The sequence below is a fragment of the Shimia sp. Alg240-R146 genome, assembly GCF_947331465.1.
Classification (GTDB): Bacteria; Pseudomonadota; Alphaproteobacteria; order Rhodobacterales; family Rhodobacteraceae; genus Shimia.
Window position 1 is genome coordinate 683,889 of record NZ_CAMZOK010000003.1, and the last position, 115,343, is coordinate 799,231.

The 115,343-nt window shown below is 58.4% G+C and carries 99 protein-coding genes (2 of these 99 cut by a window edge); 55 read left to right on the plus strand and 44 right to left on the minus strand.

The features are described from left to right. The 8 genes from PG871_RS19015 to PG871_RS19050 form a co-directional block, all read right to left on the minus strand. Nucleotides 1–258, minus strand: the start of a protein-coding gene (locus PG871_RS19015) for a homocysteine S-methyltransferase family protein (RefSeq protein WP_270732443.1). It extends 645 nt beyond the left edge of the window; 258 of the gene's 903 nt are visible here — the first part of the coding sequence; it begins with the start codon at nt 256–258; the stop codon falls past the left edge of the window. Further along, nucleotides 255–2,705 (minus strand): GcvT family protein, encoded by a 2,451-nt coding sequence (locus tag PG871_RS19020; RefSeq protein WP_270732445.1) that lies wholly within the window; start codon nt 2,703–2,705, stop codon nt 255–257. The genes PG871_RS19015 and PG871_RS19020 overlap by 4 nt, the downstream gene beginning before the upstream one ends. An 11-nt stretch (nt 2,706–2,716) precedes the next feature. Continuing rightward, nucleotides 2,717–3,340 (minus strand): LysE family translocator, encoded by a 624-nt coding sequence (locus tag PG871_RS19025; protein ID WP_270732447.1) that lies wholly within the window; start codon nt 3,338–3,340, stop codon nt 2,717–2,719. A gap of 2 nt (nt 3,341–3,342) precedes the next feature. Next, nucleotides 3,343–3,714 carry a GFA family protein gene (locus PG871_RS19030; protein WP_270732449.1) on the minus strand — a complete coding sequence of 124 codons (372 nt, stop codon included), beginning with the start codon at nt 3,712–3,714 and terminating at the stop codon, nt 3,343–3,345. Nucleotides 3,715–3,725: 11 nt separating this feature from the next. Next, nucleotides 3,726–4,286, minus strand: coding sequence for a helix-turn-helix domain-containing protein (locus PG871_RS19035; RefSeq protein ID WP_270732451.1), 561 nt, complete (start codon nt 4,284–4,286; stop codon nt 3,726–3,728). Nucleotides 4,287–4,463: 177 nt separating this feature from the next. Further along, on the minus strand, nt 4,464–4,922 hold the full coding sequence (locus tag PG871_RS19040) for a GAF domain-containing protein (RefSeq protein ID WP_270732454.1): 459 nt from the start codon (nt 4,920–4,922) through the stop codon (nt 4,464–4,466). A 12-nt stretch (nt 4,923–4,934) separates the two neighbouring features. Beyond that, the gene (locus PG871_RS19045; RefSeq protein WP_270732457.1) at nt 4,935–5,969 is read right to left on the minus strand and encodes an alpha/beta hydrolase; all 1,035 of its coding nucleotides are present in this window, start codon (nt 5,967–5,969) and stop codon (nt 4,935–4,937) included. A gap of 60 nt (nt 5,970–6,029) precedes the next feature. Beyond that, entirely contained in the window at nt 6,030–7,202 is a 1,173-nt protein-coding gene (locus PG871_RS19050; protein WP_270732459.1) for a thiolase family protein, read from the minus strand. Nucleotides 7,203–7,383: 181 nt separating this feature from the next. Here PG871_RS19050 and PG871_RS19055 point away from each other — a divergent pair, with 181 nt between their 5' ends. From PG871_RS19055 to PG871_RS19070, 4 genes are all read left to right on the plus strand, one after another. Then, nucleotides 7,384–7,713, plus strand: a complete 330-nt coding sequence (locus PG871_RS19055; RefSeq protein ID WP_270732463.1) for an STAS domain-containing protein — start codon at nt 7,384–7,386, stop codon at nt 7,711–7,713. A 31-nt stretch (nt 7,714–7,744) separates the two neighbouring features. Continuing rightward, nucleotides 7,745–8,188, plus strand: a complete 444-nt coding sequence (locus PG871_RS19060) for an ATP-binding protein (RefSeq protein ID WP_270732466.1) — start codon at nt 7,745–7,747, stop codon at nt 8,186–8,188. Between the two features lie 109 nt (nt 8,189–8,297). Then, nucleotides 8,298–9,875, plus strand: a complete 1,578-nt coding sequence (locus PG871_RS19065; RefSeq protein WP_270732469.1) for a gamma-glutamyltransferase family protein — start codon at nt 8,298–8,300, stop codon at nt 9,873–9,875. A 3-nt stretch (nt 9,876–9,878) separates the two neighbouring features. Further along, on the plus strand, nt 9,879–10,265 hold the full coding sequence (locus PG871_RS19070; RefSeq protein ID WP_270732471.1) for a rhodanese-like domain-containing protein: 387 nt from the start codon (nt 9,879–9,881) through the stop codon (nt 10,263–10,265). Nucleotides 10,266–10,295: 30 nt separating this feature from the next. Here PG871_RS19070 and hspQ read toward each other — a convergent pair whose 3' ends face one another. Then, nucleotides 10,296–10,622, minus strand: coding sequence for a heat shock protein HspQ (gene hspQ / locus PG871_RS19075; RefSeq protein ID WP_054003086.1), 327 nt, complete (start codon nt 10,620–10,622; stop codon nt 10,296–10,298). Between the two features lie 83 nt (nt 10,623–10,705). Here hspQ and PG871_RS19080 point away from each other — a divergent pair, with 83 nt between their 5' ends. Together PG871_RS19080 and PG871_RS19085 are read left to right on the plus strand one after the other, a co-directional pair. After that, entirely contained in the window at nt 10,706–11,587 is an 882-nt protein-coding gene (locus PG871_RS19080) for an AEC family transporter (protein WP_270732474.1), read from the plus strand. 77 nt (nt 11,588–11,664) lie between these two features. Further along, nucleotides 11,665–12,252: a transglycosylase SLT domain-containing protein gene (locus PG871_RS19085; protein WP_270732477.1), complete on the plus strand. Its 588-nt coding sequence runs from the start codon at nt 11,665–11,667 to the stop codon at nt 12,250–12,252. 18 nt (nt 12,253–12,270) lie between these two features. On the opposite strand, the gene PG871_RS19090 is transcribed toward PG871_RS19085, so the two are convergent. The 4 genes from PG871_RS19090 to PG871_RS19105 all read right to left on the minus strand — a co-directional run bounded on the left by PG871_RS19090 (nt 12,271) and on the right by PG871_RS19105 (nt 18,686). Further along, the gene (locus PG871_RS19090; protein WP_333559692.1) at nt 12,271–12,882 is read right to left on the minus strand and encodes a LolA family protein; all 612 of its coding nucleotides are present in this window, start codon (nt 12,880–12,882) and stop codon (nt 12,271–12,273) included. Between the two features lie 80 nt (nt 12,883–12,962). Further along, nucleotides 12,963–15,944, minus strand: coding sequence for a DNA translocase FtsK (locus PG871_RS19095; RefSeq protein ID WP_270732478.1), 2,982 nt, complete (start codon nt 15,942–15,944; stop codon nt 12,963–12,965). 21 nt (nt 15,945–15,965) lie between these two features. Further along, nucleotides 15,966–17,141, minus strand: a complete 1,176-nt coding sequence (locus PG871_RS19100) for an aminotransferase class I/II-fold pyridoxal phosphate-dependent enzyme (RefSeq protein ID WP_443020516.1) — start codon at nt 17,139–17,141, stop codon at nt 15,966–15,968. 216 nt (nt 17,142–17,357) lie between these two features. Further along, nucleotides 17,358–18,686 (minus strand): amidase, encoded by a 1,329-nt coding sequence (locus PG871_RS19105; RefSeq protein ID WP_270732485.1) that lies wholly within the window; start codon nt 18,684–18,686, stop codon nt 17,358–17,360. Nucleotides 18,687–18,770: 84 nt separating this feature from the next. Here PG871_RS19105 and PG871_RS19110 point away from each other — a divergent pair, with 84 nt between their 5' ends. Next, complete coding sequence (locus tag PG871_RS19110; RefSeq protein ID WP_270732488.1) at nt 18,771–19,985, plus strand: FAD-dependent monooxygenase; 1,215 nt, start codon at nt 18,771–18,773, stop codon at nt 19,983–19,985. Nucleotides 19,986–20,065: 80 nt separating this feature from the next. Here the strand turns inward: PG871_RS19110 and PG871_RS19115 are convergent, their stop codons facing one another. The 5 genes from PG871_RS19115 to PG871_RS19135 all read right to left on the minus strand — a co-directional run bounded on the left by PG871_RS19115 (nt 20,066) and on the right by PG871_RS19135 (nt 23,802). Next, entirely contained in the window at nt 20,066–20,257 is a 192-nt protein-coding gene (locus PG871_RS19115; RefSeq protein WP_270732490.1) for a Trm112 family protein, read from the minus strand. After that, nucleotides 20,254–20,898 carry an LON peptidase substrate-binding domain-containing protein gene (locus PG871_RS19120; protein ID WP_270732491.1) on the minus strand — a complete coding sequence of 215 codons (645 nt, stop codon included), beginning with the start codon at nt 20,896–20,898 and terminating at the stop codon, nt 20,254–20,256. The genes PG871_RS19115 and PG871_RS19120 overlap by 4 nt, the downstream gene beginning before the upstream one ends. 27 nt (nt 20,899–20,925) lie before the next feature. Next, entirely contained in the window at nt 20,926–21,852 is a 927-nt protein-coding gene (locus PG871_RS19125; RefSeq protein ID WP_270732494.1) for a thioredoxin family protein, read from the minus strand. Nucleotides 21,853–21,905: 53 nt separating this feature from the next. Further along, nucleotides 21,906–22,694: an exodeoxyribonuclease III gene (gene xth, locus PG871_RS19130; protein WP_270732495.1), complete on the minus strand. Its 789-nt coding sequence runs from the start codon at nt 22,692–22,694 to the stop codon at nt 21,906–21,908. Nucleotides 22,695–23,115: 421 nt separating this feature from the next. Further along, complete coding sequence (locus PG871_RS19135) at nt 23,116–23,802, minus strand: response regulator transcription factor (protein ID WP_270732496.1); 687 nt, start codon at nt 23,800–23,802, stop codon at nt 23,116–23,118. Nucleotides 23,803–23,974: 172 nt separating this feature from the next. Here PG871_RS19135 and ribA point away from each other — a divergent pair, with 172 nt between their 5' ends. Both ribA and PG871_RS19145 read left to right on the plus strand, forming a co-directional pair. Next, nucleotides 23,975–25,066, plus strand: a complete 1,092-nt coding sequence (gene ribA / locus PG871_RS19140) for a GTP cyclohydrolase II (RefSeq protein ID WP_270732498.1) — start codon at nt 23,975–23,977, stop codon at nt 25,064–25,066. Then, nucleotides 25,063–25,557, plus strand: coding sequence for a L,D-transpeptidase family protein (locus PG871_RS19145; protein ID WP_270732500.1), 495 nt, complete (start codon nt 25,063–25,065; stop codon nt 25,555–25,557). The genes ribA and PG871_RS19145 overlap by 4 nt, the downstream gene beginning before the upstream one ends. A gap of 3 nt (nt 25,558–25,560) precedes the next feature. Here the strand turns inward: PG871_RS19145 and PG871_RS19150 are convergent, their stop codons facing one another. The 6 genes from PG871_RS19150 to PG871_RS19175 form a co-directional block, all read right to left on the minus strand. Further along, nucleotides 25,561–25,953, minus strand: coding sequence for a hypothetical protein (locus PG871_RS19150; protein ID WP_270732502.1), 393 nt, complete (start codon nt 25,951–25,953; stop codon nt 25,561–25,563). Between the two features lie 144 nt (nt 25,954–26,097). Further along, nucleotides 26,098–26,493, minus strand: a complete 396-nt coding sequence (locus PG871_RS19155; RefSeq protein WP_270732504.1) for a hypothetical protein — start codon at nt 26,491–26,493, stop codon at nt 26,098–26,100. 60 nt (nt 26,494–26,553) lie between these two features. Further along, nucleotides 26,554–27,210, minus strand: a complete 657-nt coding sequence (locus PG871_RS19160; protein WP_270732506.1) for a YggS family pyridoxal phosphate-dependent enzyme — start codon at nt 27,208–27,210, stop codon at nt 26,554–26,556. Nucleotides 27,211–27,361: 151 nt separating this feature from the next. After that, nucleotides 27,362–28,243 carry a porin gene (locus PG871_RS19165; protein WP_270732508.1) on the minus strand — a complete coding sequence of 294 codons (882 nt, stop codon included), beginning with the start codon at nt 28,241–28,243 and terminating at the stop codon, nt 27,362–27,364. Between the two features lie 170 nt (nt 28,244–28,413). Next, a complete protein-coding gene (locus tag PG871_RS19170) occupies nt 28,414–29,304 on the minus strand; it encodes a porin (RefSeq protein ID WP_270732509.1) in 891 nt (296 codons plus the stop codon). A 401-nt stretch (nt 29,305–29,705) separates the two neighbouring features. After that, nucleotides 29,706–30,629 (minus strand): porin, encoded by a 924-nt coding sequence (locus tag PG871_RS19175; RefSeq protein ID WP_270732510.1) that lies wholly within the window; start codon nt 30,627–30,629, stop codon nt 29,706–29,708. 290 nt (nt 30,630–30,919) lie between these two features. Between PG871_RS19175 and PG871_RS19180 the strand changes: the two genes are divergently transcribed. Beyond that, the gene (locus PG871_RS19180; protein ID WP_270732511.1) at nt 30,920–31,435 is read left to right on the plus strand and encodes a DUF3576 domain-containing protein; all 516 of its coding nucleotides are present in this window, start codon (nt 30,920–30,922) and stop codon (nt 31,433–31,435) included. An 82-nt stretch (nt 31,436–31,517) separates the two neighbouring features. On the opposite strand, the gene PG871_RS19185 is transcribed toward PG871_RS19180, so the two are convergent. After that, complete coding sequence (locus PG871_RS19185) at nt 31,518–32,777, minus strand: glycosyltransferase family 4 protein (RefSeq protein WP_270732513.1); 1,260 nt, start codon at nt 32,775–32,777, stop codon at nt 31,518–31,520. A 180-nt stretch (nt 32,778–32,957) separates the two neighbouring features. On the opposite strand from PG871_RS19185, the gene leuS reads away from it, so the two are divergent. From leuS to PG871_RS19205, 4 genes are all read left to right on the plus strand, one after another. Beyond that, entirely contained in the window at nt 32,958–35,522 is a 2,565-nt protein-coding gene (gene leuS / locus PG871_RS19190; RefSeq protein WP_270732514.1) for a leucine--tRNA ligase, read from the plus strand. 97 nt (nt 35,523–35,619) lie between these two features. Further along, nucleotides 35,620–36,114, plus strand: coding sequence for an LPS assembly lipoprotein LptE (lptE, locus tag PG871_RS19195; RefSeq protein WP_270732515.1), 495 nt, complete (start codon nt 35,620–35,622; stop codon nt 36,112–36,114). Beyond that, the gene (gene holA / locus PG871_RS19200; protein WP_270732517.1) at nt 36,111–37,136 is read left to right on the plus strand and encodes a DNA polymerase III subunit delta; all 1,026 of its coding nucleotides are present in this window, start codon (nt 36,111–36,113) and stop codon (nt 37,134–37,136) included. Before lptE ends, holA begins: the two co-directional genes overlap by 4 nt. Before the next feature lie 99 nt (nt 37,137–37,235). After that, nucleotides 37,236–37,829, plus strand: a complete 594-nt coding sequence (locus PG871_RS19205; protein ID WP_270732519.1) for a glutathione S-transferase family protein — start codon at nt 37,236–37,238, stop codon at nt 37,827–37,829. 17 nt (nt 37,830–37,846) lie between these two features. Here the strand turns inward: PG871_RS19205 and PG871_RS19210 are convergent, their stop codons facing one another. The 4 genes from PG871_RS19210 to PG871_RS19225 all read right to left on the minus strand — a co-directional run bounded on the left by PG871_RS19210 (nt 37,847) and on the right by PG871_RS19225 (nt 41,962). Beyond that, nucleotides 37,847–39,010: a TIGR03862 family flavoprotein gene (locus tag PG871_RS19210; protein WP_270732520.1), complete on the minus strand. Its 1,164-nt coding sequence runs from the start codon at nt 39,008–39,010 to the stop codon at nt 37,847–37,849. Beyond that, complete coding sequence (locus tag PG871_RS19215) at nt 39,007–40,320, minus strand: mechanosensitive ion channel family protein (protein WP_270732522.1); 1,314 nt, start codon at nt 40,318–40,320, stop codon at nt 39,007–39,009. Before PG871_RS19215 ends, PG871_RS19210 begins: the two co-directional genes overlap by 4 nt. 275 nt (nt 40,321–40,595) lie before the next feature. Then, nucleotides 40,596–41,213, minus strand: coding sequence for an enoyl-CoA hydratase/isomerase family protein (locus PG871_RS19220; RefSeq protein WP_270732524.1), 618 nt, complete (start codon nt 41,211–41,213; stop codon nt 40,596–40,598). Further along, complete coding sequence (locus PG871_RS19225) at nt 41,210–41,962, minus strand: SDR family oxidoreductase (protein ID WP_270732526.1); 753 nt, start codon at nt 41,960–41,962, stop codon at nt 41,210–41,212. Before PG871_RS19225 ends, PG871_RS19220 begins: the two co-directional genes overlap by 4 nt. A gap of 129 nt (nt 41,963–42,091) precedes the next feature. Here PG871_RS19225 and PG871_RS19230 point away from each other — a divergent pair, with 129 nt between their 5' ends. The 6 genes from PG871_RS19230 to lpxK all read left to right on the plus strand — a co-directional run bounded on the left by PG871_RS19230 (nt 42,092) and on the right by lpxK (nt 48,416). Beyond that, complete coding sequence (locus PG871_RS19230; protein WP_270732527.1) at nt 42,092–43,594, plus strand: DUF2125 domain-containing protein; 1,503 nt, start codon at nt 42,092–42,094, stop codon at nt 43,592–43,594. A gap of 125 nt (nt 43,595–43,719) precedes the next feature. After that, nucleotides 43,720–45,066 carry a TldD/PmbA family protein gene (locus PG871_RS19235; protein ID WP_270732528.1) on the plus strand — a complete coding sequence of 449 codons (1,347 nt, stop codon included), beginning with the start codon at nt 43,720–43,722 and terminating at the stop codon, nt 45,064–45,066. After that, the gene (locus tag PG871_RS19240; protein ID WP_270732529.1) at nt 45,053–45,841 is read left to right on the plus strand and encodes a 3'(2'),5'-bisphosphate nucleotidase CysQ; all 789 of its coding nucleotides are present in this window, start codon (nt 45,053–45,055) and stop codon (nt 45,839–45,841) included. The genes PG871_RS19235 and PG871_RS19240 overlap by 14 nt, the downstream gene beginning before the upstream one ends. A 102-nt stretch (nt 45,842–45,943) precedes the next feature. Beyond that, on the plus strand, nt 45,944–46,186 hold the full coding sequence (locus PG871_RS19245) for a DUF4170 domain-containing protein (protein WP_270732531.1): 243 nt from the start codon (nt 45,944–45,946) through the stop codon (nt 46,184–46,186). Nucleotides 46,187–46,194: 8 nt separating this feature from the next. Beyond that, nucleotides 46,195–47,415: a 3-deoxy-D-manno-octulosonic acid transferase gene (locus tag PG871_RS19250; RefSeq protein ID WP_270732532.1), complete on the plus strand. Its 1,221-nt coding sequence runs from the start codon at nt 46,195–46,197 to the stop codon at nt 47,413–47,415. Further along, a complete protein-coding gene (lpxK, locus tag PG871_RS19255; RefSeq protein WP_270732533.1) occupies nt 47,412–48,416 on the plus strand; it encodes a tetraacyldisaccharide 4'-kinase in 1,005 nt (334 codons plus the stop codon). The genes PG871_RS19250 and lpxK overlap by 4 nt, the downstream gene beginning before the upstream one ends. A 20-nt stretch (nt 48,417–48,436) precedes the next feature. On the opposite strand, the gene PG871_RS19260 is transcribed toward lpxK, so the two are convergent. Then, complete coding sequence (locus PG871_RS19260) at nt 48,437–49,105, minus strand: DsbA family protein (protein WP_270732535.1); 669 nt, start codon at nt 49,103–49,105, stop codon at nt 48,437–48,439. After that, nucleotides 49,106–49,621 (minus strand): DUF721 domain-containing protein, encoded by a 516-nt coding sequence (locus tag PG871_RS19265; protein ID WP_270732537.1) that lies wholly within the window; start codon nt 49,619–49,621, stop codon nt 49,106–49,108. Nucleotides 49,622–49,708: 87 nt separating this feature from the next. Between PG871_RS19265 and mutY the strand changes: the two genes are divergently transcribed. Then, the gene (mutY, locus tag PG871_RS19270) at nt 49,709–50,761 is read left to right on the plus strand and encodes an A/G-specific adenine glycosylase (protein ID WP_270732539.1); all 1,053 of its coding nucleotides are present in this window, start codon (nt 49,709–49,711) and stop codon (nt 50,759–50,761) included. A gap of 60 nt (nt 50,762–50,821) precedes the next feature. After that, entirely contained in the window at nt 50,822–51,955 is a 1,134-nt protein-coding gene (locus PG871_RS19275; protein WP_270732540.1) for an alkane 1-monooxygenase, read from the plus strand. An 11-nt stretch (nt 51,956–51,966) separates the two neighbouring features. Here the strand turns inward: PG871_RS19275 and PG871_RS19280 are convergent, their stop codons facing one another. The 4 genes from PG871_RS19280 to PG871_RS19295 all read right to left on the minus strand — a co-directional run bounded on the left by PG871_RS19280 (nt 51,967) and on the right by PG871_RS19295 (nt 55,942). Continuing rightward, nucleotides 51,967–53,373: an adenylate/guanylate cyclase domain-containing protein gene (locus tag PG871_RS19280; protein ID WP_270732541.1), complete on the minus strand. Its 1,407-nt coding sequence runs from the start codon at nt 53,371–53,373 to the stop codon at nt 51,967–51,969. A gap of 168 nt (nt 53,374–53,541) precedes the next feature. Continuing rightward, complete coding sequence (locus tag PG871_RS19285; protein WP_270732542.1) at nt 53,542–54,657, minus strand: site-specific DNA-methyltransferase; 1,116 nt, start codon at nt 54,655–54,657, stop codon at nt 53,542–53,544. A gap of 106 nt (nt 54,658–54,763) precedes the next feature. Continuing rightward, nucleotides 54,764–55,381 (minus strand): ribonuclease HII, encoded by a 618-nt coding sequence (locus PG871_RS19290; RefSeq protein ID WP_270732544.1) that lies wholly within the window; start codon nt 55,379–55,381, stop codon nt 54,764–54,766. Between the two features lie 105 nt (nt 55,382–55,486). After that, complete coding sequence (locus PG871_RS19295) at nt 55,487–55,942, minus strand: hypothetical protein (protein WP_270732546.1); 456 nt, start codon at nt 55,940–55,942, stop codon at nt 55,487–55,489. A gap of 173 nt (nt 55,943–56,115) precedes the next feature. Here PG871_RS19295 and PG871_RS19300 point away from each other — a divergent pair, with 173 nt between their 5' ends. The 4 genes from PG871_RS19300 (at nt 56,116) to PG871_RS19315 (ending at nt 59,861) form a co-directional block, all read left to right on the plus strand. Further along, complete coding sequence (locus tag PG871_RS19300) at nt 56,116–56,418, plus strand: hypothetical protein (protein ID WP_270732547.1); 303 nt, start codon at nt 56,116–56,118, stop codon at nt 56,416–56,418. Then, nucleotides 56,390–57,094 carry a winged helix-turn-helix domain-containing protein gene (locus PG871_RS19305; protein ID WP_270732548.1) on the plus strand — a complete coding sequence of 235 codons (705 nt, stop codon included), beginning with the start codon at nt 56,390–56,392 and terminating at the stop codon, nt 57,092–57,094. The genes PG871_RS19300 and PG871_RS19305 overlap by 29 nt, the downstream gene beginning before the upstream one ends. A gap of 105 nt (nt 57,095–57,199) precedes the next feature. Continuing rightward, nucleotides 57,200–58,771, plus strand: a complete 1,572-nt coding sequence (locus PG871_RS19310; RefSeq protein ID WP_270732551.1) for a DUF427 domain-containing protein — start codon at nt 57,200–57,202, stop codon at nt 58,769–58,771. 73 nt (nt 58,772–58,844) lie between these two features. Then, entirely contained in the window at nt 58,845–59,861 is a 1,017-nt protein-coding gene (locus PG871_RS19315) for a LacI family DNA-binding transcriptional regulator (protein ID WP_270732552.1), read from the plus strand. Here the strand turns inward: PG871_RS19315 and PG871_RS19320 are convergent, their stop codons facing one another. From PG871_RS19320 to PG871_RS19340, 5 genes are all read right to left on the minus strand, one after another. Then, nucleotides 59,862–60,770 (minus strand): phosphoadenosine phosphosulfate reductase, encoded by a 909-nt coding sequence (locus PG871_RS19320; RefSeq protein ID WP_270732553.1) that lies wholly within the window; start codon nt 60,768–60,770, stop codon nt 59,862–59,864. Next, nucleotides 60,770–61,531, minus strand: a complete 762-nt coding sequence (locus tag PG871_RS19325; protein WP_270732554.1) for a sulfotransferase family 2 domain-containing protein — start codon at nt 61,529–61,531, stop codon at nt 60,770–60,772. Before PG871_RS19325 ends, PG871_RS19320 begins: the two co-directional genes overlap by 1 nt. 3 nt (nt 61,532–61,534) lie before the next feature. Next, the gene (locus tag PG871_RS19330) at nt 61,535–62,542 is read right to left on the minus strand and encodes a hypothetical protein (RefSeq protein ID WP_270732556.1); all 1,008 of its coding nucleotides are present in this window, start codon (nt 62,540–62,542) and stop codon (nt 61,535–61,537) included. A gap of 84 nt (nt 62,543–62,626) precedes the next feature. Beyond that, nucleotides 62,627–64,885, minus strand: a complete 2,259-nt coding sequence (locus tag PG871_RS19335) for a glycosyltransferase family 2 protein (RefSeq protein ID WP_270732559.1) — start codon at nt 64,883–64,885, stop codon at nt 62,627–62,629. A gap of 30 nt (nt 64,886–64,915) precedes the next feature. Beyond that, nucleotides 64,916–65,965, minus strand: coding sequence for a glycosyltransferase family 2 protein (locus tag PG871_RS19340; protein ID WP_270732561.1), 1,050 nt, complete (start codon nt 65,963–65,965; stop codon nt 64,916–64,918). 724 nt (nt 65,966–66,689) lie between these two features. Between PG871_RS19340 and PG871_RS19345 the strand changes: the two genes are divergently transcribed. Both PG871_RS19345 and PG871_RS19350 read left to right on the plus strand, forming a co-directional pair. Then, complete coding sequence (locus PG871_RS19345) at nt 66,690–68,351, plus strand: ABC transporter substrate-binding protein (protein ID WP_270732563.1); 1,662 nt, start codon at nt 66,690–66,692, stop codon at nt 68,349–68,351. A 66-nt stretch (nt 68,352–68,417) separates the two neighbouring features. Continuing rightward, on the plus strand, nt 68,418–68,900 hold the full coding sequence (locus PG871_RS19350) for a DUF2165 family protein (RefSeq protein ID WP_270732566.1): 483 nt from the start codon (nt 68,418–68,420) through the stop codon (nt 68,898–68,900). A gap of 18 nt (nt 68,901–68,918) precedes the next feature. Here PG871_RS19350 and PG871_RS19355 read toward each other — a convergent pair whose 3' ends face one another. After that, entirely contained in the window at nt 68,919–70,037 is a 1,119-nt protein-coding gene (locus tag PG871_RS19355; RefSeq protein WP_270732568.1) for a zinc ABC transporter substrate-binding protein, read from the minus strand. 87 nt (nt 70,038–70,124) lie between these two features. Between PG871_RS19355 and PG871_RS19360 the strand changes: the two genes are divergently transcribed. The 3 genes from PG871_RS19360 to PG871_RS19370 are packed head-to-tail and all read left to right on the plus strand — an operon-like array spanning nt 70,125 to nt 72,161. Next, nucleotides 70,125–70,601 carry a Fur family transcriptional regulator gene (locus PG871_RS19360; RefSeq protein ID WP_270732570.1) on the plus strand — a complete coding sequence of 159 codons (477 nt, stop codon included), beginning with the start codon at nt 70,125–70,127 and terminating at the stop codon, nt 70,599–70,601. Further along, the gene (locus PG871_RS19365) at nt 70,598–71,362 is read left to right on the plus strand and encodes a metal ABC transporter ATP-binding protein (protein ID WP_270732752.1); all 765 of its coding nucleotides are present in this window, start codon (nt 70,598–70,600) and stop codon (nt 71,360–71,362) included. Before PG871_RS19360 ends, PG871_RS19365 begins: the two co-directional genes overlap by 4 nt. A 1-nt stretch (nt 71,363) precedes the next feature. Continuing rightward, nucleotides 71,364–72,161 carry a metal ABC transporter permease gene (locus PG871_RS19370; protein WP_270732753.1) on the plus strand — a complete coding sequence of 266 codons (798 nt, stop codon included), beginning with the start codon at nt 71,364–71,366 and terminating at the stop codon, nt 72,159–72,161. Nucleotides 72,162–72,257: 96 nt separating this feature from the next. Here PG871_RS19370 and PG871_RS19375 read toward each other — a convergent pair whose 3' ends face one another. Beyond that, complete coding sequence (locus tag PG871_RS19375) at nt 72,258–73,502, minus strand: serine hydrolase domain-containing protein (RefSeq protein WP_270732573.1); 1,245 nt, start codon at nt 73,500–73,502, stop codon at nt 72,258–72,260. Between the two features lie 175 nt (nt 73,503–73,677). On the opposite strand from PG871_RS19375, the gene PG871_RS19380 reads away from it, so the two are divergent. From PG871_RS19380 to PG871_RS19425, 10 genes are all read left to right on the plus strand, one after another. Continuing rightward, nucleotides 73,678–76,623, plus strand: a complete 2,946-nt coding sequence (locus PG871_RS19380; protein WP_270732576.1) for a calcium-binding protein — start codon at nt 73,678–73,680, stop codon at nt 76,621–76,623. A 122-nt stretch (nt 76,624–76,745) separates the two neighbouring features. Further along, the gene (locus tag PG871_RS19385; protein WP_270732578.1) at nt 76,746–77,570 is read left to right on the plus strand and encodes a glycosyltransferase; all 825 of its coding nucleotides are present in this window, start codon (nt 76,746–76,748) and stop codon (nt 77,568–77,570) included. Next, nucleotides 77,567–78,934: an oligosaccharide flippase family protein gene (locus PG871_RS19390; protein ID WP_270732582.1), complete on the plus strand. Its 1,368-nt coding sequence runs from the start codon at nt 77,567–77,569 to the stop codon at nt 78,932–78,934. Before PG871_RS19385 ends, PG871_RS19390 begins: the two co-directional genes overlap by 4 nt. Nucleotides 78,935–79,048: 114 nt before the next feature. Continuing rightward, nucleotides 79,049–85,486: a type I polyketide synthase gene (locus PG871_RS19395; RefSeq protein ID WP_270732584.1), complete on the plus strand. Its 6,438-nt coding sequence runs from the start codon at nt 79,049–79,051 to the stop codon at nt 85,484–85,486. After that, on the plus strand, nt 85,483–86,487 hold the full coding sequence (locus PG871_RS19400) for a glycosyltransferase (RefSeq protein WP_270732587.1): 1,005 nt from the start codon (nt 85,483–85,485) through the stop codon (nt 86,485–86,487). Before PG871_RS19395 ends, PG871_RS19400 begins: the two co-directional genes overlap by 4 nt. Then, on the plus strand, nt 86,484–91,142 hold the full coding sequence (locus PG871_RS19405) for a MupA/Atu3671 family FMN-dependent luciferase-like monooxygenase (RefSeq protein WP_270732589.1): 4,659 nt from the start codon (nt 86,484–86,486) through the stop codon (nt 91,140–91,142). Before PG871_RS19400 ends, PG871_RS19405 begins: the two co-directional genes overlap by 4 nt. Continuing rightward, on the plus strand, nt 91,142–91,873 hold the full coding sequence (locus tag PG871_RS19410; RefSeq protein WP_270732591.1) for a 4'-phosphopantetheinyl transferase family protein: 732 nt from the start codon (nt 91,142–91,144) through the stop codon (nt 91,871–91,873). The genes PG871_RS19405 and PG871_RS19410 overlap by 1 nt, the downstream gene beginning before the upstream one ends. Nucleotides 91,874–91,947: 74 nt before the next feature. After that, entirely contained in the window at nt 91,948–93,222 is a 1,275-nt protein-coding gene (locus tag PG871_RS19415; protein WP_270732594.1) for a Wzz/FepE/Etk N-terminal domain-containing protein, read from the plus strand. 487 nt (nt 93,223–93,709) lie between these two features. Next, a complete protein-coding gene (locus PG871_RS19420) occupies nt 93,710–94,375 on the plus strand; it encodes a sugar transferase (protein WP_270732596.1) in 666 nt (221 codons plus the stop codon). An 87-nt stretch (nt 94,376–94,462) separates the two neighbouring features. Then, a complete protein-coding gene (locus PG871_RS19425; protein ID WP_270732598.1) occupies nt 94,463–95,965 on the plus strand; it encodes a hypothetical protein in 1,503 nt (500 codons plus the stop codon). A gap of 10 nt (nt 95,966–95,975) precedes the next feature. Here the strand turns inward: PG871_RS19425 and PG871_RS19430 are convergent, their stop codons facing one another. Next, nucleotides 95,976–96,479: a serine O-acetyltransferase gene (locus PG871_RS19430; RefSeq protein ID WP_270732600.1), complete on the minus strand. Its 504-nt coding sequence runs from the start codon at nt 96,477–96,479 to the stop codon at nt 95,976–95,978. A 121-nt stretch (nt 96,480–96,600) separates the two neighbouring features. Between PG871_RS19430 and PG871_RS19435 the strand changes: the two genes are divergently transcribed. From PG871_RS19435 to PG871_RS19445, 3 genes are read left to right on the plus strand one after another with little or no spacing between them, the layout of a single operon-like run. After that, on the plus strand, nt 96,601–98,607 hold the full coding sequence (locus PG871_RS19435) for an acyltransferase family protein (protein WP_270732601.1): 2,007 nt from the start codon (nt 96,601–96,603) through the stop codon (nt 98,605–98,607). Beyond that, complete coding sequence (locus PG871_RS19440) at nt 98,607–100,169, plus strand: GMC oxidoreductase (RefSeq protein WP_270732603.1); 1,563 nt, start codon at nt 98,607–98,609, stop codon at nt 100,167–100,169. The genes PG871_RS19435 and PG871_RS19440 overlap by 1 nt, the downstream gene beginning before the upstream one ends. After that, on the plus strand, nt 100,153–100,908 hold the full coding sequence (locus PG871_RS19445) for an SDR family oxidoreductase (protein WP_270732606.1): 756 nt from the start codon (nt 100,153–100,155) through the stop codon (nt 100,906–100,908). The genes PG871_RS19440 and PG871_RS19445 overlap by 17 nt, the downstream gene beginning before the upstream one ends. 9 nt (nt 100,909–100,917) lie before the next feature. On the opposite strand, the gene PG871_RS19450 is transcribed toward PG871_RS19445, so the two are convergent. Beyond that, the gene (locus PG871_RS19450; protein WP_270732609.1) at nt 100,918–101,664 is read right to left on the minus strand and encodes a WecB/TagA/CpsF family glycosyltransferase; all 747 of its coding nucleotides are present in this window, start codon (nt 101,662–101,664) and stop codon (nt 100,918–100,920) included. 184 nt (nt 101,665–101,848) lie between these two features. Here PG871_RS19450 and PG871_RS19455 point away from each other — a divergent pair, with 184 nt between their 5' ends. The 11 genes from PG871_RS19455 to aguA all read left to right on the plus strand — a co-directional run. Beyond that, nucleotides 101,849–102,982, plus strand: coding sequence for a Gfo/Idh/MocA family protein (locus PG871_RS19455; protein WP_270732612.1), 1,134 nt, complete (start codon nt 101,849–101,851; stop codon nt 102,980–102,982). Further along, on the plus strand, nt 102,970–103,938 hold the full coding sequence (locus PG871_RS19460) for an NAD-dependent epimerase/dehydratase family protein (protein WP_270732617.1): 969 nt from the start codon (nt 102,970–102,972) through the stop codon (nt 103,936–103,938). Before PG871_RS19455 ends, PG871_RS19460 begins: the two co-directional genes overlap by 13 nt. Beyond that, nucleotides 103,935–105,155 carry a glycosyltransferase family 4 protein gene (locus PG871_RS19465; protein WP_270732619.1) on the plus strand — a complete coding sequence of 407 codons (1,221 nt, stop codon included), beginning with the start codon at nt 103,935–103,937 and terminating at the stop codon, nt 105,153–105,155. The genes PG871_RS19460 and PG871_RS19465 overlap by 4 nt, the downstream gene beginning before the upstream one ends. Continuing rightward, nucleotides 105,152–106,117 (plus strand): glycosyltransferase, encoded by a 966-nt coding sequence (locus tag PG871_RS19470; RefSeq protein ID WP_270732621.1) that lies wholly within the window; start codon nt 105,152–105,154, stop codon nt 106,115–106,117. The genes PG871_RS19465 and PG871_RS19470 overlap by 4 nt, the downstream gene beginning before the upstream one ends. Before the next feature lie 2 nt (nt 106,118–106,119). Further along, nucleotides 106,120–108,231, plus strand: a complete 2,112-nt coding sequence (locus PG871_RS19475) for an NAD-dependent epimerase/dehydratase family protein (RefSeq protein ID WP_270732626.1) — start codon at nt 106,120–106,122, stop codon at nt 108,229–108,231. 262 nt (nt 108,232–108,493) lie between these two features. Further along, the gene (locus PG871_RS19480) at nt 108,494–109,723 is read left to right on the plus strand and encodes a Hint domain-containing protein (RefSeq protein WP_270732628.1); all 1,230 of its coding nucleotides are present in this window, start codon (nt 108,494–108,496) and stop codon (nt 109,721–109,723) included. A 96-nt stretch (nt 109,724–109,819) separates the two neighbouring features. Then, nucleotides 109,820–110,590, plus strand: coding sequence for a CpsD/CapB family tyrosine-protein kinase (locus PG871_RS19485; RefSeq protein WP_270732631.1), 771 nt, complete (start codon nt 109,820–109,822; stop codon nt 110,588–110,590). A 422-nt stretch (nt 110,591–111,012) separates the two neighbouring features. Beyond that, on the plus strand, nt 111,013–112,074 hold the full coding sequence (gene argF, locus PG871_RS19490) for an ornithine carbamoyltransferase (RefSeq protein WP_270732633.1): 1,062 nt from the start codon (nt 111,013–111,015) through the stop codon (nt 112,072–112,074). 86 nt (nt 112,075–112,160) lie between these two features. Beyond that, entirely contained in the window at nt 112,161–113,090 is a 930-nt protein-coding gene (gene arcC / locus PG871_RS19495) for a carbamate kinase (protein WP_270732636.1), read from the plus strand. 135 nt (nt 113,091–113,225) lie between these two features. Then, entirely contained in the window at nt 113,226–114,617 is a 1,392-nt protein-coding gene (locus PG871_RS19500; RefSeq protein WP_270732639.1) for an APC family permease, read from the plus strand. A 68-nt stretch (nt 114,618–114,685) separates the two neighbouring features. Continuing rightward, nucleotides 114,686–115,343: the 5' portion of an agmatine deiminase gene (gene aguA / locus PG871_RS19505; RefSeq protein WP_270732642.1), read on the plus strand. 434 nt of this gene lie beyond the right edge of the window; the window shows 658 of its 1,092 coding nt (coding positions 1–658); its start codon is at nt 114,686–114,688; its stop codon lies off the right edge, out of view.

Consider the following 115,343-nt stretch of genomic DNA (forward strand, 5'->3'; position numbering starts at 1 on the left):
TGCGAGATCGATCGCGCGTTGTTGCAGTGGCGCAAACATATCCGGCTCGTTTTCCCGCTCAAGCCGTTCTGGTGTCACCGTATAGGTGTTGAGCGTGATCAGCTTTGCGCCGGCGCGGATATAGTCCGCATGCACACCCTGTACCACGTCGGGTTCTTCCATCATCACCTTGCAGGACCACAAGGGATGAGGTGGCATCGACGAGCGCGCCAGAAGCTCTTGGCCTGTGCCACCGTCTTTGAGAATGATGTCGCTCACGCCCGCAGTCTTTCGTTTTCCGGATCCCACATCGGTTGATCTTCTTGCACCACGGCGCGGTATTTCTTGCCGTAGATTTCGACCTCAAGCTCTGTGCCGGCCACGGCCAGTTCCGCCTTGATCATGCCCAGCGCGATCGAGGCATTCACCCGATAGCCCCAGCCACCCGACGTGGTTTCGCCCACGATCTGATCGCCATGCCAGACGCAGGACATATAGGGCGCGTCCGTATCTCCGGCCTCGATCTTCAACGTCACAAAGGACTTTTTCACGCCCTGCTGTTTCTCACTCAAGATCGCGGCTTTGCCCGGGAAATCCTGCGGCTTATCAAGCTTCACAAAGCGCCCAAGTCCCCCTTCAAGCAGCGAATAATCTGTCGACAAGTCGCCTTTCCACGCGCGGTAACCTTTCTCCAGACGCAGCGAGTTCAGCGCATACATGCCAAAGGGCTTCGCCCCGCCTGCGACAATCGCATCATAGATCGCTGGCATATCCGCGTTCAGAGCATGGACTTCCCAGCCCAGCTCGCCTGCAAAAGACACGCGGATCAAATACGCAGGCCGACCGGCCACGGTGGCGGACTGATGCGTCAACCAACCGGTACTAAGGTCCGCATCGGTCAAACCCGACAGGGTCTCACGCGATTTTGGCCCCGTCACAATCAACGTGTCTCGCGTGGTGGTGACATCTTCGACCGTCACAGTCGCGGGCATCGCAGCCGTCAGAATATCGCGGTCATGCCATTGCGCCGTGGCCGCAGTGATCATCAGGAAGTCATCATCGCCCATGCGGATACAGGACATTTCCGTCAGGATCCGCCCACGTGCATCCGCCACATAGACAAGGTTCATGCGGCCCACTTTCGGCAAACCGCCGGTGATCAGACCACGCAAAGTTTCCGCCGCGCCTTCGCCGCGCACCATAAACCGCGAGAACCCCGGCAGATCAAGCACGCCGCAGTGATCGCGCACGGTTTCACATTCTTCTTTGATGCGTGCTTCCCAGGGGCCAGTCCGCCCCCATGTGTGGGTGGCGTCCAACGACGTGTCGTCGCCGTCCTTGGCGAACCAATTGGCCCGCTCCCAACCGTTATAGGCCCCCATAACACCGCCCTGTGCAACAACCCGGTCATGGACGGGGGAGAGCTTTTTGTCGCGCGCGGCGGGCCATTCGTGATGCGGGAAATGCATGGCGTACTCGTTTCCGTAGACCTCCATGCCTTTCTTCACGCAATAATCGTGATCGGTGTAATCCGTATAGCGGCGCGGATCGACGGCCCACATGTCCCACTCGGGCGCGCCATCGACGATCCATTCCGCAAGCACCTTGCCTGCGCCGCCACCTTGGGCAATGCCAAAGGTGAACACACAGTTTTCAAACGCATTTTCCACGCCCGGCATCGGACCAATCAACGGCAATCCGTCTGGCGCATATGGGATCGGGCCATTGATCACACTGCTCACGCCCGACGTCGCCATCAAAGGCACACGCTCCATGGCGTCGGTCACAATGTCCTCGATCCGGTCCAGATCATCCTGCCAAAGCTGAAAGCTGAAATCGTCGGGCATCACATCGCCGTCGGTATCCCAATGCGCTTTGCAGTTTGGCTCATAGGGACCAAGGTTATAGCCGTGCTTTTCCTGACGCAGATAATAAGACACATCCACGTCACGGATCAGCGGCAGTTTCACCCCGCCGTTTTCCTTGGACCAGGCTTCGATCTCGGGGATCTGCTCGGTCAACAGATACTGGTGGCTCATCACCATCATCGGCACTTTGCGCCCACCGTAGGGTTCAAACATCTCACCCACGCGCTGCGCATAATATCCGGCGGCATTCACCACGTAGTCACAGGCGATGTCGCCTTTGTCGGTGTGCACGACCCATGTCTTGTCTGCTTGCTGTGTCACACCTGTTGCCGGGCAGAACCGGATGATCTTGGCACCCATGTCGCGCGCGCCTTTGGCCAACGCCTGTGTCAGCTGCGCGGGGTCAATGTCGCCATCTGTCGGATCATACAGCACACCGGCAAGATCATGTGTTTCCAAAAACGGATAGCGTTCCTTGGCCTCTTCCGGAGTCCACATCTCCATCGGGATCCCTTGATAGCGGCCCATCGACAGCGCGCGCTCAAACTCCTGCATCCGCTCTTCGGTATGTGCCAGTCGGATCGACCCCGACTGGTGATAATTCATCGGGTAATCAACCTCTTCGCCCAGCCGCGCATAAAGCTCGGTGGAATAGCGCTGCATGTTCATGATCGCCCAGCTGGTCGAGAACGTCGGCACATTGCCCGCCGCATGCCACGTGGACCCCGCTGTAAGCTCGTTCTTTTCCAAAAGAACGCAGTCGCTCCAGCCCTTTTTGGCCAAGTGATACAGGCTGCTTGCGCCCACGACACCGCCACCGATGATGACCACACGGGCCTTCGTTGGAAAATCAGACATGACCATCTCCCTCAGTCAAATACCAGTTTCGCCGCCAGCCCGCCAAAAATGACGGCCGCGATTTTGTTCAATATTCCTGTGGCTTGCTTCAACTTGGCGCCCACCACTCCGGCAGAAAGCCCGATGATAGAAACAACAACAAATCCACCCAATGCAAACATCACCCCGAGGATCACGATCTGCTGCCAGATCGGACCTGCAACGGGCGTGGTGAATTGCGGTAAAAACGCGAGGATGAACAGGATGATCTTGGGGTTCAGCATATTGGTCAGAAACCCGCGCCGCACCGCGCGCGGAATGCTCGATCGCCCGTCCACGTCATCGCCAACCGGCTTTGCGGTCCACGCTTGATACGCCAGAACCACCAAATACGCCGCCCCCACATATCGGATCACCAGCAACGCGGTCGGCGAGGCCGCAACCAACACCGCCAATCCCGCCGCCGCAAAGGTGATGTGCACCACCAAGCCCAGCGTCACGCCAACCGAGGCCGCAACGCCGGCCTTGGGACCGCCCGCAATACCGCTGGCGATGGTGAACATCATGTCCGCGCCGGGCGTCAGATACATCACCAGCGACGCTGCCATAAAGGCCCAAAGCGTCACGCTTTCCATTTGTGCAAACGTTTCCAGCATGCTCAGTCCTTCTGCTCCAAACCATCCGCGATGTCGTAGTAGTCGCCCTTGTCCGCGACAAAGATATGCTTCTCGATCTTGATCCCCGTCGGCCCGTCCAATGCGCCCAAGGCAAAACTCATCGTGTCCTCGTCATGGGCCTTCCAAAACAGATACGCCCCGCAGCGCGGGCAACTGCCACGCTTGGCAGTGTCGCTGGCTTCAAACCACAAGACATCGCCGCTTATTTGCAACGCACTCTCCGCCACAAAGGCCGAAGCCCAGACGCCGCCGGATTGCTTGCGGCACTGGCTGCAATGGCACATCGACGGGCCTTGCGGCGGCGCGGACGTTTCAAACGTCACATCCCCACACAGACAGGATCCTCTCAGCATTGCCGTCCCCCTCAATAGACCGGCGGCGCGATCACCCAGATCGCAACACAGGCTTCATCATAGGGGTTTGACCAATGGTATTCCTCGCCCCGAATACGGAAACTGTCCCCCGGCCCGACCGAAAATTTCTGTACGCCAATGCGCAGCTCCAGCCGGCCGGAAATCACATATCCAACTTCTTGCGTGGGCCGCTCCGCAGGCTCCTGCATGGCCGAGCGAGCCGCAAAAGTAGAATGCACCATCTCGAAATCGTCGGTTAGATCAGGTGACAACAGCTCCTCAACCAGACCCTCCTCCGAGCCGCCCATCGGCCGCCGCGCTCCGGCGCGCACCACATAACCTTGCTCATGCGCGGGAGCTGACGATTGCCCGAACAGCATCGACATCGGCACATCCAACACTTTGGCAATCTGGCGCAAATCGGAGATCGTCGGCTCTGACTTGTCACGCTCCACTTGGCTCAGCCAGCCCACGGACCGGTCCAGCTGGTCCGCCATATCCACAAGCGTCAGCCCACGCGCCTTGCGCAGAGCACGCACATCGGCCCCCAACGTTTCAAGATCTGTCGGCACTTTATGCAACACGCGCGATTCTTTCGTGAAATTTGCCCTTCGAATTTCACGTTGCGTCAATCTCGTGAAATTTTCAAGAACTTTTTCACGGCATCCCGGAGTTTTTCACCCCGCCCGCGCTCTTTTGTTCAAACAATGCCTAAGAGAGAAAGCCGTCAGGCCAAAGGACAACGCCCCTTAGGCGGCCTCGGCAAACACCGCCGCCAACAGCGCGGCAAACACGTCGGCGTCTTCCTGCGTGAACGCATCTGGCAAATCGCTGTCCAAATCAAACACACCCAACAAATCGCCTTTGCCATTCACCACTGGCAACACCAACTCAGACCGCGTTGACGTCGCACAGGCTATATGGCCCTCAAAGGCTTCAACATCCGCCACCAACTGCACCTCCCGCGTGCGGGCAGCCGCGCCGCAGACACCGCGTGAAAACGGAATGACCAAACAGCCGTGCCCGCCCTGATAAGGCCCGATCTTCAAGAGTTCAGGCCCGACAACGCGGTAAAACCCTGTCCAGTCAAACCGGTCGTCGCTGTGATGCACCTCGCACGCCAATGTCGCCATCAAAGACACCGTGTCCGTTTCCCCTTCGGTCAACGCCAACACCGTCTTTTTCAACTCGTCATAGTCCACGCGCATCGCTCAGCTTTCTTAAAACAGGGTCCTCAGCCACTTGGCTGATGTCTCGATCGCCTCATTGCCCTGCGGGATCACCTTGGTCAATGACATGAAGGCATGGATCTGACCCGGGTACGCCACCAGCTCCACCGCAACACCTGCCTCACGCAACGCCTCTGCATAGACATGCGCATCGTCCCACAACGGATCATGCCCCCCCGCCACGATCATCGCAGAAGGTTGTTTGGCATAGGTATCGGTAAACAGAGGAGAAACCCGCGGGGCCAGCCGCACCGGACCTTCAGCCACATAGAGGTCAAGGTACCACTTGATCCGCGACGCAGGCAGCAAAGGCTGTTCCTGCAAATCCAACATCGATTGGGACGTCAAACGCGCATCCACTGCAGGATAAATCAAAAGCTGCCCCAAAGGCATCGGCAAGCCCGCTTTGGCAATGTCATGCATCAACACCGCCGTCAGGTTCCCGCCCGCGCTGTCGCCGCCAACCGCCAGTTGCGCCGGGTCAATGTTCAACACGGTCTGGCCGCTAATCAACGCTGAATAACAGGCCAGCACGTCATCAACGGCGGCAGGAAACATATGCTCCGGCGCTAGGCGATAGTCATAAGACACCACCCGAATGCCCGCCAAATGCGCCAGCCGCGCGCACAATCCGTCATGGCTTTCAATCGCGCCCTGTACCCAGCCGCCGCCATGCAGATACAGCAACGTCGGTGCGGCCCCGTCGGGTGACACTCCGGCGGGCGTATAGACCCGCGCACGCCGATCACTTTCGGCTCCGGGCAACTGAATGTCGACCATGCCAACGCTGTCCGGCCCCGGCTTTTCCAGCTTCTGCGCACTTTCCAAAAGTTGCTGGCGGCTTTCCTCAATTGTTGGCAAGTCGTTGATGTCACGCATCATCCCCACGACTTCGCTGACCGCCTGCGCCTTGGCATCGATCATGCGTCCAGCGACAATCGTACGCCGTCCACGATACATCCATTCAACGATGGATTCCGGCAAAACCAGTTTCACCAGCCCGAACACGGCTTTCAACTTGGACACGACGCGCCTCCTTCAGCTTCCCGCAGGTAAGCTGCACCGAGACCGCGCCGCGTTCAACAGTTACACGCGCTCAATCGCAATCGCCGTGCCTTCGCCGCCACCAATACAGATCGCAGCAACACCCCGCTTCAGTCCGCGTTTTTCCAATGCGTTCAGCAGAGTCACCATGATCCGCGCGCCCGACGCACCGATTGGATGCCCCAACGCACAGGCGCCGCCGTTCACATTCACAATGTCACGGCTCAGACCCATTTCATGCATGAAGGCCATCGGCACCACGGCGAAGGCCTCGTTGACTTCCCACAGATCCACGTCGTCCTTGGACCATCCGATCTTCTTCAGCAACTTCTGCGCCGCAGGCACCGGCGCGGTGGTGAACAATCCTGGCGCTTGCGCATGGCTCTCGTGCCCCAAAATCCGCGCACGCACCTTAAGACCCTGCGCCTTAGCCGCGTCCTCGGACGCAACGACCAACGCAGCCGCTCCATCGGAAATCGACGACGCGTTTGCGGGTGTCACCGTACCATCCTTGCGAAACGCCGGCTTGAGCTGCGGAATTTTCTCCGGACGCGCGTTGCCTGGCTGTTCATCCTTGCCCACAACCACATCGCCTTTGCGTGTGGAAATCGTAACTTCGGCAATCTCACCTTCAAACGCGCCGGAAGACTGGGCTTCCAGAGCGTTGGACAAGGACTTCAAGGCATACGCATCCTGTGCCTCACGTGTGAACTGATAGCTCTCCGCACAATCCTCGGCAAAAGTGCCCATCAGGCGACCTTTGTCATACGCGTCCTCCAGACCATCAAGGAACATGTGGTCTTTGACTTCCTGATGGCCGATCCGCGCACCGCCACGCATTTTTGGCAGCACATATGGTGCGTTGGTCATGCTCTCCATGCCACCCGCAATCATCAAATCCCGATCACCCAGCGCGACGGCATCAAACGCCATCATCGCCGCCTTCATACCGGAGCCGCACATCTTGTTCAGCGTTGTGGCAGGCACTTCCTCGCCCAATCCACCGGCAAACCCTGCTTGCCGCGCCGGTGCCTGTCCCTGACCGGCGGGCAAAACACACCCCATCAGCACCTCGTCCACCGTCACCGCGCCCGCATCTTTCAGGGCCGCGCGAATCGCCGTACCGCCAAGCGTCGCTGCCTCGACACCATCAAATGCACCTTGGAATCCACCCATCGGCGTACGCGCAGCACCGGCAATCACTACATTTTTCATCGATTTCTCCCACAAATCAGATATTTACCCCTCGACGCGTATGGTTTGCACCACAAACCTTGCACCGATGTTGCAGCTTTCCTGCGGGATCTGGCTGCAGTGTGCAACATGTTCGCGCTCACTTATTGGTAAGGATTTTTGTGTACAGTTTTGTACTGACACATGGTTTCGGGAGATACTCATGAACTTAACAAGTAAGACAAAAGGCGATACGCGAATTGTAACGGTGCACGAAACCCGCATCGACGCATCTGTCGCGATCCTGTTCAAGGACCGCATGCGAGAGGAAACCGACTCCGCAGAAGGGCGCGTCGTGTTGGACCTGTCAAAAGTCGACTTCATCGATTCCAGCGGTCTCGGTGCAATCGTTGCGGCTATGAAACAACTGGGCAGCAAGCACCGGATGGATCTGTCAGGCCTCAATGAAAACGTCGACAAGGTATTTCGCCTGACCCGCATGGACACGGTATTCAAAATCCACCCCTCTTTGGAGGAGGCGTTGGCAGCCTGAGTTGCCAGCATCAAGGAAGGACCCGGGGCTCGTGACCAAAAACAATCCCGATATCCACATCGAACTCGAAGGCACTCCCGAAGAAGTGCGCGCAGCATTGATGAAACTACGCGCGCGCGTTTCCGAGCAACAACTCGAAACGTTCAATGCTGGCACCCTTGAAGTGGTGCTCGCCGAAGTGCTGAACAATATCGTTGAGCACGCTCTCGCCAATCATAGCGACGGCACAATCACATTGTCGGCCGACTATGACGTCAATCAGTGGAACATCCGAGTCCGCGATGACGGCGCGCCGATGCCCGGCAATCAGATTCCGGCCGGCGATCAACCCGATGTCGACACCGACTTTCTGGACTTACCAGAAGGCGGCTTTGGCTGGATGATGGTGCGCACGCTTGCCCGCGACATCACCTATTATCGCACCCCCCAAAACTGGAATGAGCTGACCTTTACCATTCCCGACACGCCCACCTGACAGCACGTGCTACCCTTTGGACAGAAGTCTGCTGTCCAGACCTTGCACTTCGTCCCCAGCTGTCCCAGTCTCCGCTCCAAGAGACAGGCTGACAATGTAAGGGACACCTATGCGCGATTTTCAACTTCCTGGGCGCTCGCCCGTCATGTCCTCAAATGGCATGTGCGCAACGTCGCATCCATTGGCAGCACAGGCCGCGCTCGACATCCTGAAATCCGGCGGCTCCGCGATGGACGCAGCCATTGCCGGCGCCGTGTTGCTTGGCATTTGTGAGCCGCAATCCACCGGTATCGGCGGCGATTGCTTTGCCTTGGTCTCCCTGCCCGGCAGCAACGAAGTCCATGCCTTCAACGGCTCAGGCCGCGCGCCTGCAGGGGCCAGTGCCGCCCGCTTGCGCGACATGGGCCACACCGCCGTGCCTGTTTTTGATGTCGAGGCGATCACCATCCCTGGCGCCATTGATAGCTTTTGCCAGCTGTCTGAAAAATACGGAAAACTCGGCATCTCCGACAGCCTCGCGCCTGCTATTCATTATGCTGACGCCGGTGTGCCCGTCGCACCGCGCGCCGGGTTTGACTGGGGCGGCAACGGCCGCACTCTACAAGGCCACGGTCGTACCCACTTCATGAACAACGACAAGCCTTACACCACCGGCCAGCTCTTCAAGGCGCCGGGCCAAGCCGAAGTGCTGCGCCGCATTTCCAAACAAGGCCGCGACGCGTTTTACACCGGCGAAATCGCCGAAGACATGGTCGCCACGTTGAATGCTCTTGGCGGCGTTCACACGATGGAAGACTTCGCAGCCAGCGTGGGCAACGACGCCACCCCGGTCAGCGGCATGTACAAAGACGTGGAACTGATCGAGCATCCGCCCAACGGCCAAGGCGCCATTGCCATCCTGATGCTCAACATTCTCAAGCATTTCGACATCGCCTCGATGGACCCCTTTGGTACACAGCGCGCCCACATCGAAGCCGAAGCCGCCAAACTGGCCTACGACGCGCGCGACCGGTTTATCGCCGACCCGGACTCCACCACGCGACTGGATCATCTGCTGAGCGAAGAGACCGCCGCAAAACTTGCCGCGCTGATCGACCCGAAAAAGGCACTGCCTCACCCTGCCCCTCTGACCGAAGCGGTGCACAAAGACACGGTTTATATCACCGTCGTCGACAAGGATCGCATGGCGGTCTCGCTGATCTATTCAATCTTCCACGCTTTTGGCTCCGGCATCGCATCCGAGAAATTCGGCATTCTCATGCAAAACCGTGGCGGCGGCTTTACCTTGCAAGACGGCCACCCCAACGAGCTCGGCCCCAACAAGCGCCCGATGCACACCATTATCCCCGGCATGACCCGACGAAATGGCGTTGTCGAAATGCCCTTCGGCGTGATGGGCGGACATTATCAGCCCAACGGTCACGCCCGCGTGCTGACCAATATCGAAGACTTCGGCATGGACGCCCAAGAAGCATTGGACGCGCCGCGCTCCTTTGCCGAAGATGGCGTGCTCAAAGTCGAGCGCGGCTATTCTGACGCCGTGCGTCAAGAACTCGCTGACCTTGGCCATACCGTCGAAATCCCGCCCGCCCCGTTGGGCGGCGCACAGGCGATTCAGATCCATCCCGATGGCTATTTGATCGGCGCCTCTGACCCGCGCAAAGACGGCGCAGCGATTGGATACTGATCGATGACCATCACCCCTGTGAAAACCCTCGTAGCGCAAGCCAAGGACCAGATCACCAGCCTGTCACAAGACGCGGCCGAGGCGATGGTGGCAGATGGTAAAGCGCTGTTTGTCGACATCCGCGACCCGCGCGAATTGGCGCGTGAGGGCCGCATCGAAGGCGCGTTTCACGCCCCGCGCGGCATGCTGGAATTCTGGTTTGATCCCGAAAGCCCCTATCACAAACCTGCGCTGGCGACCGACAAAACCCTGATCCTGTTCTGCGCCAGCGCGTGGCGCAGCGCCTTGTCGGTGAAAACCCTGCAAGACATGGGCGCCACCAATGTGGCCGAGATGGAAGGCGGATTTTCAACGTGGAAAAAACGCGGCGCGCCAGTCGACACCGACTGACGCACCCAATTTTTCACGGCCCAAATGGGCTCAGTTCATGTTGTAATGCAGCGGGTATATCCCGTCTTCCATCGGACCAAACATCTCCGGCAGGTCAGGATGGCCAACCGGTTCGCCGGAATAATCCGCGATCAGGTTCTGCTCAGAGACATAAGCCACATAGTAGCTTTGGTCATTCTCGGCCAACAGATGATAAAACGGCTGGTCTTTCACCGGCCGACTTTCCTCAGGGATGTTCTCATACCATTCGTCGGTATTGGAAAACTCGGGGTCGACGTCAAACACCACGCCGCGAAACGGGTGTTTACGATGACGGACCACTTGACCGAGATAATATTTTGCGCGTGTTCTAAGCATGTATTGCAGCCTCTATTGCCTAAAGTTAGACCCTTCAAGGGGGCAATGTCCAACTTTTGACACATTTTTCCGGGAAACAGTCTGTGAACATAATCTTAACAGTTCTCGAAATTGTCGCGCCGGTCTTCCTGGTCGCGGGCGTTGGCTTTGCCTGGGTAAAAGCCGGTTTTGAATATAGAATTCAATTTGTTACCCGCCTCGCCATGACACTGGCGGTGCCCTGTCTGATCTTTACCGCCTTGATGAAAACGCAAGCTGATCTCGCCACTCTTGGCACGCTCGCCATCGCTGGAAGTGTCGGCTATGCCGTAATTGGCGTGCTGTCATGGGGGATGTTGTCGCTCGCCGGCCTCGACATTCGCACCTACCTCGCACCGGTGATTTTTGGCAATACCGGCAATCTCGGCATCCCGTTGTGTTACTTCGCCTTTGGACAGATCGGGCTTGAGGCCGCCGTGGTCATGCTGGCAGTTACCGCGATCTGGTCTTTCACAATCGGCATCTGGCTGGTCGCGGGCAAAGGCTCGGCGGGCAAGATCCTCAAAGAACCGATGATTGCGGCCACCATTCTGGGCGCGCTGTTCCTGTGGCAAGGCTGGGAAACCCCGCGTTTTCTTACCAACACGCTTGATTTGATTGGCCAAATGGCGATCCCCCTGATGCTCATCACACTTGGCGTGGCCGTTGCCCGCCTGACCCCGGCCCGCGTGGCCACCGCAATTTGGCTATCGGTCGCCAAACTGGCGCTGTGCACCGCCGTTGGCTGGGGCGTGGGCCTCGCATTTGGCCTAACCGGCGCCATTTTTGGCGTGCTGGTATTGGAATTGGCGACGCCCGTGGCCGTCACCGCCTACCTTTTGGCGGAAAAATACGAGGCTGACAGCAATGCGGTTGCGGGCCTTGTGATGGTGTCGACCCTGACATGTGTGATCGGATTACCGCTCATCCTTGGCTTTCTTGTCTGATCCCCCGCGATTGTGATTTCACCCCACCACACGAATGCGCTAAACTGCTGCAAAACAACAAACATAGCGTGAGGCAGATGAGCAGAGTCCTTATCGCGCTTTTGGCCGTCCTTATTGTGGCGTCCTGTGGTGGCGGCGACAAACAGCCACCGAGAAACCTTGAGAATGCGTGTTCGATTCTCAAGGAGAAGAAGCATTTTGGCAAAGCGTTCAAGCGAACGCAGCGCAAATGGGGTGTGCCGGTCAACGTACAAATGGCCGTTCTCTATCAGGAGAGCAAGTTTGTTTCTAACGCTCGCACACCGCACAAATACATTCTCGGCGTGTTGCCGATGGGGCGTCAATCGTCCGCCTATGGCTATGCGCAGGCGCTTGATGGCACATGGGATCAATACCGCAAGGAAACCCGCAATCGCAGCGCCAAGCGGACCGACATCCGTGACGCGTCTGACTTCATGGGCTGGTACTTCACCAAGTCCCGCGAGCGGAACGGCGTTTCATTGGCCGACGCGCGGGGTCAGTATTTGAACTATCACGAGGGCCACACCGGGTATGCCCGTGGTACTTACAAGAACAAGTCGTGGCTGCTGCGCGTGGCCGACGACGTCAACAGCCGCGCCGCCCGATATGGCCAGCAACTTCAGGGCTGCAAACGTCTGTGGTAAATCCGGTAGGCGCGGGGCTCAGTTGGCGCCGCGCCGCTCCCGGTCAATGTCAAAAATCCGGTTGCGCAGGGGCATCCCCGACTGGGTATCCCCAAGAATGACAGTGGTCTGACTGCCGGTGCTGTCATTGATCACCCACTGTCGCAGCTCCACCGGATCCGCCGTAAACTTCAATTGGAGACTGCCGACGTCAGGGTTTTCCGGATCCTGTGCTGTCACCACGGTGGCCGTGCCGTCATAGTCGTGCCCGACCACCATATTGGCTCGGCCAAGGTTCACGTTCTTATCCAGAATTATCGACAGCGGCGTGCGCTTTAGCGGGTAAACCTCCGGCGGCTGGTTTGACCGCCCATCAAAAATGGCCACGCTGTTGTTGAACGTGAGAACCAATGCCTTTTCCGGTGGGTTGTACTCAAACCGCATCATGCCGGGCCGTTTGATAAACAACTTGCCGGTTTGCACCGACCCGTCATCCGAAATTTGTGTGAAATTCGCCTGCACCGTGACCATGTCATTCAAATAGTCAGACAGTGCATCCAACGAAATCTGCTCCGCCTGTGCGGGTAATGCGGACACCGCAACGGATGCGGCCACGACGGCGGGGGCAAAAAAGCTTTTCAACATTCTCATGGCCTTAACCTAAGGAACCGCCGCTCGGAAATCAGCCCCGAACGACGGTCACAATCCTGTGTCAGCGATGCGCCGCCGACTTATTGCTCTGGTATAAGAATTTCACGTTTGCCCACATGGTTCGCGGCACTCACCAAATTCTCGTCTTCCATCTGCTCCACAAGGCGCGCGGCCTTGTTGTACCCAATCGCCAGTTTGCGCTGGATATAACTGGTCGAACACTTGCGGTCCTTGATCACAATCGCGACCGCCTGATCATAAAGCGCATCTTCGCCATTGGTGTTGCCACCGGTGTTCAGTCCCAGAACCGCATCGATATTGTCGGCCTTCTCATCATCGGGCCCTTCAACAACGCCACCGATATAGCTTGGCGGACCAAAGCTCTTGAGGTGGTTGACGATTTCCTCAACTTCTTCGTCGCTCACAAACGGGCCGTGGCAACGGGTAATCTTGGCGCCACCCGCCATGTAAAGCATGTCGCCCATGCCCAAGAGCTGCTCGGCACCCATCTCACCAAGAATAGTACGACTGTCGATTTTGGATGTCACTTGGAACGAAATCCGAGTCGGGAAGTTCGCCTTGATTGTACCGGTGATCACGTCCACCGATGGGCGCTGTGTGGCCATGATCAGGTGAATACCCGAGGCACGCGCCATCTGTGCCAGACGCTGGATGCAAGCCTCGATCTCTTTGCCCGCCACCATCATCAGATCGGCCATCTCGTCGACGATAACGACGATATAGGGCATCTTTTCGGGCTTCATTTCCTCGGTCTCAAACACCGGCTCGCCTGTTTCATCGTCAAACCCGGTCTGAACGGTGCGCGAGAACATGTCCCCTTTGGCCAACGCATCCGCCACGCGGCTGTTGTAGCCATCGATGTTGCGCACGCCCATTTTGGACATCTTGCGATAGCGTTCTTCCATCTCGCCCACGACCCATTTGAGGGCCACAACGGCCTTCTTCGGGTCGGTCACAACCGGCGACAATAAGTGCGGAATGCCGTCATAAACCGACAGTTCCAACATTTTGGGGTCGATCATGATCAAGCGGCAATCTTCCGGTGTCAGACGATAGAGCAGCGACAGGATCATCGTGTTGATCGCCACCGATTTACCGGACCCCGTGGTCCCCGCAATCAACAGGTGAGGCATCTTGGCAAGGTTGGCGACCACCGGATCGCCGCCAATGTCTTTGCCCAAGGCCAACGGCAACTTCATGTTGCTGTCGCCAAAGTCCCGCGCGCTTAGGATCTCGCGCAGCACCACCTTCTCGCGGTTTTCGTTTGGCAATTCGATACCAATCACACTGCGGCCTGGCACCGTCGACACACGCGCCGACAGGGCCGACATCGATCGTGCAATATCATCCGCAAGACCAATCACGCGGCTCGCTTTCAAACCGGGCGCGGGCTCAAGCTCATACATCGTCACGACAGGACCGGGGCGCACGGACACGATCTCGCCCTTGACGCCATAGTCATCCAACACAACCTCAAGCATCCGCGCGTTCTCTTCCAGCGCGTCATCGCTCAGATGATGGCGCGAGATTTCCAGCGGGCTTTCCAACAGGTTCAGCGGCGGCAATTCATACTCGATCTTGTTTTCTTCAAACGCCAGCGACGGTTGCGCCTCTTGCTTGGCGCGCGTCGACGGCTGCACCGGCTTGTTCTGACGCGGCTGCACCACTTTGCGCTGTTCCGGCACCGGAATCGGCTGCGGGGCGCTTTGCTGGTACGGCTGGATCGGAGCCGACTCAACGAGCATCGGATCCTGCCAATCGGTGCCGTCGTCCAACACAACATCTTCGGCCATCGGTGTTTCGTGCATTTGCGGCGCGGCCATCGCAGACATCGCGGCCGAAAGCGGTGGCTCCGCACGCAGGCCAACTCCACCGGTCAAAGGTGGCTCCATCGGATGGGCGGCTTGCGGGAATTGCGCGTCATCCTGCGCATCCGTTGCCAGCACCAAAGGATCAGGCCGACGGCCCCGGCCTTTGGTCAACGGCTTGTCGGCGTGTAAATCGGGATGCAACTCTGGGTCCAGATCCGACGGCGACACTGCTTCGCCGCGCTGTGCGCGGTTGCGCATCACGTCGGCAATTTTGGATTTGATCCGCGCCTCTCCGCCCGGCACATCCGCGATGTCCTGCACGAAAATATTCTCAACCAGTTCCTGTTCCGGCAATTCTTCAGGGGCCGCTTCGGTCCGCTTGATCAACGTCGGCATCCGCAGGCGTGGCTTGGCGAACGGCGCAACTTCTTCAATTGTCGGCGCGGGCGTGTCCTCAACCACAGCGTCATTCCAGCCTTCGACAGCGGCTTGCGCGACGCGTGCTTCTTCAGCTTCGCGGCGCTCCTGACGGCGGGTTTGCATGGTCTTGGCGGCCTGCGATGCTCCAGCAACCGCGCCGCTTGCGCCACGGCCCAACAGGGTCATCAACTTGTCGTAGGCCAACACCAGACCCACCACGATCCGGCGCGCAATTCCCTGCAGCTCCGCCTTGGTGAAGCCAAGCGTAAACAGCGCGATCGCAACAAAGGCCACACCGGTCGCCAACGACAGGATTTTCACGCCCGCCTGAGCCCCAATCGGCAGCACTGTCAGCAAAAAGCCGGTCACAGTGTCGCCAAACAGCCCGCCAACACCAAAGTCATGAGTCCACGCCGCACCAGGGGCCAAAGTAGAGGCATAGATCGCCCCCAAGGCCAACATGATCGGCGCAAAAATGATGCGGGATTGCACTCTGTCTTCGCCAATATGTAGCGCCAAACGCACGCCCCAAACGGCCAAAACTGCCGCCACACCCCAGCTGGCAAAGCCTATGATCACAAACAATCCGGCGGAAATCGACGCCCCGATCCAGCCCATCCAATTCTGCACAGGCGCATCCGTCACCGACAGGAAACTCGGGTCCGTCGGCGTGTATGATGCGATCATCGCCGCCGCCATCAGACCAAGCCCGATCAGCACAAAACCAATCAGCTCCTTGCCGCGTTTTTCCACCGCTGCCTGTGTTGCACTGTCCAAAAGAGGGCCTCTGCCACGCGCTTGATATGCCATCTCGTTACCTACCTCGTTCTTTTATCCGTAAATACAGGCGCGCAGCTTGGTGAGCGCTTCCTGTACTTCGGTCTTTGGGGCCACCAAGGCGACCCGAATAAATTTTTTGCCGGGGTTAAACCCTTCGGCGTCGCGGCTCAGATACGCGCCGGGCAACACCCGCACGCCGGTCTCTGTCCACAGTTTGACCGCGGCCTCTTCGCCGTCGTCCACCGGCAACCACAGGAAAAATCCGGCCTGCGGGCTCATGTATCCCGGCACATCCCCGAGGATCGCATCAGCGATTTCGAACTTTTCGGCATAAAGGGCGCGGCTCTCTTCCACATGCGCCTCATCCGCCCAAACCTTTTCCGCCGCACGTTGCAACGGCAGCGGCAAAGGCGCGCCGGAATAGGCCCGTAGCTGGCGAATACGCCGGATGCTCTCTGGCCCGCCCGCAACAAAACCGGACCGCAAGCCCGGCAGATTTGACCGCTTGCTCAGCGAATGGAAAATCAGAACCCGTTCGGGGTCTGCTCCCATCTCATACGCGATCTGCAAGGCACCGGTCGGCGGTGTCTCGCGATATACTTCGGAATAACACTCATCCGCGAAAATCTGGAAATCGTGCTTTTCCGCCAGCGCGATCAGCGCACGCCAATACGTCGCATCCGCCACCGCGCCCTGCGGATTGGCAGGCGAACACACATAGGCAATTGCGACGCGATCCAACACATCCGCGCCCAACGCCGCGAAGTCCGGCAAATGGCCACTGGCCTCGGTCGCTGGCACAAACCGCGCTTCTGCCCCAACCGAGGCAGCTGCCACAGCATAGACCTGATAAAACGGGTTCGGCGTTAAAATGATCGGCTGCGCGCCGTTTTTGGTTTCCGGACACAACGCCATCGCGGCGTTATAAAGCCCCTCACGCGTGCCATTCAGCGCCATAATCTGGGCCGACGGGATACTGACGTCATACCGACGCTTTATCCACGCGGAAATCGCATCCAAAAGCTCGGGTGTGCCATCATTTGGCGGGTATTTGTTAAAGCCTTCGGCATGCTGAACAATCACATCTGTGACCCACTGCGGAAACACATGTTTCGGCTCACCAATGGTCATATGTGTTACCGGCCCACCTGGTTCCAGGTGATCCAAAAGCGCGCGCAAACGCGGGAACGCATAAGCCGGTAGGTTCGAAAACCGCTCGGGGAACATCATATTCAATCTGCCTCAGGATCGGGATCATATCGCCCCGTTTCAAACCCAAGTTACCCAATGCGAGTCCGCCAGTCCACTAAAATGCCGAAGACTCCGGCACTTGTGGCCTCTGCGCCACCCGACATTTCTGCGATAAACTAACTAAACTTCTTCATTTGGCGCAAATCACTGCAAAAGCGGTTGCGACAAAGGCCTTTAACGACCGCTGCCCGATTAGCGCAACACCGTTTCAGCAGCCGCCGCCAGCCGCAACAACCGCTCTTCCGTGTTCGGCGCGCCCAACATCATCAACCCGCAACTTGGCATTCCGGATGGCAAGGTTACTGCTGCACTGCCCATCAGGTTGCCTATCCGCGTATTGCGCAAAGCCAAAAGGTTTTCAGTGACATAGTAGTCCTGATCGCTCATCAGCCGCGCCGCATCGGGCGGCAGAATCGGCGACGTCGGCAAAAGCACCGCGTCAAATCCGGCAATCCGTGCATTCCACCGCGCGCGATGCTCCTCAAGCGCCTGCCACGCGTCCACATAGTCCGGCCCCGAAAACGATGCACCGGCGCGGAACCGTTCCAAAATCTGGTCAAACATCAAATCCGGCGCCGCCTCGATTTCGTCGCGCCACTCGCCATAGGCTTCGGAGGTGAACAAGGGTCCCGTCAATTCCATCGCCCGCGCCACTTCTCCGGCTTTCAGAAATTCCATCTGGGCGCCCGCTTCGCTGAACCGCGCCAACGCACGCTCAAACCCAGCCATCGGCGCATCGCGCACAGCCTCAAGGGCGACCGTTTCCAATATGGCAAACCGCTTGCCTTCAAGCGACGCGCCCTGCAAATCCACAGGCTTTTCACCAGCCAATGCAGCAAACAGAAGCGAGGCATCCTCAACCGTCCGGGCCAACGGCCCAACCGTGTCAAAGCTCCGGCACAATGGCACGACACCGGCATTGGACAGCCGTCCGGATGTGGTTTTCAAGCCCACGAGGTCATTCCATGCCGATGGAATTCGCACCGATCCGCCTGTGTCCGATCCGATGCCAGCCGCAGCCAATCCAAAGGCCACAGACGCCGCCGCGCCCGAGCTCGATCCGCCCGGCACCGCCTTGGGATCATTCACGCATGGAGGCGTTGCTGTCATCGGGTTCAACCCCAATCCTGAAAACGCCAACTCGCTCATGTGCGTCTTTCCCAGACACACCAGCCCGGCTGCGGTCGCGTTGCGCAGCGCCTCCGCATCGCGGCCCGGCACCCGGTCCTTGAGCAATAACGATCCGGCCTCCGTCGCCACACCAGCGCTGTCAAACAGGTCTTTCCAGCTAATGGGCACCCCATCCAAAAGCGACAACCGCTCTCCGATCCGCGCCCGCTCTGCGGCGGCTTCGGCTTCTGCCAGCGCCCGCTCGCGGGTGACAGCTGAATAAATCCGGTCCTTGTGATCGCTGCTGTCAATCGCGCCCAGAAACGCCTGCGTCAGCGCGACCGGATCAATTGAACCCTCGCCAATCCCACGCCCCAGATCCGCCGCGCTCATTTCCAGCCAGTCCAACATCACAAGTCCTCAAATATGCCTTTGCGCGACGGTAGCGGCGCAAAGGCACATGGACAATCCCGAACCGACTCCCATATTGGGACCATGCGCTTTGACACAGATATCCTCATCGCCGGCGGCGGCCTCAACGGCCCTGCCCTTGCCCTCGCCCTCAGCCATGCCGGGTTTACCGTAACGGTGGTTGACGCCCGCCCCGCCCCGGAACGCGCAGGCAGCAATTTCGACGGGCGCGGCTATGCGCTGGCTCTGGCCTCCAAGCGTCTGCTGGACCGGCTTGGCGTCTGGCAGGATGTCGCGCCAAACGCCCAACCCATGCTTGATATCAAGGTCTCAGATGGCCGCGCCGGCGAAGGCCCTTCGCCGTTCTTCCTCCACTTTGACCATTCCGAACTCGAAGAAGGCCCGATGGGCTTTATGCTCGAGGACCGCTTTCTGTATCGCGCGTTTCTGACCGCCATGGAAAACGACCCCGCCATCACCCTGATTCCGGATACCAGCGTCACAGAGCAATCGGTCGATCCCTCCGGCGTCACGGTCACGCTTTCCAATGGCGAAACCCGCCGCGCCCGCCTTTTGGTGGGCTGCGACGGTCGCCAATCCGGTGTCGCGCAGCGCGCAGGCATCCGCCGCACAGGCTGGGGATACGGCCAAACCGCGCTGGTCTGCGCCATTGCGCATGAAAAGCCGCACAACGGTGTCGCGCATCAGTTCTTTATGCCTCCCGGCCCTCTGGCGATCCTGCCGCTTCCCGGCAATATGTCCTCGATTGTCTGGTCCGAAACAGAAGAAAACGCCGCCCGCATCCACGCGCTTTCAGACGAGGATTACCTCGCCGTTCTACGCCCGCGGTTTGGCGATTTCCTTGGCGACATCTCCCTCGCGGGCGCCCGGTTCACCTATCCATTGGGCCTCACCGTTGCGAACCATTTCGTGTCTGATCACGTTGCTTTGGTGGGCGACGCGGCCCACGGCATGCACCCGATTGCGGGCCAAGGCCTTAACGCAGGCCTGCGCGATGTCGCAGCGTTGGCCCAAGTGCTGGCCGAGGCCAAATCGCGCGGCGAAGACATCGCCTCAATTCTGGTGCTGGAGCGATATCAGGAATGGCGTCGTTTCGACACACAGGCCCTGGTGGCCGCGACAGATATCACCAACAAACTGTTTTCCAACGACAATCCGCTCCTGCGGGCTGGCCGTGACATCGGCATGGGGCTCATCGGCAAAGTCCCAGCCCTGCGCCGCACCTTTATGCGCGAGGCCGCAGGCCTTACAGGGGATCTGCCCGACCTGATGCGCTAAGGCATACCTTCCTTTTGCCGGAAATATCCCGGGGGTGAATTGGCCGCAGGCCAAGGGGGGGGGGCTGGCCCCTCCCTTCCTCAGTCCAACGTGCGCGCCTCGTCCACAAGCATCACGGGAATGCCGTTGCGGATCGGAAAGGCCAATCCGGCACCGCGTGAAATCAGCTCCTGCTTCGCCGCATCATACTCAAGCGTCGCGCGGGTCTCAGGGCACACCAATGCTTCCAGCATACGCCGGTCAAATCCGGGTTCAGTCACATCGTTTGTCATTGTATCAAGTCCTCTCCGCCGCCACCACGCAGCGCAAATTCCAACAGCGTCACCAAGGTTTCACGGCGTGTGCTCAGGCTCGGCGCTTCTAGCAACGCTTGCTTGTCCTCAGCGCCAAAATCCAGAAGCATCGACAGCGAATTGATCAGCAGTTCGTCATCTGCATCTTTGAGCGTTTCCCAATCGGTCTGCAACTCCAACTGCTCGAAATACCGCTTCAGCAGCGCCAAGAACGCGGGGCGGTGAAACGCCTCGTCGTGTTCCGTCCGCCCCAGATCCCGGTCAAACCCGTCCCAGCTCACGGAACACCGCCGATAAGGTGCAAACCCGTCAACCTCGTCCTGAATGCGAAACCGCGACACGCCTGTCAGCGTGATCATATAGCGATTGTCTTCGGTTTCGCTGAATTGCGTGATCCGTCCGGCACAGCCAATGGTCTGCAATCCAATCCCCTCGCGGCCCGGTACTTCGTTGGGCTGCACCATGCCGATCAAACGCTCAGGCGTTTTGAGCGCATCATCCAGCATCGTCAAATAACGTGGCTCGAAAATGTGCAACGGCAGACGTGATCGCGGCAGCAAAAGCGCACCCGGAAGCGGGAAAACCGCAATCATGTCTGGAAGATCGGCAGGCCTGATCATACCGCCAGCCTACGCTGGATTTGCCGATCAGGCAAAGATCATCGAACTGAGCTTGCGCCGCCCGTTCAACACCACTGGATCATTCGGTTTGAGCGCTTCGAAAATGGTGAACAACTGCGCTTTGGCGGCGCCGTCATTCCACTCACGATCGCGTCGGAACAGGTCAAGCAACTCATCCACAGCCGCCTCGACCTCACCCGCACCATGCAGCGCCTGCGCAAGGTCCAGCCGCGCCTGATAGTTGTCGGGCTCCGCCTCAACCACCGCCCGAAGCTCCGCTACCGGACCCGCGTTTTCGGCTTGCCGCGCCAGTGCCAACTGCGCGTGCGCAGCTTCGACTTCGGGGGCTTCTGCAAATTCTGCCGGCGCACCGTTCAGAACCGCCTCGGCCTGATCCAAAGCGCCCAAAGCGATGTTGGCCCGCGCCAATCCGGCAAAAGCGGCCACGTTGTCGGTGTCCTGCTCCAAAATAGCGGCGAAGGTCTCCGCTGCGTCCTGGGCCTGGCCCTCCGTCAGCATCTCTTCGGCCGCCGCCAGTGCATCATCTAGCCCACCGTCAGGCATCTGCCCGCCACCGGCCTCGACCACTTTGGTGACAAACGCCTCAATTTCGCTGGGCGGCAATGCGCCCTGAAAGCCGTCAATCGGCTGGCCTTGGTAAAACGCATAGACAGTCGGGATCGACTGAACCTGCATTTGACCGGCGATGCCCTGATTTTCGTCGACGTTGATCTTGGCCATCTTCACCGCGCCACCAGCCGCCGTGACCGCTGCCTCAAGCGCTGGCCCCAACGTTTTGCACGGCCCACACCACGGCGCCCAGAAATCCACGATCACTGGCACAGTCATCGAGACATCCACGACATCCGCCATGAAAGTTGCCTCAGAAACGTCTTTGATCAAATCGCTGTCGGCCGGCGCTGCTGCACCGTTGCCTTGTCCAAGTTCAAGCATTGGAGTCGTCCTTTATATGCGTTGGTTCCTATATGAGGTCCCGCGTCGGAAAGTCAAAGGTCAAACGTCGCAAACACCGGCGCGTGGTCACTGGGTTTTTCCCAGCCCCGCGCCTCGCGCAAAACACGGCTTGAATGCCCCGCATTGGAGATATCGCCCGTCGCCCAAACGTGATCCAGCCGCCGGCCTTTGTCGGCCGCATCCCAGTCACGGGCGCGATAGCTCCACCAGCTATAAAGCTGCCCTTCCGGCACATCCTGCCGCGTGATATCAACCCAACCGCCCGCGTCCTGCGTCTCGGCCAGCGCTTCGACCTCCACCGGCGTATGGCTGACGATTTTCAGCAGCTTCTTGTGGTCCCACACATCGTCTTCGCGCGGCGCGATGTTCAAATCCCCGACAAGAACCGCCTTCTGCATCTTCTCACGGCGAAAATAGTCTCGCATATCGCTGAGATAATCGAGCTTCTGGCCAAATTTCTCGTTCTTCTCGCGGTCCGGCACATCGCCTCCCGCTGGCACATAAAAATTGTGGACCGTCACACCGTTCTCCAGCTTGCCGGCGATGTGGCGGGCGTGGCCCAAGTCGGCAAAATCTTCGGCGCCGGCTTCAACCATCGGGATTTTCGACAGGATCGCGACACCGTTGTATCCCTTCTGCCCGCGCGCCACCATGTGCGTGTAGCCAAGCGCAGCAAAGCCTTCGGTCGGGATGTTTTCAACCGGACTTTTGCACTCCTGCAAACACAACACATCCGGTGCTTCTTCTTGCAGCAACTTAAGCACAATCGGCTCGCGCAAGCGCACCGAATTGATGTTCCAGGTGGCAAGGCTAAAGGACATGAAAACTCTCCGCGCTGATACTGTTCGCGCACCCTACCCCCGCCCCTGACGCGATGCCAATGCCATTTCCTGCGCATTGGTGCACTGCCGCCAAAAAAAGGGCCCGAGCAAAAGCCCGGGCCAGTCCAACAGGGAGGTATATGCCAATACCCGGGCATATGCGGGATCTCTTCAGCGACCACCCTAAAGGTGCAGCCGAAATGTTTCTTTGATCGAGGTCAAACAATTTGGCAGGTTTTTGCGGCGCGGCGCAAAAGCTGCATCCCCAAAAAAAGGACCCGAGCCGAAGCCCGGGTCAGTCCAACAGGGAGGTCATGTCATAACCCGGACATGGCGGGATTCTCTCATGACTCTGATATAGGATGAATCTTACGGAATTCTTGCTTTATCGGCGCCAAGACTGTTCTTTTTGCCGCCAAACTTAGGCGACCAGACGATACCCGCCACTTTCCGTCACCAAAAGCCGCGCGTTGCTGGGGTCGGGCTCGATCTTCTGGCGCAGGCGATAGATGTGCGTCTCAAGCGTGTGCGTCGTAACACCCGCGTTGTAGCCCCAGACCTCATGCAGCAGCACATCCCGCGCCACCACGCCGTCCGTGGACCGATACAGGTACTTGAGGATGTTGGTCTCTTTCTCGGTCAGGCGGATCTTGCGCTCATCTTCAGTGATCAGCATCTTCATCGCTGGCTTGAACGTATACGGGCCAAGCACAAACACCGCGTCCTCAGATTGCTCATGCTGGCGCAACTGCGCCCGAATGCGGGCCAAAAGCACCGGGAATTTGAACGGTTTGGTCACGTAATCGTTGGCCCCGCTATCAAGGCCCAAAATCGTGTCGGCGTCGCTGTCATGCCCTGTCAGCATCAGGATCGGGCTTTTCACCCCTTGTTTGCGCATCAGGCGGCACAATTCGCGCCCGTCTGTGTCAGGCAGACCCACATCAAGAATGATGATGTCATACAGGCCTTCTTTGACGCGACTCATCGCTTCGCTGCCGTTGCCGGCCTCAAAGACATCAAAATCTTCGGTCATCACAAGTTGCTCTGACAGAGCCTCGCGCAGATCTTCATCATCATCCACAAGCAGGATTTTCTTAAGCTGTGCCATCCGTGTCCTCCACGTTCAATCCGTATCACTTTGTTGTTCACGACATGTATACGCACGAAAGGCACAACAAGATTTCTTGCAATTGCCTCACGGCCTCGTGTTTCTGTGACGTCAAATGTTTCATCTTGCGACAAAGGCGGCTAAATGTGATGCGCTAAGCCGTGAGGACCCCATGAGTTTTTCTCCCGATATCGTCGAACGTCTGGCCCGCGCCCGGGCTGACCTGCGCATGGGTGTGCCAATTGTGCTCACCGGCAATGGCGCTGCCACCTTGGTGATGGCGGCGGAAACGCTGGATCGCGACCGCCTTGCTGACCTGCGCGCCTTGGGCGGTGTGCCGGTTTTGGTGATCACAGTGCGCCGCGCCGAAACGCTCAAGGCCCGCGCCTATGACGGGGACATCGCGCGCGTGCGATTGCCTGCGGATGCCGATTTGAAGTGGCTGCGCGGCATCGCTGATCCCGCCGACGATCTCATGAGCCCGATGAAAGGCCCGCTGACCACCGAACGCGACGGCGATGCCGACCTACACCGCGCCGCTGTCAAACTGGTAAAATCCGCGCAACTCCTGCCGGCTGCGCTTTCACTGCCGCTGGCCAAAGCCGGGGCCTTTGCGCTGGTGCATGGTCTCACGGTGATCCCCGCCGACCTCGCTGCGCCACATCTGACGGCCACAAGCCCTTTGCACCCTGTTGTGCACGCCCGCTTGCCGATTTCTGCGGCCGACGCGGGCCGGCTGCATATCTTCCGGCCCGAGGATGGCGGCGAAGAGCACTATGCCATCGAGATCGGCCGACCGCCCCGCGACAAACCCGTGCTCGCGCGTTTGCACTCTGCCTGTTTCACCGGCGACGTGCTGGGGTCTCTGAAATGTGACTGTGGCCCGCAACTCAACGCCGCCCTGATGCAGATGGGCGCAAACGGCGAAGGCGTGCTGCTTTATCTCAACCAAGAAGGTCGCGGCATTGGCCTCGCCAACAAAATGCGCGCCTATTCGCTTCAGGATCAGGGCTTTGACACGGTCGAGGCCAACCACCGCCTCGGCTTTGAAGATGATGAACGCGATTTTCGCATTGGCGCCAAGATTCTCAAGGAAATGGGGTTCTCCTCCGTGCGATTGCTGACCAACAATCCCCGCAAGATCGAGATGATGGAAAACGCGGGCGTCTTTGTGACGGAACGCGTCGCGCTCAAGGTTGGCGAAAACGCCCACAACCGCGCCTACCTCGCCACCAAAGCCAACAAATCAGGCCACATGCTGTGAGTCCCTTCGACCTTGTGCTTACAAAGCGCGGCCTGCGTTTTATGGGGCGTTATTTCCCCTGCACCATTGGCAAGGGCGGGCTGCAGTCCAACAAGCGTGAGGGCGACGGTGCCACGCCGCGCGGCATTCATCACATCACGGGCCTGCTTTATCGCGCCGACCGCCTTGCACCACCCGCGCCTTGGGCGCGGCCCATAGGCAAAGACGACCTCTGGTCAGACGCTTCGGGTGATCCCGCCTACAATCATCATGTCCGCGCGCCCTATGCGCCCAGCCACGAAAAGCTCTGTCGCGCTGATCCTCTGTATGACATGATCCTGCTCACCGATTGGAACTGGCCTGACGCGCAGCCGGGCAAAGGCTCGGCGATTTTCCTGCACACGTGGCGGCGTCGGGGTTTTCCGACCGAAGGCTGCATCGCCTTTCGCCGGGATCACATGAGGATCATAGCCCGCTCTGCCGCACCGGGCACGCGCCTGATCGTGCGCTAGGGCTCACTCAGGGTACTTGCGCGCCGCCTTGGCCTTGCCAACCACCTTGCCGCCCGCCCGCGCTGTCGCGGTCCACTCATAGGTGTGCATGCCGTTCGGCGGACAGGGGCTTTTGTACTTGAACGTGCCCGCTGCGACGCGACCGTCCTGCGTGACCTTCAGCTTCTTGCTGCCACCGTGGTTATAGTTTGGCACGTCCAGATCCTTAATCTTGAACTGAACGGTGGTTGTCCCTGCTGGCAGACCCGTCACGACAAACTCAGGATTGCCAACGGTGTTTGGGCGCCCGGTGGTACAGGACTTAATCCCACCCCAATTGGCAAAAGAAATCTTGAATTCCGCGGCTACGGGGGCTGCCCACAGCGCCACGATTATGGCTCCGATAAAAAGACGCATTCCTAAAAACTCCACTAGAGGCGAAACACTCAGAGTGTGACCGCCTTTTTTGTAAACCAATGACAATTTCGGCGAGAACTCAGCATTTCCCTCCAAGGCATCACCACCTCACACAACAATACGCGTGAAGCATCCCGCGCATTCTTACTCCGGATATTTGCGCCTTGCCTTCGCATTGCCGCTGATCCGGTTTCCCGCCCGCGCCGTGGCCTTCCACTCATAGGTATTGGTGCCGCTCACCGGACATGGACCACGATAGTTAAACGTGCCTGCAGGGAAGCGCCCGTCAGCCGGAACCGGCAATCGTTTGCTCGCGCCGCGATTGGCAGCCGGCACGTTCACATTCTTGAAATAGAACTGCACCGTCGTCGTTCCAGCCGGAATATCCGTCAAAAAGAACTCGGGATTGGGAACCGACTTCGGATTACCGTTGTTGCAAAATGGGATATCTCCCCAACCGTCAAACCGCAGGGAAAACTCTGCTGACGCCATTCCCGCGCTTACACAAAGGGACAAAACAGCAAAAAGAAAACGCATCATGAAACTCCTTAATCAATTCGGTCAGCTTCACTCTGACATTAACGCCAACGGATAATACAATCACATTTGCGTCGGCCGCTCTCCAAAAATAGCAGAGCCAACCCGAACATGCGTCGCACCCAACGCCACAGCCCGCTCGAAATCGCCGCTCATGCCCATGCTCAACCCGACCAGCCCGTTGCGCGCCGCCATCTTGGCGAGCAAAGCAAAATGCAACGAGGCTTCTTCTTCTACCGGCGGGATGCACATCAGGCCCACAATCGGCAATTCCAGCGCGCGGCACTCTGCCACAAACCCGTCCACATCTTGGGGCAACACGCCGGCTTTCTGCGGCTCCTTACCTGTGTTCACCTGAATAAACAGATCGGGACACGCGCCGGTTTCCTGCGCCAAACGCGCCAGCGTTTTGGCCAATTTCGGACGATCCAGCGAATGGATCACGTCAAACAGCTCCATGGCTTGGCGGGCTTTGTTGGTTTGCAGCGGCCCCAACAAATGCACCGAAACGCCCTCGTAAGTCTCTTTGAAGCCAGGCCACTTGCCTGCCGCTTCCTGCACCTGGTTCTCACCAAACACCCGATGCCCGCCTTCAAGCACCTCCGCCACCCGCGCGTCGGGCTGTCGCTTGCTGACGGCGATCAACTGCGTCGCGCCCACCGCGCGGTCCGCATCTGCTTCAGCCTTGTGAATAAGTGCGGTGATTTCGGCAAGCGACATAATGGGCTCCTCAGACAGGGTGTGATGTGTATCTGCGCCCCGCAAACAACACCATTGCCGCCCAAAAGAAAAGCCTCTGCACCCGCTCTTTCAATGCAAAAAGGCAGAGCCGAAGCCCTGCCTTTCGCTATGTGTTTTGATCAAGAACCGATCAGAATTGGAAACGCACACCAAGGTCGGCAAGCGTGGCACCCAGCTCGTTGCCGTGCACAGCTCCCGCAAGAACCGCGCCGCCCAGAGAGTGGGTGAAGCCCAGCCCCCAAAGAGTGTCTGTGCCGCTTTCGTCATCCGCCACAAAGGCCGTGATGTCGGTGCCGGACCCAACCTGAACAGTGCCGTGCAGGCGCCATTTGTCGGTGCCGTCGTTGTCACCGTAACCAGCGCCAACGCTAAAGTTGCCAAATTCGGCGCCACCGATCAGCAGCAGCTTTTCGTCAATCGCGAGAGGACCGTCCTGATAAGCACCAGACACAAACCAGTTGCTGCCTTCATAAGCCAGAACCAGAGCGGTCAACTCAGTCGAGGAACCGTAGCTCAGGTGGCCCATAAAGCCGCTGTTGGAATAGATGACTTCAGCACCGTTTGAACCACTACCAGCCGAGCTGAAGGCGTCATAGTTGCCGCCGGTGCGGTTTGTGACCGCAACCGCTGTCGGGTCATTAAAGGCCGTCAGGCCAATTTCGCCGTCATACAGGCCGGGCATCTCTTCGATCGCACCCTTGATATTGCCTGTTGCGAATTCAAAATTGCCAACGCGCAGACCAACGCGCGGCGCGGAAATGCCGGAGGATGAGAGACCGCTGACACCTTCGTTTTCACCACGAACGCGAACACGTGCAAAGAATTCAATGCCTGTGTCGGTTTGAGCCGACCCGTCGATGTTCAGTGTGAATCGGTTGTGGAGCTTAACCTCATTCGCTGCGGAGTCGTCATAAACGATACCAAAACGGGCCGAGCCGCCAAAGTTGATCTCTGCTGCCGCAACGCCTGCGGACAGAACCAGAGCTGTCGATGTAAGGAGGAGATGTTTCATGGGGAATCCAATAATCTGGGGAGTTCAAAGGAGTTCTTTTGATGAAGATATACTCTCAAAATGCGTGTCCAGAGGCAACGGCCCACATGCTGCAGGTGCAAAGATGTTGTGCAAAGGCCACAAAAAAGGGGCAGGCCAAGGCCCGCCCCAATCTCGAAATGTTGAGTTGATCAGAAGGAGAAACGCACACCCAAATCGGCTTGGTTTTCGCCATCTTCGTCGCCGACAACACCGCCAACGAGCTCTGCACCACCGAGGTCATGCACAAAGCCCAGACCCCACATGGTTTTGCTGGATGCTATGTCTTCTTCAGCAACAAACGCTGTCACGACTGTGCCCGAGCCCACCCGAGCGTCTCCGCTCAGGCGCCATTTGTCGACACCATCGTTGTCGCCGTAACCGATGCCGATCTTGTAGTTATCAGCAAAAGTAAAGCCACCAGTCACGAGGGTTTTGTCCTCGCTAGTCAGGCCACCATCTTGGTAACCCGCTGCGACAAACCATGTGTCGGTAGTGTAGGCAACGTTCAAAGCGGTACGACCGCTGGTTTCGCTGTGGGACAGGTGACCCCTGAATGCGCCGTTTGAGTAGATCACTTCGGCACCGTTGGATCCGCCACCGGTGGACGAGAAGTCATCCCAGTCGAAATCATTTACAGACGTCATAGCCACAACGCTCATGTCGCCCAGCGCGGTCAGACCAACTTCGCCGTCATACAGACCTGGCATTTCTTCGATCGCACCAAGGATGTTGCCCACCGCAACTTCCACACCGTTGTAACGCATGCCAACGCGAGGAGCGGAGATGCCGTTGCTGTGAGTGCCGCTTTTATCATCAGTTTCACTCTGGATACGGATACGCGCGAAGAACTCGAGACCGGAATCGGTTTCGGTTGTTGCGTCGATGTTCAACCGGAAACGAGTGTGAACGTTGAAGTCGTCAGTTGTATCTGTGGAGTCATAGAGACCACCAAAGCGAGCTTCGCCGGAGAAGGTGATGTCAGCCGCGGCAACGCCAGCCGACAGTGCAAGCGCCGTAGAGGCGAGGAGTAGGTTTTTCATAACACTTCCTAATAGATTAGTTACGCACTCGTCGGAGGAGCCCGACTGCGTGTGATGCTGTAATTGCAACGATCTATTAGGACCTCAATGGCCTTCTCGCGGTGGAAACACCGGGCGCGATTTGATCGGCGGAAAGTGGATCAAGGGGTCAGCAAGAGTTTGCTTAATTTTCCGTGAACCTGTCAGAAATGGCCGAATTCCCCAAAAAATGTCCTTAATTCTAAATAGCCTGTGGCCGCCGACTCACGCCGGCAAGGCAGGCACTCTGCGTCGCCAGCCTGTTTCTGTCCCGTGAAATGCGGGTGCCCGACTCACCTGCCGGACAAAAGAACCGGCCAGACAAAAGAAAAGGGGCAGAACCGAAGTTCTGCCCCTCTCTATGAGGTGTTTGTCGTTCTGAATTAGAACGAGAAACGAACACCCAGGTCGGCAAGGTTTTCGCCGTCGGCTTGACCAACAACACCACCGGCCAGAACTGCGCCACCCAGCGAGTGAGTGAAGCCCAGACCCCAAAGGGTGTCGGCGCCAGGGAGGTCTTCGTCCGCGATGTAAGCGGTTACAGTTGTGCCGGAACCGAAGGAGTAGGAACCGTTGATGCGGAACTTGTCCACGTCGCCGAATTCGTTGTCAGCGTAAGCAAAGCCAACACCGAAGTCACCAAAGGAACCACCAACAGTCAGAACAGTCGCGTCGTAGTTGTTCTGGGACTGGTGAGCCGCAGCAACAGTCCAGTCACCGAAGTTGTAGGACAGGTTGATCGCGATACGATCGGCACTGCCGCCGCCGCCGTTGTTACCAGACCAAGAAACGTGACCGCCGAAACCAGCGTTGGAGTAGATCACTTCAAGACCGTTGGAACCAGCGCCTGCGGAAGAGAACGAGTCCCAGTTCCAGTAGCCAGCGCCAGTGTCTGGATCACCGTAGTTGGTTACCAGGTTGCCCCAGCCAAGGCCGGTCAGGCCAACTGCGCCGGAGTACATGCCAGGTGCGCTTTCCAGAGCGCCCAGGATGTTACCTGTTGCAACTGTGAAGCCAGCTACGGACATACCAACGCGAGGTGCGGATACGCCGGAGTTACCCAGACCAGCTGTGCCGGTGTTGCCGCCACGTACACGAACACGTGCGAAGAACTCGATGCCGGTGTCTGTTTCAACAGAACCATCGATGTTCAGAGTGAAACGGTTGTGGATGGCCAGTTCGTCAGTTGCTGTGTTGTCACCGTCATAGATGACACCAAAACGTGCGGAACCGCCAAAGTTGATTTCTGCTGCAGCCATGCCCGCTGTTGCGATCAGCGCGGTGGTTGCGAAGAGAACGTTTTTCATAGTTTTTCCCTCGGTTTTTCAATTCATGCGCCCAATCCGGAGAATCCCAGATTGGGTATGGCGACACGTTTCGCTTTTTTGGGGGGCGCTTTGCAAGAAAACCGAGGACCCGCTCCGCATTGCACATAGAAATGGTGCAGACATGTCACACTCAATTTTCGAGGCCTCTGACAGGTGCTGCCGTGACATTACACCTATAAAGGGCGCATTGACACCAATACGACTATTAATCTTGCCCAATGCGGCAGGCTTGGCTAGGACAGTAACAGATTGTTTCTAAGGGCTGGATCATGGACCTACTTCGCCGCACGGCAATGATTTTTCTGTTGGGCGCGCTTGCTGTGACAAGTGCCTGTGGAAACCGGAACAAAGGTGCGTCCACCACCACACACCGTGAACTGGAACGCCGCGACGACGTCGGCAACCCAATTGACGGTCTTTATGCCGACGAAAACGGATCATCGGAGTCCATCTGGAACCTCTTTGGCCCAGACAACAGCGACCTGACGCTGAGCGTGAACAAATACCTCTGGGCCGCCTCTATCGAAGTCCTGAACTTCCTGCCCATTCAAACCGTGGATCCGTTTTCCGGCGTGATCTCTACCGGCTACGGCACACCGCCCGGTGGCGGGCGCAGCTATCGCGCAACTATTTATATCCGTGACGCCGCTCTGGATGCCCGCTCGCTGAATGTGGCGCTGCAAACCCGTGGTGGACGCGCTGTGCCCGAAGGCACCGCCCGCGCCGTTGAAGATGCCATCCTGACACGCGCGCGCCAGCTGCGGATATCAGACAGCAAATTCTAACCGCATTTAACGCGACGACATCTAACAAGCCAAAACAAAGGCCGCCACGCAGGGCGGCCTTTTTGCTGCCCGCGCCGCACCCTCAGGGCGTCACCTTGCCCGGTGTCATGGCATAAAGCTGTTCGATCCACTGCACCTGCTTCGGCAAACATTGGCCTTCAAGGTCATACCCTGCCACCGCAAATGCCCGCGCAGCCGCCCCCATGTGGGCGCGCATGTCAGGATCATCCAGCACTTTGCACACTTCGGCCACCATCTGGTCGCCGTCAAAAAACGGGAACAGGCGGCCGGTATCACCATGGCTGATCACTTCGCGCAACGGCGCCGTGTCACTGGCCACAATCGGCGCACCGATGGCCATGGCCTCGATCAGCGACCAGCTCAGCACAAAGGGATAGGTCAAATAGACGTGCGCACGGGTGATCTGCAGCATCGACAGGAAACGGTCATAAGGCACCTTGCCCAAGAAATGCACCCGCTCCCAATCCGGCGTCGGGATGCGTCCGCGCACTTCGTCGATGTATTTCTGTTTCCACGTCTGCCCTTTGGGTGGCGCCGCGCCATAGCTGACCTCATCCCCCCCAACGATCAGAACCTGCGCGTTGGGCCGTTCTTTCAGTAACTTCGGCAGCGCCCTCATAAACACATGATAGCCGCGATATGGCTCAAGGTTACGATTCACGAATGTGATCACCTCATCATTGCGCGTCAGAACCTGCCCGCCCTCCAAGGAAAACGTCGCCTCAGGATCAGGCTTCACCACATTGGTGTCGATTCCGTCATGAATGACCGAAATGATCTTGCGCCACTCCTCGGGATAGGTGCCGGCCTGAAACTCGGTCGGGCTAATGCCCAAATCCGCCACGCCGCGATGCATTTTGTTGTTCATATTCTTCAGGCGCAGGCGGATCGCCTCACTTTCCGGCTCCACCCTCGGAAACTCCGGATCAAACCCCACGTCCGTGTCGACGCCGCCATAGTACAACTCGCAATAAAGACCGATGCGCGCGGTTGGCCAAAGATCCCGCAGAAACATCGGCTCTCCCCATCCGGGATGGGCGACAATGACATCCGGTGTGAATCCTTCGTCCCGCAACCGCCGCGCCGCCACAAAACAGCTTTCAGCCCGCAGCATCTTGGTTTCAAAATCCACCAACCACGGATGCAGACCCTTGGACGGCTTGCGCTTGATCTCATAAGGCAGCAGCCGCACACCGTTCCACTCACCGGGTTTCTTCACCCGCAGTGTCAGCGACACAACTTCATGCCCGCGCTCAACAAGCGCCGGTGCCAGATGTTTGAACTGCCCGGGAAAGTTCTGATGGATGAAGAGGATTTTCATTCTGCTCGCCTGCAAATTTGCACTCTATTGGGCTGTATATCGCAGATTCTCGCACCCGTAAGCCCGCAACGCGCGCATTTTCACGGCTCGGCACTGGACCGCGACGCCAAGCCCGCCTATCACCTTGCCCGAACTGCGCCGCAAATTGCGGACGAGACTCTATATATACAGGTGCCACCCATGTCGCGCTACACACCCGCCGAAATCGAAGCCAACTGGCAAGCCGCTTGGGCAAAGAACGAGACCTTCAAGGCCGTTCGCGATGAATCCAAGCCGAAATACTATGTGCTAGAGATGTTCCCTTATCCGTCGGGCAAACTGCACATGGGTCACGTGCGCAACTACACGATGGGTGATGTGATCGCGCGCCACAAAATGGCGACGGGTCATAACGTGTTGCACCCGATGGGTTTTGACGCCTTTGGCATGCCTGCTGAAAACGCCGCGATGGCCTCGGGCGGTCACCCCAAGGATTGGACCTATTCCAACATCGACACGATGGTCGAGCAGATGAAGCCGCTGGGCCTGTCGCTGGATTGGTCACGCATGTTTGCCACCTGTGACGTGGATTACTACGGCCAGCAACAAAGCCTCTTCCTCGATTTCCTCGACAAAGGGCTGGTCTATCGCAAGAACGCCGTCGTGAACTGGGATCCGGTCGACATGACCGTTCTGGCCAACGAGCAGGTCGAAGGCGGCCGCGGCTGGCGCTCTGGTGCTTTGGTAGAACGGCGTGAACTCACACAGTGGTTCTTCAAAATCTCTGAACATTCCGACGAGCTGCTGACCGCGCTTGAAGGTCTGGACAACTGGCCCGCCAAAGTGCGCCTGATGCAGGAAAACTGGATCGGCAAATCGCGCGGTCTGGAATTCGGCTTTGAGCGCACCGACGCAGGCGAGCCGATCACCGTCTACACCACCCGCCCCGACACGCTCATGGGCGCGTCGTTTGTCGGCATCTCGCCGGATCACCCGATCTCCAAGGAACTGGAGCAAGACAACCCCGAGTTGGCCGAATTCCTCGCCGAGTGCCGCAAGGGCGGCACGACAGAGGAAGCCATCGAGACCGCGCCGAAACTCGGCTATGACACCGGCATCCGCGTGAAACACCCGCTGAACCCTGATTGGGAACTGCCGGTCTGGATCGCCAACTTCATCCTGATGGACTACGGCACCGGCGCGATCTTCGCCTGCCCCGCGCACGATCAGCGCGACCTCGACTTCTGCCGCAAGTATGACTTGCCCGTGGTCGACACCTTCTTTGCAATGGACGACCAGACGCCCGTGGACAAAACCGCTTTCGTGCCCGGCAAAGAAGAAAAGGTGAAATGGGTCAACCACTTCGCCGGATTGGATGAGGCCACCGGCCAAGAGGCCATCGACGTCACCATCGACTTCGCCGAAAAGGCCGGTTGGGGCAAAGGCGTCACCAACTTCCGCCTGCGCGATTGGGGCCTGTCCCGTCAACGCTATTGGGGTTGCCCAATCCCGGTCGTGCATTGTGACAGCTGTGGCGTGGTTCCGGAGAAAAAAGAAAACCTGCCGATCGAATTGCCCTATGACGAAGGCGGCAAGCCGATCGACTTCTCCGTGCCCGGCAACCCGCTGGACCGCCACCCGACATGGCGCGACTGTGCCTGCCCATCCTGTGGCGCGCCCGCGAAACGCGAGACCGACACGATGGACACCTTTGTGGACAGCTCGTGGTACTTCGCCCGCTTCACCGCGCCCAAGGCCGACACGCCCACCGTGGCCGAAGACGCCGCCTACTGGATGAACGTCGACCAATACATCGGCGGCATCGAGCATGCGATCCTGCACCTTTTGTATTCGCGTTTCTTTGCCCGCGCGATGCACATCTGCGGCCACCTGCCAGAAACCGCCAAAGAGCCTTTTGACGCGCTCTTCACCCAAGGCATGGTGACACACGCGATCTACAAACGCGAAAACCAGAGCGGCCGCCCGACCTACTACTACCCCGAACAGGTCGAACTGCGCGATGGCAAGGCCTTCCTCAAGGAAGACGACTCCGAGGTCGACATCGTGCCATCGGCAAAAATGTCAAAGTCGAAAAACAACGTCGTGGACCCCGTCGATATCATCACCGCTTTCGGTGCCGACACCGCCCGTTGGTTTGTTCTGTCCGACAGCCCGCCCGAGCGTGACGTAGAATGGACAGCCTCTGGCGCCGAGGCCTCTTTCAAGCACCTTTCGCGCGTGCACCGCATCGCCTGTGACATCGCCGAGATGCCCGAAGGCACCGCACAGGACGACCAAGAGCTGCTACGCGAAACCCACAAAGCGATCCGCGACGTGACGCTTGGGGTGGAAAGCTTCGGCTTCAACGCGTCCATCGCCAAGCTTTATGGCTTCACCAACACGCTGGCGAAATCCAAGGCCGGCGGCGACGCCAAACGCACCGCAGCACGCGCGCTCGCGCAACTAATGGCGCCAATGACGCCCCACCTCTCTGAGGACATTTGGCAGATGCTGGGCGGCGAAGGCCTTGTGATCCACGCACCTTGGCCCGTCGCGGACGAGGCGATGCTGGTCGAAGCCGAAGTCACCCTGCCGATCCAGATCAACGGCAAACGCCGTGGCGAAATCACCGTTGCCAAGGATCTGCCGAAAGAAGAGGTTGAAAAACTGGCGCTGGCCCACGAAGCTGTCTCCAGCCGGCTGGAAGGGGCCCAGCCTAAGAAACTCATCGTTGTCCCCGGCCGGATTGTGAATGTCGTCATCTAAATCGTTTCCCGTTATGAACAAAATACAGCATCGGTTTTCTGCGTTTGCGCCAAAGGCGAAAGGCAGCGAAAAACGATCCCTTTCTAACGGGACAACGATGAACCGACGCGGCTTTCTTCTGCTCACCGCAGCCGCCGCCCCCACGTTGGCGGGCTGCGGCTTTGAACCTGTCTATGGTACCCAAGGCGCCGCATCCGGCCTTCTGGATCGGATCGCCATGGATGAACCCAACGACAACAACAGCTACCTTCTGGTGCGCGAACTCGAAGACCGGCTTGGCCGCACCTCTGGCGGCGAAACTTTTGGCCTGTCGTACTCTGTCGCCACCGAAAGCAAGGCAGTGGGCAAAACAGTCGCTCAGGTCACATCACGCTTTGATATCTTGGGCGAAGTCACCTACGCGCTGCGTGATCTCGACACCAAAGAGGTGCTGACCACCAACACGATCAACAGCTTTGTGGGCTATTCTGCCAGCGGCTCCACCGTGTCCGAGGTCGCAGCCGAGGCCGATGCCTACGAGCGCCTGATGGTGATCTTGGCGGACCGCATCGTTGCCGAACTGCAAGCCTACGCGACCACCAACGCCCTATGAAGCTCTCCAGCCGCGACGCAAACCGCTACTTTGGCAAACCCGATCCAGACCGCACCGGCGTTCTGATCTATGGGCCAGACGCCATGCGCGTGGCGCTAAAACGGCAGGAATTGATCGCCGCCCTGATTGGCCCGAAAGGCGAAGAAGAAATGCGCCTGACCCGCATTCCCGGTGCTGAGCTGCGCAAGGACAAGGCCAAGCTGCACGACGCCGTCAAGGAAATCAGCTTCTTCCCCGGCCCCCGCGTGGCCTTTGTTGAAGACGCAAACGACACCGCCGCACCTGCAATCCTTGCCGCGCTAGAGGATTGGTCGCATGGCGATGCACAAATCGTCGTGACCGCCGGTCAACTGAAAGCCAGTTCAAAAATCCGCAAAGCCTTCGAAAACCACGCCCGCACTTATGCTGTGGGCATCTACAACGACCCGCCCAGCCGCGAGGAAATCGAGTCCGACCTGACCTCTGCCGGTCTGAAAAACATCGAACCTGAGGCGATGACCGATCTCTTCAACCTGTCGCGTGAACTCGATCCCGGAGATTTTCGCCAAACCGTCGAAAAACTCGCACTCTATAAACTCAACGACGACCTGCCGGTCAGCAGCGATGACGTCGCCGCCTGCGCGCCTGTCTCCACCGAGGCCGCGCTTGACGACATTCTCAACATCGTCGCCGAAGGCCGCGCCGAGGAACTCGGCCCGATCCTGCGTAAGCTTCAGGCTCAGGGCACCAACCCCGTGGCGCTTCTGATCGCCGCCACCCGCCACTTCCGCGCGCTTTATACCGCCGCCTCTGATCCCGGCGGCGCCTCTGCCGGTATTGCCCGTATGCGTCCGCCAATCTTTGGCCCCCGCCGTGACCGCATGCTGCGTCAGGCCTCCGGCTGGGGCGCGCCGAAACTGGAACAGGCGCTGACCGGCTTGACGGATACCGACTTAAAATTGCGCTCCGCTGGCCAACACGCTCCCGACATGGCGCTTGTGGAACGGTTGTTTTTGCGCATGGCCATGCTGGCTCGCCGCTAGCGGTCAAGACACCCAACAAGACCGAACGTCACCGATCGCAACCAACGCTTGTGCAACCCTCTCGCCCTTGGCACTCTGTCGCCAACAGGGAGGATCACTATGTATGACGTCATCGGAAGTTCCACCAGCCGCGCCTTTCGCGTGATGTGGATGCTTGAGGAACTCGGCCAGCCTTACACCTACATCCCAGAGCAGCCGCAAAGCGACATGGTCCGCGAACTCAACCCCTCCGGCAAAATTCCCGTTCTGCGTGACGGCGACGCGGTCATCACCGACAGCACCGCAATCCTCACCTACCTCGCGGACAAACACGGCGCGCTGACCTATCCCGCAGGCACGCTCGAGCGCGCTCATCAGGACAGCCTCACGCTAATGATTCTGGACGAGATCGAAAGCCCGCTCTGGACCGCCAGCCGCCACAGCTTCGTTCTGCCCAAAGACAAGCGTGTGCCCGAGGTCAAAGACAGCCTGAAATGGGAATACAGCCGCAACATGAAAACCGTCATGTCCCGCAAGCGCGGCGCCTACATGATGGGCGACATGTTCACCCTGCCCGACATCATCCTCACCCAATGTGCCACGTGGGCCAAAGTCGCGGGCTTCCCGACCGACAATGAGGATCTGCTTGCTTATATTCAGGAAACCCGTGCACGTCCGGCGTTTCGAACCTTGCTTGAGAAAATCAAAAAGTAATTCTGGGCGGGGCGGCTTTATGCGGTTGGCGATCTGGACAGGTATTTCACCGCCCCGTCGCCCGCCCAGCGCCCCGTTGCCAAACAGGCCGTCAGCAGATAGCCGCCCGTCGGCGCCTCCCAGTCCAGCATTTCGCCGGCCGCGAAAACGCCAGGACGGTCGCGCATCATCAGCGCCTCATCCAAAGCGTCCAGCCGCAGACCGCCTGCAGTGCTGATTGCCTCATCCATTGGCCTTGGCCCCGCATGGGTCACCGGCAGCGCTTTCAGAACCGCCGCCAGATCGTCAGGCAGCGGTCGCGCAAACTCCATCAGCAACGCCAGCTTCTCGGGCGGCAGCTTCAACACTTTGCGCAGGAAATTTGTCAGGCTCGCTTTGCCGCGCGGCTTCGCCAATTTTGCCCGCACAGCCTCTGGCGACATGTCCGGCAGCAGGTCCAGCGTCAACGCCTGCCCATCCCGCATCATGCGCGACACCGCATAGATCCCGCCGCCTTCCAGCCCTCGCGCCGAAATCACAAACTCTGCGCGCACGCGGTTTGCGCCCACCTGCAGCTCTACGTTTTTCACTGGCGTGCCAAAATGCTTGGCCATATGCGGCGACCACGCGACCTCAAACCCCATATTGGCCGGTTGAAACGGCGTCAGCGGCGCATCGATCCAGCCCGACCAAGCCGCATCCGACCCCAACCGCGCCCAGCTCGCCCCGCCACAGGCCAACACGCAGACCTTGGGCGTGATCTCCTGCACGCCCTCGGGCGTCTCAAAACGATAGGCGCCCCCAATCCAGCGCCATCGCGTCCGAACCTCTACACCCTGCGCATCCAGTCGCCCAAGCCACGCCCGCAACAACGGCGACGCCTTCATCGCCTTGGGAAACACCCGCCCGGACGAGCCGGTGAACATCTCCTGTCCCAGCCCTTCGGCCCAAGCGACGGCTTGCGTCGGCCCAAAGGCCTCCAACATGGGTCGCAACACCGGTGCGGCCTCTTCATATGCATTTAGGAAAGCCTCAAACGGCGCATCTTTGGTCAGGTTCAGGCCCGACTTGCCCGCCATCAGAAACTTGCGCCCCACAGACGGCTTGGTCTCGACCACCACCACCGAATGTCCCGCAGCAGACAACACTTCCGCCGCCATCAACCCCGCAGGGCCGGCCCCTATGACCAGCGCATCGCTCACGATGTTGGCAAGGGTGTTTTCAACTCCACAACCCGATGCGGATAAGGGATCTGGATGCCTTCGTCCTTGAGCGCATTCCAGATCAGGAACAGCACATCGGACAGGAATTTATTCTTACCGTCATCAATACCTTCGACCCAGAATTCCACCGAGAAATCCACGCCACTGTCGCCAAACCCGCGCAATTCGCAATCCGGCGGAAAGGGCTTGTCCAGCACACCGGGATGTTTGGCCACAGCCGCCTCGATGATCGCAGGCACACGGTTGATGTCGGTGTCATAGCTGACCGAAAAATCCGCCTCATAGCGATTGGCAGACCCGCTGTCGGAATAGTTCACCACCCGTGTGGTGATAAAATCCTCGTTTGGCACCACGATCCAGCGCCCGTCGTAGGTTTCCAGAATGGTCGCCCGCGCGGTCATCTTGATGATCGTGCCCGCCTCGCCCCCGTCCAGTTCGACATAGTCGCCGACCGTGGCTTGCCCTTCGAGCAGAAGGATCACACCCGAGATAAAGTTGGAGGCAATCTTTTGCAGACCAAAGCCAAGGCCAACACCAATCACACCGGTCAGAACCGCCAGCGACGTCAGCGATATGCCCATGATGTTCATCACCAACAGGAACGCGACGCCAAAGATTGCGATCTCTATGGTTTTGGCCGCCAGCTCGCGCATGGCGGGGCGCATTTCATCCTGACTTTTGATGAACTGGCTGGACTGATCGTTGGACCAGCGTCCGAACCAGAAAATCGCGCCTGCCACCAGCACAAAGCGAATGGCAAACAACACCGAGAACGACAGATTGCCCAACGGTACCACCGTGGCATCCAGATAAGCCATGACTTCATCCAGAATGCCCAGCGCATACAGACCGGCAATCGGCACAAGGATATACCGCCCCAGCACCTTCATCACTGGATCATTGATGATTTCCTTCACCAATATGCGCACCGCAATGAACAGGAACACACGTTTGCCAAAGGCAATCACAGCGCCAGATCCAAACATCGCACGGGTGGCGGTCTCTCCGATCCCGATGAACGCATAAGCCAGCAGCGGTAAAAGAAGTGGCAGGAACATCGCCACAAACCTGCGCGCTCGAGCGAGATAAGTCTCCGCGTCCGCAGCTGGCGTCAGCAATCTGTTGAGCAAAGGGCGCAGCTTCTTGGCCACAAACAGAGCCGCAACATAAGCCACCACCAACAGCGCAAATTGCGACCATGCGGCGGGCGACAGCAACCACCCCTGCGCGATGTCCCAAAGCTCGGCAACTTTTGCCAGCAAGTTCTCAACGATCACTGAACGCTCCATCCGGGCCTCTCGCAAAACTAACCTGACATTCCTCTTGCCCGCTTGGCGACATCAACTCAATGGGCAAGTCGGGGGAAAGCGAGAGGCGTGACCTCATCGCTGCACCAATCTGCAGGCTTCGCAAGCACCCGACGGAGAGCGCCGCGCGTTGCGCAAACTTTTGGACAGCGCGGAGTTGGCACCTACGCAATACCGACGTTTTGCAGACGCGTTGCCGAATTCGGATTCGCTGCGACTTCGCGATTGGTTAACGGCGCTCTGAAAGCGCCGTCAGCCTATTGCCTGTCGCACATTGCCTTAATGCTGGCTGCAATCTCAGGTTTGGCCGCAAGCGTGTGCTCTGAAATAGAATGAGCCTCGGCAAGCAACTGATCGCGATCCACAATTCGGTCTACCAGACCAAAAGAGAGCGCATCGGCGGCGGTGACTTTCTGACCACTCATCAGGATCAACTTGGTGCGCGCCGGCCCTATCAGAGACGCCATACGTTTCGGATCAGACGGCTGCGGTAGAAATCCAAGCTTCATCACCGGATAGAAAAACTTTGCTTCCGGCACCGCTAAACGGATGTCACACGCCAGCGCCATTCCCATCGCACCGCCAGCAAGCGTTCCGTTGAGGGCCGCAATCGTCAGCCCTGGCAAGCTGGCAATCGCGCCTGACAGACGCTCCCAGACATCACTGGTGGCGAGGCCCGCACGGGCCTCATCCAGATCGGCGCCAGCGGAAAAAACCTTGCCTGTTCCAGTGATTACCAACACGCGGGCCGCTTGTGCGCTCTCGGCAATTTCTGCCAATTCAGTCAGCATCGCAAGGGTCAGAGAGTTCGCTTTATCGGGGCGGTTGATGGTCACCACCCACAGCCCCGATGGCTCCTTGATCAGATCGATCATATGAGGCCAACCTTGCGGCGGATGTCTTCATCCCGAAGGGCAATCTCATCACCCAGCCAACCATCGGCTTCGGCAGAGCACATCCAAAGCAGACACTTTGCGGGCCATTCCGGCGGCACGTGATCGGTCCACTCCAGCTTGCTAACAGGATTGATGCCGCTTGCCTTGATCTCTCGCTGCATTTGGGTGGCCACGGTGCCAGGGCTCAGGCCAATCGCACGGATGCCTTTTTCCCCTGCTTCCTTGTGCACACAACGGGTCAACATATTGACGGCCGCCTTGGAGGCACAATAGTGGCTCCAGGCTTCAACCGGTCCATGCGCCGCACCGGAGCTGATGGTTAGGATCGAGCCGCCACCAGCCTTTTCCATCACCGGCATAACAGCCCGCAAGCCGTGGTAAACGCCCTTGAGATTGATATCGATCACCTGCCCCCATTCGGCTGGATCTGATTGATCCAAATGCGAAATCGGCTCCACGACACCAGCGTTATTGATCAGGATATCCACGCCGCCAAACTTGGCCACAGCGGCTGCAACCGCAGCCTCAACTTGCGAGTAATCCGCGACGTCGCAGGTCACGGCCAGCGCTGCGTCACCAATCTCCGCTGCTATCGCCTCAATCGCGGCGCCACCGCGTGCCGTCAACACCACATTGGCCCCCGCAGCGGCAAACACCCGTGCCGCGCTTTCGCCGATACCGCGACTCGCGCCGGTGATCATTACTGTTTTTCCGGTTACATCAGACATATCGCTCTCCCGCATTCTATTGCGCCCAATTGCTACTGCGCCAGTCCGCAATGGTCCAGCCTTTCGCCTTGACGACCGCCCGCGTTCAGAAGACCTTTGGAAGGTCATATTTATCGAGGAACATTCATCATGAGTATTTTCCCACGCCAACGTATGCTCGCCACCACCGCCGGTCTGGCTCTTTTGTGCGGGCCAGCAATGGCGGACGTCACAGCTCAGGACGTCTGGGCCAATTGGCAAGCTTACATGGAAGAGGTCGGCTACGACCTGACCGCGACAGAGGAAGCCGGCAACGGCAACCTGGTGATTAAGAATATCGAACTGACCATGGATATGCCCGAGGACGGCGGCACAGCCTCTGTCACAATGGGGGAAATGGCATTTGCAGAAAACGGTGATGGCACCGTTTCGGTAACACTGGCGAGCGGATTACCCCTCAGCCTTGCCTTTAGTGATGGCACCGAGGATGTGGCGGCCACTCTTGAAATGTCTCATCAGGGACTGACAACCGTGGCCTCCGGCACACCCGAAGCAATTGTTTACACTTACAACGCCGAGAATATCGCATGGACGCTGCTGGACTTGAGCGTGGATGGTGCCCAGATTGATGACCTGGACGGCAAGATCTCTGTGGACGATATCGCAGGCACCTCCCAGGTTTCTTTAGGCGAAAGCTCCTTCAGCAAGGACGCGATGACCGCAGAACAGCTGAATATTATGGTCAAAGGCGTTGACCCCGAGTCCGGCGGCATCATTGATTTGACGATTGCGATGATTGGCCTAAAGGGAAAGTCCGAAGGCACCCTGCCGTTTGGTAGCCTCACGGGAAATCCCTCCACCATGTTTGTCGAAGGGCTTGACCTCATGTCCGGCTTCACCATGCAAAGCGCAGCGCTGGCCGCAGCTTTTGAAGACGAAGAAGGCCCCGGTCAGATCAACCTCACCACTGGCGCGGGCGCAATTGATCTCGAAATGAGCGATGCGTTGGTGTCCTATGGCGGCGAAATCAGTGACGTAGCGGCTACTGTCATGTCGCCGGATGTGCCACTGCCCATCGATGTTGCATTTGGCGAGTTGGGATATGGTTTCACCATGCCGCTCAAGGCTTCTGAAGAGGAACAGGACTTTGGCCTGAGCCTTAAGTTCAACGATATCAGCCTGTCCGACTTCCTGTGGAACATGTTTGACCCGGGTGCGGTTTTGCCACGTGATGCGGCTTCGTTGGTGGTTGGCCTGTCCGGCCGCGCCACAGTGTTTGAGGACCTTGTCACATTGGACGAAAACATGTCTGAGATCCCGGGTGAACTGAACGCAGTGACGATCGACACCCTGAAGCTAAGCGCAGCGGGCGCGGATATTTCAGGCACCGGGAGCTTCACCTTCGACAACTCGGATATGATTTCCTTTGACGGTTTCCCGCGTCCTGAAGGGGCGGTTGATCTGGAAATCAACGGGATCAATGGACTGATCGATAAGTTGATCACCATGGGCCTGTTGCCGGCGGAACAGGCCATGCCGGCGCGCATGATGTTGGGCATGTTCACGGTGCCGCAGGGCGAGGACCAACTGACGTCGCGCATAGAGGTGAACGAACAGGGCCACGTGCTCGCCAACGGCCAGCGGTTGAAATAGCGTCATAGGCCTGATCTGGCCAATCGGCCAAGCGGGAGGCTGTTTTTATGGCCTCCTTTTTTGGTGGCGGCTTGCGCTGTGGGGCCACGAGGTCTAACTCAGTTGAAACACGCAGCGAGGACACGATGGCAGACTCCCCACAAGCCCTGACCCAACAGCTTTTGGACGCCGCCCGCACCGCGGGCGCCGAGGCCAGCGACGCCATCGTTGTGGCTGGTACATCTCTTTCCATCGAGGTGCGTGCCGGTGCTCTTGAGCAGGCCGAACGCTCCGAAGGTCTGGATCTGGGGCTACGAGTTCTGGTCGGAAAACGTCAAGCCAATGTATCGATTTCCGATGCCCGCCCAGATGCCATCCGAGAGATGGCGGAACGCGCCGTTGCCATGGCGAAAGAGGCGCCGGAGGATCCCTATGTGGGCCTCGCGGACACAGATCAACTTACTAAAAACCGCGACTCCAATACGTTGGAACTTGCAGACCCCTCTGCAGAACCGAACCCTGCTGCACTACAGGACGACGCTCTCGCGAGCGAAGCCGCAGCGTTGGCTGTGAACGGCGTCACGCAGGTGCAATCCGCAACCGCAGGCTATTCCGCCAATGATGTCTGGTTGGCGGCCAGCAACGGATTTTCAGGCGGCTATCGCCGCACAAGCCGCGGCACCTATTGCACGGCCATCACCGGCACAGGCGACGGGATGGAACGGGACTACGATGGCGACAGCCGCGTGTTTCAAACCGACTTGCGCACAGCTGCCGACATAGGCCAATCCGCCGGTCAACGTGCTGTCGATCGCCTGAACGCCCGACAACCGCAAACCGGAACATTTCCGGTGCTGTTTGACGAGCGTATCTCCAGCTCTCTGCTTGGCCACCTGCTGGCCGCTGCCAACGGTGCCACTGTGGCGCGCGGTTCCGGATGGTTGCGCGAAAAACTCGGGGCTCAGGTCTTGCCTGCGACGATGTCGGTGATCGAAGAGCCCCATCGCCCGCGCGTGACCGGCTCTCGCATGTTTGACGCAGAAGGCCTGCCCACTCGACGCCGTGCCATCATCGAAAACGGCGTGTTGACGGGATGGACGTTGGATCTCGCCAATGCCCGCAAGCTTGGCATGGCATCCACAGGCAACGCTGCGCGAGGCGTTTCGGGCCCGCCTTCGCCGTCCAACTGGAACGTTTCGATGACGCAAGGCGACAAGACCCGCGCCGAATTGTTGCAGGATATGGGCACCGGCCTTCTGGTCACCTCGATGATCGGCTCCACCATTAACCCCAATACGGGCGATTACTCCCGTGGCGCCTCCGGTTTCTGGGTCGAAAATGGCGAGATCACATTTGCGGTGAACGAATGCACCATCGCAGGAAACCTGCAGGAGATGATGCGCTCCCTGATCCCAGCCAATGACGCTCGCCAGCACCTGTCGCGACCTGTCCCGTCTTTGTTGATCGAGGGGCTCACCCTTGCCGGCGCGTGATCTTCAACTCCTGCTAGATGCAGCACAAGAAGCCGGTCGTATCGCCATGCGCTACACCGGACCCAAAGCCGAAACCTGGCATAAACCGGACGGTGCCGGCCCTGTAACAGAGGCCGACCTCGCTGTGAACGATATGCTGGAAACCACCCTGCGCAGCGAACGCCCTGACTACGGCTGGCTCAGCGAAGAAAGCAGCGACGGACCAGAACGCCAAGACGCCGAGCGTGTTTTTATCATCGATCCGATCGACGGAACCCGCAGCTTTATCGATGGCTCCAGCACATGGGCGCACTCGCTTGCGATTGCCGAACGTGGTCAGGTCACTGCCGCCGTTGTTTTCCTGCCGATGCGCGACAAAATCTATGCCGCCGCCCTTGGCAATGGCGCAACTCTGAACAACGAACCGATCACGGCAACGGATCAGGAGCAAATGGTCGACGCCAGCGTATTGGCCGCGCGACCCGTTATGCATTCCGACCTTTGGCGCGACAAGGCACCGGACTTTGCCCTCGGTTATCGCCCTTCGTTGGCCTATAGGTTGGCGCTTGTCGCACAGGGGCGCTTTGACGCCATGCTGACGTTGCGCCCGACATGGGAGTGGGACATCGCCGCCGGTGATCTTATTCTACGCGAGGCTGGAGCTGCGGTGTCTGACCGGATGGCACAACCGCTTGTGTTCAACAAACCCGACCCGCGGCTAAACGGTGTGGTCGCAGGAGGGGTTCCTTTGCATCGCCAGATTTGCGATGCGCTCGCGCCTGTTAACCCTCTTTGACTTTGATGACGGATTGCGGGGCGTTGATCAGGTCTACCCTTGAGGCCCGATGCTATCGCGATTAGTTTGCGCAAGAACACAGCATCTCAAAGGAGATCCACGATGGCGCAACGCTTGCACCTTGTTTTTGGCGGCGAACTTATTGACCCGACCAAAACGGCATTCAAAGATGTGGACGACATCCACGTAGTTGGCATTTTTCCTGACTACCAGTCGGCCTATGATGCGTGGAAGGCCGAAGCCCAGCGCACCGTGGACAACGCCCATATGCGTTACTTCATCGCGCATCTACATCGCCTTCGCAACGAGGCTGCCGAAGCCTCTTCCACCGAAGAACTCGGTTAAAGTCGACGATGCCGCGCTCGCTCGGGCTGACAGCATATTTGGCATTTGCCCGCCGTCAGCCACGCAGGTTCAAACCGAGCATCACCAACCGACCCAAAGGGGAGTTGATCTGGCTGCACTGCTCAGACCCCGCTCGCGTCCGCAGCCTTGCCCAACTGGGTCTGCGTTTGGCCCATGTACGGGGTGACACACCGAAAGTTCTAATCACCACTGCTGGCGACGCCGCGCCGACCCAGAGCCTGCCGGAAGGTGCGATCTGGCAAGAATGCCCCGGTGAAAATCCCGACGACATCAAGGATTTTCTCGAGCACTGGCAGCCTGATTTGTTAATCTGGCTTGGGAAATGGCTTCGCACCGCGCTTATTGTGGCGAGCGCTGAGCGTATGCCTGCGATGCTGTTGGAACCGGGATCTCCGATGCTCGAAAACAAACGATGGCGTGTCGGCCCCGAACCCATTCGGGCCACGCTCGCGCGTTTTTCTATCATTCTCGCAGACACGCCCGCCAACCAATCACGCTTCCGCTCCATTTTGCCTGAGACGGTCGAGGTTCGGGCCAGCGGACCGCTGACTGAAGAAGCCCCGGCACTGGGGTGTGTCGACAGTGATCTCGAAGACCTGCGTGAAACTTTGGCCGGGCGGCCTGTTTGGTTGGCGGCTCGGGTGCAACCCGAGGAAATGCCCGCCGTCTTGACCGCCTACAGAGCCGCGCTGCGGCTTTCTCATCGCCTTCTATTGGCGGTGGTGCCCGACTCACCTACGCAGGTCGCAGTGATTGACCGCCAGATTGTCGAACAGAATTGGCGCGTGGCCTATTGGGATGACGGTGCGTTCCCGCAGCGGGATACTCAGGTGGTGCTTGCGGAATCGTCGCAAGAACTGGGGCTTTGGTATCGCATTGCGCCGGTCAGTTTTGTAGGATCATCTCTGGTGTCTGGCCACGGTGGTCGCGACCCACTGGAACCTGCGGCACTTGGCTCTGCCGTGCTTTATGGTCCTTCGGTGCGCAATCATCTGGACAGCTACACGCGCCTGGCCAATGCCGGTGCCGCGCGAATTGTGCGAGACGCCGACAGCCTCGCTACGGCGCTCATTCAACTGGCCGCACCCGATCAGCTGGCCGCTATGGCGCATGCAGGGTGGCAGGTGATTTCCCAAACTGCCGAGGTCACTGATACAATTGTCGCCCACGCTCAGAGGTTGCTCGACGAACAGGAGGCCGCACATTGAAACCCCCTCTGTTCTGGACCAATCCGCCAAGCTCACCTGGTTGGCAATCTACCCTTCTGGCGCCTCTTGGAAGGCTTTATGCTGCCACAACCAGCCGCCGCATCTCCCAAACCTCAAATGCCTATCGGGCACCAGTTCCGGTGATCTGTATCGGCAACATCAATGCTGGCGGCACCGGCAAAACTCCGACGACAATCGCGCTAGTGCATCACCTGCAATCGAAAGGCCTTTCGCCGCACGTTGTTTCGCGCGGGTACGGTGGAAGTCTGGACGGGCCTGTCGAAGTTCACGAACGCACACACAGCGCGGAGCAGACCGGCGACGAACCATTGTTGCTTGCGGCTTTTGCGCCCACTTGGGTCGCCAAGGACCGGGCTGCAGGCGTCAAGGCCGCGGCTGAGGGCGGGGCCAAAGTGATCTTGCTAGACGATGGATTTCAAAACCCATCCGTTGTCAAAGATGCTTCGATCGTGGTGGTGGATGCCCAGCGCGGCTTTGGCAACGGACGCTGCATTCCTGCGGGCCCATTGCGCGAACCTGTTGCGCCCGGCCTTGCGCGCGCAGATGTTCTATTGTCGATCGGAGGCGCAAATGCACAAAAAGCGTTCTCCGACACATGGGGCCATGCGATCTCGCGGCCCCATGTGCGCGGCGCCCTAAATCCGCTGCCGACGGGGATGGACTGGACCCAAACACCGTTTCTTGCATTTGCGGGGATTGGCCATCCTGAGAAGTTCTTTGCCACCTTGCGCGGGCTTGGTGCAACGCTTTTGCACTGCGAGGCACTGGCCGATCACCAACCATTTTCGCCCCAGCTTTTGACGCGCCTCTCGATGGACGCCAAGCGTTTGGGCGCGCAGCTTGTGACGACGGAAAAAGACGCCGTGCGCCTGCCACAAGACATGCGCCAAGACGTGCTGACGTTACCGGTCAGGCTGGAATTGGAAAACTGGTCGGAAATAGACGCGCTTCTGGATCGCGTTGTTCCCGGGCAGGGCTGACCCAGCCCGGGACTTTTGACTTACTCAGCCAGTTTCTCTTCGATGAGTTCCTTCAAAGCCGCATAGCTCATATTGGAATATTTTTCACCATCGATGATCAGGGTCGGTGTAGCGCTCACATCGTCGGCTGCTGCATTTTCCTGATACCAACCGACAAGCGCCTTGGCTTTGTCCTCGTCTTGCAGACACGCTTGCAAGGTATCGTCATCCAGACCCGCCAGACGACCGGTTTTGCGCAAAGCACCGGCGATGGCAGTAGGATCACCAGCGCGCGACCATTCCGCCTGAGTGCTCATCAGAATGTCTGCGATGCCAAAGAACTTTTCCTGACCGCCGCAACGGGCAACCATGCTGGCCCACAAGCCAAAACGGTCAAAGTACACATCACGGAAGATGAATTTTACTTTGCCTGTATCCACAAATTCCGCTTTCAGCGGCTTCAGAACCTGACTGTGAAAAGACGCACAATGTGGGCATGTAAAGGACGCATATTCGACAATCGTGACCTTGGCGTCATCGGCGCCCATCACCATTTCAACCACGCCAGAGGTGTCAACATCAGCACCGTCCGAAGACACCGGTTCAATCTGGGTGACCCCAGCAATCGGCCCCTGTTGGGTATTTAGCCAATAAGCGCCGCCTGCCACCGCAAGCACCACAACCGCGACAAGCGGGAGGATACGTTTCATCTAGAAACCTTTCTTCGTATGTTTGTTTTTATCGAGTACGTTTTCTGCGAGCCGCGCAAGCGCCTGTCGCAAATCCGGATCACCAACAGGGGCAGCGACATGTGCAGCTTCCTTGACCACCTCCGGGTCTTTGGGAGCGTCCGTCGTTTTCTTTGCAGGCGCAAACTGGGCCTGTCCTTCGGCGAATCCCGTGGCCGCCGTCTGGGTAATACGCAGGTGGGCAATCGCGTTATAGCCGTAGGCTGCATTCACGCGGTTGCGCAGTTTTTCTTTTTGCATCTCCAACATCGGCGCCTGCGCGCCTGTGGTCAGAACGGTCAATGTCGCGCCAAACCCCTGGCGCCCGTATTTGACATCTACCGGGCGACAGATACCCGCCATGTCTTCTCCAACAATTTCCGTCCAATGCGTCAGCACCCGCGTCACGGCAAAACCACGACTTTCCCCCGCGCTGCGGATGCGGTCCCGCAGCAACGTTGACGTGCGTTTGAAGCCTTTGGTTGTGGCGCGTCGCATGGTCGGCCTTGCATCCTTGGATCGCTGGCTATTTTAGTAGCCCCGCGCACATGCGCCAGCGAAACCGTTCCTAAAGGGAGATAAAACTTGCGTGACCAGCAAGACAGCGCCGATTTGCTTGAGTGGTATGACCGCCATGCCCGTGCAATGCCTTGGCGCGTTGGCCCCGCCGCTCGGGCGGCAGGCACCTCACCCGATCCATATCAGGTTTGGCTGTCTGAGATCATGCTGCAGCAAACCACGGTGGCGGCGGTAAAAGATTATTTTGAACGTTTCACCGCTCGCTGGCCCACGGTTCAGGATCTGGCGAATGCGGCAGATGAGGACGTTATGGCGGAATGGGCAGGCCTTGGGTATTACGCCCGCGCCCGAAACCTTTTGAAATGCGCCCGTGTGGTCGCCAATGAGATGCAAGGCCATTTCCCAGCTGACTATGACGACTTGCTCACCCTGCCCGGCGTTGGGCCCTACACGGCAGGCGCAGTATCAGCGATTGCTTTTGACCGGCCTTCCACAGTGGTGGACGGTAATGTTGAACGTGTGATGGCGCGAATGTTTGATGTCCACACGCCCCTACCCGCCGCCAAACCCGAGCTAACCAAACATGCGGCCGCGCTGACCCCGATAAAGCGCCCGGGCGATTATGCACAGGCTGTCATGGATCTGGGCGCTACGATTTGCACGCCGCGCAATCCCGCATGCGGTATTTGCCCGTGGCGCGCACCGTGCAAGGCGCGTGAACTCGGAACCGCCAGCGATCTGCCTAAGAAAACACCGAAGAAACCCAAACCCATTCGGTTCGGCGTGGTCTACATCGCCAAACGCGTCGACGGGGCCTACTTGCTGGAGAGGCGTCCCGATAGTGGTCTCTTGGGAGGCATGTTGGGCTGGCCCGGATCAGAATGGCTTGAAGAGGCCGCACCGGCACACAAAGCCCCTATTCGCGCTGAGTGGAAAACCCTCAACGGTGAAGCCCGCCATACATTCACCCATTTTCACCTACGTTTAACGGTCAAAACTGCACTGGTGCCAATGGACCGCCAACCTCATGGCAGCTTTTTTGTGGAAAGCGAAACATTTACGCCCAATGATCTGCCCACAGCGATGCGCAAGGCCTTTGCCCTAGTACCGGACCGCTAGAGCCGTTGCAGCACGCCGACTATCGGCTCATACTTCGAGCAAAACCTGATGGAGTCGCCCATGATCCCCGCACAGCACGTCGCCAAAGTGACCAGCGCACTGCCGTTCTGGATATCACTTTTGTTGATCCCGTTGATCTGGGTCTCTGCCAATTTGGGCGGATGGTGGGTTCTGCTGGTGCCGGTCATCACATGGTATCTTTTTGCCGGTCTTGATGCGATTGCAGGCCTGAACCTAGAAAATGCGGATCTTGAGACCACCGACGAACAACTTCATTTCTACAGTCTGGTCACCAAAATCTGGCCATTTGCGCAGTTTTTCACGCTGTTTGGTCTGATTTGGCTAGTCACCCACACCGACCACCTGTCCGTGGGGGCGACCATTGGCCTGATGTTCGGAATGGGCGTGATCTCTGGCACAATCGGCATCAATTATAGCCACGAGTTGATGCACCAAAAGAACAATACGGAACGCTGGATGGGCGATGTCCTGTTGGCGATGGTACTGTATTCACATTTCCGGTCTGAACACCTGCTGGTGCATCACCGCTATGTTGGAACGCCGCGTGATCCGGTGACCGCCCGCTACAACGAAGGCTTTCACCGTTTTTTTCCACGCGTTCTGATCGCCTGCTTCAAAAGCGCCTTTCGCGCGGAAAAGGACATGCTTGCACGCAAGGATTTGCCCTGGACTGATCTATCCAATCCCTTCTTTCGCTATTGGGCCCTACAGGGCGCAATGCTGCTGCTGGCGTTGATCATTGGTGGATGGGTGGGTGTTCTGCTGTTTATCTGGCAGGCCTATATAGCGGTTTGGCAGCTGGAGCTTGTGAACTACGTTGAACACTACGGCCTGACACGCAAACACTTGGGCGATGGCAAATACGAGCACGTCAAACCACACCACAGCTGGAACGCTGCCCATAAAGTATCCAACTGGTTGCTGATCAATTTGCAACGTCACTCAGACCATCACTACAAACCTGACCGGCGCTTTCCGTTGTTGCAAAACTACACGGACGCAGAGGCGCCTCAGTTGCCCTTTGGCTATCCGGTCATGACCATCGCCGCGATGATTCCACCACTTTGGAAAGTTGTGATGAACCCGCGCGTACGTAAATGGCGTGGCATGTATTATCCGGAAATCACCGATTGGCATGCCTACAACAAGGCCAAAAACCCAATGCCCCGCTAGTCTGCGGGGGTTTAAATCTGGTGGTCCAACGGCCGCTCAAAAGCCCACACTGTGAGCTTTTCGGCAACGCCTCGAATGTCCTGATCAGTGAACTTTTGCAAGCCGTCCAGGCATTCGTCGCCACCCTCCGCCAACACTTCGGCCCGCATTCCATCGCTGATCACCAGCCGCGCATTCAGGCCCCGCGTCATGCTTTCCAGCCGCGACGCAACGTTGACCGTGTTGCCGACAACCGCAAATTCAAGCCGGTTCGCCCCGATGTCGGCAAGGACCGCCGGACCATAGTGCGCACCGAACCCGACCCGCAATGGCGGTTGCCCTTTGGCGATCCGTTTGGTGTTCCAATCGTCCACATCCGCCATCATCTGGCGCACGCATTGCATGGCATTTTGGGCGTCATGATCTGATGGGCTGGGCGTGCCAAACGTCGCCATCAGCCCGTCACCAAGGTACTTGTCCAACGTGCCTTCGTGGGAAAACACCGCCCGCTCCATTAGGCCATGAAAATCCCGAAGGGTGTCGATAACCTCCTCCGGTTTGCGGGTTGCGGCGAACTCCGTGAAGCTGACGATATCCACAAATAGCACCGCGATGTCATGGCTTCGGATCTGTTTGAGCGGCTCATCATTCTGGCTCAACTCTTCGACAACATTGGGTGAGAAATACCGCGAAAGGTTGGTCCGCTCCCGCTCAAGCGACGCATTTGACCGCATCAGCGCATTGAACCGACGCACACCAAGGCCAAGGACAAAAGCGACCAGAACAAAGATCACAATTTCCTGAACGCGTTGCTGCACGTTGAAGAGGTTGGGGTCCACTTGCTCTGCCAGCCCCGGAAAGTCGGCAAGTGCTCCGTCGATTGCTTCGCTGATGCCCGGAATTGGCTCAGCAAACCAAATCGAGAGACCCAAAGCAGCCGCCCACATCATGCCTGTCCACGTGCCTATCGCGATCACGGTCCGCCAAGAATACGCCAACGTGCCAGCGGCCAGAATAAGGAAAAAGTACTGAAAGTTGCCGAACTGGAACTGCATCGCCTGCGGCCAGTCGGCGTGAGCAATCGGATTGGGACCGATCATGCCCACAACCATTATGAAAAGGTCCACAAAGATCAAAAGTAACTCTAACCGGGATTTGCCAACCCGACCAACTCTACGGATTAACCATCCGTTGAGACACAACAGCAGCAGAATGAATTCGTAGTAAAAAACGTCAGGCCACGGCGCGGTAAACAGCAAAAAGACACCGACCACAGCCATCGCCACCCAACGCGCGATAACGGCAAGTTCCAAGCCTTCGCGCTTGTGTTTTTCAAGCACAGCCTCGGTATAGCTGTCGTCTCGAAATCCGTCGTCGTCAAAGTGATCAAGCACTACGGTTCTATCGCCGTGTGTGTCCGTCGCGGTGTTCTGGGCCATTTTGCCTGGTCCTCCCTGCTCCGTTGCACAAAATAGGTGCGCTTTGAGTCTATCACACCCCCCAAACGAGAAAAAACCCCGCCGTCAGAACGGCGGGGCAAGTCATGGTGCCTGCCTGACCATTCTGGACGGCGGCACCGGCGGTATCACTTGAGTGATCTGCTAAATTCAGTTTGGCCGTGCGGCCATTTCAGACCGGATCTGCTGACGCAGAAGATCGATCGGGACCTTTTTGCCGTCCTTTTTGAACGACCAATAGGTCCAGCCGTTACAGCTCGGCGCCCCTTCGAGGTGCGCACCGACTTGGTGGATCGACCCTTTTATGTCGTCCCCTATCAGTGTGCCGTCAGCACGGACTTTCGCCTTGTGACGACCATTAAGCGAGTAGAGTTCTTCACCCGGGCGCAACATGCCACGCTCGACCAACTGGCCAAACGGAACACGTGGTTCGGCGCGCTTCGACGCCGTGACCTGCAACGCTTCTCGGTCAAATTTGCGCACATTTTTGATGCGCTTCTCGGCCACCTTGCGATAGGCCTCTTCGCGTTCGATGCCGATAAATTCACGACCCAGCATTTTGGCGACGGCCCCGGTGGTGCCTGTACCAAAGAACGGATCGAGAATGACGTCACCGGGGTTGGTTGAACCAACCAGAACACGATGCAACAGGCTTTCCGGCTTCTGCGTCGGATGTGCCTTGTCGCCGTTTTCGTCTTTCAGACGCTCATGGCCGGTACAGATTGGCAGCACCCAGTCGGACCGCATCTGCACGCCTTCGTTCAACGCTTTCAGCGCTTCGTAATTGAATGTGTATTTCGCACCTTCGGATTTGGACGCCCAAATCATGGTTTCATGTGCGTTGGTAAACCGTTTTCCGCGGAAATTCGGCATCGGGTTGGATTTGCGCCAAACCACATCATTCAAAATCCAGTAGCCCTGATTTTGCAATTCCGCACCCATGCGGAACACGTTGTGGTAGCTGCCAATCACCCAGATTGCGCCATTCGGTTTCAGGATACGTCGCGCGGCCTTCAGCCATGCACGGGTAAACTTGTCATACGCCGCAAAGCTCGAGAACTGATCCCACTCGTCATCCACCGCATCAACCTTGGAGTTGTCGGGACGATGAAGATCGCCCTTCAGCTGAAGGTTATAGGGGGGATCTGCAAAAATCAGATCGATTGAATTCTCTGGCAGACTGTTCATCACTTCGATGCAGTCACCAGACAAAATGCTATTGATCGGGAGCGCAGGCGCGCTCTTCGCTTTGGTCATCGTTTTCATTTTCTGCCTCATACACGGCGCAGTTTTTTCGCGCTCGTTGATTGCCTCTAGGATGAGTCAATCCTGATTCGGCGTCAAATTCTTTTTTGAATCAACGACTTAGTTTTTACTCTTGATACAAGATATTGTGTACCGGCTTGAACGAACGTCTATGATGTGGGGTTACACCAAGATTTTGCAGTGCCGCTTTGTGGCTTTTTGATGGATATCCGGCGTTTGTGTCCCATCCATAGCCAGGAAACTGTTGCGCCAAATCCATCATGATGTCGTCGCGTGCGATTTTTGCCACGATAGATGCCGCCGCAATCGACACTGATTTGCCATCCCCTTTGACCACTGCCTCTGACGTCAACGTCAAGTTGCTTGGGATCAAATTTCCATCAATCAACAAGTAGTCCGGTGCAGGATCAAGTGCCGCCACAGCCCGTTCCATCGCCAAATGACTGGCGCGTAGAATGTTGATCTCGTCGATTTCCGCGACCGATGCATGCGCGACTGACACTTGCGCGGTTGCCCAGATCTCTTTTGCAATCGCTTCACGTTTCTTGGCGGACAGTTTTTTGGAGTCATTCAATCCGGCGGGTATCCGCATGGGGTCAAGGATGACAGCTGCCGCCGTGACGGGGCCAGCCAAGGGGCCGCGACCCACTTCGTCCACTCCGGCGACACGTGTGGCGCCTTTTGAAAGCGCACGGTCTTCGAGAGAAAAATCGGGATAATCCATACCGCCTGAGAAGCATTTCACGTCGGCCAAATCAACAAAAAACCGGGGCACATTTCTGTGCCCCGGCCTCGGTTACCGGTCTGTGCCGGCTTTCTGCCCGATGGTTCAGTGCCAGCTGACGTCAAAGCCCTTGCGATTCAGGCATTGGGTTTTGTACCCCGTCACCTTGCGTCCATATTGGTTGATCGCCTTGAAATGACATTCTTGAGGCAACCGGTGCGTGCGAGCGCGGGCCTGTGTCAAACACCCTGTCCCATAAGCTTGCACCTTACGTCCTCCGCGGAGAGTAAAGGTCTTGGAGCACCGGCGAGGCAAAATGCTCCGCCCCGGACGCCGGTCCGGCAAGATGTCACGGGGCTGTGGATCCCGTGGCCGCGTAACTACAATCGGCTCAGGGTCATTGTTGTTGGCGACAGCGCTGCCGATGATGACCAAAGCTGTGGTGCCAAACAAAATCTTGGCAAGATCATCATTGCTCAGCGCACGAGCGGGTAGTGCGGAAATGCCTGTCACCGTCATAGCGAGGCCGAGAATGGTGGCGATAAACTGTTTGGAGGTCATGGTGTGTCTTTCCTGTTGGAGGCTGCTCGAAAAGTGACGCATGGGCGTCGGTGATGCCCCAACATGGCCTCGCCTAGAAAAACCGCTCAATATCAGCCATTTGTTATGCGATATCCCCGACATTCCGAGCGCTGGTTATTGAATATCAAGCGGTTTGAGCGCAGTGTTTGGCCATGTTCAAACAGCTTTCATATTCCCTTCGCCTGCTCGCAATCCCGGTCGCGCTTGTTTTGGCTTCTCCTGCTGCGGCTGCTGATTGCTACGCCGACTACAAGGCCAAAAAGGACAACCCGTTGCGGCTGCACTATGGTGTGGTCGCTCTGCGATCTGGCTGCGACAAACCCTCGGCGCGTGCCGAGGTCGCAAACCGCATCGCCAAAGACGGGTGGACTTTGCTAAACGTTCTCTCGGTATTTGACGAAACCGAACTCTCTGGAAAGGAAGCCAGTGCAGGGCAATTCTACCTCTTCTACTGACTTGCGCCGCAGCGGTGGCCGCATCGTCAGCCTTGGCATCGGAGCAATCATTGCCCTTCTTCTTGTAGGCACGATTGTTTTGGTCTTCACGCTGCCGGACGCCAACGCATTTAATCTGCGGGTTGAACAGCTGTTTTTGGAAAACGACACGCTGACCGGTCAGGCGGAAATCAAGCTTCTGGAAATTCTCGCACAGTCCGGCACAGCCTTTGCCGATACGCTTGCAAGTTACCGACTGGTGCTCCTTGTGCTTTTGGTCTTTGCAACTGCGATGATGATTGCAGCACTGGTTTTTCTTGTGGCGTTGGTGATGATGAATCGCCGCATGGCACAAATTGAGCGCGCGGGCATTCAGGTGAACTCCCTCATCGTCAGCCGCGACGAGAAAACCGTCTACCTCAACAACATGGGCTTCAAGCTGACGGACGCGGCGATGGAAACGCTGTCGGTATTGGCCGAGGCGCGGCTGGATGATGATGTGATTTCCGGCATAGAGATCGAGGCCGTGATCTCTGGAAAATCGGCAGCCGATTGTGATGAAGCCGCAGGAGCCACCCGGATCAAAAGACTACGTGACAGTCTCGGAAATCAGATGGTGAGCGAGCTTTTGGTCAAAAACATCGCGCGCAAAGGCTATATGTTGGCCATCGACAAAGACGTGATCCGCGTCCTGTAATCTGAAGGCTTGTCGCGGTGTCTCGGATATATGACACGTCAGCAGTCTTGGATTTCGAGGCATCAGCCCTCACATTACCCACAACATGATAGGGAGGGCAGCCCCATGGAAGGGTCCCGGTTTAACAGTGCGTCGGGCTATGGCATCGACATCGAAACAGTGGAGGGTCGTGTTCGAATCCTACGAGATGGCGTGGTGTTGGCCGACAGCATACGCGCCAAAGTGATGTATGAGACCCGCTTGTCACCTCAAATCTACCTGCCTCTGGAAGACATCAAAGTCGCGCTGTCAGACCAAACCGATCTGAAAACCTTTTGCCCTTTCAAAGGCACGGCACGGTACCGTGACATGGTTCTGGACGGCGAAATCATTCCCAACGGTGCGTGGTCCTATGACGACGCACTGCCGGAAAGTCGCGGCATCAACGGCTTTATCGGCTTTCTGCCTTCGAGCTATACCGACGTTGACCTTGGTAAAGTGCAACTCGACGCTGGCGTCGCGGGCAACATCTCCGGCCCGCTGGTGGACTGGTTGATGCGCGGCGCGGCCTTTGAGCCTACGCCCGAGGATTTCATCCGCGCATTGGGCGAAAAGATGATCGAGAGCGGAATTGCGCTCTACCGGATGTCCACCATGATCTGGTCTCTCCACCCGATGATTGCCGGCAAAAACTATATCTGGACTCGCGACTCGGACGAGATCCGGACGTTCGCGCCGTCCTATGAACTTTTTGAGCATCGCAGCTTCATTAACTCTCCGCTTCACCATGTATCCAATGGGCTTGGCGGCGTGCGTCAAATGCTGGACGTGCCAGACGACAAGATGCAATTCCCGATCATGAAAGACCTCAAGGATGAGGGCGCGACAGATTACGTTGCCATGCCGCTGTTTTTTTCCAACGGACAGGTGAATGTTCTTACCTTGACCAGTGACCATCCCAACGGTTTCACGACTGCCAACCTTGGCCTGATCTTCGAAGTTTCCAGCGTCATCAGCCGCTTCTTTGAGGTTTTCACCCAAAAAGAGAACGCGCAATCCCTTTTAGAAACGTACGTCGGGCGCCGCTCCGGCGCGCGTGTTCTTGGTGGCGAAATTCGGCGTGGTGACGGCGATGAAATCGATGCCGCCATCATGTTCTGCGATTTGCGCGGCTCTACCAGTCTCGAAGAGACTCTGGGCCGCGATGCCTACATCGAACTTCTGAATGGGTTCTTTGACACAGTGTCTGCAGTTGTCCACGACACAGGTGGGGAGGTTTTAAAGTTCATTGGTGACGCTGTTTTGGCCGTGTTCCCTGACCATGAAAAAGGCACCGAAGGCTGCATCAACGCCATTGAAGCCTGCAAACGCATTGTCGCCGAGCTGGATGCGGCGTCTCAAGAACGATCGCAGCGCGTAGAATGTTCCATCGGTGTCAGCCATGGCAGCGTGACCTATGGAAATGTTGGCTCTCAGGAGCGGTTGGATTTCACCGTCATCGGTCAACCCGCAAATGTCGCAGCCCGCCTAGGTGACTATGGCAAAAAAGTCGGCCACCGCATCGTCGTGTCTCAGGATTTGGCTGACCAATGCGATGACTGCATCCCGCTTGGCCCTGTTTCTTTGCACAACGTTTCCGAACCTGTTGAAAGCTTTGCAGTCAGCGCAGGCGTGCCGAAACCTGCGGAACTGGTGTAATCTGGAGCCTAACCGCTTGAACACTCTGAGATGTTCACGCTAGCATCACAAACAGATCAGCGGGAAAACAACAATGACACAAAACAACCGTTCTTTGACCCTTCGCGATGTCTCAGAGGCTTCCGGCGTTTCCGAAATGACCGTCAGCCGCGTGCTGCGCAATCGGGGCGACGTTTCTGCCACTACACGCGAAAAGGTTCTGACGGCCGCCAAGGACCTTGGGTATGTGCCAAACAAAATTGCAGGCGCGCTTGCCAGCCAACGGGTCAATCTTGTGGCGGTTATCATCCCCTCGCTGTCGAACATGGTTTTCCCCGAAGTTCTCGCTGGCGTTAGTCAGGTTCTGGAGGACACCGAGCTGCAGCCTGTTGTGGGCGTAACTGACTACCTTCCGGAAAAAGAGGAAAAAGTTCTCTATGAGATGCTGTCGTGGCGTCCGTCCGGCGTGATAATTGCCGGCCTGGAACATACCGAAGCTGCGCGCGCCATGATGAACGCCAGCGGCATTCCCGTGGTCGAAATCATGGATGCTGACGGAGAGGCCGTAGATGCGATGGTCGGCATTTCGCATCGCCGCGCTGGCCGCGTGATGGCCGCCTCGATCTTGGAGGCCGGGTACAAAAAGATTGCCTTCCTCGGCACCAAAATGCCGCTGGATCACCGCGCCCGCAAACGCTTTGAAGGGTTCACCGAAACTCTCGCAAAGTCCGGTATCGAAGTGGCAGAACGCGAATTCTATTCAGGCGGGTCAGCCCTCGCCAAAGGGCGGGAGATGACTGAAGCGGTGCTAAAACGGTCCCCCGACATCGATTTCATCTACTATTCTAACGACATGATTGGCGCCGGTGGGCTGCTCTATCTGATGGAAAAAGGCATCGACGTGCCGGGGCAAATAGGCCTTGCAGGTTTCAATGGCGTTGAACTGTTGCAAGGGTTGCCCCGTCAATTGGCCACCATGGACGCCTGCCGTCGAGAAATTGGTGTGAAGGCTGCAGAAATCATTGCGTCCCGCGTCAATGGAGACGACACCGACAAGTCGGTGACCCTGACACCAAAAATCAGCTTTGGTGATACACTGCTTAGAAAGTGATTACTTTTTGTGTTTGGCGATGCGGGCATCTGCAGCCCGCAGCGCCTTGCGGAACACCGGCGCACCACGGCGTGCTAAAACAGCGGTGCAATAGCGGCGGATGAGCTTGGGCCTGTCCGCCTTTTCCAATGCTGACAGCATTTCCTTTTGAAACCGACTGATCTCACGTCGACGACGCAACAGTGTGTAAAACTCAGACTGCGTCATGGTTCCCGCGACACAGCCTTCGATCACAGGCTTCAAAACTCCCATCAAAAGCCACAACGATGCAATGCGGTGCCCCATGAAACGACAGCGATACTTGGTCACGTTGTCGCCGCGATACAGCGCAGCATGCATCGCATCCAACGGCGCCCGTGGGTCGTAAAACACATGCACGGCCTCGGCCGAGGCGACCATGTCCGGCCCATAGGCATAGCGGCTGTGGAAATCACGCTTCCACACCTTGCGATATCGCGTTTCCCAGCTTGCGATCTCGCGATCCAGCGTGGCCTGTGGCGAAATACAGATCACCGTCGCACCCGGTGCGGCGCTTGAAAACACCGATGCGGCATAAGCCCCCATCGAAGCGCCGTAAAAAATCACTTTTTCAAAGCCTTCAAAGAACCCATCGTCGCGCAGCCGATCAAAGAAATCATGCACTGAATCGTCGCGATACCATGTCCAGTCGTGCGCCATCAGGCCCAGCATCGACCAACCGCGTGACGTGACAAAATCATAGCCCCAGGGCATCCGATCATCGCCCCGCTCATAAACGTGATCCAGATTTTCAAACGTCACGATTAGCGTTTTTCCACGCTCAACAAACAGCGCAGTATGCTCATCGCCAAGAGCCTCATAGAACCCTTCGGCCGCTCCGACTTTCTCAAGGTTGCGGCGCCATTCAAGTTGTGTTGGCTCTTTGGTCACTACGCAGCCCGCGCGAGCCGTAGGCGCACGTCCTCATACATATCGAAATCCTCGCCAAAGGCGGTTTCAATGTTGCGTCGATCGGCTGGCGTCATCGCCTCGATCATCTCGGCACTTGCCGATTTGTGACCAAGCGAGCGGCGCGTGTCCTGAACAACCGGTCGATCCGCGTCAAACAACGTTTTTACCACGAGATTGAGCGCCCCATTTAGATCCGCCATATCGCCTACAAAATCGTAATTGATGAAGTCGTAGGACACTTCTTTCCGCTGGCTCCGCCAATGGCGGTCAATGTCGCGTGCGGCCTCGTCTTGGGCCATGATATCTAGAAATTCAGACAGCGTGATATCATCATCAATTGGCCGATTGAGATGGCGCATCAGTTTAGCCTTCTGCTTCTCGCCTTTGACGATTTTGTCTGAGAATGACGACACCGTCCGGGCCACCGGTTCCCGCACCACAGTGAACTTAAAGACCTGCCGATCCGCCAATGCCTCCATCACCCGCGCCATCGTCAACCCGCGCGGGCCCGTCAACAAAAGTGACTGAGGCGGGGTGTGCACGCTTGTCATATCGATGGTTTCATCGCCATCGCCACGCACCTTGATCAGATTGTCCATCAACGTGGCCAATACTGTCGTGCAAGCGGCCTTGTGGTTTTTCATATAAAGGAACGGCTTGCCAAAAACCGGCACATTCACCAGTTGCAAAAAATGCTTGGTGTGCAAGTAGTTGTCCAGAATGCGAGGGTGGTGATCCATCGCTTACCCCTCTTGAAACAGACTTGGCGCTGCCTGGATCAATTTCGCACGGCAGTCCTTGATAAACTGCTTATCCACAAGAAAATCGCGCGAAATCTTTTCCACCGAGGCCTCACCCTTGAGCGATTCAATGGCGATCTTGGCACGAAATTCCGGATCATTGACCGGCGCCTGCTGCATGATTTTCTTGGCGGGGATCGGTGCAGCATCCGGATCAATACCGTGCTTCTTCATCACCTCGTCCATGAACGAGCCACGACGCGGACGGTTGTTTTCTGCTTCTTGCAATCGTGGCTTCATACGGCGCGCCCAGAAATGTACTGCCTTGGTGTCCTCGTTCAGCCAGTCTTTTTCGATGTCAAACTTGCTCTGGAACATCTTGTTCCGGTCTTTGAATGAAACAGGATAGAAAGCCTCAACCGGTTCGGCGTATTTGATCTCTCCGCTCTGCTGAAGGAACCACGTCACCGCCGCCGGTCCGGTAAAGCCCCAATTCTGCGCGGTCATATGCACCGGCTTGCCTGCGTCTTTCTCGGCCTGCAATTCCTTCTGCTGCCACGGCTTCAACCACGGACCAATCGCATATTCATCTTCAAAGAATTCCAGCATGTCCTTGAGCGCACGCGAGGACTTGGGCAGACCCAGCACTGCGTTGCACACCAAGCCCTCTTTTTCCCAGCCGAACACGGTCTTGCGCGTGAATTTGAACGATCGATAACAATAAATATCGGCATCCACCCAAATTTTGTCCGTCTTTGCCAGCATGTTGAGCCGCCACAAATCGGCGTGGATAGCGGGGCTTCCTGTGCGCACATGCCGGTGCATCGGCTCACCCGGGAAAATCTCGGCGGCATCCGCTGCGTGAACGCCCTCAGGAATGTTGGGAATTTCCTCATAGCTATAGAGCGTCGTGTGATGTCCCATATCCGCGAAAGATTTCAGACACAGCTGTTCCAGCCACGACAAACGCCCACCAATCCAAAGCGATGCAATTTCAGGAAGCCCGGCCATCTCGCCCACCTTTTGTTCTTTATTTGAGAACAGTTTAGCCCGAACTTCGGGCATTGTCTCTGAATTTCAAACCGTGACACACCCTTAGTGTGCCGTCTCCTGTTTCTCCACCGTAAAGAAGAAATCTTCTGGCAGATCGTCCCGTTCTACGACCCAATCCGGAATCACCTCCGGACCGGCAAGGAACACGTTGGCCCCAAAATGCGGATGCATCTGGGCGAGGCGTTCCTGACGGGCGCTCGTCAGGTCTTCATAGAACTGCGCATAGTTTGAGGTTTGCTTAAGAGCGTCGATTTTTGCCCGATGCCGGTCGACAGAAAAGGCATGCGCCTCGGCAATTTCCGGATCCGACAACAGGTGATCCATTTCGCCTTGCATCGCGGGGATCATACGCTGGATCGAGGTGTCCTCATCCACGTTGTTGTTCATCCGAAACCAGTAGGCCATACCTTGATCCCGATCGACGTGGTTCACCCGCCCGCGATCGCGTTTCACCAAGAAGCTTTCGGCTGAGCGCACGGCGTAATGGTTGAGCTGCACGAGGTCATAGCCAATCGTCGAGGAGGTAGACCGCCAGGCATTGCGGTACATATCGCGCGGCAGCGGCTCACCGGACCCGTTCACCCAATTGATGTGCGACCATAGCTGCGGGTTAAGCCCTTTTGGCCGGTGCACACCCAACTTTTTGAACAAGCCGATGTTGCGATATAGCGTCTTAAATCCCCAAGCCTGATGCGGCTTTCGAGTCTGCTCAAGCGCGCAGCGTGTGAACTGCGCCACCAACGGCTCATCGGCATATTCATGCACGTCGGAATTGCCAAAAAGCCGCCATGTGCAGGAAATCAGGTTGGCATCCGGAACCGTCTCGAACAGCGCCTTGAGCGTCCCGTCGCCGATTTTGACGTTGATGAACTCATCCACGTCCATGGAGATCACCCAATCCGCATCCTTGAGGATAGGTTCTTTCTCTCCAGCTTGTAGCGCAGCGTGCTGGGGTTTGAGTCCCGTGCCTTTGAACGGATTGTCGCGGTGCTGCACAATTCCTTTTTCTTGCAACAAATCCAGAAACGTATCTGTGCCATCGTTGCAGTCGTTGGTGTAAACGATGAACCGTTTCACCCCAATCGCACGGTGATAGGCAAGCCATTCCAGAATAAACGGGCCTTCGTTTTTCATGCAGGTTATGATCGCGACTTCATTGTTTTTGAGGTTCACTTCGGGCGCGTCAAGCTCGGGCATGCGCAGCGGCTTGTGATCAAACAGTTTGCGCGCCATTTTCCGCAGCTCGTCATCTTCGATCAGCGACGTTTTTGGCACAATTTTCGAAACTGTATCCGCCGGATGGCGCAATCCCATGAAGCGGTAGAACTTGACCCATTCGTCTTTTGCCGGGCGGGTGCCAACAACGCGGATCAGGCGCCAAACAGCATCAGGCTTGGCCTTGGCCGGAGCCACACACCAGCGCCGACGCGCCTGAGTGGCATCAAACTGAACACAGATATGATCGCCAAAGCTGACTTCATCGTCATTACGGACGCGCCAAGGGTAGCAGTGCATTCCCACAAGGTTGATCGACCCGGTAGACGACTTTTCTGCCTTGTCAAAAACAGTTTTGCCTTTGACGCCTTCGCCTTTGTCCTGACTCAGCACATCGGAAATATCCAAAAGTGCAACAGCCCGCGCCTTGGCAAGAAACCAGTACCGCATCATTTCAAAGAGCTGGAGCTCTCCGAGCGGAGACGTCCAAGGCTCCGGTTCAGGGATATCCATTCTGTCCTTACCGGGGGCGTCAGGCGCATTAAACGGGTGCTGCTCCGGTGGCAGATCAACTTGCCCAAGCGGCACATCTGCCCGCAAGACCACGACAGTCTTCAGACCGTTTATCTTGGAAATTCCGGCTTCTACCGCCTCAAGAAATGCCTCATCCTCTCCCGGCTTGGCCCGATCGATGATCAGCGCAGCCTGCAAATTTTGGCTCTTGGCGTGCACTTCCAGCCACATCAGCGTGCTCTCTGCGCTTTCGCCATTTCGGACGGCCAAAAAGCAGTTCAACCCCTCAAAAAGCGCCAACTCGGGCGCCATGGTTGGCAGCGCATAGTTTTGCCCATCCACCGTCAGCGCCGGTGCCTCTTCGACTTTCTCCAAATGCGCAATCGCGCCATTGCCAACGCTGCGCATCACCTTGAGTTTGCTTCCACTGGACTGAGAAAACCGGTCGGTCTCGACACCGGTTTTGAAGAAAGCCATCGCCTGATCTTCTGCTGTCTGCAGACATCCAAGCAAAACCGCCTCGCCGGCCTCAAAATGCGAAATCTGGCGTCGGAAAAACGCGGGCTTGCTCATACTCTCAACCTGCTCAGCCCCTTACGGGCCCTATGAATTATTGTTGTTAGCGTTTTGATACCATTGAACCAGCATTTTCTGCAATTGCGGCGATGGCACTTGGCTGCTGCCCGCAACTAGGATCTGAGACATCAGTTCTTGTGTGTCAGGCTGTGCAATCAGCGCATCAAACCGCGCCCGATGCCACATCAACGCTTGGACATGGAGCTTCTCGACATCCGGCAAAAGCATCAGTTCGGCCATGACCGCCTCTGTCTCAGGGCGTATCCGCGTAATACTGGTCTCCTCGACCGTGTTGAAGTTGCGTTCCACCCAATAGGCCAGATCAACCTTCTTCGTGGCCCGATTGGGCAGGCCTCGGTCCCGTTTGACAACAAATGCCGCGGCGGAGCGCACGGCGTAGTGATTGAGCTCCACCAGATCCCGCGCCACACCCAGTTGCCACAACGACAAACGTTGCGGGTGATCCGCCAAAAACGGACGCATCGGTGCGCCCGAGCCGTTGTAGATTTTCGGCGCATCCGCTTTGTCGCGCGGCTTTTGTTTAGGGCGGTGCACCCCAAACTGGTTAAACGGCCCTTTGGCGCGAAACAGCGTTTTGAACAGGCTGGCGGCAATGGGGTATTGCGCCTCGGGTGGAATTGCGCGGGTAAATTGTTCTGTGACCGGAAGCGCATCAATCCCGGTCACTTCATTGCTGCCAAACAATCGCCACGGCAGAACGATCGCATCTGCATCAGGCATTGCGGCAATCAGATCGGGAATCGTGTGGCCGTCTGCGTGGATGTTAATGAATTCATCCACATCGCTGACCAACACCCAATCCGCTGCCTTTCGGATGGGGTGTTTCCAAGCGGCTCGCAAAGCCTGCCATTGGATTGATTTTCCGGGTTCAGGGATGTGCGGCACATGCGTGACCACACCCGCCGCATCCAACGCCTGAAGCATTTCATGCGTGCCATCGTCGCAATCGTTGGAATAGATCAGAAAATCCGTGACACCCGCCGCCTTGTGATGCGCGATCCACTCCAGCAGGTAAGGTCCTTCGTTGCGAACCGATGTAACGCTGAGAATGCGCAAGTGCCCTGCCCCTTGAGGTGTTTTGCCTGTCCTAACACAGAGCAACCGCTCGCGTCACCCTTGCTTGAGGCCACTAAGCCGCATCCCCGTCTGTTGTCAAAGTGTCGAATATTCGACAGGACGGGTCGCTATCGGACCAGATCACATCGCACCTGCTCGCCTTACACTTGGTCATGGTTCGACCAAAAGAATGCAACATCCGCTTCGGTTCGGCACCCCGGTTCCGAACCGGTGCGCGTGCGCTGCCGCCCGACTGCAATGCACCAACCAAAGCTGACTTAGCATTGTTGCAAACCGTCTGTGCCGAGGCCAAAAATGAAGAAATTACCAATGCACCCTTGACGAATCCGCTTAACCACACGGAAACTTTACATATTGCGTCGTCCGGTAGGACCGTGAATGGTTATAGTGTGAAGGAGGACCGGACGCAGCCGGAGGTGGCCACCGCAAGCCATGTGCAAGCATGCAAGCGTGGACAACTGGTCCGGTGGGAGGAAAAGTTCATGCGCATAGCGCGAGACTACAGCGATGCGCGGAATGCGATCCGGCCTGTTGTCTCCTTCCAAATGCTCCAGAATACAATCGTGTCCTTTGGCCCCAAAGTCGGGCACCGAAAGATGCTATCACAGGAACAACAAACCGGCAGGTGACCACTGCCTGCCACAACAAATTGCAGCAACGACTGCACTCCGGGGACACCCGAATATCAACAGAGAGGAAGCAAATGACTTTTAAGACACGTACCGGCAAGCCGATGCCCAAGGTGATCGTCGACCAAGCCCACAAAGTGGGCGAGGACGAGGTGAACCGTCGCGAGTTTCTCGCGCTTGCAAGCGCCTTTGGCGCAACCGCAGCCACAGCCTACGGCATGCTCGGCATGGCAGCTCCTGCCTATGCAGACGGCCACGCCAAAGCCGGCGGCACCGTGCGCATCCAAATGGAAGTGCGCGCTCTCAAAGATCCGCGCACCTATGACTGGTCGCAGATCGCCAACTTCTCGCGCGGCTGGCTGGAATATCTGGTCGACTATGGCCGTGACGGCACATTCGGACCTAACCTGCTTGATAGCTGGGAAATTTCCGAAGACGCCAAGACCTATACCTTGAACGTTCGCAAGGGAGTGAAGTGGAACAACGGCGATGACTTCACTGCAGACGACGTGGCACGCAACATCGCCGGTTGGTGTGAAAAAGAAGTCGAAGGCAACTCGATGGCGGGCCGCTTCGCGACTCTTATCGACGAAGCCACCGGTAAGGCGGTCGATGGCAGCATCGAAGTTGTGGACTCCCACACTGTCAAACTGAACCTGCCCAAGCCCGACATCTCGTTGATCCCAGGCATGGCGGATTATCCAGCGGCCATCGTACACAGCTCACACAACCCGGACGACATGCTGTCCAACCCTGTCGGCACAGGCCCTTACCTTCCTGATGGATTGGAAGTCGGCGTCAAGGCCGCACTTGTGCGCAACGAAAACCACACATGGTGGGGTGCTGAGAGCGGCGCTTGGATGGATCGTATCGAATACATCGATTACGGCACCGATCCGGCGGCATGGGTTGCAGCGGCTGAATCCGAAGAAGTCGACATGCTTTATTCGGTAGATGGTGAGTTCATCGACCTCGTGTCCTCGCTTGATGGCTGGGTTGAAAACGAGATCGTTACGGCTGCGACCATCGTGATCCGTCCGAACCAGCTGGCCGAAATTGACGGCAAGACGCCTTATGCTGACATCCGGGTCCGCAAAGCGATTGCCATGGCTGTCGACAACAGCGTTCTGCTTGAACTGGGCTATGACGGCCGCGGTCAGGTTGCGGAAAACCACCACGTTGGTCCGATGCACCCTGAGTATGCGGAACTGCCCGCGATGAAGCACGATCCGGCTGGCGCTAAGGCGCTTCTGGACGAAGCTGGCATGGGCGACTTCGAGATGGAAATCCTCTCGATCGACGACGCGTGGCGTAAGAACACCACCGACGCCGTGGCCGCACAGCTGCGCGACGCTGGCTTCAACATCAAGCGGACCATCCTGCCAGGCTCCACCTTCTGGAACGACTGGGCAAAATACCCGTTCAGCTCGACCAACTGGAACCACCGTCCGCTCGGCGTGCAAATCTGGGCGCTCGCATATCGCACCGGTGAAGCGTGGAACGAGTTCGGCTATTCCAACCCGGACTTTGACGCCAACCTCGAAGAAGCGCTGGCAACAGCCGATATCGAGAAGCGCCGCGCGCTGATGGCCAAAGGTCAGGCGATGTTGCAGGAAGACGCTGTGACGATCCAGCCGTATTGGCGGTCGCTCTACAACCACACCGTTGACGGCCTTGAAGGTGGTGCACACCACATCTCCTTCGAGATCCACCCAGCCAAGCTGCACTGGACCTAATCCAGTCGCAGCGATTTTTGCGGGCCGCCCTTCAAGGGCGGCCCGTTTTCATGAAGGGGTTGTATGATGGATATGCTGCTGGTTGCGCAGACGGTTTCTCTTTTGTTGCCAACACTTTGGCTTACAACAGGTGTACGCGATAACATACTTCATCCGTCCGTGAATGAGGTCTTTACCGCGCAGGTTCTAACCATGGAGCGGATGGAAGAAGACTATCCGGACGAATATGCCCGCGTGGCGCATCGCGCGATCAAAAACCGCGTTTGGCAGACGGGCCTGTTTCGCTTGATCGTCGCCGCCGAAGTGATGACCGTTGCGGTGATGTGGGTTGGCGCTGTGTTGTTGGCGCTGGCCGCGATTGGGTACACGCTTCCCTCGATGGCCCGCGACGTGGCTTTGATCGGGGCCCTGATGTTCACCGGCGTTTGGTCGATGTTCACCATCGTCGGCAATCACTTCAACTATTGGTTTTGCCATGAAGGCGCCCAGAACACGCATTTTCAGCTACTGCTCTGGGGCCTTGGAAACATGATTTTGCTGAACCTTTAGATGTACAGCAAAACGCCATTAGTGGTCGTCGTGCTTCAGGCAGCTAACAAAGTCATCAGACATCTGGCCAATGACAAGGTTGTAGAGATCCGCTCCGACGTCTTGGTTGGCACCCAGTGGATCCAGTTCGGCGGTGTGAATGTCGAGACCTTCCGCCACCGATGCAACCAGCGAATCCGGGAATTGAGGCTCGCTAAAGATGCACTCAACTTTGTTCTCTGTCAGCGTGTTACGCACCTCACGCAGACGTGCCGCACTTGCCGATGACCCGTCGCCAACACGAATAGCACCAGATGCGATCAGCCCGAACCGGGTTTCAAAGTACTGATATGCATCATGGAATACCACAAAGTTAGCATCAGCCACAGAGATTAGCTTCGCTGCGATCTCCTCTTCCAAGGCGTCCAGCTCAGCTTGGGCTGCTGCCGCGTTTTTGGCATAGGTAGCGGCGTTTGCAGGATCAACTTCGGAAAGTTCGTCAGCAATCAGTGATAACCACACCCGCGCATTGTGTGGGTCAAGCCAAGCGTGGACGTCAGTTCCATCGTGGTCATGGCCTTCGTGATCGTCATGCGCATGATCGTCGTGGTCTTCGTGCTTGGCCTCGCCTTCATGCCCATGGTCATCGTGCTCGGCGTGATCATTGTTTTCATGGTCATCATGGCCGTGTTCGGCATGATCATCATCTGCGTGGTCATCATGATCCTCGTGATCGTCATGATCACTATGCTCGTCGTGATCATCATGGCCGTGTTCATGATCCTCTTCCGAGGTTATCTTGAAATCCTCCGAGGTCCGAAAATTATGTCGAACGGTGTCAGCGGAATTGAGCAACTCCACGACATGCGCTTCATCAGCCAGAGACTCAAGCAAGCCTTCGAGTTGAGGCGTCAATTCATGACCAATCCAAAACACCAGATTTGCGTTCTGCAGCGCACGGGCTTCTGACGGACGCAAGGCGTAGCCATGCGGAGAGGCCGTCGGTTGCATCAAAAGGTCAGGCGTCCCAACACCTTCCATGACTTGCGCGACAAGGCTATGAACGGGTGCAATATCGGCGACAACACGTGGAGTTTCAGCTTGAACAGACAGGGTGGCACCAAGAAAGGCCACAAAGCTGACGGGGAGGAGTTTCATGAGGGTACCTTTGATATAAGCTAACGCGACCACTGGCCCTAAACAAAATGTTATATTATATCAAGTGAAATTCGTAAGGAGATCACGATGGACAGCATCGGCTTTGAACATCACGATCATTCGGCCTGCATGGGCGGTGGGATGAAAACGGCGGAAGACGTGTGCGCCGCCAAGGGGCTGCGCCTGACCAAAGGGCGGCGGCGGGTGTTGGAAATTCTGTTGCAGGAACATCGTGCGATGGGGGCCTATGACATCCTTGCGTTGATGAGCGACGAAGGCTTCGCCGCGCAGCCACCGGTGGTGTACCGTGCCTTGGAATTCCTGGTCACAAACGGCTTCGTGCATAAACTGCAAAAGCTCAACGCTTACATCGCCTGCACCCATCCTGCCGACGACCATACGCCAGTGTTCCTAATCTGTCGCGGCTGTGAAACGGTCGCCGAAACGTCGGTGTCTCTGGCTGCCAGCCTTGGGGCTGCGGCCAAGTCGATGGGCTTCAAGATTGAGACAACAATGGTTGAGACAGAGGGCTTGTGCCCCACATGCCAGACGGCCGCGACATGAGGCTGATCACCATCAAGGACATGTCTGTGACGTTAGGCGCGCATACCGCGCTTTCGCATGTTGATCTGACCATCGACAAAGGCGAGATCGTCACAATTGTCGGGCCAAACGGCTCGGGAAAGTCCACCCTTTTGCGCAGCGTCATTGGCGCGATCATTCCCGACAGCGGAACGGTTTTGCGCGCCGCTGGCTTGAAAATTGGCTATGTTCCTCAGAGCCTTGCGATTGATCCGACGCTGCCACTAAGCGCAGGCCGTTTTCTGTCCTTGCCCAACCGGCGCCCCGCCAAAGCCGTGGCCAAGGCGCTGAAGCAGGCCGGAGCCGAAGACATCGCGGACCGCCCCATGGCCGGCCTTTCAGGCGGGCAATTCCAGCGGGTTCTTTTGGCGCGGGCGTTGATGGACTCCCCTGATCTACTCATTCTCGATGAGCCCACGACAGGCCTCGACCAACCCGGTTCCGCCGATTTTTACACCCAGATCGAAGAGGTTCGTCGGACCACTGGTGCGGCTGTTTTGATGGTCAGCCACGAATTGCACGTGGTGATGAGTGCAAGCGATCGCGTTGTGTGTCTGAATGGGCATGTGTGCTGTCATGGCGCGCCAGAAATCGTGGCCTCTGCGCCGGAGTATCGCGCGTTGTTTGGCACCGGTACACATGGCGCGCTGGCGCTTTACCGGCACGAACATGACCATCATCACCACGCGGAAGACGCTTGTGATCACGACCACCACACGCACGACCACCGGGAAAGCCACTGATATGTTTGATGATTTTCTGGTTCGCGCGGTTCTCGCAGGGATCGGGGTGGCGTTGGCGGCGGCGCCCTTGGGCTGCTTTGTGGTCTGGCGGCGTATGGCCTATTTCGGGGATGCGACCGCACATGCCGCGATCCTTGGTGTGGCGTTCTCGCTGGCATTTGGAATGTCCGTCTTTGTTGGTGCCTTGGCGGTGTCATTGGCGATGGCGGCCACGGTCACGACGCTGGCGGGACGAGGTTATGCGATGGACACATTGCTGGGCGTTCTGGCGCATAGCGCCTTGGCCTTTGGGCTTGTGGCTGTGTCGCTGCAACAAGGCGTGCGGCTGGACCCGATGTCTTATTTGTTTGGCGACATTCTGGCGGTGTCCAAATCCGATTTGGTGGTAATCTGGATTGGCGCGATTGCCGTTATTTCCTTGATGATCTGGCGTTGGCAAGGGCTTTTGACATCTACGCTGAACCCCGATCTGGCCTATGCCAGCGGCATCAACCCCAAACGGGAACAGCTGGTGTTGACCCTTGGTTTGGCGGTGGTTGTGGCGGTGGCAATCAAGGTGGTTGGCGCGTTGTTGATCGGCGCTTTGCTGGTCATTCCGGCAGCTGCGACGCGGGCTGTAACCCGTTCCCCCGAAGCCATGGCGGCCAGCGCTGCGGCGGTAGGTGTGGCCTCGGCCAGTGGCGGATTGTGGGCGTCGTATTACTGGGACACGCCGGCGGGGCCGTCGATTGTCTGTGTGGCTGCGGTTTTCTTTGCGCTCACAAACTTGGTGTCGCGGCTTGGGTTAACGACCCGATAGTTTGCCAATTACCTGATCTGCAAAGCGTCTGTATGGCGTCGGTATCGCGTCGGTGCCGATTTCGGCACGCTTGGTTTTTACGCAACGCGCGCTGCCTCAGGCAATGAGCGCCGCGTGCACGAGTGCTTTGAGCTGAGGGCGCGTGGGATAGGAGCTTGAAGGCGACAGTTGGGTGAAAAACACCACCGAAAGATCTTCGACCGGATCGACCCAGAAAAAGGTCGAGGCCATACCGCCCCAACTGAAGTCTCCGACGCTGCCAGGCACGCGAGCGCGGCCCGCATCCAGAACCACTGCGCCGCCAAGACCAAAGCCCATGCCTTCCATCGGCTGTTCGGCAAAGCTTTCGGGACCCATGGACGCGATGTCGCCCCGCAAATGATTGGACATCATGAAGTTGGTGGTGCGCGATGACAAAAGCCGTGCCTCGCCCAGAGCGCCGCCACGACGCAGCATCTCGGCAAAGCGCAGATAGTCATCCATCGTGCCAACAAGCCCGCCACCGCCAGAAAACGTGGAGGTTTTTAGAAAGGATGACTCGTCCGGCCGATCCACAAGACGCAGCGTTTCAGCGCCCATCTCGGCGTCGTTGAGCCCCATGGCGTTGCCCGCCAGAGGCGTATAGAGCGCGGCGAAGCGGTCAGACTGCGACGGTTGTACGGAAAATCCGGTCTCGCTCATGCCAAGGGGGACAAAAATCTCCTCTTGAAAAAAGACGTCCAGTGGTTTGCCCGACACCACTTCGATCACGCGGCCCAGTACGTCGATACCAACCGAATATTCCCAGCGTGCACCCGGCTGGAACGCCAATGGTAAAGCGGCCAGTCGGCGCACTTCATCCGCCAAAGCACCTTGGTTGGGTTTGAACAGAATGTCCTCTTCATCCATTTCGGCGGCCAGGACACCGGGGTTGAACGGATAGCTCAGACCGGAGGTGTGGGTGGCAAGTTGGTGCAATGTTGGTGTGGCACACGGCTCGGTCTGATCAATCGAGGTAGCGCCTTTGATCAGCGCGTGGCAGTCCGCGAACTCCGGCACAAATTCAGATACGGGCGCGTCCAGATGAAACAGCCCTTTTTCGGCCAACATCATCAGGCCCACGGTCGTCACCGGCTTGGTCATTGAATAGATCCGCGCCACGGTGTCCCGTTCAAAGGCGGTAGCATTTTCAACACTGCGCAACCCCGTGACATGGTCAAACACCACATCCCCGCCGCGCGCGATCAACAGCCCATTGCCCGCATGTTTGCGATCCGTCACCAGACTCTCCATCCAATCGCGGATCACCTCCAAGCGATTGGAGTCAAATCCTCGATCCTGAGGGTCTGCTGTGCCTATCATGCGCCGCGCCTCCCGCTGCGGTAAATCTTGCGTTCAGAGTGGCGGCAGCGCGGCCAACGGACAAGCCGGTAAGAATACGTAGGTCGCCACGTCGTCTGAAATGGTGTGCCCTCTTCCATGCCGGACCGGAATCGCCGCATACTTGCGTCACCCTTGATTTTCGAAGGAATGAGCGATGCGCGTCTTTGCGGCTATGGCCTTGTGCCTGTTCACCTGTTTCGGCCTGAGTGCATCGGCACAGGAGCGCGACGGGCTGAACCTTTATGTCTTTGGCAACAGCCTTGTGCATCACCTGAGCGACACCGACGAAACCGCTGTGCCACATTGGTTGGCGCGGCTCGCGGAGGCAGATGGCAAGACAATCGCGGTGGACGGCCAGTGGGGCTTTTTGCGTGATTTCGCCAAGGACGAAACACCGCTGGCAAATTGGCGGTTTGCCAAGGTCGACCGCGCGTGGACGCGGCAGTATCGCAATTTCACCGATGTGGATTGGGACGTGGTGATGATCAACCCCGCCAATTTCATCCAATACCAAGGCGCGGACAAAGCCTTTGACGGAGACAACCCCGACAGGGCCTCGCCGGTTTCGGCGACATTGGCGGTGATCGACCAAAGGGCAGACGTCGCGCCTGACCGGTTTGTGATTTACCAAGGCTGGGCGGACATGTCGGGATATGGCAGCTTCCCCCCCTCGGCGCGCAAATTCCGCCGCTATTTGCAGTTCCACGTGGGGGACTATGACACTTGGTATCAGGACTACGTGGCGCAGCTGCGCGACGCGCGCCCTGATCTTCGCATCGATATGATCCCTGTGGCGCGGGTGATTTCGGAGTTGGTGGATGGCGGCGTGTTGTTCGATATGACGCCTGAGGATTTGTACACTGACGACGCGCCGCACGGCACGCCAACGCTGTATCTGTTGGCCGGTGCGATCACCTATGTCGGGCTGTTTGAGGCGGAGTTACCGCTTGCGATCGATTTACCCGAGACGGTCCACGCGGATGTCCGCACCTATTGGGAAGCGGTGCGCGAGGAAATTCACCGGCTGGTTTTGGAGCCGATCAGGATGGCAGCCGTTGAAACGCCATCGCAAACAGCAGAGACCTCGTCTGGGCAGGCGTTCAAAACGCCTGCGACCCTGCCTGTAGATGGCGGAGCGCCGGGGTTGGGCCTTGCCGATCCAGCGCTGGCGATGGGGTTGGCGGCGATATCGGATTGGGGCACGCAATTGCCGTTCATTGATCTGATGAAGACCGCGCGGCCTTGGGTCGGGCATTTGCCGGGCCAATGGGGTGGCGTGTCGACAGAGGAGATGGAGGACTTTGGCCTCATGGACGAGGCGGGCTGGGTCTGGGGCATTCCTGAAAACATCGCCTCGGTCGAGGCTCTCATGTTGACGGATCAACCGCCCGAGGCCACAGAGCTGTCGGGTCGCTACCGCGTGACGTGGCAAGGCGCTGGAACCGTTGAGATGACGGGCCGGGCGCGGGTCACAAGCCGCGAGGATCATGAGATCTGGTTTGAATATACGCCAGGTGAAGGCCATGTCGGGGTGCGTATTCGTGACACCGATCCGACCCGAACGGGCGACTATGTGCACAGCATTTCCGTGGTGGCCGAGACACAAATCGCGCTGTTTGAGGCGGGCGCGGTCTTCAATCCGGAGTGGCTGCGCATTGTGGGTGACTTGCGACTGGTTCGGTTCATGGATTGGATGCAGACCAACGCGTCCACACAGGCCGCATGGGAGGGCCGCCCGCTGACGGGGGATTTCACTTATGGCTGGCGCGGGGTTCCGGCGGAAGTGATGGTGCAACTGGCCAACGAAATCGGCGCGGATGCGTGGTTCAACATGCCGCATCTGGCGGATGACGCCTATATGCGCAGCTTTGCAGAGCTGGTGCGTGATCAACTGAACCCTGATTTGGTGGCTCATGTGGAATATTCCAACGAGCTGTGGAACTGGGGATTTCAGCAAGCGCAATGGGCTTTGAAGGAGAGCGAGGCGCGCTGGGGACAGGTTGAAAACGGTCATATGCAGATCGCAGGCGCACGGGCGGGCGCCATGGGGCGGATCTGGGGCGAGGTGTTTGGCGAAGCTGCTGACACGCGGCTGATGCGGGTGGCGGCGACGCACACCGATTGGCCGGGGCTTGAAAAGGGCCTGCTGGAAGCTCCTTTGGCGCAAAAGGATGGCGCGCCACCACCGGTAGCGAGCTTTGATGCTTATGCGGTGACCGGATATTTTGGGGTGGGTCTGGGTTTGGACGGCGGGGCCGACGCGGTTTTGGGCTGGCTTGAGGAGGCCCGCGCAACGGCGGAACGGATCGGATCAGAAGAAGGATTGCAGCGGGCCGCATTGGCGGCTTTTGTCGACACCCACCAGTACAGAGGGATGCATGCCAAAACCGCGGAGGCATTGCGCAAGGGGTCGCTCAAGGAGTTGCTCAACGAGATGCTGCCTTATCAGGCTGGCGTGGCGCGCGACAACGGTCTCGCGCTGGTGATGTATGAGGGCGGCAGCCATGTGGCAGGTGTGGGAAACTGGGCCAACAACGACGCGCTAACACGCTATTTTGCCGCGTTCTCGACCAGCGATGTCTTGGGCGAAATTTATGGCGAATTGCTTGCCGGTTGGCGCGGGCTTGGGGGCCGCAGTTTCAACGCGTTCAACGATGTTGGCAAATCCAGCAAGTGGGGCAGTTGGGGGCATTTGCGTCACCTGTGGGATGAGACTCCGCGCCACACTGCATTGGCCTCCTATAACGAAATGGGGCCGCATTGGTCTGAGGTGCGCGCAGAAGGCGCGTTCCTGCATGGAGGTGTATTTGAGGGCGGCGACGGACCGGACCGGATTGCCGGAACGGTCAAGATCGACAGCCTGCTCGGCGGTGGTGGCGACGATGTCCTGATCGCGGACGGACCGGCAGACCGGTTGCATGGCGGCGCCGGGACGGATCGGGCCATCCTGCCGGGGGCGCGGGCGGAGTATGCATTTGAGCAGGACGGAGCGCGGGTTCGGGCCACCGCAGACGGCCGAAGCTACCTTTTGACCAGCATCGAGGCCGTGGCTTTTGCCGCCTCTCCTGCTTTGGTAATACCGATGTCAGGGCTGCTCTGAATGAGCGGCACGACTCGGAAAACAATCACTTTTTTGACCGGTACTGGTCGGTGGGCAAGGTTGTCTGATAAGGTCGCCGCAAAGCCCACGCGACAGGGCGACGGCAACGAGGCGAACCGCAGGTGTTGAGCATCATCATCCCCGCGCACAACGAGGCAGAGCGCATTGACGCTTGCCTGAGATCGGTGCTGTCTTCCAGCGGCCCGAAGCAGGCGCAGGTGATTGTTGTGGCCAATGGTTGTGAGGACGACACCGCACCGTTGGCCCAGATGTATCAGGGCATTGCCAAGGACCGCGGCTGGAAACTGGATGTGCTGGACATGCCTGCAATAGGCAAACCCGGTGCGCTCAATCAGGGCGATCATATCGCGCATTTTCCGATGCGAGCGTATCTGGATGCGGACGTCATTGTGGACCCGGCTTTGTTTGCCCAGATTTGCGCCGCGCTGGACACTGACGAGCCGCGCTACGCAAGCGGGCACTTGCGGCTGGCACCCGCGCAATCGTGGGCAACGCGCGCCTATGCGCGCATCTATCAACAGGTGCCGTTCGTCACTGAAGGCGTCCCCGGTGCGGGGCTGTTTGTGGTGAACACTGCGGGGCGGGACAACTGGATGCTGTTCCCCAAGATCATCGCGGACGACACCTTTGTGCGACTCAGTTTTCCGCCAAAGCAGCGAATCGCGGTGCCTGCCGGGTATGAGTGGCCGCTGGTCGAGGGGGTCCGCGCGCTCATCAAAGTGCGGCGGCGACAAAATGCGGGGGTGGCCGAAGTGGCCGACAAATACCCCTATCTTTTGGAGAATGATGACAAACACACGCTTAGCCTGTGGGAAAAGCTGCGCATGGGTCTGCATGACCCGTTGGGGATGTTGGTCTACGGCGGGGTTTCAGTGATCGTGAAGCTGACACCGCAAAAAGACGGCAGTTGGGGTCGCGGTCGATGAGCCGATTGGCGGGACTGTCTTCCGGCTCGTCGTTGGCCGCACGCGCGTTTCGCTCCGGCGGTTTGACGATCATCGGCTATGGTGGCTCGCAGGCACTGCGGTTGGCATCCAACCTGATCCTGACGCGGCTGCTGTTCCCCGAAGCCTTTGGCGTGATGAGCCTTGTCTGGGTGTTTTTGCAAGGGTTGTCCAACCTGAGCGACATGGGCGTGACGCAATCGATCCTGCAATCCAAACGCGGCGAGGATCGCGCGTTTTTGGACACGGCCTGGACCATTCAGGTCATTCGCGGGCTTCTGTTGTTGGTGGTAACTTGGGCCTTGGCGGCGCCTGCAGCGGCGTTTTACGACGCGCCTGAGTTGGCCGATATCCTGCCTGTGGTCGGCGTGACGTTGTTGATCATGGGGCTGTTTCCAACCAAACGCGACAGCGCAAATCGCAACCTTGTGTTGGGCCGGATCACGGCGATCGACCTGAGCGCGCAGGTGCTTGGTTTGGTGGTTGGCGTGGCAGTTGCATGGATCACGGGGTCGGTTTGGGCGCTGGTGGCCAATGCGGTGACCACTGTCTTTATGCAATTGATTTTCTACCAGATTTTTCTACCGGGCGCATTGAACAAGCCGCGTTGGGAACGCCCCGCCGCGCGGGAGTTAATCGGATTTGGCAAGTGGATATTCGTCTCCACGGCGGCCGGTTTTTTGTTGTCTCAGGGCGACAAAATCGTTCTGGGCAAATACCTCAGCCTTGGGGCGTTGGGGGTCTACAACATCGGCTTTTTCCTCGCCTCTTTTCCGCTTTTGCTTGGCGGAATGGTGACGCGCCGGATCATGATCCCGATTTACCGCGAAAAGCCGCCGCAAGAGAGCGCCGCGAACCGCGCCAACCTGCACAGGCTGCGCATGATGCTCAGCGCGGGGCTGTTTGGATTGCTGACCGGATTTGCAGTTCTTGGCGTCTGGCTGGTCGGTGTGCTTTATGATCCGCGCTATGCGTTGGCGGGCGGTGTTGTCGTGCTTTTGGCAGTGATGCAGATCCCACAGATCATTGCGTTGACCTATGACCACGCCGCTTTGGCGGCTGGCGACAGCCGAGGCTTTTTTGTGCTGGCGTCAACGCGGGCCGCGCTGATGATTGCAGGGCTGATCCTTGGAGCCAGCGCCCATGGGCTGATCGGGGCATTGGTGGGCCAGGGTGTGGCGATGGTGCTGGCATATCCGGCAGTGATCTGGCTGGCGCGTCGGCACAACGCGTGGGATATGCGCCACGATGTGGTTTTCTGGTTCTCGGGACTCCTTTTGGCAGGAATATCGCTTTGGTTGAATCAAACAGCAGTTGCCGGTCTGTCCGCCCTCAATTTGCCCTAGTTTCACCTTTCTGAGGCACCCTTGGCGCAATAACTTTGGTATCAATCAATGAGTCTCGGTGCGTGATGGGCGTAACTTGAGGCCAAAATGGCATAGTTAGACGCAGGTTTTATTGTGAGCGACCACTCGGACTCGCCGGTAAGCGAGACGGATATTGCGATTGTGGGCATGGCGGCCCACCTGCCCGGCGCGACCGGCATTGAGCAGTATTGGCAAAACCTGCGCGACGGAATCCGCTCGATTTCTCACCTTTCTGAAGAGGACTTGCTGGCCAATGGCGAAAGCCGTGCGCGGCTGAAGCACCGCAATTATGTGCCTGCTGCTGCCATGCTGGATGGCTTTGCCGAGTTTGACGCCGATTTCTTTGGTCTGTCGCCGAAAGAAGCCGCGATCATGGACCCGCAACATCGTCAATTCCTTGAGGTGAGCTGGGAGGCGTTGGAGAACGCCGGCCACATGCCCGAGAACTTTGGCGGGCCGATTGGGGTTTTTGCCGGCTGCGGCATGGGCAGTTATTTCTATTTCAACATCTGTTCCAACCGCGATCTGGTGGACAGCACCGGCATGTTCCTGCTGCGCCACACCGGCAACGACAAAGATTTCCTTGCTTCACGGCTGAGCCATTTCCTTGACCTGAAGGGGCCATCTCTGGGTCTGCAAACCGCGTGTTCCACATCGCTGGTTGCGGTGCATTACGCGGCGCAGTCGATCCTGAACGGTGAATGCGACATGGCCTTGGCGGGCGGCGTGACCATCGAGTTGCCGCACGGGCGGGGCTATGTGTTTGAGGACGGCGAGATCCTGTCGCCTGACGGCGAATGCCACGCGTTTGACCATCGCGCACAAGGAACGGTGTTTGGCTCGGGCGCGGGTGTGGTTGTGTTGCGCCGACTTGAAGACGCAATTGCCGATGGAGACCACATCTGGGCCGTCATCAAAGGCTCGGCAGTGAACAACGACGGCAGCGACAAAGCCGGATATCTGGCGCCGTCTGTGGGCGGACAAGCCTCGGCTGTGGCCGACGCAATGGCGATTGCCGATGTCCCCGCAGACACGGTGGATTACGTGGAATGCCACGGCACCGGCACCTATCTGGGCGACCCGATCGAGGTGACGGCCCTGACCGAAGCTTTCCGTGAAACCACCGACGCCACTGGGTTCTGCCGGATCGGATCGGTGAAAACCAACATCGGCCATCTGGACACAGCGGCGGGTGCGGCGAGCCTGATCAAGACCTCGCTGGCGCTGCATCACAAACAGATGCCACCGTCGCTGGGATTTGAGAAACCCAATCCGGCCATCGATTTTGACACCAGTCCGTTTGCTGTGAACGCCGCGCTGACCGATTGGGCTCCGCGCAACGGCATCCGCCGGGCCGGAGTGAACAGCCTTGGGGTCGGCGGCACCAACGCGCATGTGATCGTGGATGAGGCACCCGTGCGGGTGCCTAGTGCCGACAGCGACTGGCCGTTTCAGTTGATCGCTGTTTCCGGCCGCTCCACCAAAGCGCTGGACGCCAACGCCGCCAATCTTGCCGCACATCTGAGGACCAATCCGGAGCAGCCTTTGGCCGATGTGGCACACACATTGCTAAATGGCCGGCGAAAGTTCGAAAAACGGCGGGTGTTGGTGGCAGAGAGCCATGAACAGGTGGCGGATTTGTTGGAATCCGGCAATCATCTGCACGTTTTTACTCATTCTGCCGAGGCGGACGCGCCAGAAGTTGTCTTCATGTTCCCCGGTGGCGGCGCGCAATATGTCGGCATGGGACGTGATCTGTATGAGACCGAGCCCGCCTTTGCACAGTGGATGGACCATGGCTTTGACGTGCTCGCCGGCAAGGGTGGCGAGGCGCTGCGCGCGCTTTGGCTGACCGAAGGAGCGACGGTCCAAGACGCCGAAGAGGCGTTGAAAAAGCCGAGCCTGCAACTGCCGCTGATCATGATGGTGGAATATGCGCTGGCGCAGCTGTGGATCAGCTGGGGAGTGAAACCCGCCGCGCTGGTTGGCCATTCCATGGGCGAAAACACCGCCGCCTGTCTGGCGGGCGTGATGTCGTTTGAGGACTGCCTTGGGCTGGTGCAGCTGCGCGGCCAACTGTTTGATACCGTGCCTGCAGGCGGCATGTTGTCGGTGCCTTTGCCGCTGGGCGAAGTCAGCGCGCGTCTTGGCGAAAATTTGGATATTGCGTCAGTGAATGCGCCGGCGTTGACCGTAGTATCCGGCCCAGATGCCGCGCTTGATGCGCTGGCGGCGGAACTGGCTTCTGAGGAAATCGACACCCAGCGTGTGCCCATCAACATCGCCGCGCATTCGAGTATGCTGGAACCCATTCTGGAGCGGTTCGGCGATTACCTGCACGGGATCGATTTGCAGGCGCCCGTGCTGCCGATCATTTCCAACCGCACCGGCGCGGCCTTGCTTGCGAGCGAAGCAACCGATCCCGACTATTGGGTCGCGCACCTGCGCAACACAGTGCTGTTTGCCGACGATATCACCACGCTGAGCCAGACTCAGAACCGCGTCTACCTTGAAGTCGGCCCCGGTAAGGCGCTGGCCTCTCTGGTCAAAATGCATGGTCAGGTGAAAGCGGACAAGGTGGTGTCCTCGCTGCGCCATCCCGAAGACAAAATCGCGGACGACGCCTATTTCCTGACGGTTCTGGGACGGCTATGGGCCTGCGGCGTTGCTGTGGATTTTGACCAATATTGGGGCGGCGTGCCGCGCCAGCGTGTGGTCCTGCCCAGCTATGCCTTTCAGCGCAGCCGCTATTTCATCGAGCCCGGAAAAGATCAGATCGACGCGCCGGATGATCTGTTGATGCGCCTTGATGACACTGCCGACTGGGCCTTTGCACCGGTTTGGAGACCGCGACTGGCGGAATGTGAAATCGATGTGGCCACTGAGCTTGCGGACGCGCCCAAACACCATTGGTTGATCTTCACAGATGCTGGCGGAACCGGCGCCGCCGTGGCAAGTCAACTGCGCAATGCGGGCCATGATGTGGTGACCGTGCGCACGGGTGATGCCTTTGCCGCTGACGGGCCGGATGGCTATGTGCTTGCGCCCGAGAGGGGCCGCGAAGGCTACGATGCGTTGATTGCCGATCTAATGGCGCGCGGCCGCGTGCCGGATCGCGTGGTGCACATGTGGCTGCTGACGGAAACCGAAAACCATCGACCCGGTTCCAGCTTTTTCCACCGCAATCAGGAGCAGGGGTTCATGAGCCTATTGTTCCTTGCGCAAGCGATCACAGACGAGAACCTGCCACGGCCATTGCATGTCACTGCGATCAGTTCCGGCGCGCTGCAAGTGCGCGGCGAGGCCCTGCCCTATCCTGAGAAATCCACAGCTCTTGGCGCTGTGCAAGTGATCCCGCGTGAGCTGCCGGGTGTGACTGCGGCGTTGATTGACGTGCAACCGCCGGCACGCAAAGGCCACCTGACGCTGGCGATGCGCCTGATTGAGGACCTGATGGCCGAACCGCGCAGCCTGATTGCGGCTTGGCGCGGGGACAAACGATTTGAGCGGAGCTATCGCAAGACAGAACTTGGCGCAGAAGATATGCCGGTTTGGAGAGACGGTGGCACCTATCTGATCACTGGCGGATTTGGCGGAATTGGCCTGACCGTGGCGGAACGCGCCATTCGCGAGGCCCGCGCCAATGTGGTGCTGATCTCTCGCGATGGGCTGCCGGAGCGGGCAAAATGGGCCGCGTATTTGCGCGGCCATGCCCCGCAGGATCGCATTGCCCGCCGCATTCGCGCCGTCGAACGACTCGAAAGCCTTGGTGGCGAGGTACTTTGTCTGGCGGCCGACGTGTGCAACATCGACGAAATGGGCGATGCTGTCGCCACCGCGCGCGCGGCCTTTGGCCCCATTAACGGTGTGATCCACGCCGCGGGCGTGATCGACGACGCCCCGCTTTTGGCCAAAACATCTGCGCAGATTGACGACGTGCTGGCGCCGAAATTGCACGGCACACAGGTGTTGGAACAACTCTTCCCCGATGGCGATCTTGACTGGTTGGTGTTGTTCAGCTCGTCCTCTACCGCCACCGCGCCCGTGGGGCAGATCGATTATGTTGCCGCCAACGCTTACCTGAACGCTTATGCGCAATCCCGCCGTGGCGACGCGACCCGCGTACGGGCGATCAACTGGGGCATTTGGGCCGAGATCGGCATGGCGGCCGAAGCTGTCGCAGCGCGACAGGGCAACGTTGCCCCGAAGCCATTGGAACCCATCAGCGCGCCGTTGTTGGACACTGCGGGATTTGACGCCGCAGGACATCGCATCTTTGAAGCGCGCTATGACACGTCGCGCTGGGTGTTGGATGAGCACCGCACCAAAGAGGGCGCGGCGATCCTGCCCGGTACCGGATACATCGAACTCGCGGCTGAGGCGCTGCGTGAACATGGCGAGGACGGCGGATTTGCCCTGCGTGACTTGCTGTTCCTGCGTCCCTTGCGTGTGGACGAAGGCGAGACCCTCATCATGCGTGTGCGTTTGGAACGCTCGGACGAGGGGTATCGGTTTGAGGTGCAAAGCGCTTGCCTTTTTGAAGGCCGCGAGGCGTGGCAAACCCACGCTGAGGCTCGATTGATCCCCAGCGCCGGGAAACCGCCTGTTCTAGATATTGCCAGCGCTAAGGCCCGCGTAGGTGACGGAACCAAAGCGGCAGGGTCCTCTGCGCTGTCGGCCCCGCAAGAAGCGCATTTGACGTTCGGCCCGCGTTGGAAGGTCCTGCGTGAGATGGCCCTCCGCGATGGCGAAGGCTTGGCATCGCTGGCGCTTGATCCGCAGTTTGCCAACGATGGCTGCCTCCTGCCTCCCGGCTTGCTGGATATAGCGACCGGATGGGCGATGGATCTGATCCTCGGCTATGGGCAAGCACATCTCTGGGTGCCGGTCAGCTATGACGCGCTGACGATGTATGCGCCGTTGCCGTCCGAAATCGTAAGCCACGTCCGCCTTGCCTCCGGCACCAGCGCCGAAGGTGTGGTCCGTTTTGATGTGACACTCGCCGCACCGGACGGCGCGGTCTGTGTCGAGGTTCAAGGTCTGTCGATCCGCCGGGTCGAGGCCGCTGGCTTGGTCGCGCAACCGCCGCTGAGCGCGGCCGAAATCTCTTTTGATACCCAGGGTCAGACGATGCATCCTCTCTCAGCTGCAGAGGAACGTCTGATCCACAACCTGAGTCAGGGCATCCCGCCTGCGCAAGGCGCTGCGATGTTTGAGGCCGCCTTGCGCGCGCCCCTGACTCAGGTCGTTATTTCTTCGCTCGATCTGCCCTCGCTTATTGCGCAGGCAGAGGCGGGCGTGTCCGACACTGCGGGCGACGGTCAGGCGTTTGAACGTCCCGAGCTGGACACAGATTTTGTCGCGCCGTCAAATGACATCGAACGCACCTTGGCCGGTTTCTGGCAGGACTTGCTGGGCGTCGACAAAGTCGGCACGCGTGACAGTTTCTTTGACCTTGGCGGGCACAGCCTGATTGCAGTGCGTCTGTTTGCGATGGTCAAAAAGGCCTATCGCATTGAGTTCCCGATCTCGGTCTTGTTCGAAGCGCCTACGATCGAAACCTGTGCAGCGATGATTGCGGATCGCGTCGGTGGCGACACGCCGTCTGACGTCAGTCAGACCCGTGCGAGCGAAGGCTCATCTGAGCCTGAGACCGCGCCGCGCGCCGCCAGCCGTTTCACCCATCTAGTGCCCATGCACAGCGGAGAAGGCGGGCCGCGACGCCCGTTCTTCCTTGTGGCGGGCATGTTCGGCAACGTGTTGAACTTGCGCCATCTCGCGCATCTAATTGGGGCTGACCGGCCGTTTTATGGCCTTCAGGCGCGTGGTCTTTTGGGCGACGCCGCACCGCATGATGACCTGCAAGAAGCCGCGCGTGACTACATCGCCGAGATGCGGCAAGTGCAGCCGAGCGGGCCGTATCTGCTTGGAGGGTTTTCCGGCGGCGGCATCACCGCTTACGAAATCCGACGCCAGCTTGAGGCTGACGGAGAAGAGGTCGCGCTTGTCGCACTGCTTGACACACCGCTGCCGCGGCGCCGTGCGCTTTCGCGGGCTGACCGGATGAAAATCCAGATGCAGGAACTCAAGGCCAAAGGCCTCGCCTATCCGCTGATCTGGGCCAAAAACCGTATCGCTTGGGAGCTCTCCAAGCGTCGTGCGCCGGAAGAAACCGCACAGGACGCGCAAGGCCAACAGTTCCACGATGCCGAAATCGAGGCGGCGTTTTTGCGTGCCGTTGCCACCTATGATGTCACGCCGTGGACCGGCAACCTCGTGCTGTTCCGTCCGCCTCTTTCGGGTAAGTGGGATATGGGTGAGGGTCGTTTGGTCGACGCGGACCGCGCTTATGTGTTCTCCGACAACGACTGGGGCCAATACGTGCCGCACGTCCAGGTCTTTGAGGTGCCGGGAGATCACGATAGTATGGTTCTGGAACCCAATGTGCGTGTGCTGGCAGCCCGCATGAAAAAGGTGATCGCCGAAGCCGAGGCCACCTTTAACAGCCAGCATAGGGAGGCCGCCGAATGAGTGACGCCCCCCGCCTTTTGACCGTGATCCTGAATTGGCGCACGCCGGAGATGACTCTGCGTGCTGCCCAGGCAGCTGCGCGCGAAATGCATGGCATCGACGGGCGCATCGTGATTGTCGACAACGACAGTGGGGACGGCAGTTTTGAGATGATCCGTGATGGTCTCGCGCACGCCACTTGGGCCGAGAACCGCGTTGAGGTTGTGCAATCGGGCCATAATGGCGGCTTTGGCGCGGGCAACAATTTTGGCATCCGGCACGGCGCCGCCAAGGGCTTTGACTACGTCTATATTCTCAACTCTGATGCGTTTCCCGATGCGGGCAGCATTCAACTGCTGCTGGCACATCTGACGCTCAATCCTGACGTTGGCATTGCTGGCAGCTATATCCATGGCGAAGACGGCGCACCGCATGTCACCGCGTTCCGCTTTCCCACGGTCTGGAGCGAGCTTGAGGGTGCCGCGCGACTTGGCGTGATTTCGCGGATGCTAAAAAACCATATCGTGCCGTTGCCGATCCCACCTGAGACCATGCGCGTGGATTGGCTTGCGGGTGCATCGATGATGCTGCGCCGCGAGGTTCTTGAAGACATTGGCCTCTTTGATGAGAGCTTTTTCCTCTATTTTGAAGAAACCGATTTGTGCCTGCGGGCCGCACGGGCCGGATGGCCCACCGAATATGTGCGCGCCAGCGAAGTGACGCATATCGGATCCGTGTCCACCTGTATGAAAACATGGCAACGCATGCCGTCTTACTGGTTTGACAGCCGCCTGTATTATTTCCGCAAAAACCATGACAGCGCCTTTGCACCCACGCTGGCGCATGTCACCGGCACGCTGATCTGGAAACTACGCCGCATCATTGGGCGCAAACCGCGGCGAGATCCCAATTGGTTCCTTTGGGACCTGATCCGCCATTATCTTCGCAACATTTCCAACCGGGCCCCGCGCGATCGGTCCGCAACACCCACGCTAAACCCGCGCAAGGAGGCCAACACATGAGCCTTGATACCCTTTCCACTGCTCGCATGAGCGCCGTGATGATCGGCAATGAAAGCCTGCTGATCCAATGCGCCACGATGTGGCGGGACGCAGGCCATGCCATTGCAGCCATCGTCACACGCGCCACCGATATTCGGACGTGGGCGGAGCGCGAAGGGCTGCGGGTTGTGTCCTCTGATGCGGATATTGCAGAGGCGCTTCGAGGCGAGGCATTTGATTGGTTGCTGTCGATTGCCAACCTCGACATGTTGCCGCAAGCGGTACTGGGTTTGCCAACCAGAGGTGCGGTGAACTTTCACGACGGGCCGCTGCCGCGCTATGCGGGTTTGAACGCGCCAGTTTGGGCGCGACTTAACCAAGAGGCCCGTCACGGCATCACTTGGCACAAGATCGAAGCCAAAGCCGACACTGGCGACATCATTGCGCAGCGCATGTTTGACATTGCACAGGCCGACACCGCGCTGACGCTGAACACCAAAGCCTATGCCGCCGCAATCGAGAGCTTTCCGGAAGTTGTCACCGCTCTGTCCGATGGTTTGCCTGATGCGCGGCCTCAAGACATGGGGCAACGCAGCTATTTCGGTCTTGGCCATCTGCCGGAGGCGGCAGGTCGGATCGATTTCCGCCGCGATGCCCAAGAGGTCGTCGCGCTGGTGCGCGCGCTGGACCATGGCGATTATTTCAACCCGTTGTGCGCGCCGAAGTTCGTCGCGTCAGGCCGTGTGTTGCTGGTCGGAGCCGCCGAGATCGCCGAAAGCGCAGGCCATGGTGAACCCGGCGCGGTGTTGGCCGTCGGCCCTGATGCGGTGACCATCGCCTGTGGACGCGGGGCTGTGACCTTGTCCTGCCTGACCGACAGCGCAGGACACACACAAATCCCTGGCCATGTCATCCGCGACGGAGAACGTCTGCCTCTGTTGGATCGCGCCGCCGCCGAGACGCTGAGCGCCACCATGGCCAAAGTTGCCAAGTCCGACGCCTTTTGGCGCGCGCGTCTGGCGGCTTTTCTACCGGCAAACCTGCCTTTGATCGCCGCAGCTGGCGATCTGCCCGATATGCGCAGGGTCGCGTTGACCCTGCCCGAGTTGCCCTCCAAGCAAGCCCTGACCGCAGTGACCCTTTGGGCGTTGCGGTCAGGGGTACCGGAGGCTTGCGACATTGCCCTGTGTCCCGCCGACCTGCCTCGCGCGGCTGGCATTCTGAGCGATTGGGTGCCTTTGCGAGTGAATACCGAGGTCCTGCAGGGCACCGTGGCCAGTGCGGTAGATGCTGTTACGTCAACGCTCGAGACACTGACCCACAACGGCGCTTGGGCGCAGGATTTGATTGCCCGTGACCCGACCCTCGCCGCACCGGGAATGCCTGATTTGGCGGTCACACTGGATGGGTCTGGCGCGGTCGAAGGCGCTGCTCTGACAGTTGCGCTTGGCGATGCTCCGGCATTGCATTTTGACGCCACACGGCTCAGCGACGCCCACGCCAAACGCCTGGTCGCGCGTTTGGAGCTTTTGGCAGAAGCCATGGCGGATGACACCGCGGTTCAAGACTTGCCGTTCTTGCCGGAAGCCGAGCGCCAAGACCTGCTGACCAATTGGAACGACACAGCCGTCGATTTTGATGCGGACGCCACCATTGTCGCCCAATTTGAGGCGCAAGTTGCTGCCACGCCGAATGCAGCGGCATTGGTTTATGAGCATGATACGCTCAGCTATGCGGATCTTAACGCCCGGGCGAACCGTGCTGCGCATGTGCTGCGCGATATGGGGGTGACACACGGGGCTTTGGTCGGATTGTGTACCCGTCGCGGTCCCGATCTGGTGGTCGGGGCGCTGGCGATCCTAAAGGCAGGCGGTGCCTATGTGCCGATGGACCCAACCTATCCCGCCGATCGTCTGGCGCATTTTATTGCCGATTCAGGCTGCGGTGTGATCGTCACACAAGTGGCGCTTGCCAAAGACTTGCCTGACCATCAGGCACAGGTCTTGCAACTCGACACTGACGCGCGGCTGTCAAAAGCCAGTGCGCAGAATCCCGATGTGATTTCTGGCGGCGATGATCTCGCCTATCTGATCTACACCTCCGGTTCTACCGGCACGCCCAAAGGGGTGATGGTCGAGCACGGCAATGTCGCCAATTTCTTTGCTGGGATGGACGCGCGGATATCCTACAACATAGGCGACACGTGGCTTGCGGTCACATCTCTCAGCTTTGATATCTCGGTGCTGGAGCTGTTCTGGACCCTCTCGCGCGGCTTTAAGCTTGTGCTATCCGGTGACGAGACCACCACCCAGATCTCGGGTGGGCGCCTGCCGGCGGCGTCGGGTGGCATGGAGATGTCGATTTATTACTGGGGCAACGATGACGGTCAGGGGTCCAAGAAATACGAACTGCTGCTGGAAGGCGCGAAATTTGCTGACGCGCATGGGTTTTGCGCCGTTTGGACGCCAGAACGCCACTTCCACGCCTTTGGCGGCCCCTACCCCAACCCGTCGGTCACCGGCGCGGCGGTGGCGGCTGTGACCAAACAGATCGGCGTGCGCGCCGGATCTTGCGTCGCGCCCCTGCACCACACAGCCCGCATCGCCGAAGAATGGGCGGTGATCGACAACCTGACCAACGGCCGCGCGGGTATGGCGATTGCCTCGGGCTGGCAGCCGGACGACTTTGTGCTGCGCCCTGAAAACACGCCGCCCGCCAACAAGCCTGCGATGTTTGAACAGATGACGGAGCTGCGCAAACTTTGGCGCGGCGAAGAGGTCGCATTCGCCAAGCAGGATGGCTCGATGCATGCGGTGCTGACGCAACCGCGGCCCGTGTCCAAAGAGCTGCCGCTGTGGGTGACCACGGCGGGTAATCCCGAGACCTGGAAAGAGGCCGGGCGGCATGGCTGCAACGTGCTGACGCACCTATTGGGGCAAAGCGTGGACGAGGTTGGCGGCAAAATTGCGCTGTATCACGATGCGCTGCGCGAAGCGGGGCACAATCCCGATGATTTCAGCGTGACCTTGATGCTGCACAGCTTCTTGGCCGAGGATCGCGAAAAGGCGCGCGAAATCGCCCGCGAACCAATGAAAGACTACCTGCGCAGCGCGGCGGGATTGATCAAACAATACGCTTGGGCCTTCCCTGCGTTCAAAAAACCCGAAGGCGTCGACAACGCGTTTCAACTCGACCTTGGCGGTCTGACTGAGGAAGAGCTTGAAGGCATTCTGGACTTTGCCTTCCTGCGGTATTTCGAAGACTCGGGTCTGTTTGGCACCATTGAAGACGCATTGGATCGGGTTGAGCAGGTCAAACGCATCGGTGTGACCGAGATCGCCTGTTTGATCGACTACGGCATCGATACCGCCACCGTTATGGAGGGGCTCAAGCCCTTGGCCGAAGTGCTGCGGCTGGCAAATGAGGGCGGCGAATTGGACCCGTCGGATGTGTCGATTGCGGCGCAAATGATCCGCCATGACGTCAGCCACTTGCAGTGCACCCCGTCGATGGCGCGGATGATTGCGATGAACGACGAGGCGCGGTTTGCGCTACGTGGTGTGGATCATTTGATGATCGGTGGTGAGGCGCTTTCGGGCGGTCTGGTTGCCGATCTGAACGCGGCCACCGATGCGGGCATACAAAATATGTATGGCCCAACCGAAACCACCATCTGGTCAACAACCGGCATGGCCGAGGCGGGCGAAGGTGTCGCCAATATCGGCGCGCCGATTGCCAACACGGGAATCTACGTGCTGGACGCGGCGGGTGATCCCGCGCCCGTTGGGGTGCCCGGCGAGTTGTTGATCGGCGGCGCAGGCGTGACGCGTGGCTATTGGCGGCGCGAAGCGTTAACGGCGGAGCGTTTTGTCGAGAACCCCTTTGGCGAGGGGCGGCTTTATAAAACCGGCGATCTGGTGCGCTGGCGCGATGACGGCAAGCTCGATTTCCTTGGACGCGCCGACCATCAGGTCAAGCTGCGCGGCTATCGCATTGAGCTGGGCGAAATCGAAACCCGTCTGGAAGAAATCACCGGCGTCGCACAATCCGTGGTTATGCCGCGTGAAGACACGCCGGGCGATGTGCGCCTCGTAGCGTATCTGCGTGGCGATGCGATACCGGATGAGGCGGACATACGCGCGGCGTTGCGGGCCAATCTGCCAGCCTTCATGCGGCCCCAACACTATGTCACCGTCACCGATTTCCCGCTGACGCCCAACAAAAAGGTCGACCGCAAGGCGCTTCCGTCACCGGAAGAAACCCGCACTGTCGCGGTCACGAAACCCGTCGCTGCGGCACCCGTGACTGCACCGGTCGCGGTGACAGGCGATGTCGCGGCCACGGTTGCGGCGGTTTGGTCGCGGGTGTTGGGGGTGGCCGAAGTCAACGCAACCGACAACTTCTTTGACATTGGTGGGCACAGCCTTTTGGCCGTTCAGGCGCATCGGGACATCCGCACCGAAACCGGCGCGGCGAAGCTGTCGATCACCGACATTTTCCGCTTTCCAACCATGGCCGGACTGGTCACACGTATCGAAGAGCTAACGGGCGGCTCCCGTCCCGCAGATGCGCCGCAGGTGGCGAGCCGCGAAGATGTTGCGGACCGTGCCGATGGGCGCGCGGAAATGATGAGTAAGCGCCGCGCCATGCGCGCGCGTCGCAGGGCGAGGACGTAATGACAAATCCCTCTGAACACCTGACCGATCTGCTGGATCTGGCCCGACGGTTTGCACCGCGCGGCGTTGGTGTTGGCGTGGCCGACCCGACGCAAAGCCCGGCCACGGTCTTGCCCGAAGAGGCCGTGGCCATCGCCAGCGCGATCCCCAAGCGAAAACGCGAGTTCGCTGCGGGTCGTCGTGCAGCTCGGCAAGCTTTGCAATCGCTGGATCTGCCAGCCGTGGCCATACCTAAAGGCACCGACCGCGCGCCGGTGTTTCCCACCGGCATCGCCGGATCGATCACCCATAATCGAGGCGCGGCATTGGCTATTGTCGCGCCCCAAACGCGCTTTCGCGCGCTTGGCGTTGACGTGGAACCGCAAGCGCCGTTGAAGCCGGAATTGATCAAGGCGATTTGCACGTCCGAAGAGGCCGCGATGCTCGCACAACTTCCAGAGGCCGAGCGGCTTTTGCTGGCCCGCCGCCTGTTTTCCGCGAAAGAAGCGGTGTTTAAGGCGCAGTTTCCGATCACACGGCAGGTGTTTGGCTTTCAGGCCGCCTCGATCACGTTCAACGCTCTGCGCAGCGGGTTTGTCGCGACCTTTCATCGTGACATCGCCTCTATCCGCGCCGGAAGCAGCGTATCAGGCCAATGCGGCGTCGCGGGCGGTCATATCCTGACAATGGTCACGCTTGGGGCGGTCGTCGGCACGGAAAACGCCAATTTCCCCGTTTGCGCCACGGGATAACCACAATCATTCACCATAGTTAACACCAACAGAGCGCGAAATCACGGCGCCAGAACGACGTTTGAGGATCAGGCATGGACAGGTTTCAGTCTCTTGGAGAGGTACTGAGCATGCTCCGCAGAAGGGCTCTTCTGTGGGTGTCTGTCATTGCGCTTGGCGTACTGATCTCTTTGATGTATGCGCTGTCCCTGCCCCGCGAATATGAAACTTCCGCCACCATCCAGATTGAACAGCCCACCATTCAGACCGGCGAGTCCTCCCGCGGGTCGTTGAATGCGGAGATGCTGCAAAAACTGCAGATCGTTGAGCAACGTGTGATGGCGCGCGACAACCTGCTCGCGATCATCGAGAAATTCGGACTTTATCGCAACGCTGGTCTGAGCAATTTGCAAAAGGTGGACCTGCTGCGTCGTGCCGCCCGTGTTCAGCACATCACAAACCCGCAACTGCGGTGGCGTCAGGACATCAGCCCTTCGGCATTGTTGGTGACCGTGCGTATGACTGACGCGGCGCTAGCGGCCAATGTCGCCAATGAACTGGTGAACAACGTGCTGGATCAGGAAGAGGCGAGCCGGTCTGCGCGCGTGCGCGAAACACTGGACTTTTTTGACAGCGAAGAGCGCCGCATCAGTGCCGCGATCTTTACGCTTGAGGCGCAGATTGCCGAGTTTAAACGTGAAAACGCGGTGATCTTGCCCGGCGGCGTGGAAAGCCTGCGCACTCGTTTGACCGACCTGCAAGAGATCGAGCTTGAAGTGCAACGCCAGATCCTGTCGTTGCAGGACGGTGGCGAAACCGAGGCAAGCACCATTCGCGGTCAACGGATTGCGCGCCTGCGCGAAGAACGTGAACTGTATCAACTTGAGATCAGCGGGCTTGAGGCGCAACTTGCCGCGACCCCGGCGATTGAGCAGGCTTTCAGCAAGCTGGAGCGCCAGCTCGGCAAGCTGGAAGATCAGTACGAAGCGGTTACCGTTGGCAAGGCACAGGCCGAAATGGACCAGATGCTTGAGGCCAACCGAAAGTCTGACAGTTTTGCGGTGCTTGAAGTGGCGCTGCCACCGGATTGGCCGATTGCACCGTCTCGCAAAAAGATCCTCGCGATGGGCGGCATGCTCAGCGCGGCTGTGGCGCTAACGTTGGTGTTTCTGGCGGAAATGCGCAGCCCAGTGATTTGGACCCGTGGCCAGCTTGAGCGGCAATTGCGCCTGCGCGCTGTGGCTGCGATCCCGGTGATCGAAACAAAAGCCCGCCGCCGCAATCGCCGCATCCTGAGCATAGCAAAAATCGGAGCCGTGTTGGCCACAGCAGCGGCACTGGCGGGAATCGCTTTGAAATTCGGTCGGTAAGTCGCCGCATTCCTGCCTCATTTCACCAAACTCACCGAATCAATAGGCAGCCAACGCGCTTTTCCGCACTATTTGACAAACGCGAAAATGCCATTTTGAGAAACAATCCCACAAGCGCTGATAGAACCGTTTCCAAACCGCATTCGGATTTGGGGACTATTAACCATCTTTTGAGCAAATGAGATTTTGTTTGTTGGTTAATATTGATTAAAATCAATACTTTAGGGAATTTTGACGCAAAGTTACAGTGGATTTCGGGAAAATTGTGTCTAATATATGTTCTTGGGTGGGCGCTTCTGAGAATGGAGCACCGAGGGAAAACGGAAGACTGCTGAGCGATGAGCCCTGCTGCCAGGGCGCTATTCAATACGGTCCAATAAAAGTTGCACGTGTCAATTTTGGCGCGACGGCGAAGCTTTGACCGAAACTTGGCCTTTCAATCATATCCCAAAGTGCCCCGAACGACGTGTTAGTGGGGACGACGCTGATGGCGATCTATTCGCGGAAAGACTTTGCGCAGGGCTTTGAGGTTTCAACGCCGCAGCGCGGCCTGTATCGCGGCTTTGTTAAGCGCGTTTTGGACATATTGTTTGTCCTGACAATCGCGCTGCCGGTGGGGTTTGTGGTGCTAATGCTGGCGCTGCTGATTGCCCGCGACGGCGCTTCGCCGATCTATCGACAAAGACGCGTCGGCAAAGATGGCCGCATCTTTTATATGCTCAAGCTACGCTCGATGGTACCCAACGCGGATCAAAAGCTCGAAGAGTATCTGCGTCAAAACCCTGAAGCCCGCCGCGAGTGGGACGAAAAGCAAAAGCTGACCAACGATCCGCGCATCACGCCGATTGGCCGCCTGATCCGCAAGTCGTCTTTGGATGAGTTGCCACAGTTCCTGAACGTGCTGAGCGGTGACATGTCGGTGGTTGGCCCGCGTCCGATGATGCCGGAGCAAGTGCGTCTTTATCCTGGCGCCGCATATTTCACTATGCGTCCCGGAATTACCGGATTTTGGCAGATTTCGGAGCGCAACGAATGCAGCTTTGCGGAACGGGCCATTCATGACGGAAACTACGACCGCGCGCTGTCGCTGCGCACGGATGTGGCCGTGGTGTTGCGCACTGTGTCGGTTGTGGCACTGGGCACCGGTGTCTGACACAGCTGACCGCTGACAATCGAGAGGCGCGCGCTATAGTGGCGACGCGCCTTTTTCATTCCCACCGAACAGGATGTGCCCCGCCTCATGCCAAACGCACTTGCCACAGCGATGCTTGTGATCTGGCCGGTCGTGATCTGGCGGCTGTTTTTGGTGCTGCCGCCAGGCCGCGCGCTGATCTGGTCGTTGCTGGGCGCCTATTTGTTGTTGCCACCTCCGCCGGCGGCGATCGATTTTCCACTGATGCCTGCCTTGGACAAGACGTCCCTGCCCAATCTCGCCATCCTGCTCGTGGCCTATCTGGTTCTGCGCGGGGAGAACCGTCCGCGCTTGCTGCCAGACAGTAGTGTTGCGCGTTGGTTGCTTCTGATCTTTGTGCTCAGCCCGATCGCCACGGTGTTTACCAACCCCGAGCCGTTGATCTTTACCGAGAACTTCATTCGTGGGCTTTATCTTCAGGATGCCATCGCGCAGCCGATCAACCGGTTCATTCTGGTGATTGGCTTTCTGATGGCGCGGCAATATCTGACCACGCGCGAAGATCAACGTGATCTGCTGATCGCGCTGGTGATCGCCGGACTGGCATATTCCTTACCGATCCTGCTTGAGGTTCGCCTGAGCCCGCAGCTTAACAATTGGGTTTACGGGTATTTCCAACACCTGTTCTCGCAGACCCTTCGTCAGGGCGGATATCGTCCGATGGTGTTCCTCTATCATGGGATTTGGCTGGCCTATTTTGTGCTGACCTGCCTGTTGGCGGCCTTGGCTGTCTGGCGAGCAGATCGCAGCGCGACACGCGCCAAATACATGATCGCGGCGTTTTATCTGCTTGGCGTGCTGGTGCTGTGCAAAACACTCGCAACGCTGGTTTATGCCGGTGCAGCTGGTGCGTTGATCCTTTTGCTCAGCACGCGGATGCAGGTGCGGGTGGCCGCCCTTCTGGCGTTGATCACGATCAGCTATCCGGTGCTCAAGTCGATCGACCTTGTGCCCGCCGAAGTTATCCTATCGCAGGCCGAAGCGATCAGCGAAGAACGTGCGCACTCTTTGGCGTTCCGGTTTGAGAACGAGGATATTCTGGTAGACCGTGCCTTTCTCAAACCCTGGTTTGGCTGGGGCATCTGGGGCCGAAACCACGTCCATGACCCTGATACCGGCTTTATCACCTCTGTGTCGGACGGATATTGGGTGATTGTAATCGGAGTCTGGGGATGGGTCGGCTACATCGCCCAATTCGGGCTTATGTCACTGCCGATTTTCCTTGTCTGGCGCGAATTGAAGTTGGTGTCCCGGTTTGAGAGAGAACAGTTTCAGCGCACCGCGTCCTTTGCTCTGATGGACCGCACATATGGTGTCGGGGACACAGACCGAGGGTTGTCACCCTACCTCGGGCCGTTGGCGTTGATGCTGGGGTTCAACCTGATTGACCTGTTGCCCAATGCGACGCTGACACCGACGACATGGCTGATTGCGGGGACGTTGTTCGGTCATGCCGAACGGTTGGCACGGCGCAGAAAAGATGGCGTTCAGGAAAACGTCGAACCGCCCCCGCCTTCAGAAACTGTGTTGAAGCGGCGAACGGTTCTGTAGATACGCGGCGCTACTCGGTCAAACGCGACCCAATCACTTTTGCGGGCACGCCGGCCACCACCGCACCCGAAGGCACGTCTTTGGTCACCACTGCATTGGCTCCGATTTCGGCGTGGTCACCCACAGTTAACGGTCCGATTATTTTGGCGCCTGCGCCCACATCAACATGACCGCCAAGCGTCACCGCGCCAGCCAATGTCACCTGATGCATCAACTGGCAATTTGGTCCGATCACCGCGTCAGGATGCACTATTATGCCAGTCGGATGCGGCAGTCGCAGCCCGCCTGCGATCTGCATGTTCAGGTGAACTTCGCATTGTGTCAGCAGCGACCAGACCTTGTGCACCACAACCCAGTACTTTGCCGCGATCCCCCCAAACAGCCCACCGCGCGCCTTGGCGGCCTGATAGCGCCGAATGGAGCGCACCAACTTTGGCCCCGCATCCCAGAAGCCGCGCACCGCCTCGCGGCCCACATCTGCGACCTCTGCTGAAACTGTTTGATCTTGTGACACGCTGCCCTGCCTTCAAATTGCCCCTAAATCGTTGTCGCAAAACCTCTCTTGTCGTGCAACGTCCGTGTTGTAACACGCGCGCCTCTTGCGGGTTTTGTTCGAGAGGTATTTTCTGCGCAACATGAAGGACGCCATGATCCAACCACAGCCCCATCGGGCGGAAATTGACGGTTTGCGCGCCATCGCCGTACTGGCGGTGGTGTTTTATCACTTTGGCCTGCCCGGTGTTTCCGGCGGGTTTGTTGGCGTGGACGTGTTCTTTGTGATCTCCGGCTTTCTGATCGGTGGCATCCTTTGGCGCGAGAAGATTGCGACCGGAAAGCTTGGCTTGGGCCAATTCTATCTGCGACGCATAAAGCGCCTTGCGCCGGCTTATGTGGCTATGGCCATCGCGGTGTTGGTGGTGGGGTGGCTGGTGCTGTTGCCCAATGATTATCGCGAGACCACCAAAGGGGTGATCGCCGCGACCGTGTATTTATCCAATGTGCTGTTCTTCCGCCAATCCGGCTATTTTGACGGCGTGGCTGAGGAAAAGATCCTGCTGCACACGTGGTCGCTGTCGGTGGAGGAGCAGTTTTACCTGTTTTTGCCGCTGGTCTTTCTGTTCCTGGGCCGGTCGCGGCCTGCGATGCTTTGGGGATTTGCGGCGCTTTTTCTGCTTTCGCTGATCTCATCGCTGCCGATGACTGAACGCAGTCAGCCTGCCGCCTTCTACCTTTTCCCTTTCCGCGCGTGGGAGCTTTTGGCGGGCGTATTGCTTGCGGTTTGGGCCACCGAGAAACGCTTTGAGTATCGCGTCAATGCAGGGGTTAGCTACGCTGGTCTTGCGATCACGCTTGGCGCGGTTTTTCTGATCCAACCCGGTGCACACTTCCCCGGATGGCAGGCGATTTTTCCTGTATTGGGCACTGTGATGCTGATCGCGAACGGGCAACACGACAACCTTGTGAATCGTGTGTTGTCGATGCGTGTGCCGGTGGCGATCGGGCTGATTTCCTATTCGCTTTACCTTTGGCATTGGCCGGTGCTGACGCTTACCACTTATGTAAGGGGCGCGTATGCAGGCCCCGGTGAAGTTGCGCTTTGGATCGCGATCAGCGGGGTTCTTGCAACAGCCAGCTGGGCGATGATCGAACAGCCGGTGCGCAAGGCCAAGTCCCTTGGAGGGCCGGCGGTTTTGGGCGGCGCGGTTGTGGCGTCTGTGCTGTTGTTGGGTGTCGCCGGATATGTTTTCCGCGCCGACGGCGTTTCAGGGCGGTTTGGACCGCAAGCAAACATCCATATCGCAGCCACCGGCGATTTCTTGCAGGATTTCTCTCGCTGCCGTACAGCGAACGAAGGTCCGTTTGAAGGGTTGGACGTTTGTCCCATTGGCCCTGAAAATACGCCACCAAGCATGCTGATCTGGGGCGACAGCCATGTGCGTGCAATGTACGAAGGACTGGCGCAAATCGCAGACGAGTCTGACCGCGCTGCATTGGTGATTTGGCGCGCCGGCTGTGCGCCTGCATTTGATCTGGAAAAACAAGAGAGCGCGGCAACAGCGGCGCAAGACGCCGCCTGCACTGCCGCCAATGCACAAATTCGCGAAGCCTTTGCCGAGATGCCTGAAATCAGCGACGTCGTGCTGATCGGGCGCTGGTCCTACTACGCGACCGGCAAAGGCACTGGCATTGATGCGCACAACACCATCACGCTTGCCAGTGACCGCTTTGATGCGCCTGCGCAAGCCGATCTGTTCGCGGCAGCCTTGCGTGCCACCGTGCAGGAAATCTCCTACACGGATCGGTTTGTGCATATCCTGGAACAACCTCCTGAGATCGCGCTTTATAGCGCGCCAAAGGTGGCCCGCGCGCTTGCACACGGACAGATCACGCCAGATGAGGGCACACGGCGTTCCGCCATTGGGCGGGCCGATGCCGAACGCCGCGCAAAATCGGCGCAGACCGCGATTGCCGAAAGCGGCGCGAACCTGCTTTTGACGTGGGGGGCGTTCTGTGATGCCTTTTTGTGTGAAGCGATCCATCTGGGCGTTGGCCAGTATTTCGACAACAACCACCTGACAAACGCAGCCGCGCGCCGCATTCGTGGTGTATTTCACCCCATCTTCAACCCGGAGCATCGGTGATGGTTTCAACGTCCAAGACATGGGATGTGATCGTCATCGGAACCGGCATGGGCGGTGGCACCATCGGGCGCCGGCTCGCGGAGGCTGGTCTGTCGGTGTTGTTTGTTGAACGCGGTCCTGCCGGTTTGCGGTCGGAGGAAACCGAGCTTAACGCGCAAATCTGGGATCAGGAGGCACGGTTGGTGCGGGGCTTTTGGCCCGAGCCGATGACCGTCGAGGTGGACGGCGTCACAACCACTTTCAATGCCCCACTCGGGGCCGGAGTTGGCGGCAGTTCGGTGTTTTACGCGGCAACGCTGGAGCGGCCCGAACCCCATGACCTGGACCACAGCGTAGAGATGCCCCATCCCACCGGTGGCTGGCCCGTCACCTACGCCGAAATGCGGCCCTATTTCTCGGACGTCGAGCGGTTGTTCAGCGTCACGGGCACCCCTGATCCGTTGGGCGATGGTGACAGCCTGCCAGCCGGCCCCGAGATGCCCAGCGCCGACAGAGCGTTGCTTGAGGCGATGCAAACGGCGGGCTTGCATCCCTATCAGGGCCACATGGCGCTGCGAAATCTGGACAAATGCGCCACCTGTCTGGGCCGCAAATGCCCGCGATCCTGCAAGATGGACGGGCGTTCGGCGGGTGTGGAACCGGCGTTGGAAACCGGACGGGCCGAATTGCTTGATTTGACCGAGGTCACCCGGTTGAGCGCGGATCAGAACGGCATCACCAAAATTACGGCGACCCGTCAGGGCGAAGAGTTTGACCTGTCCGCGCGGGCCTATGTGTTGGCTGCAGGGGCGTTGACGTCACCGCGTCTGTTGATGGCATCTGATCTGGGCAATGGGTCCGGCTTGGTCGGGCGCAACCTGATGTTTCATCTCAACGAAATCTTCGCGCTGTGGCCCGGACGCGCGTTCAAGGGCAGCCCCGCCACCAAGGCGCTGGCGTTTCGCGACGCCTATCACGACGGCGACAGCCGACTCGGGATGGTGCAAGCGATGGGGATCAAAGCCCGCTATGGCGAGATTGTGCATTACCTGAACATGGCTTTTGACCGCTCTGCCTTGCGCAAACTGCGCCTTTTGCGCCAATTAACCCGCATTCCCGCGGCGATTGCGGTGCGCGTGTTTGGCGAGGCCAAGCTGTTTGTCGGTATCCTTGAGGATTTGCCATACGCAGAGAACCGCGTTGTGTTTGACGCCGATGATCCACATCGTTTGCACGTCATCTACACAATCGCGCCAGAGTTGCGTGCGCGTCGCAAGGCTTTTCGGCAGTTGATCCGCACCCGCCTGAAAGGACTGCGCAGCGTGTTCCTTGGTACTGGACCGGAGCTGAATTGGGGCCACCCCTGCGGCACGTTGCGGTTTGGGGATGATCCCACAACCAGCGTGCTGAACCGCGATTGCCGCGCGCATGAGGTCGACAATCTCTGGGTGGCGGATGCGAGCTTTATGCCAACCTCGATGGGCGTGAACCCGAGCCTGATGATTGCCGCCAACGCGCTGCGGGTTGGAGATGCGATCATTGCCATGCTGAGCAAGGAGAAAACCGATGAACAAGCTGACTGACGGTGTGGCCGTGGTGACTGGCGCGGGGTCGGGTCTTGGGCGGGCTTTGTCTGTTGAACTTTGCAAGCGCGGACAACGGGTGGTCGGTTTTGGCCGCCGCGCCGATGCCTTGACCGAAACCGCCACACTAGCGGGAGATCTGTTCACAGCGATCCCCGCTGACGTGTCTGATTCAAACGCGGTGCGCGCTGCCTTTGCCAAAGCCCGCGCTATCGCGCCAGTCGCGATTCTAATCAACAACGCAGGTGTTTATCCGCACCGCGATATCCTTGATGAAACCGCCGAAAGCTTCATGGACACGGTGAATGTCAACCTGGGCGGCATGGTCGCCTGCACCCGCGCAGCGCTTGATGATATGGGCAAGACCGGCGTTGGTCGGATTGTGAATGTTTCAAGCTTTGCCGACATCGCCCCGCTGCCTTGTAGCGCGGCCTATTCCGTGTCCAAAGGCGCGTGTTCGGTGTTTTCCCGTGCTTTGGTGGCCGATCTTGGGGATCGCTTGCCGGGCATTGTCGTCAGCACGTGGATGCCGGGCATGCTCAGGACTGACATGGGTTTGCCTGACGGGTTGGAACCCGCAGTTGCCGCACACTGGGGTGCGTCACTTGCATTGGATGCCGACCGCAGCTTGAATGGCACCGTGTGGGAGATGGACCGCGAGATCTTGCCGACGCGTGGCATCAAGGAGCGGATCAAAGATGCGTTGATGTTGCGACGCAGGGCCGCGCGACAGCTGTGAGCGCATGGCCTAGCGTTGCGCCCACGATTCTCGCATCAGCGCGGGCAAAATGCCGAAGCAGCGCGCATATCGTCCGACCAGCCGCGCCGGACTGCCGAGCATTCGCCAGAGCCATTCCATCGCAATCGCTTGTACCCATTTCGGCGCACGCGTTTGGGTGCCTGCCAGAAAGTCCAACCCCGCGCCGATGCTGGCAAAGCCGACATCGGGGGCCAGAGTGCGGCCACGCGCGGCCAGCATCTCTTGTTTGGGGGCGCCCAGCGCCAGAAACGCCAGCCCTGCACCGCTGGCGTTTACCCGCGCCAACACTTCTGCGGCGGCATCGCTTTCGGGATCAAACCCCATTGGCGGCGCGATCTGGCAGACAACCTTTACGCCTTTGATTTGTGTCTCAAGCGCCAAAGCCGCGCCGTTCAAAGCCTCAGCCGTGCTGCCGATCAAGGCCACAGAAACACCTGTTTCGGCGGCAAGGTACGCCAGTGGCACCACGAGTTCAGAGCCCGGCACCAACGCCACCGGACGCTTTGCAAGCCGCGACAACCAGACAATCGGATTGCCGTCCGCCACCACGAAATCCTGGGCCAAATAGGCATGCGCAAACTTGGTGTCCCGCCGCAACTGCACCAGATGATCCAAATTGATCGTGGCAAGCGCAAATCCGTTTCCGTCGGCAAATCGCGCAGCGATCGCATCCCGCACCGCAGCCGCATTCGGTTGATTCACCGTCACGTCGCCTTCAATCGAGTGGAATTTCACGCCTTGGCCCCTAAATTTTGCGCTACGCTATCATCCTGAGCGTCCAAAGCCAGCCGGAGATCAGCAAAAGCTTGCCAAATTGGCCACATTTGGCCCTTCTTGGCATGGATATGGCCACGCGCGCTGGTCACCTTTCTCAGATGCTTTATATTTGGCTCAAGTCATTGAACAAAGGACACAACTCATGAACGCTCCTGTCGCGCGCAGCGTGTCTATTGTTGGCTGCGGATTCGTCGCCGATCTGTACATGCGCTCGCTGGCCAAACACCCCGACATTGCCGTCACGCAGGTCTTTGACCGTGACCCCGAACGATTGGCGGCGTTTTGCGAGCATTGGAAAGTGCGTGGCGTTGACAGCATGGCGCGGTTTTTGGGCAATCTGCCAACAGGGGCGCTTGTGCTGAACCTCACCAATCCGGCGGAGCATTACGCGGTCTCCAAGACCTGCCTTGAAAGCGGCCACCACGTATATTCCGAAAAACCGCTGGCCACCGAAATGGATCAAGCGATTGAATTGCACGAATTGGCTGCCGCCAACGGGCTGCTTTTGGCCTCCGCGCCTTGTTCTGTTTTGGGTGAAGCGGCGCAAACTTTGGCCAAAGCCGTGCGCGATGACATCGCGGGACCGGTGCGGCTGGTCTATGCGGAACTGGACGACGGGTTTATTGCACAAGCGCCCTACAAGGATTGGAGCAGCGACAGCGGCGCGCCGTGGCCTGCCGACGACGAATTCGCTGTCGGTTGCACGCTGGAACACGCGGGGTATTACCTGACATGGATGATTGCGATGTTTGGATCCGTGCGCCGTGTCGTGGCCGCCTCGACCGAGGCCATATCCGACAAACCTGTCACCGGAACGCCGGATTTCGCCACAGCGACTCTGTTTTTTGAAAGCGGCGTGACCGCGCGGTTGACCTGTTCGATTGTGGCCAGCCACGATCATCGCATCCGCCTGTTTGGCGACAAGGGCGTGTTGCAAGTCAAACAAAGCTGGGACAACGATGCGCCCGTCAAATTTCACCGCCGCACGACGTTGCGCCGCCGCTTGATCGAGCATCCCTTTGGCAAACGCATCCGCGTCGGCGGGGATACCCACCCCAAAGTGGATCGGTGGGGGGCAGCGGCCATGAACTTTGCGCTGGGGCCGGCCGAGATGCTGGATTCGCTGGCGCAAGACCGTCCCTGCCGGTTGAGTGCGGATTTTGGACTGCACCTCACCGAGGTCACGCTGGCGATGCAAAACGCCGGAGAAGACGGATGCGCGCAAGACATGACCACCCGTTGTGACCCAATCGCGCCGATGCCATGGGCGACATGATCTCGCCCATCGCCGTGACCGGCGCGTCCGGTTTTATTGGACGCCGCACCGTTGAGGCCGCGCGGATCGCCGGTCTTGAGGTTCGCGTTTTTGTGCGGCGCGCCGAAACCATGCCCGCCCACTGGCGACAGGACGCGGGCGTCGACATCACCATTCTGGACCTCGCCAGCACCAAAAATCTGCCTGACTACCTTGAGGGCGTGCAATCGGTGATCCATTGCGCCGCCGCCATGACGGGTGATCATGAAAACGACACGCTGGAAGCCACGCAGGCCGTGATCGAGGCGGTCGTCAAAACCGAGGTGCCGCATGTGGTCCTGGCTGGGTCGCTCTCGGTCTATGACGTGGGCACGTTGGAGGATGGGGCGATTTTGACCGAGGCCTGCAAGACCCGTGCCAAGGGGCGCGATGCCTATGCGGTGGCAAAATATGAGCAAGAGGATATGCTGCGCGCCGCCGCAGCGCTTTACGGGTTTGACCTGACGGTCCTGCGGCTTGGTGCGGTCTGGGGGCCGGAGCGATTGTTTAACGCCCACATTGGCCCCGCGATTGGGCCGGTGGTGTTTCGTCTTGACGGAGGAGGTGTTGTGCCAATCTGCGATGTTGAGCGCGCCGCCGAGTGTCTGATAGCAGCAAGCCAGTCGGCAAACGCGGTTGAGACCATCAACGTGTTCGATGACGATTTGCCAACCCGCAGCCAATTTTTGCGCGCCTTTCGCGCTTGCGGCTGGCCCACGCTAAGCGTGCCTCTGCCTCTTGGGGTAATGCGCCTGATCGCCACCATTACGCCCGATGCGCCAACCATGCCCGGCCTGCTGCGCCGTGCCATTTTGGACGCACGACACAAGCCGATGCACTATTCCAACGACCTGATGCACAAACGCCTTGGCCCTGTCACAAATATGCCCTTTGACACAGCTATGCAGACCGCAATCAAAAAAGAGCAGACCCTGTGACAACCTCGTCCAAACCCATTGCCTATTTGACCGGCGAATACCCCCGCGCGACGGACACCTTTATCCAGCGCGAGGTCGCGGCCCTGCGCGATCAGGGCATCGACGTGCACACATGTTCAATCCGCCGGACCGGCACAGAACATCTGGTTGGGGAAGAACAGCGCAGCGAGGCGGCCAATACGTTTTATGTGCTGGCCGCTGCGAAATCGCCTATCACACTCATTGCCGCACAGTTTGCAGCGCTGACCCACCGCCCCGGCGGCTATTTCCGTGCGCTGTTTCTGGCGTTGAAAACCGCCCCTCCGGGTCTGCGCGGCGTGCTCTTTCAGCTGTTTTACTTTGCCGAGGCCGCCGTTCTGGCGCAGCATCTGCGCAAAAAGGGCGTGCGCCACCTACACAACCACATCGCCAAGTCGTCCTGCACCGTGGCGATGTTGATGTCGGAAATGTCGGGTATTCCCTACAGCTTTACGCTGCATGGGCCTGATATCTTTTTTGCCCCTGATCACTGGCGGCTTGACGAAAAAATTGCGCGGTCAAAATTTGTCGCGTGCATCAGCCATTTCTGCCGCAGTCAGGCGATGGCGCTGTCTGATCCGAAACACTGGCACAAGTTGCACATCATTCACTGCGGCGTGGATCCCAGCCTTTATGCCGACACGCCGCTGCCATCTGGCCATCGGTTGCTGTTTGTCGGGCGGCTTGCGCCAGTCAAAGGTTTGCCGATTCTGCTGCGCGCGCTGGCGCCGCTGATCAAGGACTTTGCTGACCTCAAGTTGACCGTGATTGGCGACGGCCCCGGCCGCAAAGCGTTGGAGCACCAAGCGCAAACCACGGGCATTGCGGATCACGTCGACTTTGTCGGGTACAAGAACCAGACCGAAGTGGCCGAGGCCTTGGCGCAAACCGATTTGTTTGTTTTGCCGAGCTTTGCCGAAGGCGTGCCTGTCGTGCTGATGGAGGCGATGGCCGCTGCGCGTCCGGTGGTTACCACTCAGATTGCGGGCGTGCCCGAACTGGTGGACCACGGGACCTCTGGTCTGTTGGTGCCCCCCGGTGACACACACGCGTTGACCCGCGCGATTGCCAGCATTCTGGCCGACCCGAAACGCGCCGCCGAGATGGGCGCGCATGGTCGTGAACGGGTCGAAGTCGCTTTTACCGTTGCAACCGAAGCCACGCGGTTGGCGCAGCTGTTTGAGGCGGGCGAAACATGACCACAGCCATCGTGATCGGGCGCAACGAGGGCGCGCGTCTGGTGGCGTGCCTCAAATCGCTCACGGACCAAGGCGTCGAAATTGTCTACGTCGACAGCGGCAGTTGGGACACGTCGGTGGCCGAGGCGCGCAAGGCCGGTGCGCTGGTGGTGGAACTTGAGCGCGATGCGCCATTCACGGCGGCCCGCGCCCGACAGGCCGGATTTGACGCTTTGGCGCAAACCGGAGATCTGCCGGAATTTGTGATGTTTGTGGATGGCGACTGTGTGGTGGTGCCCGGGTGGATCGCCGCGGGCGAAGCCGCGCTGCGCGAGACGCCCGATCTTGGACTTGTCACCGGGTGGCGGGCGGAACTTTATCCGCAGCGCTCGGTCTATAATGCCATGTGCGAATTTGAGTGGCGCCGCCCTGCCGGCGTGATCACGGCCTGTGGCGGTGACATGATGGTGCGCACAGACGCCTTTCAACAGGCCGGCGGATTTGATGCCACAGTGATTGCGGCTGAGGATGATGAATTCTGCGTACGATTGGCCAAAGCGGGCTGGGGCCTGATGCGGTTGCCGCTTGAGATGACCCGCCACGACGCCGCTATGTTGCGGTTTGGCCAGTGGTGGCAGCGCGCCAAACGCACAGGTCACGGCTTTGCGCAGGTTGGCTGGATGCACCCGCCTTACTTTCGGCGCGAGCAAGTGCGCGCCGTGGTTTACGGGCTGATCTTGCCCGTGCTTTTGGTGGTGGGGCTTTTCTCTTCTCCGCTGCTGTTTCTGGGGGTCGTGGCGCTTTATGGCATGAACTATGTGCGCACCAGCAAGGGCCTGATCGCGGACGGTTTGCCCGGCTGGGAAGCCCGCCGTCACGCACGCCTGCTGACCCTGTCGAAATTGCCCAACATGATGGGTATGATCCTGTTTCACTGGCGACGCCTGCAGGGCCGCGCCATGCAAATTATTGAGTATAAGTAGCCATGACCGCTTCTGATCCCAACCGTCCGATCCGCGCTGCCCTGTTGGGTGCTGGCTATATCGCTGACTGGCATGCTGGCGCGATCAAGGCCACGCCTGGGGTCGAATTGGTCGCTGTCTGTGACCGCTCTGAGGCCGCCGCCGAAGCGCTGGCGCAAACTTATGGCATCACCGCGTATTCCGATCTGGACGCCATGTTGGCCGCAGGTGTTGCTGATGCGGTTCACATCGTGACCCCGCCGCAAACCCACCGCGCATTGGCGGAGGCCTGTTTGCGGGGCGGGGTGCATGTGGTGGTGGAAAAACCTGTTGCGCTGTCGGGTCAGGAAACCCGCGAAATCGCCGATATCGCTGAGGAAACCGGCCGCATATTTGCCGCCGGTCACAACTTTATGGGCACGCCCGGCTATCAGCGGCTGAAAAACCGGCTTGAATCCGGTGCGATAGGCCGTGTTGCTGCGACGGAGATCAACTGGCACTTCCCTCTCGCGCCCCTTCGGTCTGGCCCGTTTGGGCTTTGGTTGCTGCAGGAGCCCAAAAACCTTTTGCTGGAACTCGGGCCGCACCTGTTTGCCTTTGCGGTGGATCTGTTTGGTGATTTGGACGTGCATCATGTTGCGCTGTCCAAGCCCGTCGCAATTCCCGGTGACACTGACCGTCCGCAAGGGTTTCGCATTCTCGCCAGCGCCCGCGACGTCAGCGTGACAATCAACTTGTCGCTGGTGGAAACCATGGACGACCGCTCGGTGACTTTGCACGGCTCCACCGCAAGAGCACGCTATGACTATGCGCATGACGTGCTGGTGGTGGACGGCGACAACGCCGCCGACATTGTCGCCAACCCGTTTCTGCGCCAGATGGGCCTTGCCGGCCAGCATCTGCGCGAAGGCATGGTGAACGGCGCCCGTCAGCTTGCCTCGCTCAACCGAAAATCCCCGTACGGGCTGAGCTTTGCAGGGCTGTCCAGCGCGTTTTACGCCGCCATTCGATCCGGTCGACCGCTGGATACGCGCTTTGACGGGGCCAGTGCCGTCAAGGTCATGACGGCCATAGACGCCGCAAATGCGTTGTTGCCCAAGCCCGAGAAAAAACCCAAACCCGCCACCCGCGCCAAGCCCAAACCCACGGTTTTGATCATCGGCGGCACCGGCTTTATCGGGCGCGCCCTGACGCGGGCTTGGGTCGCAAAGGGGCGCGATGTGCGGGTGTTGTCGCGTGGTCAATCCGGCCCGTTTGACGACATAGCGGATCATGTTGAACTCTTTGGTGCGTCGCTCACCGATCCTGAGCAGCTCGCTGCTGCATTTGACGGGATCGAAATCGCTTATCACCTTGGAAAATCCATGGACGCCACGTGGGAGGCGGCCCTGAAGAACGATGTCGAGGTCACCGAAACCATCGCCCGCGCCGCCAATGCTGCTGGCGTCACACGCTTTGTCTACACCGGCACCATCGCCAGCTATGACATGTCCGATCCCGAGGTCACCATCACCGAGGCCAGCGACTTTGGCGATATGGAAACCCGCAACATCTATGCCCGCTCGAAGGCGGAGTGCGAGGCGCGGTTGCTGGAATTGCACCGCAAACACGATCTGCCGCTGGTGATCGCGCGTCCCGGCATTGTGGTGGGCAAAGGTGGCCCGTTGCAACATTGGGGCATTGGCCGCTGGCACGGCGCCGGTGCGGTGCGGATCTGGGGCAATGGCAAACATATCCTGCCGTTTGTGCTGAATGACGATGTCGCCGACGCGCTGATCCTCATGGCGGAAGAAGACGCCGCGATTGGCGAAAGCTTCAACCTTGTGGGCGAACCGATGCTGTCCGCGCGCGACTATTTTGACGCAATCGCCGCCCGTCTTGGCGCGCGTATCAAGGTGCGCTCGGGGCACCTGCCAGTGTTTTACGCCTCGGCCACAGTCAAACATTTGCTTAAAAAGCATGTGCTGCGCCGTGGCGGTTTGACGAACCCCTCTCTGGCGGATTGGCAAAGTCGCGCGCATTTCTCGCCGTTTGACAATGACCGCCCCAAGCGCCTGCTTGGCTGGCAACCAGAGCCGCGCCGCGATGCGTTTTTGACAAAAGCCGTGGATGAGGCCGACCTGCTCGGCTTCTGACACCGCACGCCTGTTCCACCCAAGTCCGGCGCTGCTTGGGCGTCGCATGTCGCCCTCCTGCGCAACATGTTGCACGTGCCCCTTTCCCTTCGGCCTCGCCCGGTGCCCTGTGCCATCGGCGCATCCTAAATCCCACCCATAGAGCTGGTTTTTACCTGCAATTTTCAACATTGCGGCTCTCGCGATTAAGGCATCATTAACCAGCCAAAAGTTACGCCGCTTTTCAGGGATGGACTTACTAAGCTCGAGGCGTACTTAAAAGATGGCACAGGTCGCACTGTTTACTTTTGACGATGAATCCAAATCTGAATTGACGGATTCCGACGGCAACGTCGACAACAGCGGAACGCTTGTCGGGGACGCATATTCCGATGGCAACGGTGTGGGCCATTTCGATGGCGACGGCGATTACGGCATTGTCGATCCCGATCCGATGTTCGACCTCAATCAAGGTACCATTGCGATCGAGTTCACCCAATCTGAGCCCTCCCCAGGCAATGCACCATGGACCGGCGCGCACACATTGTTCTCGTCCGACGCCAACGGCTATGGCTCGACCAATGGCGATCACCTGTCGATCTACATCAAGGCCAACGGAGAAATCTGTATCCGCCACCAAACCAACGGAACCGACTATTACTATTCTGGCGGCTCTGTGGTCCCCGGCGAGCCGGTGCAAATGACCTACAGCTTTGGACCAGACGGCAGCACCCTGACCGTCGACGGGCAGGTCAAGATTGCCGCACCCTATGAGCACAGCATGGCAGGCGGCACCAACGGCATGACCGTCGGAGCGAGCCTCGCAAGCTCGACAGAAGGCACTTCTGACAAGATCAACGGCTTTTTTGAGGGTGAAATTTCCCGTGTCGCTATCTATGACACGGTGGAAACATTTAATGACGCCATCCCATGTTTCCTTGCCGGCACGCCTGTTTTGACGCCAAGCGGCGAAGTGGCCGTCGAAACGCTGAAAGTCGGCGATCTGGTCACCACTTTGGACGGCGGTGCGCAAGCTGTGGTCTGGATCACAACCTCAACCGTTGACCGACTCACTCTGCGCCACAATCAGAAAATGCGCCCGATTGAACTTGACGTCCCCACCGTGACCGGCCCGCGAAAACTGGCCCTGTCCCGCCAGCATTGCGTGATGATGATCGACGGTCACCGCGAAGTTCTGGTGCGTGCGGCGCATCTTGAAAAACACGGCATGGCAACGCGCGCGCGCGCAAACGCACCAGTCACCTATGTGCACATCATGTTGGAGCACCACCACGTGGTCTGTGCTGATGGCATTCCTTGCGAAACCCTGCGCGCGGGCAAACTGACAGAGCGTCTGGTCTCCATGCCGAAAACACCCGGACAGAAGTCCGTTATGCCCGTGATGGAGCCCGCCCGTCCGGTTTTGTCTGGCGCTGAAGTGCGCGCGGCGGTGCGCGCAGGTCGCCTTGAATTCGCGTTCTGGCAGCCTCAAGGGATACAAAAAAGCGCCTGATCAGGGCAGGATCAGTCGCCCAATCTCCGCAATGGCGCCTTTGTTTTGTCCGCATTGACCTGATAGCCTACGGCTCAGGCAGATGGATAAAACGTCATGAACGACGAGCAGACACAGGATCTCGAAGATCTCTCACCGGCGCCGGAGGACAACCTTCCGGCGGTGCATGATCCCGACGTGTTCTGGGACAGCCTGGCTGTGGCCGTGCCGGATGAGGCACAGCTTGCCGACGCCAAGGTGATCAGCGCAACCCGCGATCATCCGGCCCACGCCGCGTTTGACATGCTGCGCACCCGTCTGCTGCAGGCCTTGTCTGACAACGGATGGACCCGCGTTGCGGTGACCGCGCCGACGCGAGGCTGTGGCAGCAGCTTTGTGACGCTCAACCTCGCCTATGCCGCCGCGCGGCTGGAAAATACCCGTACCGTGGTGATGGATCTCGATCTGCGCGCACCTAGTCTTGGCGCGATGCTTAACATCGAAGCCACGGACGACATGACCGACTATTTGTCCGGTGAAATCGCGCCCGAGGATTTCCTGATCGCTACGCAACGCAACTTGGCTTTTGGCCTGAGCGCGGGCCCTGCCGACAACTCCGCCGAGATGTTTCAGGCGACGATGACCGGTGATGTGCTGGACGAATTGGGCGATTTGTTGGAGCCGGACCTCGTGCTGTTCGATATGCCACCAGCGTTGGAATATGACGACGTTCTGGCCTTTTTGCCCTACGTCGATGCGGTCTTGGTCGTGGCTGGCGGCGGTGTGACGTCTGCCGAAGAAGTCACCAAGGTCGAACAGATTCTGTCCGAGGTGAAACCGATCCTCGGAGTGATGCTCAACAAAGCCGACGGTCCGGTGTCTTACTGACAACCATCACGCGCCGTTCATCTTTTCGTCACATCTCCTTTCAGCAAGTAAACAGCCGTGCCCGCTTCAGCGCCGTCAGTTTTCCTGTCAGCAAAACTTGCCAAAGCTTGGATGTTGCCGGACGGGGACCGCTCTAAGCCGTAAAAGTCGTTTCATCGCTGACGGACCACGCTCGCATAGCTTGACTTAAGTCTCTGTAAAAAAACAATTTAAATTAATGATCTGAATCAGCCCTCACACAAAATGTGACTTTTCTTTTGGCAATTAAGAAAAACTTACAGATCAGTCAGATTTTCGAAATTTCGGACAGACCGCTGCGCACTTAAGTTGCCTCTCGAAGGACAGACCGACCCGGCCATTGCGCCGCGGCCATACTCCTTAACGGTGACGGACACATGTGCCGTCGTGACCCAACCTAGAGAATGGAACAGATCGACATGAAACTCCCCTCCTCCTCCGCAACGAACCTCGAAAAACCAAACTTGCGCCACTTCCTGAAAACGCAAGATTTCTCCCGCGCCGAGTTGCAGGAAATCCTCGACCTGATGAAGATGCTGAAAGACGCGCGTCGCGACAACGCGGTGCCTCAGCTGTTCGCCGGCAAAACCGTTGGCATGATTTTTGAGCAGCCTTCGACACGCACACGTGTTTCGTTTGAAGCTGCTGCCACAATCCTCGGCGGCCACGCGCAATTCCTGTCCCCCAACGACATCCACCTGGGGTCCAAAGAATCGCTGGAAGACACCGGCAAGGTTCTGTCGCGCATGGTTGACGTGATCATGGCGCGTGTTGACGTGCACTCCACCGTGTCCGGGCTGGCAGTCGGCGCGTCTGTTCCGGTCATTAACGGTCTGTGCGACTGGCTGCACCCAACCCAGATGATGGCCGACATCTTTACGATGATCGAGCACCTGCCCGAAGGAAAAAAAATCGATGATCTGAAAGTGGCCTTCATTGGGGACGCGACCAACGTGTCCAACGAACTGGCGATGATCTGCACCAAATTCGGCATCGAATACGCCCACGTAGGTCCGAAAAAATACCACATGAACGAGCAAGTGGTCGGCATGATCGAAGAAAACTGCGCAGAAAACGGCGGCACATTCGTGATGACCGACGACATCAACGCAGTGAAAGGCTTCGACATTCTGGTCGCAGACAGCTTCTACTGGTTCGGTCAGGAAGCTGAAAAAGAAGAGCGTCTGGCAACCTTCATGCCCGAGTACATTGTTGACCAGCGCCTGATGGATCTGGCTGGTCCACAAGCCATGTTCATGCACTGTCTGCCCGCCAACGACAAACGCGAAACCACCCGCGAAGTCATGGACGGCGATCGCTCCGTCATCATGGACGAAGCTGAAAACCGCCTGACCGCGCAGATGGCTCTGTTGGTGTACTTCACCCACAAAGACTTCGGCAAACCCTCCGCCGAGCTCGTCAAAAAACACGAAGACAAGATCTCCGGCTTCCTCGCAAGCATCTGATCCTGTCTCCGTCCCGTGGCGCGTCCCTCCTTGCGTCACGGGAACTCCCCATTTCATTCCCTCATCGCTCCTGAAAGGAACGCAAAATGAGAATTGTGGTAGCACTGGGCGGCAACGCCCTTCTCGAACGCGGTCAGGACATGACGGCCGAGAACCAGATGATCAACATCCGCAAGGCCGCCAAGTCACTGGCAAAGCTCGCTGAACACAACGAAGTCGTCATCGCACACGGCAACGGCCCCCAAGTGGGTCTGCTGGCGCTTCAGGCATCTGCATACGAAGGCGTCGACCCTTATCCGCTCGACGTTCTTGGTGCGGAATCTGTTGGCCAAATCGGCTACATGCTGGAACAGCAAGTCGGTAACCTTCTGCCGGTTGAGCAGAAGTTTGCAACCGTGTTGACCCAGATCGAAGTTGACCCACGCGACCCGGCGTTCGACAACCCAACCAAGTTCATTGGCCCGGTTTACGACAAAGAAACTTCCGTGCGTCTGGCCGAAGAAAAAGGCTACATCTTCAAAGCTGACGGCGAATACTTCCGCCGCGTGGTGGCCTCGCCCCTGCCGCAGCGCATCTTTGAAGTCGAAGTCATCAAGCTGCTGATCGAAAACGACACTGTCGTGATCTGCGCAGGTGGTGGCGGCATCCCAACCGCATACGGCGAAGACGGCAGCCTGCATGGCGTCGAAGCTGTGATCGACAAAGACCGCGCAGCCGCGCTTTTGGCACGCGAAGTCAACGCCGACGCCCTGATGATCCTCACCGATGTGGATTCGGTTTACCTTAACTGGGGAACCGACGATCAAAAATCTATCCGCACGGTATCGCCCAACGCCTTTGGCGCATTTGACTTCCCCGACGGATCCATGGGTCCAAAAGTCGAGGCCGCTGTCGAATTCGCACGCGCAACTGGCGGTGTATCCTGCATCGGTAACCTCGACGACGCGGTGGCGATGTTGGAAGGCACGGCCGGCACAACGGTGACCAGCCGGTGTAAGGAAACCGAGTTGGTCTGATACTTTACGGGCCGTTAAGCGGCCCGTCCTTTGGGTGCTTGTTCGCGCCCGCCCGCCTCCTCAAGAAACAGGAACCGGCTTTGATTTTTCTGGTCGCCATTCCTGAATTTTGGCAATTATGAATTGGAAATGACCATGTCAGAAAAAAAATCTGTAAGCATGATGGGCATTCTGCTGGTCGCCGTAAGTTCGATCCTTGTGATCGATACGGTGGCTGCGTCTGCTATCATCGGCCCCTCCGCCATTGGCTGGTGGGTTCTGTTCTTCTTCATCTTCTTCCTGCCCTACGGTTTGGTGACCGCCGAACTCGGCACGACCTACAAAGATGAAGGCGCAATCGTGGACTGGGTGAACCGTGCCTTTGGCCGGGGCGCAGCAGCCCGCACATCCTGGCTTTACTGGGTGAACTACAGCCTCTGGGTTCCAGCGGTTTATTACATGTTCGCCGTCATCGCCGCGCAACTTATTGGCCTCGAACTGGGCCCAGTCGCCATTGCGGTGTTCGCAGTCGCAATGACTTGGCTAACGTCTTACATCGCAACATTCGATGTAGAGCGCCTGACATGGATCGCATCGATTGGTGCCATCTTCAAATCGGTGATCATGCTGGTTCTCGGCTTCGGTGGTCTCTATGTTGGTTTCACCAATGGCTTCGCCAACCCCTTCACTCTTGCGGACACATTGCCTTCGTTCGGTGACGGCGCAACCTATCTGCCGATCATCATTTTCAACGTCATGGGCTTTGAAATCATCGCCGGCGCGGCCTCAACCTTCAAAGATCCCGATCGTGACATCCCCAAAGCCACCATTCTCGGCGGCATCCTGATCACGTTCTTCTATCTGTTGGCGTCGCTTGGTATCCTTGCAGTCATCCCACTGGCCGAAATTTCCGAAAGCTCCGGTGTTGTAGACGCCTTCGTATTGGTCTTCGGTGACTCTGCTATGGCTCGAGTTCTGGTGAATGTTGTCGGCGTCATGGTGCTCTACACTCTGGTTTCCAACGTTGTGACTTGGGCGATGGGTGTGAACCAGACAGTTGTCTATTCCGCTGAGCAAGGTCTGATGCCAAAAATGTTCGCGAAAGTTTCCGCGAAAACAGGCATGCCAACCACCGCTTCGTGGGCCAACGCCTGGATGGGTACAGCAACCATGGGTGCCTACCTCGTCATGGTGAACGTCACCGGCAACGAAGATCTGTTCTGGAATGTGTTCTCGCTTGGAGCAATCGGTCTGCTGGCATCTTACGTAATGATGTTCCCAGCCTTCCTGAAATTGCGCCTGACAGACACCACTACCAAACGCGGCTACACCATCCCAGGCGGCACTCCAATGGCCCTCTACTGCTCGGTCGTGCCAACCCTCGTTCTGCTTGTTGGTCTCGTGTTCTTCTTCTGGGCACCTGGCGCCGGCATGGACATGGAATACTTCTACACCGTTGGTACCGGCCTCTTGCTGGCAGTGATTGGTGGCGAAGTCCTGATCTGGAAAGCCAACAAGGAACACCAAGAAGCTGTTCCTGCTGAATAATCGAACTCTTGGGTTGGCGACGCACGTCGCCAACCCTATCTCCTCCCCAGCCCTTTAGGATTTTTGACATGAGCAAAGTTCATACATCCACGCCCGCTGCCGATGGCTTTTTCATGCCCGCAGAAGATGCCCGTCATGATGAAATCTGGATGGCGTGGCCCGAACGTAACGACAACTGGCGCAATGGCGCGAAACCCGCGCAAGCAACTTTTGTCGAAGTGGCCAAAGCAATCGCCGAAGTCACACCGGTCACTATGACCGTATCCGCCACCCAATATGACAACGCGCGCTCGCGTCTGCCCGAAAACATCCGCGTTGTGGAAATGTCCACAAACGACAGCTGGATGCGTGACATCGCCCCAACTTATGTGGTGAATGGCGACGGCGAACGCCGTGGTGTTCAATGGGAATTTAACGCGTGGGGCGGCTTTGTTGACGGCCTGTATGCGCCTTGGGACAAAGACAATCAGGTTGCCGGCAAGATCTGTGACATCCACCGCGACGACAGCTACAAAGCTGGCTTCGTGCTGGAAGGCGGCTCGATCCACACTGACGGCGACGGCACACTTTACACCAATGAAGAATGCCTGCTTCATGCGTCGCGCAACCCCGACATGTCCAAGGAAGAGATCGAGCAATCGCTCAAAGATCACCTTGGCGTTGAAAAGGTTCTGTGGCTGCCTGACGGGCTGTTTAACGATGAAACCAACGGACACATCGACAATC

Bases quoted from the DNA above. Each gene is read 5' to 3' on its own strand.
- PG871_RS19020 (WP_270732445.1), bottom strand. From the start codon at position 2,705: ATGTCTGATTTTCCAACGAAGGCCCGTGTGGTCATCATCGGTGGCGGT.
- PG871_RS19025 (WP_270732447.1), bottom strand. From the start codon at position 3,340: ATGCTGGAAACGTTTGCACAAATGGAAAGCGTGACGCTTTGGGCCTTT.
- PG871_RS19030 (WP_270732449.1), bottom strand. From the start codon at position 3,714: ATGCTGAGAGGATCCTGTCTGTGTGGGGATGTGACGTTTGAAACGTCC.
- PG871_RS19040 (WP_270732454.1), bottom strand. From the start codon at position 4,922: ATGCGCGTGGACTATGACGAGTTGAAAAAGACGGTGTTGGCGTTGACC.
- PG871_RS19050 (WP_270732459.1), bottom strand. From the start codon at position 7,202: ATGAAAAATGTAGTGATTGCCGGTGCTGCGCGTACGCCGATGGGTGGA.
- PG871_RS19055 (WP_270732463.1), top strand. From the start codon at position 7,384: ATGAACTTAACAAGTAAGACAAAAGGCGATACGCGAATTGTAACGGTG.
- PG871_RS19065 (WP_270732469.1), top strand. From the start codon at position 8,298: ATGCGCGATTTTCAACTTCCTGGGCGCTCGCCCGTCATGTCCTCAAAT.
- PG871_RS19070 (WP_270732471.1), top strand. From the start codon at position 9,879: ATGACCATCACCCCTGTGAAAACCCTCGTAGCGCAAGCCAAGGACCAG.
- hspQ (WP_054003086.1), bottom strand. From the start codon at position 10,622: ATGCTTAGAACACGCGCAAAATATTATCTCGGTCAAGTGGTCCGTCAT.
- PG871_RS19085 (WP_270732477.1), top strand. From the start codon at position 11,665: ATGAGCAGAGTCCTTATCGCGCTTTTGGCCGTCCTTATTGTGGCGTCC.
- PG871_RS19090 (WP_333559692.1), bottom strand. From the start codon at position 12,882: ATGAGAATGTTGAAAAGCTTTTTTGCCCCCGCCGTCGTGGCCGCATCC.
- PG871_RS19095 (WP_270732478.1), bottom strand. From the start codon at position 15,944: ATGGCATATCAAGCGCGTGGCAGAGGCCCTCTTTTGGACAGTGCAACA.
- PG871_RS19100 (WP_443020516.1), bottom strand. From the start codon at position 17,141: ATGTTCCCCGAGCGGTTTTCGAACCTACCGGCTTATGCGTTCCCGCGT.
- PG871_RS19105 (WP_270732485.1), bottom strand. From the start codon at position 18,686: ATGTTGGACTGGCTGGAAATGAGCGCGGCGGATCTGGGGCGTGGGATT.
- PG871_RS19110 (WP_270732488.1), top strand. From the start codon at position 18,771: ATGCGCTTTGACACAGATATCCTCATCGCCGGCGGCGGCCTCAACGGC.
- PG871_RS19115 (WP_270732490.1), bottom strand. From the start codon at position 20,257: ATGACAAACGATGTGACTGAACCCGGATTTGACCGGCGTATGCTGGAA.
- PG871_RS19120 (WP_270732491.1), bottom strand. From the start codon at position 20,898: ATGATCAGGCCTGCCGATCTTCCAGACATGATTGCGGTTTTCCCGCTT.
- PG871_RS19125 (WP_270732494.1), bottom strand. From the start codon at position 21,852: ATGCTTGAACTTGGACAAGGCAACGGTGCAGCAGCGCCGGCCGACAGC.
- xth (WP_270732495.1), bottom strand. From the start codon at position 22,694: ATGTCCTTTAGCCTTGCCACCTGGAACATCAATTCGGTGCGCTTGCGC.
- PG871_RS19135 (WP_270732496.1), bottom strand. From the start codon at position 23,802: ATGGCACAGCTTAAGAAAATCCTGCTTGTGGATGATGATGAAGATCTG.
- ribA (WP_270732498.1), top strand. From the start codon at position 23,975: ATGAGTTTTTCTCCCGATATCGTCGAACGTCTGGCCCGCGCCCGGGCT.
- PG871_RS19150 (WP_270732502.1), bottom strand. From the start codon at position 25,953: ATGCGTCTTTTTATCGGAGCCATAATCGTGGCGCTGTGGGCAGCCCCC.
- PG871_RS19155 (WP_270732504.1), bottom strand. From the start codon at position 26,493: ATGATGCGTTTTCTTTTTGCTGTTTTGTCCCTTTGTGTAAGCGCGGGA.
- PG871_RS19160 (WP_270732506.1), bottom strand. From the start codon at position 27,210: ATGTCGCTTGCCGAAATCACCGCACTTATTCACAAGGCTGAAGCAGAT.
- PG871_RS19165 (WP_270732508.1), bottom strand. From the start codon at position 28,243: ATGAAACATCTCCTCCTTACATCGACAGCTCTGGTTCTGTCCGCAGGC.
- PG871_RS19170 (WP_270732509.1), bottom strand. From the start codon at position 29,304: ATGAAAAACCTACTCCTCGCCTCTACGGCGCTTGCACTGTCGGCTGGC.
- PG871_RS19175 (WP_270732510.1), bottom strand. From the start codon at position 30,629: ATGAAAAACGTTCTCTTCGCAACCACCGCGCTGATCGCAACAGCGGGC.
- PG871_RS19180 (WP_270732511.1), top strand. From the start codon at position 30,920: ATGGACCTACTTCGCCGCACGGCAATGATTTTTCTGTTGGGCGCGCTT.
- PG871_RS19185 (WP_270732513.1), bottom strand. From the start codon at position 32,777: ATGAAAATCCTCTTCATCCATCAGAACTTTCCCGGGCAGTTCAAACAT.
- leuS (WP_270732514.1), top strand. From the start codon at position 32,958: ATGTCGCGCTACACACCCGCCGAAATCGAAGCCAACTGGCAAGCCGCT.
- lptE (WP_270732515.1), top strand. From the start codon at position 35,620: ATGAACCGACGCGGCTTTCTTCTGCTCACCGCAGCCGCCGCCCCCACG.
- holA (WP_270732517.1), top strand. From the start codon at position 36,111: ATGAAGCTCTCCAGCCGCGACGCAAACCGCTACTTTGGCAAACCCGAT.
- PG871_RS19205 (WP_270732519.1), top strand. From the start codon at position 37,236: ATGTATGACGTCATCGGAAGTTCCACCAGCCGCGCCTTTCGCGTGATG.
- PG871_RS19215 (WP_270732522.1), bottom strand. From the start codon at position 40,320: ATGGAGCGTTCAGTGATCGTTGAGAACTTGCTGGCAAAAGTTGCCGAG.
- PG871_RS19220 (WP_270732524.1), bottom strand. From the start codon at position 41,213: ATGATCGATCTGATCAAGGAGCCATCGGGGCTGTGGGTGGTGACCATC.
- PG871_RS19225 (WP_270732526.1), bottom strand. From the start codon at position 41,962: ATGTCTGATGTAACCGGAAAAACAGTAATGATCACCGGCGCGAGTCGC.
- PG871_RS19230 (WP_270732527.1), top strand. From the start codon at position 42,092: ATGAGTATTTTCCCACGCCAACGTATGCTCGCCACCACCGCCGGTCTG.
- PG871_RS19235 (WP_270732528.1), top strand. From the start codon at position 43,720: ATGGCAGACTCCCCACAAGCCCTGACCCAACAGCTTTTGGACGCCGCC.
- PG871_RS19245 (WP_270732531.1), top strand. From the start codon at position 45,944: ATGGCGCAACGCTTGCACCTTGTTTTTGGCGGCGAACTTATTGACCCG.
- PG871_RS19250 (WP_270732532.1), top strand. From the start codon at position 46,195: ATGCCGCGCTCGCTCGGGCTGACAGCATATTTGGCATTTGCCCGCCGT.
- PG871_RS19260 (WP_270732535.1), bottom strand. From the start codon at position 49,105: ATGAAACGTATCCTCCCGCTTGTCGCGGTTGTGGTGCTTGCGGTGGCA.
- PG871_RS19265 (WP_270732537.1), bottom strand. From the start codon at position 49,621: ATGCGACGCGCCACAACCAAAGGCTTCAAACGCACGTCAACGTTGCTG.
- PG871_RS19275 (WP_270732540.1), top strand. From the start codon at position 50,822: ATGATCCCCGCACAGCACGTCGCCAAAGTGACCAGCGCACTGCCGTTC.
- PG871_RS19280 (WP_270732541.1), bottom strand. From the start codon at position 53,373: ATGGCCCAGAACACCGCGACGGACACACACGGCGATAGAACCGTAGTG.
- PG871_RS19285 (WP_270732542.1), bottom strand. From the start codon at position 54,657: ATGAAAACGATGACCAAAGCGAAGAGCGCGCCTGCGCTCCCGATCAAT.
- PG871_RS19290 (WP_270732544.1), bottom strand. From the start codon at position 55,381: ATGGATTATCCCGATTTTTCTCTCGAAGACCGTGCGCTTTCAAAAGGC.
- PG871_RS19295 (WP_270732546.1), bottom strand. From the start codon at position 55,942: ATGACCTCCAAACAGTTTATCGCCACCATTCTCGGCCTCGCTATGACG.
- PG871_RS19300 (WP_270732547.1), top strand. From the start codon at position 56,116: ATGTTCAAACAGCTTTCATATTCCCTTCGCCTGCTCGCAATCCCGGTC.
- PG871_RS19310 (WP_270732551.1), top strand. From the start codon at position 57,200: ATGGAAGGGTCCCGGTTTAACAGTGCGTCGGGCTATGGCATCGACATC.
- PG871_RS19315 (WP_270732552.1), top strand. From the start codon at position 58,845: ATGACACAAAACAACCGTTCTTTGACCCTTCGCGATGTCTCAGAGGCT.
- PG871_RS19325 (WP_270732554.1), bottom strand. From the start codon at position 61,531: ATGGATCACCACCCTCGCATTCTGGACAACTACTTGCACACCAAGCAT.
- PG871_RS19330 (WP_270732556.1), bottom strand. From the start codon at position 62,542: ATGGCCGGGCTTCCTGAAATTGCATCGCTTTGGATTGGTGGGCGTTTG.
- PG871_RS19335 (WP_270732559.1), bottom strand. From the start codon at position 64,885: ATGAGCAAGCCCGCGTTTTTCCGACGCCAGATTTCGCATTTTGAGGCC.
- PG871_RS19345 (WP_270732563.1), top strand. From the start codon at position 66,690: ATGACTTTTAAGACACGTACCGGCAAGCCGATGCCCAAGGTGATCGTC.
- PG871_RS19350 (WP_270732566.1), top strand. From the start codon at position 68,418: ATGGATATGCTGCTGGTTGCGCAGACGGTTTCTCTTTTGTTGCCAACA.
- PG871_RS19355 (WP_270732568.1), bottom strand. From the start codon at position 70,037: ATGAAACTCCTCCCCGTCAGCTTTGTGGCCTTTCTTGGTGCCACCCTG.
- PG871_RS19360 (WP_270732570.1), top strand. From the start codon at position 70,125: ATGGACAGCATCGGCTTTGAACATCACGATCATTCGGCCTGCATGGGC.
- PG871_RS19365 (WP_270732752.1), top strand. From the start codon at position 70,598: ATGAGGCTGATCACCATCAAGGACATGTCTGTGACGTTAGGCGCGCAT.
- PG871_RS19370 (WP_270732753.1), top strand. From the start codon at position 71,364: ATGTTTGATGATTTTCTGGTTCGCGCGGTTCTCGCAGGGATCGGGGTG.
- PG871_RS19375 (WP_270732573.1), bottom strand. From the start codon at position 73,502: ATGATAGGCACAGCAGACCCTCAGGATCGAGGATTTGACTCCAATCGC.
- PG871_RS19380 (WP_270732576.1), top strand. From the start codon at position 73,678: ATGCGCGTCTTTGCGGCTATGGCCTTGTGCCTGTTCACCTGTTTCGGC.
- PG871_RS19390 (WP_270732582.1), top strand. From the start codon at position 77,567: ATGAGCCGATTGGCGGGACTGTCTTCCGGCTCGTCGTTGGCCGCACGC.
- PG871_RS19400 (WP_270732587.1), top strand. From the start codon at position 85,483: ATGAGTGACGCCCCCCGCCTTTTGACCGTGATCCTGAATTGGCGCACG.
- PG871_RS19405 (WP_270732589.1), top strand. From the start codon at position 86,484: ATGAGCCTTGATACCCTTTCCACTGCTCGCATGAGCGCCGTGATGATC.
- PG871_RS19410 (WP_270732591.1), top strand. From the start codon at position 91,142: ATGACAAATCCCTCTGAACACCTGACCGATCTGCTGGATCTGGCCCGA.
- PG871_RS19415 (WP_270732594.1), top strand. From the start codon at position 91,948: ATGGACAGGTTTCAGTCTCTTGGAGAGGTACTGAGCATGCTCCGCAGA.
- PG871_RS19420 (WP_270732596.1), top strand. From the start codon at position 93,710: ATGGCGATCTATTCGCGGAAAGACTTTGCGCAGGGCTTTGAGGTTTCA.
- PG871_RS19425 (WP_270732598.1), top strand. From the start codon at position 94,463: ATGCCAAACGCACTTGCCACAGCGATGCTTGTGATCTGGCCGGTCGTG.
- PG871_RS19435 (WP_270732601.1), top strand. From the start codon at position 96,601: ATGAAGGACGCCATGATCCAACCACAGCCCCATCGGGCGGAAATTGAC.
- PG871_RS19440 (WP_270732603.1), top strand. From the start codon at position 98,607: ATGGTTTCAACGTCCAAGACATGGGATGTGATCGTCATCGGAACCGGC.
- PG871_RS19445 (WP_270732606.1), top strand. From the start codon at position 100,153: ATGAACAAGCTGACTGACGGTGTGGCCGTGGTGACTGGCGCGGGGTCG.
- PG871_RS19455 (WP_270732612.1), top strand. From the start codon at position 101,849: ATGAACGCTCCTGTCGCGCGCAGCGTGTCTATTGTTGGCTGCGGATTC.
- PG871_RS19460 (WP_270732617.1), top strand. From the start codon at position 102,970: ATGGGCGACATGATCTCGCCCATCGCCGTGACCGGCGCGTCCGGTTTT.
- PG871_RS19470 (WP_270732621.1), top strand. From the start codon at position 105,152: ATGACCACAGCCATCGTGATCGGGCGCAACGAGGGCGCGCGTCTGGTG.
- PG871_RS19475 (WP_270732626.1), top strand. From the start codon at position 106,120: ATGACCGCTTCTGATCCCAACCGTCCGATCCGCGCTGCCCTGTTGGGT.
- PG871_RS19480 (WP_270732628.1), top strand. From the start codon at position 108,494: ATGGCACAGGTCGCACTGTTTACTTTTGACGATGAATCCAAATCTGAA.
- PG871_RS19485 (WP_270732631.1), top strand. From the start codon at position 109,820: ATGAACGACGAGCAGACACAGGATCTCGAAGATCTCTCACCGGCGCCG.
- argF (WP_270732633.1), top strand. From the start codon at position 111,013: ATGGAACAGATCGACATGAAACTCCCCTCCTCCTCCGCAACGAACCTC.
- arcC (WP_270732636.1), top strand. From the start codon at position 112,161: ATGAGAATTGTGGTAGCACTGGGCGGCAACGCCCTTCTCGAACGCGGT.
- PG871_RS19500 (WP_270732639.1), top strand. From the start codon at position 113,226: ATGTCAGAAAAAAAATCTGTAAGCATGATGGGCATTCTGCTGGTCGCC.